Origin of the sequence: Halomonas sp. HP20-15 (assembly GCF_033446685.1) — a bacterium.
GTDB lineage: Bacteria > Pseudomonadota > Gammaproteobacteria > Pseudomonadales > Halomonadaceae > Modicisalibacter.
Window position 1 is genome coordinate 1 of sequence record NZ_JAWQLY010000013.1, and the last position, 109,543, is coordinate 109,543.

Annotated in this window: 112 protein-coding genes and 8 tRNA genes; 26 read left to right on the plus strand and 94 right to left on the minus strand. The window is 65.1% G+C overall.

Features of this window, described 5'->3' with window-relative positions:
- Positions 1 to 222: 222 nt before the first annotated feature.
- Positions 223 to 345, minus strand: a complete 123-nt coding sequence (locus R6258_RS15565; protein ID WP_318452631.1) for a hypothetical protein — start codon at positions 343 to 345, stop codon at positions 223 to 225.
- Positions 346 to 390: 45 nt separating this feature from the next.
- Between R6258_RS15565 and R6258_RS15570 the strand changes: the two genes are divergently transcribed.
- Positions 391 to 816 (plus strand): HIT family protein, encoded by a 426-nt coding sequence (locus tag R6258_RS15570; protein WP_318452635.1) that lies wholly within the window; start codon positions 391 to 393, stop codon positions 814 to 816.
- 32 nt (positions 817 to 848) lie between these two features.
- Here R6258_RS15570 and R6258_RS15575 read toward each other — a convergent pair whose 3' ends face one another.
- From R6258_RS15575 to R6258_RS15590, 4 genes are read right to left on the minus strand one after another with little or no spacing between them, the layout of a single operon-like run.
- On the minus strand, positions 849 to 2,195 hold the full coding sequence (locus R6258_RS15575) for a sigma-54 dependent transcriptional regulator (RefSeq protein WP_318452637.1): 1,347 nt from the start codon (positions 2,193 to 2,195) through the stop codon (positions 849 to 851).
- On the minus strand, positions 2,192 to 4,039 hold the full coding sequence (locus R6258_RS15580) for an ATP-binding protein (protein ID WP_318452639.1): 1,848 nt from the start codon (positions 4,037 to 4,039) through the stop codon (positions 2,192 to 2,194). Before R6258_RS15580 ends, R6258_RS15575 begins: the two co-directional genes overlap by 4 nt.
- Positions 4,036 to 4,416 (minus strand): hypothetical protein, encoded by a 381-nt coding sequence (locus R6258_RS15585; protein WP_318452640.1) that lies wholly within the window; start codon positions 4,414 to 4,416, stop codon positions 4,036 to 4,038. Before R6258_RS15585 ends, R6258_RS15580 begins: the two co-directional genes overlap by 4 nt.
- Positions 4,413 to 4,970, minus strand: a complete 558-nt coding sequence (locus R6258_RS15590) for a hypothetical protein (protein ID WP_318452648.1) — start codon at positions 4,968 to 4,970, stop codon at positions 4,413 to 4,415. The genes R6258_RS15585 and R6258_RS15590 overlap by 4 nt, the downstream gene beginning before the upstream one ends.
- 290 nt (positions 4,971 to 5,260) lie before the next feature.
- Between R6258_RS15590 and R6258_RS15595 the strand changes: the two genes are divergently transcribed.
- The 4 genes from R6258_RS15595 (at position 5,261) to R6258_RS15610 (ending at position 8,997) form a co-directional block, all read left to right on the plus strand.
- Positions 5,261 to 6,442 (plus strand): glycerate kinase, encoded by a 1,182-nt coding sequence (locus R6258_RS15595; protein WP_318452651.1) that lies wholly within the window; start codon positions 5,261 to 5,263, stop codon positions 6,440 to 6,442.
- A 91-nt stretch (positions 6,443 to 6,533) separates the two neighbouring features.
- Complete coding sequence (locus R6258_RS15600) at positions 6,534 to 7,007, plus strand: Dps family protein (protein WP_318452652.1); 474 nt, start codon at positions 6,534 to 6,536, stop codon at positions 7,005 to 7,007.
- A 208-nt stretch (positions 7,008 to 7,215) separates the two neighbouring features.
- Complete coding sequence (locus R6258_RS15605; protein WP_318452653.1) at positions 7,216 to 7,779, plus strand: type 1 glutamine amidotransferase domain-containing protein; 564 nt, start codon at positions 7,216 to 7,218, stop codon at positions 7,777 to 7,779.
- Between the two features lie 90 nt (positions 7,780 to 7,869).
- The gene (locus R6258_RS15610; RefSeq protein ID WP_318452654.1) at positions 7,870 to 8,997 is read left to right on the plus strand and encodes an App1 family protein; all 1,128 of its coding nucleotides are present in this window, start codon (positions 7,870 to 7,872) and stop codon (positions 8,995 to 8,997) included.
- Positions 8,998 to 9,016: 19 nt separating this feature from the next.
- On the opposite strand, the gene R6258_RS15615 is transcribed toward R6258_RS15610, so the two are convergent.
- The 5 genes from R6258_RS15615 to R6258_RS15635 all read right to left on the minus strand — a co-directional run bounded on the left by R6258_RS15615 (position 9,017) and on the right by R6258_RS15635 (position 16,798).
- Positions 9,017 to 10,486 (minus strand): aminoacyl-histidine dipeptidase, encoded by a 1,470-nt coding sequence (locus tag R6258_RS15615; RefSeq protein ID WP_318452655.1) that lies wholly within the window; start codon positions 10,484 to 10,486, stop codon positions 9,017 to 9,019.
- A 177-nt stretch (positions 10,487 to 10,663) separates the two neighbouring features.
- Positions 10,664 to 13,012, minus strand: a complete 2,349-nt coding sequence (locus R6258_RS15620) for a tRNA(Met) cytidine acetyltransferase TmcA (protein WP_318452656.1) — start codon at positions 13,010 to 13,012, stop codon at positions 10,664 to 10,666.
- Positions 13,013 to 13,059: 47 nt separating this feature from the next.
- Positions 13,060 to 15,261, minus strand: a complete 2,202-nt coding sequence (locus R6258_RS15625) for a xanthine dehydrogenase family protein molybdopterin-binding subunit (RefSeq protein WP_318452657.1) — start codon at positions 15,259 to 15,261, stop codon at positions 13,060 to 13,062.
- The gene (locus R6258_RS15630) at positions 15,258 to 16,268 is read right to left on the minus strand and encodes a xanthine dehydrogenase family protein subunit M (RefSeq protein ID WP_318452658.1); all 1,011 of its coding nucleotides are present in this window, start codon (positions 16,266 to 16,268) and stop codon (positions 15,258 to 15,260) included. Before R6258_RS15630 ends, R6258_RS15625 begins: the two co-directional genes overlap by 4 nt.
- Positions 16,265 to 16,798: a (2Fe-2S)-binding protein gene (locus tag R6258_RS15635; RefSeq protein ID WP_318452659.1), complete on the minus strand. Its 534-nt coding sequence runs from the start codon at positions 16,796 to 16,798 to the stop codon at positions 16,265 to 16,267. Before R6258_RS15635 ends, R6258_RS15630 begins: the two co-directional genes overlap by 4 nt.
- Before the next feature lie 251 nt (positions 16,799 to 17,049).
- Between R6258_RS15635 and R6258_RS15640 the strand changes: the two genes are divergently transcribed.
- Positions 17,050 to 17,784, plus strand: a complete 735-nt coding sequence (locus tag R6258_RS15640; RefSeq protein ID WP_318452660.1) for a DUF4396 domain-containing protein — start codon at positions 17,050 to 17,052, stop codon at positions 17,782 to 17,784.
- A 63-nt stretch (positions 17,785 to 17,847) separates the two neighbouring features.
- Here the strand turns inward: R6258_RS15640 and R6258_RS15645 are convergent, their stop codons facing one another.
- Positions 17,848 to 19,398 carry a DHA2 family efflux MFS transporter permease subunit gene (locus R6258_RS15645; protein WP_318452661.1) on the minus strand — a complete coding sequence of 517 codons (1,551 nt, stop codon included), beginning with the start codon at positions 19,396 to 19,398 and terminating at the stop codon, positions 17,848 to 17,850.
- Positions 19,395 to 20,516, minus strand: a complete 1,122-nt coding sequence (locus tag R6258_RS15650; protein ID WP_318452662.1) for an HlyD family secretion protein — start codon at positions 20,514 to 20,516, stop codon at positions 19,395 to 19,397. Before R6258_RS15650 ends, R6258_RS15645 begins: the two co-directional genes overlap by 4 nt.
- Positions 20,517 to 20,732: 216 nt before the next feature.
- Here R6258_RS15650 and R6258_RS15655 point away from each other — a divergent pair, with 216 nt between their 5' ends.
- Entirely contained in the window at positions 20,733 to 21,377 is a 645-nt protein-coding gene (locus R6258_RS15655) for a TetR/AcrR family transcriptional regulator (RefSeq protein WP_318452663.1), read from the plus strand.
- Positions 21,378 to 21,392: 15 nt separating this feature from the next.
- Here R6258_RS15655 and R6258_RS15660 read toward each other — a convergent pair whose 3' ends face one another.
- From R6258_RS15660 to R6258_RS15680, 5 genes are all read right to left on the minus strand, one after another.
- A complete protein-coding gene (locus R6258_RS15660; RefSeq protein ID WP_318452664.1) occupies positions 21,393 to 21,974 on the minus strand; it encodes a hypothetical protein in 582 nt (193 codons plus the stop codon).
- A 12-nt stretch (positions 21,975 to 21,986) separates the two neighbouring features.
- Positions 21,987 to 23,342 (minus strand): TRAP transporter large permease subunit, encoded by a 1,356-nt coding sequence (locus R6258_RS15665; RefSeq protein WP_318452665.1) that lies wholly within the window; start codon positions 23,340 to 23,342, stop codon positions 21,987 to 21,989.
- Complete coding sequence (locus R6258_RS15670) at positions 23,335 to 23,970, minus strand: TRAP transporter small permease subunit (RefSeq protein WP_318452666.1); 636 nt, start codon at positions 23,968 to 23,970, stop codon at positions 23,335 to 23,337. The genes R6258_RS15665 and R6258_RS15670 overlap by 8 nt, the downstream gene beginning before the upstream one ends.
- Complete coding sequence (locus R6258_RS15675; RefSeq protein ID WP_318452667.1) at positions 23,970 to 25,085, minus strand: TRAP transporter substrate-binding protein; 1,116 nt, start codon at positions 25,083 to 25,085, stop codon at positions 23,970 to 23,972. Before R6258_RS15675 ends, R6258_RS15670 begins: the two co-directional genes overlap by 1 nt.
- A gap of 287 nt (positions 25,086 to 25,372) precedes the next feature.
- Positions 25,373 to 26,776: a sigma-54 interaction domain-containing protein gene (locus tag R6258_RS15680; RefSeq protein ID WP_318452668.1), complete on the minus strand. Its 1,404-nt coding sequence runs from the start codon at positions 26,774 to 26,776 to the stop codon at positions 25,373 to 25,375.
- 164 nt (positions 26,777 to 26,940) lie between these two features.
- Here R6258_RS15680 and R6258_RS15685 point away from each other — a divergent pair, with 164 nt between their 5' ends.
- The gene (locus R6258_RS15685) at positions 26,941 to 27,915 is read left to right on the plus strand and encodes an XdhC family protein (protein WP_318452669.1); all 975 of its coding nucleotides are present in this window, start codon (positions 26,941 to 26,943) and stop codon (positions 27,913 to 27,915) included.
- Positions 27,890 to 28,486 (plus strand): nucleotidyltransferase family protein, encoded by a 597-nt coding sequence (locus R6258_RS15690; RefSeq protein ID WP_318452670.1) that lies wholly within the window; start codon positions 27,890 to 27,892, stop codon positions 28,484 to 28,486. Before R6258_RS15685 ends, R6258_RS15690 begins: the two co-directional genes overlap by 26 nt.
- Positions 28,487 to 28,505: 19 nt before the next feature.
- Here the strand turns inward: R6258_RS15690 and R6258_RS15695 are convergent, their stop codons facing one another.
- The 5 genes from R6258_RS15695 to polA all read right to left on the minus strand — a co-directional run bounded on the left by R6258_RS15695 (position 28,506) and on the right by polA (position 34,576).
- The gene (locus tag R6258_RS15695; RefSeq protein WP_318452671.1) at positions 28,506 to 29,051 is read right to left on the minus strand and encodes an ankyrin repeat domain-containing protein; all 546 of its coding nucleotides are present in this window, start codon (positions 29,049 to 29,051) and stop codon (positions 28,506 to 28,508) included.
- A 139-nt stretch (positions 29,052 to 29,190) separates the two neighbouring features.
- Complete coding sequence (locus tag R6258_RS15700; RefSeq protein ID WP_318452672.1) at positions 29,191 to 29,652, minus strand: DUF2501 domain-containing protein; 462 nt, start codon at positions 29,650 to 29,652, stop codon at positions 29,191 to 29,193.
- Between the two features lie 207 nt (positions 29,653 to 29,859).
- Positions 29,860 to 30,888, minus strand: coding sequence for an L-glyceraldehyde 3-phosphate reductase (gene mgrA, locus R6258_RS15705; RefSeq protein WP_318452673.1), 1,029 nt, complete (start codon positions 30,886 to 30,888; stop codon positions 29,860 to 29,862).
- A 102-nt stretch (positions 30,889 to 30,990) separates the two neighbouring features.
- Positions 30,991 to 31,686, minus strand: coding sequence for a haloacid dehalogenase type II (locus tag R6258_RS15710; protein WP_318452674.1), 696 nt, complete (start codon positions 31,684 to 31,686; stop codon positions 30,991 to 30,993).
- 79 nt (positions 31,687 to 31,765) lie between these two features.
- Complete coding sequence (gene polA / locus R6258_RS15715; RefSeq protein WP_318452675.1) at positions 31,766 to 34,576, minus strand: DNA polymerase I; 2,811 nt, start codon at positions 34,574 to 34,576, stop codon at positions 31,766 to 31,768.
- A 209-nt stretch (positions 34,577 to 34,785) separates the two neighbouring features.
- On the opposite strand from polA, the gene R6258_RS15720 reads away from it, so the two are divergent.
- The 3 genes from R6258_RS15720 to speA all read left to right on the plus strand — a co-directional run bounded on the left by R6258_RS15720 (position 34,786) and on the right by speA (position 38,248).
- Positions 34,786 to 35,082 (plus strand): DUF2782 domain-containing protein, encoded by a 297-nt coding sequence (locus R6258_RS15720; RefSeq protein WP_318452676.1) that lies wholly within the window; start codon positions 34,786 to 34,788, stop codon positions 35,080 to 35,082.
- 157 nt (positions 35,083 to 35,239) lie between these two features.
- A complete protein-coding gene (locus tag R6258_RS15725; protein ID WP_318452677.1) occupies positions 35,240 to 36,190 on the plus strand; it encodes a homoserine kinase in 951 nt (316 codons plus the stop codon).
- A 153-nt stretch (positions 36,191 to 36,343) separates the two neighbouring features.
- Positions 36,344 to 38,248 (plus strand): biosynthetic arginine decarboxylase, encoded by a 1,905-nt coding sequence (gene speA / locus R6258_RS15730; RefSeq protein ID WP_318452678.1) that lies wholly within the window; start codon positions 36,344 to 36,346, stop codon positions 38,246 to 38,248.
- A gap of 40 nt (positions 38,249 to 38,288) precedes the next feature.
- On the opposite strand, the gene R6258_RS15735 is transcribed toward speA, so the two are convergent.
- Positions 38,289 to 38,969: a fumarylacetoacetate hydrolase family protein gene (locus tag R6258_RS15735; RefSeq protein WP_318452679.1), complete on the minus strand. Its 681-nt coding sequence runs from the start codon at positions 38,967 to 38,969 to the stop codon at positions 38,289 to 38,291.
- Between the two features lie 159 nt (positions 38,970 to 39,128).
- Here R6258_RS15735 and chrA point away from each other — a divergent pair, with 159 nt between their 5' ends.
- A complete protein-coding gene (chrA, locus tag R6258_RS15740) occupies positions 39,129 to 40,265 on the plus strand; it encodes a chromate efflux transporter (RefSeq protein ID WP_318452680.1) in 1,137 nt (378 codons plus the stop codon).
- Positions 40,266 to 40,268: 3 nt separating this feature from the next.
- Here the strand turns inward: chrA and R6258_RS15745 are convergent, their stop codons facing one another.
- The gene (locus R6258_RS15745; protein WP_318452681.1) at positions 40,269 to 40,514 is read right to left on the minus strand and encodes a hypothetical protein; all 246 of its coding nucleotides are present in this window, start codon (positions 40,512 to 40,514) and stop codon (positions 40,269 to 40,271) included.
- Between the two features lie 155 nt (positions 40,515 to 40,669).
- On the opposite strand from R6258_RS15745, the gene R6258_RS15750 reads away from it, so the two are divergent.
- Positions 40,670 to 40,909, plus strand: coding sequence for a hypothetical protein (locus tag R6258_RS15750; protein WP_318452682.1), 240 nt, complete (start codon positions 40,670 to 40,672; stop codon positions 40,907 to 40,909).
- Positions 40,910 to 41,206: 297 nt separating this feature from the next.
- Complete coding sequence (locus R6258_RS15755; protein ID WP_318452683.1) at positions 41,207 to 42,031, plus strand: Crp/Fnr family transcriptional regulator; 825 nt, start codon at positions 41,207 to 41,209, stop codon at positions 42,029 to 42,031.
- Between the two features lie 30 nt (positions 42,032 to 42,061).
- Here the strand turns inward: R6258_RS15755 and R6258_RS15760 are convergent, their stop codons facing one another.
- Together R6258_RS15760 and R6258_RS15765 are read right to left on the minus strand one after the other, a co-directional pair.
- The gene (locus tag R6258_RS15760; protein ID WP_318452684.1) at positions 42,062 to 42,646 is read right to left on the minus strand and encodes a hypothetical protein; all 585 of its coding nucleotides are present in this window, start codon (positions 42,644 to 42,646) and stop codon (positions 42,062 to 42,064) included.
- A 607-nt stretch (positions 42,647 to 43,253) separates the two neighbouring features.
- Positions 43,254 to 43,329, minus strand: a tRNA-Thr gene (locus tag R6258_RS15765).
- A 122-nt stretch (positions 43,330 to 43,451) separates the two neighbouring features.
- On the opposite strand from R6258_RS15765, the gene R6258_RS15770 reads away from it, so the two are divergent.
- A complete protein-coding gene (locus R6258_RS15770) occupies positions 43,452 to 43,763 on the plus strand; it encodes a hypothetical protein (protein ID WP_318452685.1) in 312 nt (103 codons plus the stop codon).
- A 74-nt stretch (positions 43,764 to 43,837) separates the two neighbouring features.
- Here R6258_RS15770 and R6258_RS15775 read toward each other — a convergent pair whose 3' ends face one another.
- The 4 genes from R6258_RS15775 to R6258_RS15790 all read right to left on the minus strand — a co-directional run bounded on the left by R6258_RS15775 (position 43,838) and on the right by R6258_RS15790 (position 47,720).
- On the minus strand, positions 43,838 to 43,996 hold the full coding sequence (locus R6258_RS15775) for a hypothetical protein (protein WP_160171077.1): 159 nt from the start codon (positions 43,994 to 43,996) through the stop codon (positions 43,838 to 43,840).
- Between the two features lie 200 nt (positions 43,997 to 44,196).
- Positions 44,197 to 44,934: a Crp/Fnr family transcriptional regulator gene (locus R6258_RS15780; RefSeq protein WP_318452686.1), complete on the minus strand. Its 738-nt coding sequence runs from the start codon at positions 44,932 to 44,934 to the stop codon at positions 44,197 to 44,199.
- An 879-nt stretch (positions 44,935 to 45,813) separates the two neighbouring features.
- The gene (locus R6258_RS15785) at positions 45,814 to 46,215 is read right to left on the minus strand and encodes an ectoine synthase (RefSeq protein ID WP_318452687.1); all 402 of its coding nucleotides are present in this window, start codon (positions 46,213 to 46,215) and stop codon (positions 45,814 to 45,816) included.
- An 89-nt stretch (positions 46,216 to 46,304) separates the two neighbouring features.
- A complete protein-coding gene (locus tag R6258_RS15790; protein WP_318452688.1) occupies positions 46,305 to 47,720 on the minus strand; it encodes an amidase in 1,416 nt (471 codons plus the stop codon).
- A gap of 868 nt (positions 47,721 to 48,588) precedes the next feature.
- On the opposite strand from R6258_RS15790, the gene R6258_RS15795 reads away from it, so the two are divergent.
- Positions 48,589 to 49,101: a hypothetical protein gene (locus R6258_RS15795; protein WP_318452689.1), complete on the plus strand. Its 513-nt coding sequence runs from the start codon at positions 48,589 to 48,591 to the stop codon at positions 49,099 to 49,101.
- A gap of 169 nt (positions 49,102 to 49,270) precedes the next feature.
- On the opposite strand, the gene R6258_RS15800 is transcribed toward R6258_RS15795, so the two are convergent.
- From R6258_RS15800 to R6258_RS15830, 7 genes are all read right to left on the minus strand, one after another.
- A tRNA-Thr gene (locus R6258_RS15800) sits at positions 49,271 to 49,346 on the minus strand.
- 16 nt (positions 49,347 to 49,362) lie between these two features.
- Positions 49,363 to 49,437: transfer RNA gene (locus R6258_RS15805), tRNA-Gln, on the minus strand.
- A 6-nt stretch (positions 49,438 to 49,443) separates the two neighbouring features.
- Positions 49,444 to 49,519, minus strand: a tRNA-Phe gene (locus R6258_RS15810).
- A gap of 91 nt (positions 49,520 to 49,610) precedes the next feature.
- Positions 49,611 to 49,883: an oxidative damage protection protein gene (locus R6258_RS15815; protein WP_318452690.1), complete on the minus strand. Its 273-nt coding sequence runs from the start codon at positions 49,881 to 49,883 to the stop codon at positions 49,611 to 49,613.
- The gene (gene mutY / locus R6258_RS15820; RefSeq protein WP_318452691.1) at positions 49,880 to 50,980 is read right to left on the minus strand and encodes an A/G-specific adenine glycosylase; all 1,101 of its coding nucleotides are present in this window, start codon (positions 50,978 to 50,980) and stop codon (positions 49,880 to 49,882) included. Before mutY ends, R6258_RS15815 begins: the two co-directional genes overlap by 4 nt.
- Before the next feature lie 64 nt (positions 50,981 to 51,044).
- Positions 51,045 to 53,366 (minus strand): AsmA family protein, encoded by a 2,322-nt coding sequence (locus R6258_RS15825; RefSeq protein WP_318452692.1) that lies wholly within the window; start codon positions 53,364 to 53,366, stop codon positions 51,045 to 51,047.
- A complete protein-coding gene (locus R6258_RS15830) occupies positions 53,363 to 53,809 on the minus strand; it encodes an acetyl-CoA sensor PanZ family protein (RefSeq protein WP_318452693.1) in 447 nt (148 codons plus the stop codon). The genes R6258_RS15825 and R6258_RS15830 overlap by 4 nt, the downstream gene beginning before the upstream one ends.
- Before the next feature lie 188 nt (positions 53,810 to 53,997).
- Between R6258_RS15830 and hisB the strand changes: the two genes are divergently transcribed.
- The 5 genes from hisB to R6258_RS15855 all read left to right on the plus strand — a co-directional run bounded on the left by hisB (position 53,998) and on the right by R6258_RS15855 (position 57,437).
- On the plus strand, positions 53,998 to 54,591 hold the full coding sequence (gene hisB, locus R6258_RS15835) for an imidazoleglycerol-phosphate dehydratase HisB (protein ID WP_318452694.1): 594 nt from the start codon (positions 53,998 to 54,000) through the stop codon (positions 54,589 to 54,591).
- A gap of 22 nt (positions 54,592 to 54,613) precedes the next feature.
- Positions 54,614 to 55,255 (plus strand): imidazole glycerol phosphate synthase subunit HisH, encoded by a 642-nt coding sequence (gene hisH, locus R6258_RS15840; protein ID WP_318452695.1) that lies wholly within the window; start codon positions 54,614 to 54,616, stop codon positions 55,253 to 55,255.
- Between the two features lie 122 nt (positions 55,256 to 55,377).
- On the plus strand, positions 55,378 to 56,136 hold the full coding sequence (gene hisA, locus R6258_RS15845) for a 1-(5-phosphoribosyl)-5-[(5-phosphoribosylamino)methylideneamino]imidazole-4-carboxamide isomerase (protein ID WP_318452696.1): 759 nt from the start codon (positions 55,378 to 55,380) through the stop codon (positions 56,134 to 56,136).
- 3 nt (positions 56,137 to 56,139) lie between these two features.
- Positions 56,140 to 56,913, plus strand: coding sequence for an imidazole glycerol phosphate synthase subunit HisF (gene hisF / locus R6258_RS15850; RefSeq protein ID WP_318452697.1), 774 nt, complete (start codon positions 56,140 to 56,142; stop codon positions 56,911 to 56,913).
- 8 nt (positions 56,914 to 56,921) lie between these two features.
- Positions 56,922 to 57,437 (plus strand): hypothetical protein, encoded by a 516-nt coding sequence (locus R6258_RS15855; protein WP_318452698.1) that lies wholly within the window; start codon positions 56,922 to 56,924, stop codon positions 57,435 to 57,437.
- Positions 57,438 to 57,469: 32 nt separating this feature from the next.
- Here the strand turns inward: R6258_RS15855 and R6258_RS15860 are convergent, their stop codons facing one another.
- Together R6258_RS15860 and R6258_RS15865 are read right to left on the minus strand one after the other, a co-directional pair.
- Positions 57,470 to 58,069 carry a YjaG family protein gene (locus tag R6258_RS15860; RefSeq protein WP_318452699.1) on the minus strand — a complete coding sequence of 200 codons (600 nt, stop codon included), beginning with the start codon at positions 58,067 to 58,069 and terminating at the stop codon, positions 57,470 to 57,472.
- A 97-nt stretch (positions 58,070 to 58,166) separates the two neighbouring features.
- Entirely contained in the window at positions 58,167 to 58,463 is a 297-nt protein-coding gene (locus R6258_RS15865; RefSeq protein WP_318452700.1) for an MGMT family protein, read from the minus strand.
- Positions 58,464 to 58,530: 67 nt separating this feature from the next.
- Here R6258_RS15865 and R6258_RS15870 point away from each other — a divergent pair, with 67 nt between their 5' ends.
- Positions 58,531 to 59,223, plus strand: coding sequence for a type 1 glutamine amidotransferase (locus tag R6258_RS15870; RefSeq protein ID WP_318452701.1), 693 nt, complete (start codon positions 58,531 to 58,533; stop codon positions 59,221 to 59,223).
- Here the strand turns inward: R6258_RS15870 and mnmH are convergent.
- The 6 genes from mnmH to hmpA form a co-directional block, all read right to left on the minus strand.
- Complete coding sequence (mnmH, locus tag R6258_RS15875; protein ID WP_318452702.1) at positions 59,220 to 60,299, minus strand: tRNA 2-selenouridine(34) synthase MnmH; 1,080 nt, start codon at positions 60,297 to 60,299, stop codon at positions 59,220 to 59,222. The two genes, R6258_RS15870 and mnmH, sit on opposite strands and share 4 nt — an antisense overlap.
- Positions 60,296 to 61,333: a selenide, water dikinase SelD gene (gene selD / locus R6258_RS15880; protein ID WP_318452703.1), complete on the minus strand. Its 1,038-nt coding sequence runs from the start codon at positions 61,331 to 61,333 to the stop codon at positions 60,296 to 60,298. Before selD ends, mnmH begins: the two co-directional genes overlap by 4 nt.
- A gap of 86 nt (positions 61,334 to 61,419) precedes the next feature.
- Entirely contained in the window at positions 61,420 to 62,796 is a 1,377-nt protein-coding gene (gene radA, locus R6258_RS15885) for a DNA repair protein RadA (protein ID WP_318452704.1), read from the minus strand.
- Between the two features lie 117 nt (positions 62,797 to 62,913).
- Positions 62,914 to 63,372 carry a copper resistance protein NlpE N-terminal domain-containing protein gene (locus R6258_RS15890; RefSeq protein ID WP_318452705.1) on the minus strand — a complete coding sequence of 153 codons (459 nt, stop codon included), beginning with the start codon at positions 63,370 to 63,372 and terminating at the stop codon, positions 62,914 to 62,916.
- 98 nt (positions 63,373 to 63,470) lie between these two features.
- Positions 63,471 to 64,568, minus strand: coding sequence for an alkene reductase (locus R6258_RS15895; protein WP_318452706.1), 1,098 nt, complete (start codon positions 64,566 to 64,568; stop codon positions 63,471 to 63,473).
- A 129-nt stretch (positions 64,569 to 64,697) separates the two neighbouring features.
- Positions 64,698 to 65,876, minus strand: a complete 1,179-nt coding sequence (gene hmpA / locus R6258_RS15900; RefSeq protein ID WP_318452707.1) for an NO-inducible flavohemoprotein — start codon at positions 65,874 to 65,876, stop codon at positions 64,698 to 64,700.
- Positions 65,877 to 66,102: 226 nt separating this feature from the next.
- Between hmpA and norR the strand changes: the two genes are divergently transcribed.
- On the plus strand, positions 66,103 to 67,680 hold the full coding sequence (gene norR, locus R6258_RS15905; protein WP_318452708.1) for a nitric oxide reductase transcriptional regulator NorR: 1,578 nt from the start codon (positions 66,103 to 66,105) through the stop codon (positions 67,678 to 67,680).
- A gap of 134 nt (positions 67,681 to 67,814) precedes the next feature.
- Positions 67,815 to 68,807, plus strand: a complete 993-nt coding sequence (locus R6258_RS15910) for a zinc-dependent alcohol dehydrogenase family protein (RefSeq protein ID WP_318452709.1) — start codon at positions 67,815 to 67,817, stop codon at positions 68,805 to 68,807.
- 77 nt (positions 68,808 to 68,884) lie between these two features.
- On the opposite strand, the gene ssb is transcribed toward R6258_RS15910, so the two are convergent.
- Positions 68,885 to 69,442, minus strand: a complete 558-nt coding sequence (gene ssb, locus R6258_RS15915) for a single-stranded DNA-binding protein (RefSeq protein ID WP_318452710.1) — start codon at positions 69,440 to 69,442, stop codon at positions 68,885 to 68,887.
- A 28-nt stretch (positions 69,443 to 69,470) separates the two neighbouring features.
- Positions 69,471 to 70,853: an MFS transporter gene (locus R6258_RS15920; protein WP_318452711.1), complete on the minus strand. Its 1,383-nt coding sequence runs from the start codon at positions 70,851 to 70,853 to the stop codon at positions 69,471 to 69,473.
- A 209-nt stretch (positions 70,854 to 71,062) separates the two neighbouring features.
- Between R6258_RS15920 and uvrA the strand changes: the two genes are divergently transcribed.
- Positions 71,063 to 73,921, plus strand: a complete 2,859-nt coding sequence (uvrA, locus tag R6258_RS15925; RefSeq protein ID WP_318452712.1) for an excinuclease ABC subunit UvrA — start codon at positions 71,063 to 71,065, stop codon at positions 73,919 to 73,921.
- A gap of 175 nt (positions 73,922 to 74,096) precedes the next feature.
- On the opposite strand, the gene rplQ is transcribed toward uvrA, so the two are convergent.
- The 47 genes from rplQ to R6258_RS16160 form a co-directional block, all read right to left on the minus strand.
- On the minus strand, positions 74,097 to 74,483 hold the full coding sequence (gene rplQ / locus R6258_RS15930; protein WP_318452713.1) for a 50S ribosomal protein L17: 387 nt from the start codon (positions 74,481 to 74,483) through the stop codon (positions 74,097 to 74,099).
- A gap of 35 nt (positions 74,484 to 74,518) precedes the next feature.
- Positions 74,519 to 75,517, minus strand: a complete 999-nt coding sequence (locus tag R6258_RS15935; protein WP_318452732.1) for a DNA-directed RNA polymerase subunit alpha — start codon at positions 75,515 to 75,517, stop codon at positions 74,519 to 74,521.
- A gap of 84 nt (positions 75,518 to 75,601) precedes the next feature.
- On the minus strand, positions 75,602 to 76,222 hold the full coding sequence (gene rpsD / locus R6258_RS15940; RefSeq protein ID WP_318452714.1) for a 30S ribosomal protein S4: 621 nt from the start codon (positions 76,220 to 76,222) through the stop codon (positions 75,602 to 75,604).
- 12 nt (positions 76,223 to 76,234) lie between these two features.
- A complete protein-coding gene (gene rpsK / locus R6258_RS15945; protein ID WP_011505752.1) occupies positions 76,235 to 76,621 on the minus strand; it encodes a 30S ribosomal protein S11 in 387 nt (128 codons plus the stop codon).
- A 39-nt stretch (positions 76,622 to 76,660) separates the two neighbouring features.
- Entirely contained in the window at positions 76,661 to 77,017 is a 357-nt protein-coding gene (gene rpsM / locus R6258_RS15950; protein WP_136066459.1) for a 30S ribosomal protein S13, read from the minus strand.
- A 130-nt stretch (positions 77,018 to 77,147) separates the two neighbouring features.
- Positions 77,148 to 77,261, minus strand: a complete 114-nt coding sequence (rpmJ, locus tag R6258_RS15955) for a 50S ribosomal protein L36 (RefSeq protein ID WP_031384759.1) — start codon at positions 77,259 to 77,261, stop codon at positions 77,148 to 77,150.
- A gap of 32 nt (positions 77,262 to 77,293) precedes the next feature.
- Positions 77,294 to 78,628: a preprotein translocase subunit SecY gene (gene secY / locus R6258_RS15960; protein WP_318452715.1), complete on the minus strand. Its 1,335-nt coding sequence runs from the start codon at positions 78,626 to 78,628 to the stop codon at positions 77,294 to 77,296.
- Positions 78,629 to 79,063: a 50S ribosomal protein L15 gene (gene rplO, locus R6258_RS15965; protein WP_318452716.1), complete on the minus strand. Its 435-nt coding sequence runs from the start codon at positions 79,061 to 79,063 to the stop codon at positions 78,629 to 78,631.
- Between the two features lie 3 nt (positions 79,064 to 79,066).
- Positions 79,067 to 79,249, minus strand: coding sequence for a 50S ribosomal protein L30 (rpmD, locus tag R6258_RS15970; protein ID WP_136066462.1), 183 nt, complete (start codon positions 79,247 to 79,249; stop codon positions 79,067 to 79,069).
- A gap of 6 nt (positions 79,250 to 79,255) precedes the next feature.
- Positions 79,256 to 79,756, minus strand: a complete 501-nt coding sequence (rpsE, locus tag R6258_RS15975) for a 30S ribosomal protein S5 (RefSeq protein ID WP_031384763.1) — start codon at positions 79,754 to 79,756, stop codon at positions 79,256 to 79,258.
- Positions 79,757 to 79,767: 11 nt separating this feature from the next.
- Entirely contained in the window at positions 79,768 to 80,118 is a 351-nt protein-coding gene (rplR, locus tag R6258_RS15980) for a 50S ribosomal protein L18 (protein WP_031384764.1), read from the minus strand.
- 9 nt (positions 80,119 to 80,127) lie between these two features.
- The gene (gene rplF, locus R6258_RS15985) at positions 80,128 to 80,658 is read right to left on the minus strand and encodes a 50S ribosomal protein L6 (RefSeq protein WP_318452717.1); all 531 of its coding nucleotides are present in this window, start codon (positions 80,656 to 80,658) and stop codon (positions 80,128 to 80,130) included.
- 9 nt (positions 80,659 to 80,667) lie between these two features.
- Positions 80,668 to 81,060, minus strand: coding sequence for a 30S ribosomal protein S8 (gene rpsH, locus R6258_RS15990; RefSeq protein ID WP_318452718.1), 393 nt, complete (start codon positions 81,058 to 81,060; stop codon positions 80,668 to 80,670).
- Between the two features lie 28 nt (positions 81,061 to 81,088).
- On the minus strand, positions 81,089 to 81,394 hold the full coding sequence (rpsN, locus tag R6258_RS15995) for a 30S ribosomal protein S14 (protein ID WP_231662822.1): 306 nt from the start codon (positions 81,392 to 81,394) through the stop codon (positions 81,089 to 81,091).
- Between the two features lie 10 nt (positions 81,395 to 81,404).
- Entirely contained in the window at positions 81,405 to 81,944 is a 540-nt protein-coding gene (gene rplE, locus R6258_RS16000; RefSeq protein ID WP_136066466.1) for a 50S ribosomal protein L5, read from the minus strand.
- 18 nt (positions 81,945 to 81,962) lie between these two features.
- Complete coding sequence (gene rplX, locus R6258_RS16005) at positions 81,963 to 82,280, minus strand: 50S ribosomal protein L24 (protein WP_136066467.1); 318 nt, start codon at positions 82,278 to 82,280, stop codon at positions 81,963 to 81,965.
- Between the two features lie 14 nt (positions 82,281 to 82,294).
- Positions 82,295 to 82,666 (minus strand): 50S ribosomal protein L14, encoded by a 372-nt coding sequence (rplN, locus tag R6258_RS16010; RefSeq protein ID WP_031384770.1) that lies wholly within the window; start codon positions 82,664 to 82,666, stop codon positions 82,295 to 82,297.
- A 53-nt stretch (positions 82,667 to 82,719) separates the two neighbouring features.
- The gene (rpsQ, locus tag R6258_RS16015) at positions 82,720 to 82,980 is read right to left on the minus strand and encodes a 30S ribosomal protein S17 (protein WP_031384771.1); all 261 of its coding nucleotides are present in this window, start codon (positions 82,978 to 82,980) and stop codon (positions 82,720 to 82,722) included.
- 1 nt (position 82,981) lies between these two features.
- Positions 82,982 to 83,173: a 50S ribosomal protein L29 gene (rpmC, locus tag R6258_RS16020; RefSeq protein ID WP_019020535.1), complete on the minus strand. Its 192-nt coding sequence runs from the start codon at positions 83,171 to 83,173 to the stop codon at positions 82,982 to 82,984.
- Positions 83,173 to 83,586 (minus strand): 50S ribosomal protein L16, encoded by a 414-nt coding sequence (gene rplP, locus R6258_RS16025; protein WP_031384772.1) that lies wholly within the window; start codon positions 83,584 to 83,586, stop codon positions 83,173 to 83,175. Before rplP ends, rpmC begins: the two co-directional genes overlap by 1 nt.
- Positions 83,587 to 83,601: 15 nt before the next feature.
- The gene (gene rpsC, locus R6258_RS16030) at positions 83,602 to 84,300 is read right to left on the minus strand and encodes a 30S ribosomal protein S3 (RefSeq protein WP_318452719.1); all 699 of its coding nucleotides are present in this window, start codon (positions 84,298 to 84,300) and stop codon (positions 83,602 to 83,604) included.
- Between the two features lie 11 nt (positions 84,301 to 84,311).
- Entirely contained in the window at positions 84,312 to 84,644 is a 333-nt protein-coding gene (gene rplV / locus R6258_RS16035) for a 50S ribosomal protein L22 (RefSeq protein WP_076749609.1), read from the minus strand.
- Between the two features lie 18 nt (positions 84,645 to 84,662).
- The gene (rpsS, locus tag R6258_RS16040) at positions 84,663 to 84,938 is read right to left on the minus strand and encodes a 30S ribosomal protein S19 (RefSeq protein ID WP_031384775.1); all 276 of its coding nucleotides are present in this window, start codon (positions 84,936 to 84,938) and stop codon (positions 84,663 to 84,665) included.
- Positions 84,939 to 84,971: 33 nt separating this feature from the next.
- Positions 84,972 to 85,802 carry a 50S ribosomal protein L2 gene (rplB, locus tag R6258_RS16045; protein WP_318452720.1) on the minus strand — a complete coding sequence of 277 codons (831 nt, stop codon included), beginning with the start codon at positions 85,800 to 85,802 and terminating at the stop codon, positions 84,972 to 84,974.
- Positions 85,803 to 85,819: 17 nt separating this feature from the next.
- Entirely contained in the window at positions 85,820 to 86,116 is a 297-nt protein-coding gene (gene rplW, locus R6258_RS16050) for a 50S ribosomal protein L23 (protein ID WP_031384777.1), read from the minus strand.
- Positions 86,113 to 86,721 carry a 50S ribosomal protein L4 gene (gene rplD, locus R6258_RS16055; protein ID WP_318452721.1) on the minus strand — a complete coding sequence of 203 codons (609 nt, stop codon included), beginning with the start codon at positions 86,719 to 86,721 and terminating at the stop codon, positions 86,113 to 86,115. The genes rplW and rplD overlap by 4 nt, the downstream gene beginning before the upstream one ends.
- A 13-nt stretch (positions 86,722 to 86,734) precedes the next feature.
- Positions 86,735 to 87,373, minus strand: coding sequence for a 50S ribosomal protein L3 (gene rplC, locus R6258_RS16060; RefSeq protein ID WP_318452722.1), 639 nt, complete (start codon positions 87,371 to 87,373; stop codon positions 86,735 to 86,737).
- Positions 87,374 to 87,522: 149 nt separating this feature from the next.
- A complete protein-coding gene (rpsJ, locus tag R6258_RS16065) occupies positions 87,523 to 87,834 on the minus strand; it encodes a 30S ribosomal protein S10 (protein ID WP_031384780.1) in 312 nt (103 codons plus the stop codon).
- A 164-nt stretch (positions 87,835 to 87,998) separates the two neighbouring features.
- The gene (gene tuf, locus R6258_RS16070) at positions 87,999 to 89,192 is read right to left on the minus strand and encodes an elongation factor Tu (protein ID WP_031384781.1); all 1,194 of its coding nucleotides are present in this window, start codon (positions 89,190 to 89,192) and stop codon (positions 87,999 to 88,001) included.
- Positions 89,193 to 89,221: 29 nt separating this feature from the next.
- Complete coding sequence (fusA, locus tag R6258_RS16075; protein WP_318452723.1) at positions 89,222 to 91,342, minus strand: elongation factor G; 2,121 nt, start codon at positions 91,340 to 91,342, stop codon at positions 89,222 to 89,224.
- Positions 91,343 to 91,360: 18 nt separating this feature from the next.
- Positions 91,361 to 91,831 carry a 30S ribosomal protein S7 gene (gene rpsG, locus R6258_RS16080; RefSeq protein ID WP_031384783.1) on the minus strand — a complete coding sequence of 157 codons (471 nt, stop codon included), beginning with the start codon at positions 91,829 to 91,831 and terminating at the stop codon, positions 91,361 to 91,363.
- 144 nt (positions 91,832 to 91,975) lie between these two features.
- Entirely contained in the window at positions 91,976 to 92,350 is a 375-nt protein-coding gene (gene rpsL / locus R6258_RS16085; protein ID WP_136066475.1) for a 30S ribosomal protein S12, read from the minus strand.
- Positions 92,351 to 92,497: 147 nt separating this feature from the next.
- The gene (rpoC, locus tag R6258_RS16090; RefSeq protein ID WP_318452724.1) at positions 92,498 to 96,715 is read right to left on the minus strand and encodes a DNA-directed RNA polymerase subunit beta'; all 4,218 of its coding nucleotides are present in this window, start codon (positions 96,713 to 96,715) and stop codon (positions 92,498 to 92,500) included.
- Positions 96,716 to 96,799: 84 nt separating this feature from the next.
- On the minus strand, positions 96,800 to 100,876 hold the full coding sequence (gene rpoB, locus R6258_RS16095) for a DNA-directed RNA polymerase subunit beta (protein WP_318452725.1): 4,077 nt from the start codon (positions 100,874 to 100,876) through the stop codon (positions 96,800 to 96,802).
- Positions 100,877 to 101,121: 245 nt separating this feature from the next.
- The gene (gene rplL, locus R6258_RS16100; RefSeq protein ID WP_318452726.1) at positions 101,122 to 101,496 is read right to left on the minus strand and encodes a 50S ribosomal protein L7/L12; all 375 of its coding nucleotides are present in this window, start codon (positions 101,494 to 101,496) and stop codon (positions 101,122 to 101,124) included.
- A gap of 90 nt (positions 101,497 to 101,586) precedes the next feature.
- Entirely contained in the window at positions 101,587 to 102,090 is a 504-nt protein-coding gene (gene rplJ / locus R6258_RS16105; RefSeq protein ID WP_318452727.1) for a 50S ribosomal protein L10, read from the minus strand.
- A 250-nt stretch (positions 102,091 to 102,340) separates the two neighbouring features.
- Positions 102,341 to 103,033 carry a 50S ribosomal protein L1 gene (gene rplA / locus R6258_RS16110; protein ID WP_031384789.1) on the minus strand — a complete coding sequence of 231 codons (693 nt, stop codon included), beginning with the start codon at positions 103,031 to 103,033 and terminating at the stop codon, positions 102,341 to 102,343.
- A 2-nt stretch (positions 103,034 to 103,035) separates the two neighbouring features.
- A complete protein-coding gene (gene rplK, locus R6258_RS16115; RefSeq protein ID WP_031384790.1) occupies positions 103,036 to 103,467 on the minus strand; it encodes a 50S ribosomal protein L11 in 432 nt (143 codons plus the stop codon).
- Positions 103,468 to 103,555: 88 nt separating this feature from the next.
- On the minus strand, positions 103,556 to 104,089 hold the full coding sequence (gene nusG / locus R6258_RS16120; RefSeq protein WP_031384791.1) for a transcription termination/antitermination protein NusG: 534 nt from the start codon (positions 104,087 to 104,089) through the stop codon (positions 103,556 to 103,558).
- An 8-nt stretch (positions 104,090 to 104,097) separates the two neighbouring features.
- A complete protein-coding gene (gene secE / locus R6258_RS16125) occupies positions 104,098 to 104,466 on the minus strand; it encodes a preprotein translocase subunit SecE (protein ID WP_318452728.1) in 369 nt (122 codons plus the stop codon).
- A 73-nt stretch (positions 104,467 to 104,539) separates the two neighbouring features.
- Positions 104,540 to 104,615: transfer RNA gene (locus tag R6258_RS16130), tRNA-Trp, on the minus strand.
- 144 nt (positions 104,616 to 104,759) lie between these two features.
- A tRNA-Thr gene (locus R6258_RS16135) sits at positions 104,760 to 104,834 on the minus strand.
- A gap of 36 nt (positions 104,835 to 104,870) precedes the next feature.
- Positions 104,871 to 104,944 (minus strand) — tRNA-Gly (locus R6258_RS16140).
- Positions 104,945 to 104,992: 48 nt separating this feature from the next.
- Positions 104,993 to 105,076 (minus strand) — tRNA-Tyr (locus R6258_RS16145).
- 127 nt (positions 105,077 to 105,203) lie between these two features.
- Positions 105,204 to 106,043, minus strand: coding sequence for a type III pantothenate kinase (locus R6258_RS16150; protein WP_318452729.1), 840 nt, complete (start codon positions 106,041 to 106,043; stop codon positions 105,204 to 105,206).
- Positions 106,040 to 107,020: a biotin--[acetyl-CoA-carboxylase] ligase gene (locus tag R6258_RS16155; RefSeq protein WP_318452730.1), complete on the minus strand. Its 981-nt coding sequence runs from the start codon at positions 107,018 to 107,020 to the stop codon at positions 106,040 to 106,042. Before R6258_RS16155 ends, R6258_RS16150 begins: the two co-directional genes overlap by 4 nt.
- A gap of 157 nt (positions 107,021 to 107,177) precedes the next feature.
- Positions 107,178 to 109,277 carry a TonB-dependent receptor gene (locus R6258_RS16160; RefSeq protein WP_318452731.1) on the minus strand — a complete coding sequence of 700 codons (2,100 nt, stop codon included), beginning with the start codon at positions 109,275 to 109,277 and terminating at the stop codon, positions 107,178 to 107,180.
- Between the last annotated feature and the right edge of the window lie 266 nt (positions 109,278 to 109,543).

Consider the following 109,543-nt stretch of genomic DNA (forward strand, 5'->3'; position numbering starts at 1 on the left):
TTGACCTTGACCAGCGTCGACAGCGCCACGCCCACCGGGTAGTAGGTGCCGCCGGTGGTCGCGGTGCCCATGATGTACTGATGGGATTCATCCTGCGCGAAGGCCGACGAGGCGGAAATGCCCATTGCCGCGGCGCTGGCCAGGGCCAAGGCGGACTTGAGGAACTGACGCTTGTGCATGCCGTTTTCTCCTGTGGAAACTGGCGATTATTGTGTTGAAGCGTCATAAATAGTGCAAAGCGCTTGCCAACTCGAAGGAAACGCGCTGTTTCAAGGCATTAGCCGGCAGACGCAGCGTCGCACCCCAGCCGATCGGCAACAATTCGCCGACTTCAACTTCACTCATCGGCCATTTATTGCCGATGAGACACCCGTACCAGCGAGGCCAGCCATGAACGACTTTTCCCTGCACGAGCGGCTCGCCGCCGATACCCATGTCATCGCCGACCTGGCGCTGTGCCGGGTACTGCTGATGAACGATCAACGCTTCCCGTGGTTGATTCTGGTGCCGCGTCGCGCCGGGATCGTCGAAGTCAGCGATCTCGACGCCGGCGATCAGGTCCGGCTGTGGCAGGAGGCGACGCAACTAGGCAGCTCATTCAAGGCCGCGCTGGGCGGCGACAAACTCAACCTGGCGACGCTGGGCAACCAGGTGCCCCAGCTGCATTTTCACGTCATCGTCCGCTATGGCGACGACGCCGCCTGGCCGGGACCGGTGTGGGGGGTGGGCACGCCCGAGCCCTACGCGCCGGCGGCGCTCGACGAGCGCCGCCGGCTGGTCACGCAATTGAGCGACACGCTCGGGGTGGGCCACTGACGCTCGGTCGTTCACGTTAATGGCCGCCGCGCTCACACAAAGGCGTCGCGGCGCAGACCGTACTTGTGCATCTTCTGATTGAGGGTTCGCCGCGGCAGGTCCAGCTCATCGAGCACCGCCTGGATGTTGCCCTGGTGACGCGCCAGCGCGGCGCGCAGCAGCGCGGCCTCGAACGCCGCGACTTGATCGTTGAGCGAGCCGCCGGCGGCCTCATGGGGGCCGTCGCCGTGCGGTGTCAGTTGCGGAATGTCGAGCCCCAGGGTGTGACGGGTGGCGGCGTTGCGCAGCTCGCGCAGATTGCCCGGCCAGGCGTGGCGGCTGAGTGCGGCGAACAGCTCGCTATCCATTTCGCGCAGCGGCCGTTGGTGGACCTCGGCGGCCTGGCGGCAGAAATGCGCGAACAGCAGCGGAATGTCTTCGCGGCGCTCGCGCAACGGCGGGACCGTCAGTTCGGCGATCGCCAGCCGGTAGTAAAGATCTTCACGGAACGTCCCGTCGCTCGCCAGCGTCAACAGGTCGGTCTTGCTCGCCGCCACCACCCGCAGGTCGAGCTCGATTACCCGGTTGCTGCCCAGCCGGGTGACTTCGCCCTCCTGTAGGGCGCGCAGCAGCTTGACCTGGGCGGTCAGCGGCATCGACTCGATCTCGTCGAGAAACAGCGTTCCACCGCTGGCGTGCTCGAGCTTGCCGATCCGGGTCTCGAGCGCGCCGGTGAAGGCGCCCTTCTCGTGACCGAACAGCTCCGACTCGAACAGTTCAGGGGCGATCGCGCCGCAGTTAAGCGCCACGAACGGCGCTGACTCGCCGGGGCCGAACTCATGCAGGCTGCGCGCCACCACTTCCTTGCCACTGCCGGTCTCGCCGCAGACCAGCACGTTGGCGCGGGTCGGCGCGAGATTGGCGAGCTGCTCGCGCAGCCGCTGCATGCCCGGGGCCTCGCCGATCAGCCGCGCGGCCAGCCCGCCCTGGCGCAGCGCCTGGCGCAACCGGCGGTTTTCCTGGCTCAGGCGCCGCCGCTCGAGGGCGCGCCGTACCTGTTCCTCGAGGCGTTCGGGTTCATAGGGTTTCTCGATGAAGTCCCAGGCGCCCTGACGCATGGCATCCACCGCCATCGGTACGTCGCCATGCCCGGTGATCAGCAGCACCGGCACCTCGTCGTCGAGCGACTGGACGGCGCGCAACAGGCTCAAGCCGTCGAGCCCGGGCATCTTGACGTCCGAGATCAGCGCCCCGCAGGCCTCGCCCGCGCCGAGCGCGGCGAGCACCGCTGCACCGCTTTCGAAACTGCGCACCGCCAGCTCGCCGAGCTCGAACCACTGGCTCAACGATTCGCGCACGCCGGGGTCGTCGTCGACCAGCCAGACCGGCAGTTCGCTCATGTCACGGAGTCCTCCTCGCGGGGTTGGCGGCGGCGGGTCTCGACCGCACGCGGCAATTCGACGATGAAATCCGCGCCGCCCTGTGCGCCGGGACGGTTCTCGGCGCGGATGCGTCCATCGAGATCCTGAACGATGCCGTAGGCGATGAACAGGCCGAGACCCAGCCCGTCGCCGACCTCCTTGGTGGTGAAGAACGGATCGAAGAGCTGCTCGATCAGTGCCTCGTCGATCCCGGAGCCGTTGTCGCTGACCGTCAGCACGACCCGCGCCTCGTTCAGCGCCACGCTGACGGTCAGCCGTGGCGCGGTCACCTCGCGCAGGGCGTCCAGGGCGTTGCGCAGCAGGTTGGTGAGCAGCTGCTCGATGCGCACGGTATCGCCGGCCACCCAGACCGGCTGTGCGCTTTCGGGCAGGTCGAGTTCGACCTCGACCGCCTGGCGCGCAATGCGCTCTTCGAGCAGCTCGAGCACGAAATCGAGCCGCGCCCGCAGATCGATCGGCTCGCGGGCGCCGCCCTTGCGGGCGAACAGCTTGAGCTGACGGATCAAGGTGGCGAGCCGTTCGGAGAGCGCCTGGATGCGCTGGAAGTTGTCCTGTGCCGATTGCTGCCGGCCCCGCTCGAGCAGTCGCGCGCCGCTCGCCGCATAGGTGCGGATGCCGGCCAGCGGCTGGTTGAGCTCATGGGCGATGCCCGCCGCCATGGTGCCCAGCGCCGCCAGCTTGCCGGCCTGAACCAGTTCGGCCTGGGCCGATTCCAGTTCGCGGGTACGCGCCTCGACGCGGCTTTCCAGGCGCTCGTTGGCGTCGCGCATCAGCCGCGCCTCGCGCTCGCGCAACCACAGGCGCTGCTGGCGTTCGCGCAGCCACAGCCCCAGCAGCAGCAAGGCCAGGCACAGCGCCCCGGCGACCAGCACCGCGTTGCGCGCGCTGGCATAGAGCGGGCGCACCGGCACCAGATAGTGCATCCGCCAGCCCAGGCCACTCGCCCCGCTATCCGCCGTGGCGATGAAGAAGCGCTCGCCGACGCCGTTGCCGTCGATCAGCAGCGAGCCGTCGCCCAATCGCTCGCCCAACGCGCGCAGGTCGGTGCCGTTGAACTGGCGCTGGGCGCGAATCTCGCGCAGCGCCCCGCCGTCCAGCTCGTCCATGTGGCGATAACGCCAGTCGGCGCGACTGGAGAGAATCACCACGCCGTGGGCGTCGCTCAACAGCACCTTCTCGCCGGCCTGGCGCCAGTCGGCCTGCAGCGACTCCAGCGAGACCTTGACCGCGACCACCCCGCGCGGCGGCGCGGCGGGCACTCCCCGAGACGCGACATCGCCGGCCGTTACCGGGGCCGAGACAAAATACCCCGGCCGGCCGGTGGTACTGCCGACGGCGAAGAACTCGCCCTGCCCGCCCCGCATGGCCTGGCGAAAGTAGGGCCGGTAATCGTAGCGATGACCGACGAAGCTGTCCTCGCGGGCGGCGTTGCTCGCCGCAACGGTCAGCCCCCGGGCGTTCATCAGGTAGATCGCCTCGGCACCGGAGCTTGCCGCGACCCGGGCCAGATTCTCGTTGATCCGCCGGACCATCGCCGCAGTGAGAGTGTCCTGCGGCTGGCGGCCGAGCGCCGAGCGGATCAGCGGCTGGCGCGCCAGCAGGTCGGGGAGATAGGCGAAACGCTGGAGCGCACCCTCGAGGCTACTGGTATACAGCGCCAGCCGGGTGTCGGCGTGACGCCGCGCCTCGCGAAGGGCATTGTCGAATTGCCAGTGCCATACCCACCACAGCAGCGCGACGGTAACGAAGCCGCCGGCAAGCGCCGCCAGGCGTCGCAACCGGCGACGACGAACCGGACTCACGGCGCCGTGCTGGCAGACACGAGTCGCGCCTGGATCGCCGCCAATAACGCGTCGAAGCGGGCCGGATCGAGCGGCTGGCCGCCCTGGCGCCCCTGGATGGCCAGACGAGTGCCGGAAGCCGCCTCGCTGGCCTCGAGGGTCAACACATAGCCCGAGCGGGTCGCCAGCACCGCATCGACCCGGCCCAGTTCCGCGTTGGCCAGGCGGATGACGAAACCGCGCGCGACCAGCTCATCGATGGCGCTGGACAGCGTCTGGCGCGGCGTGGCGTCCATAACCGCCAGTCGTTCGCTCGGGGCAACGCGGGACGTGGCGCAGCCGGTCACCGACGCAGCCAGCAGCATCAGCAGAATCGACATCGATGCCAGGCATTTCATGAGGCCTCCGGGGCATTCAGCAAGCGCGACTCGATGGCACCGCTGACCTCGCGGCAGAAGGTATCGCGGTTGTAGGCGCGGGCATCGATCACATAGCCATCGCTGTCAATCACGCTCGAATCGCGGGTCATCTTGACCGCCTCGTCGCCGACGACCAGCGACACGCGCTCGACCTGCACCGGGTCGTCGAAGCCGCCACCGACGCCGACACCCAGCCCGAACCCCCTCGCCGAGTGGCGGTGCGAGCCGCCCCAGAAGGAGATACCGTCGTACCAGGGGTGATCGATCGCGCCCATGCCCGGCTGCCGGGTGCTGCGCTCGGCGCTCACCACGCCCAGCGCCAGATCGGCGTTGCGGATGCTGAAACCGCGTGACTCGAGCTCGGCGATCCCCGCCCGTACCCAGCTCTCCGTCGACGCCTCGGTGCGCCGGGGCCAACTGCAGGACGCCGGCAGCGAGGCCGAGGCGCCCGCTTCCAATGGCCCGGGGCCTGACTGACAGCCGGCAATGGCGAAGCCGGCGATAACGGCCAATACGCGAAGCCCAGTGGTCATGGCGAGCGCCTCCTCAGCGGCGGAAATCGGTATTCTTCAAGCGTAGCGCGGCTTATTGTCGGGCGTTCGCCGGGTCGCGCCAAACAGGACGAAAGCAGCATGCACCCGGCTCGCTCCGGCAATCGGGCGCGGCCGCCATTCAAGCATATTCGCGGCACGCACGCCGAACCGTCGGAGCGCCGAACCGTGCATTTTGCTTTGTCGTCGCCTTGGCGCATATTGGCAAGATCCATGTGACGCGTCAGGTTCGACTCGACATCTGGTCTTTTTATGCTTATGCGAGGAACGCCGTGAAGGTTCTGATCGCTCCCGACAGTTACAAGGACGCGCTGAGCGCCCGCGAGGCGGCGGCGGCGATCGCCCACGGCCTGCGCCGGGTGCTGCCCGGTGCCGAACTGGTGGAGTGCCCGATGGGCGACGGTGGCGAGGGCACGCTCGATGCGTTGCTCGCCTCGACCGGCGCCGTGCGCCGTACCGCCGCCGTTCACGACGCACTGGGCCGGCCCGCCGAGGCGGCCTGGGGCTGGCATGCGGCGAGCCGCACGGCTTACGTCGAGCTCGCCGAGGCCAGTGGCCTGCAGGCCCTGGAGCGCGCCGAGCGTACTGCGCTGACCAGCACCACTCGCGGGGTCGGCGAGCTGGTTCTCGCCGCCCTCGACGCGGGCGCCGAACGGCTGATCCTGACGCTGGGCGGCAGCGCCACCAACGATGCCGGGGCGGGCATGCTCGAGGCGCTGGGCGCGCGCCTGCTGAACCACGCCGGCCAGCCGTTGGCTCCCGGCGGCGCGGCGCTGGCCGAGCTGGCCAGCCTGGACCTTTCCGGGCTCGACCCACGGCTCGCCGGGCTACGGGTCGAGACCGCCGTCGACGTCGACAACCCGCTGACCGGGCCGCGCGGGGCGAGTGCCGTGTTCGGCCCGCAGAAAGGCGCCAGCGATGCCGATGTCGAGCGGCTCGACCGCGCCCTGGCCCACTTCGCCGAGTGTGTCGCCGACACGCTGGGACGCGACGAGCGCGAGCATCCCGGCGCCGGCGCCGCCGGCGGCATGGGCTTCGCCGCCCGCGCGCTATTGAATGCCGAGCTGCGCCCGGGGATCGACCTGGTCATGGACCAGGTGGGCTTCGACGCGGCGCTCGCCGACAGCGACCTGGTGATCACCGGCGAGGGCCAGCTCGACGGCCAGAGTCTGGCCGGCAAGACGCCGATCGGCATCGCCCGGCGCGCCCGTGCATATGGCGTGCCCGCAGTGGTGCTCGCCGGCCGGCTGGGCAGCGGCTGGCAGGCCGCGCATGACCAAGGCGTCAGCGCCGCGCTGGCGCTGGCCGACGGCCCGATGAGCCTCGACGAGGCCTTGGCGCGTTGTCGCGAACTGCTCGCCGAGCGTGCCGAGGCCGTGGCTCGGCTATGGTTGGCGGGGCACGGCGCCGGGCAGACGCTCTTGAAAAGAGGGCGGAGCGACCCGAATCAATAGGATAGCGCTATCTTGACGATGCACCGCGATGACTGTCCGTGACCGCCGTGGGCAGCTACCATCGAGACAACCGTTTTATGGAGGGGCATTAATGAGCGATACCAACGCCATCGGTCTGCACAACGGCAGCGCCAACGAGCTGGCCGACAAGCTCAACACGCTGTTGGCCAACTACCAGATTTTCTACATGAACGTTCGCGGCTATCACTGGAACGTCAAGGGCCATCAGTTCTTCGAGCTGCACACCAAGTTCGAGGAACTCTACGACGACCTGCTCGCCAAGGTCGACGAGGTCGCCGAGCGTATTCTGACCCTGGGCCATCAACCGGTCCACGCCTACAGCGACTACGTCAAGATCGCCTCCATCCAGGAGGACAAGGACGTTCACCAGGGCGAGGCCTGCGTGCGCGGCATCGTCCAGGGCTACCAGACGCTGATCGAACTGCAGCGCGACCTGCTCAGCCTGGCCTCCGATGCCGACGACGAAGGCACCGCCTCGCAGGTCGGCGACTACATCCGCGAGCAGGAAAAGACCATCTGGATGCTCAACGCCTACCTCGGCTGAGCATCGACCGGTGCCGTTTGCACGCCGCCCCACGGGGTGGCGTCTTTGTTTTGAGGCCGCGGCGACGTTTGCCGTCGCACCGCCATTGCCTATGCTGGACAGAGGGGTCACCGGACGATCCCCTTGTGATCGTCGCCGATGATCCCAAGGTCATGAATTGAAGCACGGCCTTCCGCCGTGCCGCTCACTGTGCCGCAAGGAGGTAGCCATGAGCCAGAAGCTGAGTGGAAAGCGCGTTGCGATTCTCGCCACCGACGGGTTCGAGGAATCGGAACTCGCGGTACCCAAGAAGGAACTCACCGCGCAAGGCATCACCGTGCATGTCGTCGCGCCCGATAAAAAAGGGATTCGCGCCTGGGCGGAGACCGATTGGGGCGACACCTACGACGTCGACGTCGCGCTCGACGATGCCGACGTCGCGAGTTATCACGCCCTGGTGCTGCCGGGCGGCCTGTTCAACCCGGACAATTTGCGCGTCAACGAGAAGGCCCAGGCCTTCGCCCGGCATTTCTTCGAAGCCGGCAAGCCGGTCGGCGCGATCTGCCACGGCCCCTGGCTGTTGATCAACGCCGGTGTCGTCAAGGGGCGTCGCATGACCTCTTTCCCGAGCGTCGCCCAGGATCTCAAGAACGCCGGCGCCGAGTGGGTCGACGAGCAGGTGGTCGTCGACAGCGGGCTGGTGACCAGCCGCAAGCCGGCGGATCTCGATGCCTTCTGCAGCAAGCTGATCGAGGAGATCGGCGAAGGGCGTCACAGCGAACAACACGCCTGAGTTCGCGTAGCACTCGTTCACGTCCGCCCCGCCATCCGGCGAGGCGGACGTTTGCGCGTTGGCACCCCTCATTTCCGATCCGGAGCTCGCATGGTCCACGGCCCCCGAACGCCCTATCAGGCATTACGCAAACTGCTGAGACTCGCCGCCCGGCCGATGAAGTCCGATCGTGGCCGCGGCGGGGTCGTGGTCCAGGCCTATCGCGGCTACGGCTCGACCACCGAGGCCTACCTGATGGGACGGGTCTTTCGCCAACCCAGCCTGGGCTTGCCGGCACGCGAGGGAACGCTGCTGCGCGACCTGCTCGACGTGCTGCGACGTAGCGTGCGCTGGGGCGTCAAGGCGGCCACGGTGGTGGTCGAGGTCAACGGTAGCCGGCACACCGTGGAGACCGACCGCGACGGCTATTTCGACGTACACATGAAGCTGGAGCGGCCGGCGCCAGACGACCGCAGCTGGCACGAGGCGACGCTCGACGTATATCTGAACGACGAACACACCATCAGCGGCAAGACCGAGGTCTACGTCCCGCCGCCGACGGTCGATCTGGCGGTGATCAGCGACATCGACGACACCGTGATGTACACCGGCGTCGCCAACAAGCTCAAGATGTTCTATCGGCTGTTCTTCGAGAAGGCCGACCGGCGCACCGCCTTCCCCGGCGTCGCGCCCTTCTATCAGGCGCTGTTCGCCGGCGCCGACGGCCAGCGGCGCCGGCCGCTGCTCTACGTCTCGCGCGGGCCGTGGAGCATCTACGAAATCCTCGAGGCGTTCTTCCAGCGCAACCGCATTCCGGTGGGGCCGATCCTGTTCCTGCGCGAATGGGGGCTGAGCCTGCAGCGCCCGCTGCCGCGCAAGGCCGTCGATCACAAGGCCAAGATGATCGAGAAGATGCTCAGCCTCTACGACAGCCTGCCGTTCGTACTGATCGGCGACAGCGGCCAGCACGACCCCGAGACCTATACCCGCATCGTGCGCGAATATCCGGGACGCATCCGCGCCATCTACATCCGCAAGATCGACCGTAGCGCCTCGCGCGACGCCGCGATCGAAGCGCTCGCCGACGAAGTCGCCGCCGACGGCTGTACCCTGGTGCTGGCCAGCGACAGCGTGCGCATGGCCGAACATGCCCACCGCGAAGGGCTTATTTCCCATGCCGGCCTGGAAGCCGTGCGCCGCGCGCCCGACGTCAGTGAAAGCCGCTCACAAAGAGACTGAGCGCGCCTACACAAGAACGTCAGGCCGCCTTGGCCTCGGCCAGTTCCTCGACCAGTGCGCGCAGCAACTGCCAGAACTCCTCGACCGATTCGATCTCGACCCGCTCGTCAGGCGAATGGGCGCCACGAATCTGCGGGCCGAACGAGATCATCTCGAGCGCCGGGTACTTGCCGCCGAGAATCCCGCATTCGAGCCCGGCGTGGATCACCTTGACCTCGGGATCGACGCCCAGCTTTTGCTGATGCAGCTCACGAAAGCGCGTCAAGAGCGGGCTGTCGGGCTCCGGCGTCCAGCCCGGATAGGCGTTCTCGAGGCGCGTCTCGGCGCCGATCAGCCCGAACAGTGCGCGGAAACGATCGGCGATATCCGCCGTGGCGCTGTCGCGCAACGAGCGCACCAGCGCGCACAGGTGAAAGCGCCCCGATTCGAGCGAGACCACGCCGAGATTGTTGGAGGTCTCGACCACCCCAGGCACCTCGACGCTCATGCGCTCCACGCCGTACGGCGCGACATGCAGGGCGGCGACCAGCATATGGCTGGCGGTGGTAGTCAACGCCTCGCCGGGAGCGTCCTCCAGCCTCTCGAGAGCCAGCGTCAGGCCCTCGTCGACGCCCGTCAGCTCGGCGACGAGCTCCGCCTGCAGTTCGGCGAGGCGCGCCTTCGCGGCCTCGTCCTCGTCGGCGGCCAGCGCCAGGGTGGCGAACGCCTCGCGCGGCAGGGCATTGCGCAACGTGCCGCCGCGATAGTCGATCAGCCGCGCGCCACACGGCTCCAGCGCCCGCAGCACGCGCACCAGCAACCGGTTGGCGTTGCCCCGGCCCTTGTCGATGTCGATGCCCGAGTGACCGCCGACCAGCCCGGTCAGCGACAGTCGCCAGACCCGTTCGTCGTCGCGCAGCGCGCTGGTCGGCAGGTTGGCCTCGACCACCACGTCGGCGCCGCCGGCGCAGCCGATGTAGACCTGGCCGCGGTCCTCGGAGTCCAGGTTGAGCAGAATATCGCCCGCGAGCCAGCCCTCGGCCAGATTCAGCGCACCGCCCATCGACGACTCCTCCTCGACGGTGAACAGCGCCTCGAGCGGACCGTGCTCGAGGGCGTCGTCCTCGAGGATCGCCAGCGCCGCGGCCACGCCCATGCCGTTGTCGGCGCCCAGCGTGGTATCGCGGGCGTGCAGCCAACCATCGGCGACATAGGTCTCGATGGGGTCGCTGGTGAAGTCGTGGGGCCGGTCGGCGTTGGCCTGGGCGACCATGTCCAGATGACCCTGCAGCACAATGCCCGGCGCCTTTTCACGGCCCGGCGAGGCCGGCTTGCGGATCAGCAGATTGCCGGCGGCGTCGAAGTCATGACTCATGCCCCGGGCGCTCGCCCAGTCGACGATGATCCGAGCGAGCTGCGCCTCGTGGCCCGAGGGACGCGGCGTATTGCACAGCGTGCGAAAATGGCGCCACAGCGGCGTCGGCGTCAGGCTGTCCAGATGTTCGTTCATAGGCAATTCCGCAGTTGGCAAAACAATCGGCGCTCATTGTACTGACGAATACTAATCAGGCGAATCTTCGCGCGCCACAGGCGATGATCCAGCGCTTTTCCTCGGCCGGCATCGCGACTAGCCTTTGTCGCTCATCACCCTGTTATGGAGTCACGCATGCCAATGACCCGCTCGCTGTTACTGCTCACCGGCCTCGCCGCCTTCGCCCTGCTGAGCGGCTGCTCGCCGATTCCCGACATGCCCGGCCCGATCGGCATTCCCGGCCTCTGAGCGGGCGGCCCCGGCGCCCAGGGGCCCGCCGCCAAGCGCCGCGTGCAACCGCCCGGCCAGCGCCCGACAGTACGTCAGCCGCGCCTTGCGCCCTTGCGCTCCGCCGAGGCGACCGCCAGCGGCGGGTTCGCGGCCCTGGAACAGCGGCGCGACCAGCGCCAGCCAGTCCGCCTCGGCGAGCGCTTCGGGCGCGCTGACACGCCCCGCCCGCCAGACCCGCGCCAGCCACGGCCGTACCAGCGCCAGCTCGCCGCCGCCGGCGGCGAACCAGGCCAGCCGCGCCAAGGTCTCGTCATCCACCGCCAGCGCTTCGTCGGTCTCCAGCAGGGTCTCCTCAAGCAGCGCCGCGGCCACCGCCGCGTCGAGTGCGTCGAGCTCGGCATTCAACAGACTCGGCAGCAGCGTGGCGAAGCTCGCCCGCCATTCGCGGAGCGCGTCTTTCGCGTCGGCGCGTAGCGCACGGCCCATCATCAGCGCATGCTCGCCGCTCGAGGCTTCCCGTGACAGCCCCAGGCGCAGTGGAACCAGCCGCTGGGCCCGCCAGAAGGCGATCAGCCCGGGTTCGGCGCCGAAGCTGGTACCCAGGTAGTCGTCACCGGCCTCGCGGGCGCTCGTCGCCAGTTGCTCGACCAGCGCCGAGCCGATGCCGCGACGCCGTGCGGCGGGATGCACGGCGACCCGCAGCACCCGGCACCAGCGCGCTTCGGCGGCGGCGTAGAAGCCGCCGTGGGCGGCCAGCGACTGGGCCAGCAAGTGGCCGCGCGGACGCCGCCGGCCGTAATGGATCGCCTCGGCCAGTGCCGGCGGAAAGCCGCCCTCGCGCTGGCCGACGCACACGCCCACGCAATGCGCGCCGGCATAGGCGGCGATCAGCGTCAATTCGGGGCCGTCGAGCAGCTGACGCAAGTCGCCGGGCGTGGTGCGGTAGTGGGCCTGGACCAGCAACCCGAACAGTTCACCGAGACCGCGCTCGTCGTCGGCCAGCGCCTGGCGATCGAGCTGGCGATAGCCGAGCGGACGGGCGTCGAGTGCCGCGCCGACGGCCGCGTCGTCGGCGGGCTCGGCGTCGAGCAGCAGCAACTCGCGGGTCAGCGCCTCGAGCGGATCGCCCTCCCCCCAGCGCACCGGCTGTTCCAACCGGCAGGCGCGCCAGTCGGGCGTCTCGCTATCCAGTCGCGCGCGAAAGCGCAGATCGAAGCCGCGCCCGGTGCCCTCGTAACCGTGCACGGTGGTGGCGAAGGCGATGCGCGGAAAGGCCGCCAGCCAGCGTCCCAGCAGTGGCGCGGGAATCGCCGCGGCCTCGTCGACGAACAGCGTCGGCGGCGAGCGTGGGTCGATATCGGAGCCGGCGAGCGCCTCGCACAGCGCATCCGGCGGCAGAAAGCGTACCGTCGCCGGACCGTGCGCGAGCTCGACATGGAAGGCGTGGGTCTCGCGGCGTCCTTCGGGCAGCGCTTCACCGAGCCGCACGAATACCGGTTCCAGCGCGGCGGCACGCGGCGCGGTCAGCCAGATCTCGCGCTCGCCGGCCTGCAGGCGCCGCGCGGCGGCGATGCCCAGCGCACTGCTCTTGCCGCGTCCGCGATCGGCGCTCAGCACCAGCGGCCGGCGACGGCGCAGGCGCGTCAGCCGGCGCACCGCGGCGGCCTGGTCATGGGTCAGGCAATCGTCGCTGGCGTTCGCCGCCGCTGCGGGGGCTTCGGCATCGGGCAGGACCAGCGCGGGAGCGGGGGCCGTGGCCGGCCAGTGCAGGACCCAGGGCGAGGCCGCGAGGCGCCGAGCGATGCGCGCCAGGTGGCGCGCGCTCAGCGCCTCGGGCCGGTGCGGCCAGGCGGCTAGCCGTGCGTAGTCGGCATCGGGGAGCGGTACGCCATCGCGCCATGCCTCGGGGGTGAGCAGCACCAGCAAGCCGCCGGCGCGCACGGTGCCGGCCAGCGCGCCGAAGGCATCGGGATCGAAGCCGGCGCCCGGCGACAGCGCGTCGACGACCACCAGATCGTGCTCGCCACCCAGCCGGGAGCGTGCCTGGCGGGCCGGCAGCGGCGGCGAACCGGCGGCGCGGGTGGCTTCGCTGTCCGGCCCCAGCCACAGCGGCGCGGACCAGTCGGCGCCCTGCCAGATCGACAACGCCCGCGCCATGACGCGATCCAGCGGGCCGTCGAGCCACAGCAGCGCGCGATGACGCCGCTCGGCCAGCGTTGCGCGCAGCCGGGCGAGAGCAGCGTTCAGCGGTTCGGCGGTGGAGGTCTCGTTCATGCCGCACAGGATGCGGCATGAACGGATCGCGTGCCAGCCATGCCGCGTCAGTCGACCAGCAGCTTCTCGATAGTGATCGGCAACTCGCGGATACGCTTGCCGGTGGCGTGGTGCACGGCATTGGCGATCGCCGCGGCGATGCCGGTCAGGCCGATCTCGCCGACCCCGCGGGCGCCGAACTCGTTGAAGGCGTAGTCGGGGTTGTCGAGCAGCACGACGTCGACATCGGGCATGTCGGCGTGGCTGGCGACGATGTAATCGGCATAGTTATTGTTGATCAACCGGGCGTCGCGCGGATCGTAGTCGAGCCCCTCCAGCAGCCCCATGCCCAGGCCCATGACGATGCTGCCCTCGACCTGGTTGCGCGCCGCGCTGGGGTTGATCGCGCGGCCGATGTCGTAGCTGCTGACCACCCGCGCCACGCGCAGCCGCGAGATGCCCGGGTCCCAGCGCACCTCGACGAAATGCGCGCCGAATGAGCGAAAGCTGTACTGCTGCTGCTCGTCGCCGGGTGCGGCCTGGCCGTCGCCGTTGACGCTGCCCAGCTTGAGCCCGGCGAGGATCTCGCCGAAGGCGACCCGCTTGCCGGCGTCGTCGACCAGCGCTCCGCGTTCGACCGATAGCGCATCGCCGCTGGCCCCCTCGAAGGCCCCGCCTTCACCGGTGGCGGCCTCCTTGAGCGCGTCGATCGCCTGACGGACCGCGTCGGCGACCGCCGGCAGCGTGGTGGCGGTGGCCATCGAACCGCCGGACAGCGGCCCGGCCGGCAGTCCGGATTCGCCGAGCCGCACCTCGATGTCGGCAAGCGCCGTACCGGTCAGCTCGGCGACGGTCTGGGCGATGACGGTATAGGTGCCGGTGCCGATATCCTGGGTGCCGCAAGCGGCCAGGATCGAACCGTCGGCGCGCAGCTCGACCCGCGCCGCGCAGGGCTGGCGCCCGGCGAACCAGGTGCTGGTCGCCATGCCCCAGCCGATGATCTCGTCGCCCTCCGTCATCGCGCCGATGCGCGGATCGCGCTCGGCCCAGCCGAAGCGCTTGGCGGCATCGTCATAACAGGCGTCGAGATGCTTGCTCGACCAGGGCAGATCGCTGGCCGGGTCCTTATCGGCATAGTTGCGCTGGCGCAACTCCAGCGGGTCCATGCCCAGCACCTCGGCCAGTTCGTCGATGGCGCACTCCAACGCGAATATTCCGGACACCTCCCCCGGGCCGCGCATCGGGCACGGCGTGCCGTGATTGACGGCGAGCAGACGCTGGCTGGTCGCCACGTTGTCGCAGGCGTACAGGCTGGGGGTCGCCGAGGTCAGCGAGTCGACATAGGTGTGCACCAGCGAGGTCTCGGTGGTGCAGTCGTGGCGTATCGAGACCAGCCGGCCGCGCTCGTCGGCGGCCAGCCGCAGGCGCTGGCGCGAGGCCGGCCGGTTGCCGCCGTTGGCCATGTCCTGTTGACGCGGCAACACCGTCTTGACCGGACGCCCGACCTCCCGGGCCGCCGCCGCGGTGGCCACCGCATGCGGCCACATGAACAGCTTGTTGCCGAACCCCGAGCCGATGTAGTGCGAGACGACCTCGACGTCCTCGTCGGCGAGATCGAAGATCCGCGCCATCGCCTTGTGCTGGTAGACCACGCCCTGGCTTGCCTCGTGAACGATCAGCCGGCCGTCGCGCCACTGCGCGAGGGTGGCGTGCATCTCCATCGGCACGTGGCTCTCGGCGGCGATGCCGTAGCTGCGGTCGATACGCGCCGCTGCTGCCTCGAAAGCCGCGTCCGGATCGCCCCGACTGCTGCCTTCCGAGTCCAGCAACCGCCCCTCGTCACGGATGTGCAGCAGGCCGGTTACCGCCCCGTCTTCCCGACGATAGCTCGCCTTCACCGCGTGCGCGGCGGCACGCGCCTCCTCGAAGGTTTCCGCCACCACCAGCGCCACGAACTGGCCGTCGTAGTAGATGCGCTCGTCCTCGAACGGCAGCCGCACCTCGCTGACCAGATCCTGATGGGTCATGCTGTTGGGCGAGCGATGCAGCGCCGGAAAATTGCCGTGGTGGAAGATCGACACCACGCCCGGCATCGCCAGCGCCCGGTCGACCTCGAGCGAGACCAGCGTGCCGTGGGCGATGCTCGCCGGCACCGGATAGCCGAACAGCATGTCCGGACTGGCGTGATCGCCGGTGTAGTCGGCCCGGCCGGTCAACTTGTACTCGCCATCCACCCGAGGGGTGCGATGGCCAATGAACTGCGTATTCATCCTTGAACCCCCTGTCGCGCTTCGCTCGCCGTCGCAGCGTCACGCAGGGCGCGCACGATCGCCTGGCGCGCCAGCGGAATCTTGAAGGCGTTGTGTTCGCGCGGCACCGCGTCCTGCAGCGCCGCCTCGGCCGCCATCTCGTAGGAACTGATCGCCGCCGGCTGACCGTCGAGCGCCTGCTCGGCCTCCACCGCCCGCCACGGCTTGGTGGCCACGCCGCCCAATGCCAGGCGTACGTCGCGAATCACGCCGTCCTCCACCGCGACCACGGCGGCGGCCGAGGCCAGCGCGAACTCATAGGAGGCACGATCGCGCAGCTTGAGATAGGCAGCGCCGGCGCCGGCCACCGGAGTGTCCAGGGTGACGTGGGTGATCAGCTCGCCGTCGGCGAGTTCGTGCTCGATCTCGGGATGCTCGCCGGGCAGCCGGTGGAAGTCGTTGAAGGCGATCTCGCGGGTGCCGTCCGGGCCCTGCAGGGTGAGGCTCGCGCCCAGCGCGGCCAGTGCCACGCACATGTCCGAAGGGTGGGTGGCGATGCACGCCTCGCTGACGCCGAGTACCGCGTGCATGCGGTTGATGCCGTGCAATGCGTCGCAACCCGAGCCCGGCTCGCGCCGGTTGCAGGCCGCCGCGACGTCGCGGTAGTAGGGACAGCGGGTGCGCTGCATGACGTTGCCGCCGGTGGTCGCCAGGTTGCGGATCTGGGTCGAGGCGCCGGCGAGAATCGCCTGCGACAGCACGGGATAGGAGTCGCGCACCAGCGGGTGGTGGGCGAGATCGGTGTTGGTGACCATGGCGCCGATCCGCAGGCGGCCATCGGCGAGCCGCTCGACCTCGTCCAGCGCCAGGCGGCTGACGTCGATGAGCTCATGGGGACGCAGCACGTCGAGCTTGATCAGGTCGATCAGAGTGGTACCGCCGGCGATGTAGGACGCCTCGCGGCGCGGACCGTGGGCGGCGATCGCCCGCTCGGGGGCGGGGGCGGAGGTAAGCGCGAAGTTTCTCATCGGCCGTCGCCCCCCGAATCGGCCGGCCGCGAGTGTGGACGGGCGTCCTGGATCGCCGCGAGGATGTTCTTGTAGGCGCCGCAGCGGCAGATGTTGCCGCTCATCGCCTCGCGTACCTCGGCGTCGCTGTCGCCGATGCGTTCATCCTCGAGCAGCGCCGCCGCCGACATCATCTGGCCCGGCGTGCAGAAGCCGCACTGATAGGCGTCGCGTTCGAGAAACGCCTGCTGGACGGGGTGCAGCTGGCCGTCGCGGGCCAGCCCCTCGACGGTGGTGATGCGCTGGCCTTCGCACATCGCCGCCAGACGCAGGCAGGAATTGACCGCCTTGCCGTCGATCTGCACCGTGCAGGCGCCGCACTGGCCGTGGTCGCAGCCCTTCTTGGTGCCGGTCAGGCCGAGCCGGTCTCGAAGGGCGTCGAGCAGTACCACGTTGGGCTTGAGCGAGAGCGGGCGGGACTCGCCGTTGACGGTCAGCGTCACCGTCATCTCGACCGCGTCCTGCGGGGGTGCTTCGGTATGGTCCATCATGCCGATCCTCATCGTTGCAAGCGTACGTGCCTCGCGGCACGCCCTGGGACGGTGTCAGGCCGTCGGCGGGTTACCCATCTAAGCTAGGCGAGGATGATCGCAACCACAAACGCCGAAGCCGGACGCAGACGCCACCGAAGGCCCGACAAGAGCCAACCTATGGCCACGGCAGACCTTTGCAGAGACCGCCGGTTCCGACCTAAGGTGAGGGCGCTTGAATTCTTATCGCGTCAAGAAAAGGAGTTCTTGTCATGATACCGACATGGCTACACGTACTCGCCTGGCTCTCCGTACTGCTCGGTTTCGCCTGCGCCGCCTACATCGCCCTGGACGTGAAGAAGCATCCCCAGCACATGCGCATCATGAACGTCGTCTGGCCGGCCTGCGCCCTGTTCGGCCATGTGCTGATCGTGCCGTTCTATCGCAAGTACGGCCGGCTGGCGGCCCACGAGATCGCCCACCCGGCGATGCAGAACGACGAGACGCCGCCGCACAAGGCCCAGACGCCCTTTCCGCTCAAGGTCGCCAAGGGCACCCTGCACTGCGGCAGCGGCTGCACCCTGGGCGACATCATCGCCGAATGGCTGGCGTTTCTGGTGCCGGCGATCGCCATCTGGTTCGGCTGGCAGGCGCTCTTCGGCGAAAAGATGTATGCGGTATGGATCTTCGATTACATCCTGGCCTTCCTGTTCGGGGTGGCCTTTCAATACTTCACCATCAAGCCGATGCGCGGCCTGTCACCGGGCGCCGGACTGACCCAAGCGGTCAAAGCCGATTTCCTGTCGCTGACCGCCTGGCAGGTCGGCATGTACGGCTTCATGGCCTTCGCCCACCTGTTCCTTTTCGCCGTGGTCCTCGGCCACAAGCTGCACGTCAACTCGGTCGAGTTCTGGTTCATGATGCAGATCGCCATGCTGTTCGGCTTTTTGACCGCCTACCCGATCAACTGGTGGCTGATCAAGCGCGGCATCAAGGAAGCGATGTAAGCGACGAACGAGACAAGACAGGCGATGCAGCCACCACTCAGAGGGCCTTTTGCAAACTCCCTCTCAGGCGTCGATGCGCTTGAGCAGAAACACCAGCGGCACGCTGGCCACATAGATCAGCCCCAGCCACAGGAAGATGTCGTTGAAGGCCAGTACCTGGGCCTGCTGTGAGACCCGCTGCACCAGCATGGCGACGGCGGCATGGTAGGCATCGGGTACGTGGCCGGTGAGCATCGCCTGGTACTTGGCGATCTCCGCCACCACCACCTCGCGGCCCGTATCGATGGCCGGGATCAGTTGGTTCCAGTGGAAGTCCTCACGCACGTCGCGCACCGTGTCGAGCAGCGCCAGGCCCACCGCGCCGCCGAGGTTGCGCATCACGTTGAACAGTCCGCTGGCGTTCCCCACCTCGTGGGGCGGCAAGGTGCCCAGCGCGATCCGCGAAGCCGGGATGATGCACATGATCAGCCCCATGCCGCGCACTACCTGCGGCAGGAAGAACTGCCAGAAGCCCGACTCCACGGTGAGGTTGGCGTTCATCATGGTGCCCACGCCGACCAGCAGCAGGCCGCAGAACAGCAACACACGCAGATCGACGCGGTTGGTCAGTTGGCCGACAACCGGCGCGCACAGGAACATCGTCACCCCGGTGACGAACATCACCTGGCCGATCTGCAGGCTCGAGTAACCGCGCACGTAGCCGAAGAACAGCGGCATGATGTAGACCAGCCCGTAGAGCGCGATACCGATGACGAAGCCCAGCCCGGCGCCCAGCGCGAAGTTGCGGTTGACGAAGGCGTGCAGGTCGACGATCGGATGGTCGTGGCGCAATGTGCGGGTGAAGAACCACACCCCGGCCAGCACGCAGGTCGCGCTGAACAGCACGATGCGGTCGCTGGCGAACCAGTCGTCGCCCGGGCCCTCCTCGAGGACGAACTCCAGCGAGCCGAGGAATACCGCAATCAGCGCCAGGCCGAGAATGTCCAGCTTCCTGGCCACGGCGTGGTTGGGCTTGTCGATGTCGAGGAAGGTCCATGCCGCCCAGCACACCAGCACGCCGGGAATCACGTTGGCCAGAAACAGCCAGTGCCAGCTCATCACCTCGGTGATGTAGCCGCCCACCGTGGGGCCGACCGACGGCGCCATGGTCACCACCATGCCGATCACCGCCTGGACGCTGCCCATCACCCGCCGCGGAAAGATCGAAAAGCTTACCGCCTGGGTAATCGGGATCATCGCCCCGCCCATGAAACCCTGAATGGCGCGCAGTACGATTAACTGCTCGATCGAGGTGGCCAGCGCGCAGCCCAGGCTGGCCAGGGTGAAGCCGGCGCACGACAGGGTGAACGCCACCCGCGTCGAGAGGATGCGCATCAGCATCCCCGACAGCGGAATCATCACGATCTCGGCGATCAGGTACGACGTCTGCACCCAGGAGATCTGGTCCGCGCTGGCCGACAGCCCCGACTGGATCTCGTTGAGCGAGCTGGCGACGATCTGGATGTCCAGGATCGCCATGAACATGCCGAAGACCGCGGCGATGAAGCCGATGCGCTGCGACCAGGGCGGCATGTCGCTGACGCCCGCCGCTGAAGTGGCGGCCGCCTCGCTCATGAGCCGGGCCGCTCCCGGGAATCATCCTCCCCAGCGCCCAGGTGCGCGACTCGCGTTCCATCGCGCGGCTCGAGCTCGCGGGTGTCGATCTCGGGTACCACCGACAACCCGGCGCGCAGGCGATCCAGCGCCTCCACGGGGCCGGTAACCCGAATCTTGACCGGCACGCGCTGGACGATCTTGTTGAAATTGCCGGTGGCATTGTCCTGCGGCAGCAAGCTGAACTCGGTGCCGGTGGCCGGTGCCAGGCTGTCGACCACGCCGTGATAGGCGATATCCGGATAGGCATCGACGTGCAGGTCGACCGGCTGGCCGACGCGCATCCGCGTCAGCTGAGTCTCCTTGTAGTTGGCGGCGACATAGGCCGACTCGATCGGCACCAGTTGCATCAGCGTCAGCGAGGGCTGCGCCAGGCTGCCAGCCTCGGCGGTGATGTTGCCGACCACGCCGTCGCGCGGAGCGACGATACGGGTCTTGTCGAGCTGATGGCGGGCGTAGGCCAGATCGGCGGCCGCGGCGTCTCGATTGGCCTGTGCGCTCTCGACGTCGGACTCGGCGACCGCCAGCTGGCGCTGCGCCGAAACCACCGCGGCCTGGCGCGCGGCCAGCGTCGCCTCGGCGACCCGCAGCGTGGCCTGATCGTCCTCGCGCTGCTGGCGCGAGGCGTAGTTGCGCGATTCCAGCGACGCGGAGCGGGCCAGGTGCTGGCGCGCCTGTTCGACGTCGGATTCGGCGGCCCGTACCTGCGCCTGGGCCTGGTCGATCGCGGCCTTCTGCAGCTCGACCTGGCGTCGAGCCTGGGTGATCGCCGCCGCCGCGACCGTTTGTCGAGCCTCGGCCTGAGCCACCTGATCGCGATAGCTGGCGTCGTCGAGGCGTACCAGCAGGTCGCCCTTGCGGACCCGCTGGTTGTCCCCCACCGCCACCTCGGCGACCCGCGCCGAGAGTTCGGCGCGCAGCGCGACGTTGTCGGTGCGCACGTAGGCGTTATCGGTTTCCTCCATGAAGCGCCCGGTCTGCCACCAGCCGACCCCCCACCAGGCCAGCGCCGCCAGCGCGACGACCGCCACCAGCACCGCAACGAGCTTCTTGCCGCTCAATTTACCGCCCGCCTTCATGAATACTCTCCTTGAAGAAGCTGTCGCCTGTCTCAACTGACGTCAGGCCTCGATGCCGCCACGCCAGCGAGTGGACAACGAATCAGGTCATATAGTGTAATGAAGGCTACACTACATAGCCAGTAGAGATCGCCTTCGCGGCCCCAGCCTTTACAATGGCCGCGACACGCGGCGCTCGCCGGCCCCGCTCGGCGAGCGAGATGACCAAGGAGTGCCATGACCCGGCCAGCCCCGCCCGACAAGACCGATGCCGCGCTGACCCCGCGCGGCGTCGCCCGCCGCGAGCGATTGCTCGATGCGGCTCGTGACGTGTTCCTCGAACAGGGCTACGCCGGCGCCAGCGTCAACGACGTGGTGGCCCGCGCCGGTGGCTCGCTGGCCACGCTGTACAAGCAGTTCGGCAACAAGGAGGGGCTGTTCGTCGCCGCCATGGAGCGTCATATCGCTACCGCCTGGGCGGTGCTCGAGGAAGGCCGCCGCGAGGCCACGGTGCCCGAACAGGTGCTCTATGAACTGGGGCGACGCATGCTCGAGTTGATCTTCGATCCGGGGGTCATCCGACTCAAGCGCGGGCTGGCTTTCGAGGCCGAGCGCGTGCCCGAACTCGGCGAGATGTTCCTGAGCCGCGGCCCCGACCGCATCCGCCAGGAGCTCGCCACCTACCTCGACGACCAGATCGCCCACGGCCGGCTGGCCATCGACGACCCTCGCGAGGCGGCCGGCATGTTCATGGGTATGCTGCTCGGCGAGTGGCACATCGACGCCCTGCTCGGACGCAAGATCGCGCCCACCGCCGAGCAGTGCGACGAGCGGGCGCGCCATTGCGTGACGGTATTCCTGAAAGGGTTGGTGCCGCGTTAGTCGGCGCCTCGGCCACTAGGGCGGCAGGGTCAGCGTCAATACCTGGCCGTTGAGCGCACGCCCGGCGCCGCCGGCGAGAAACCGCGCGCAGTCGGCCACCGAGGCGCTCGACGCTCCCTGCGGGCAGAGCAGGTTGATGCGGATGCCCGGCCCGCTGGCCTCGGCCAGCCGGCGCACCAGCGCGGCAAGCGCCTCGCGCACCATGCTCGCCGCCTGGCTGTCGCCGTCCGGGGCGACAGCCACCAGGCGCCCGCCGCCGCGACTGTGCATCCAGGCGCGGGCCACCTGCAACAGGCTCGACGGTCCGGCCACCTGCTCGTTCAGGCGTTGCGCCAGCGCCACGTTGCGCGGCAGCGCCGGGGGCGCACAGACCAGCACGTCGAGCCGCTCCAGCCGCCCCAGCAACGCGTCCAGCGCACCGTCGCCGGCGACCCGGCCGAAGCGGTCATGGCGCTCGCCGCCCAGGCCGTCAAGCACGTGCTCGAGGCTGGCGGCATCCGGGGTCAGCAGCGCGACGCTCGCGCCCTCCTCCAGAAAGGCCCGGGCGAGGGCCTCGATCAGTTCACCGCCACCCGCGATCAGTACCCGTTTACGCACAGGCCGCCTCTCTTACAACAGTCCAGGCAGCCACAACACCAGCGCCGGGAACGCCATGCACAGGATCAGCCCGGTGAGTTGCAGCAGCACGAAGGGGATGATCGAACGGTAGATGGTGCCGATGCCGATCCTGCCTTCGGTGATGCCCTTGAGATAGAACAGCGCATAGCCGAACGGCGGGGTCAAGAAGCTGGTCTGCAGGTTTATCGCCACCAGAATGGCGAACCAGACCAGTAGCGCCTGACCGGACAGCCCATAGCCGAAGTCGAGCGCCTCGACCACCGGGGCCACCAGCGGCAGCACCACGAAGCTGATCTCGATCCACTCGAGGAAGAAGCCGAGCACGAAAATCAAGCCCATGATCAGCAGCAGCAGGCCGTAGGGGCCGAAGCCGGTGCCGGTGATCAACTCCTCGATCATGTAGTCGCCGCCCAGGCGCTTGAAGACCACCGAGAAGCAGGTCGCGCCGATCACCACGAACAGGATCATCGCCGAGGTCCGTGAGGTGTCGCGCACCGCCTCGCGCAAGGTCGCGAAGTCCAGGCTGCGCATCGCCAGCGCCAGCAACAGGCTGCCCGCGGCGCCGATCGCCGCGGCCTCGGTAGGCGTGGCGATGCCCGCCATGATCGAGCCAAGCACGGCGACGATCAGGATCACCGGCCCCAACAGGTCGCGTATCAGGGCGACCGGCAGTGGCGTGGTGTCGACGTCGAAGGCGTCGGGGTCGGCGAGCGGCGCCCACTCGGGCTTGAGCCGTGCGGTAATCAGCAGGTAGCCGATGTACAGCACGCCGAGCAGCAGGCCGGGCAATAGCGCGGCCTTGAACAGCGCGCCCACCGAGACCTGCAGGATCGACCCCATCAGCACCAGCATGATCGACGGCGGGATCAGGATGCCCAGCGTGCCCGAGGCGGCGATCACCCCGCAGGCCATCTCGGCGCGGTAGCCCTGCTTGAGCATCACCGGCAGCGCCAGCAGCCCCAGCATCACCACCGAGGCGCCGATGATCCCGGTGCTCGCCGCCATGACGACACCGAGCAGCGCCACCGATACCGCCAACCCGCCGTGGGTGCGGCCGAACAGCCGTTGCAGGGTCAGCAGCAGGCGTTTGGCGACCCCCGAGCGCTCGAGCATCAGCCCCATGAACACGAACAGCGGGATGGCGATCATCAGCCAGTTCTCGATCACCCCGCCGAAGACCCGCGAGCCGACGGTGCCCAGAAACGGGACCGGAATACCGCCGATGAAGGCGAAGACGATGCCCAGCCCGCCGAGCAGGAAGGCCACCGGGTAGCCGGTGAAGATGCCCACCAGCAGGGTGACGATCATCGTCAGGGCCAGCGCGTATTCCGACAGGAACTCAGCCATGCAGCGCCTCCTTGGCGTCGGCGGCGGGCTTCAGGCGGGCCGGGTCGAACAGCCCTGCCAGGTTGTGCAGGACCTGGCCCAGCGCGCCGAGCGCCAGAAACACCAGGCCGATCGGCAGCATCGCCTTGATCAGGTAGCGGTCGGTGAGCCCGCCGTAGTTGGACTTCTCGCCGGAGACATAGGACATCATCACGAAGTGCTGGGAGAGCCAGGCCACCAGCAGGCAGAACGGAATCAGGAAGACCAGGTGGCCGAGGATGTCGACGATCGCGCGGCCACGCGGCGAGAGCTTTTGGTAGATCAGGTCGACGCGCACGTGACTGTCGTGATGCAGCGCGTAGGTGCCGCCGAGCAGGGTCAGAACGCCGAACAGGTGCCACTGCAGCTCGGTGACGCTGTTGATGGTCAGCGCGTGGCCGAACAGCAATACGTTGCCCTGCCACGCGACGATTTCGTTGATGCCCAGCGCGTTGAGCGCCACGGTGGTGAGCACGGCCAGCATTACCAGCAGCACCAGCCAACTGGTAACGCGGCCGACCCACAGTCCGAGCCCGACCAATGGTCGGGCCAGACCGTCACACACCGCACCGCCGCGCTCGCGCCAGGACGCAAGGCGGGCGTGGCTCATCAGGCGTCTCCTTCAGCCTTGACCGGCTTGGCCTGATTCTCGCCCTGGATCGCCTTGGGAGCGGGTAGCGCCTGCAACTCGTACCATTCGTCGATGAGCTGGACATGCTTCATCAGCGACTCGTAGGCTTCCTTGAAAGCCGGATTGTTGGCCATCTCTTCCTGGCGGACCTCGACCCAGGCGTCCTGCAGCGCGTTGATGACCTCGTCGGGGAAGCGCTTGACCTGCACGCCCTTCTCTTCCAGCTCGTGGATGGTGCGTACCTGCTGCGGCGGCGCTACGGCCATCGACCACTGCAGGGTGGCGCGACAGGCAGTCTCGAACTGCGCCTTGCGCTCGTCGCTGTATTCATCCCAGGTGCTCTGGTTGACCAGCAGCGAGAACCAGCTCGCACTCTGGTGCCAGCCCGGGAAGTAGTAGTACTTGGCGACCTCGTCGAAGCCCATCGCCGCATCGACCTGGGGCACCGAGAATTCGGTGGCGTCGATACGCCCACGCTCCAGCGACAGGTAGATCTCACCGCCGGGAATCAGCTGTGTCGACGCGCCCAGCTTGTTGAGCACCTTGGCGCCCAGCCCCGAGATGCGCATCGACAGGCCGTCGAAGTCCGCCGGCGTATTGATCTCCTTGTTGTACCAGCCGCCGGTCTCCTGCGGCGAGATGAAGCACGGCAGCACCTTCACGCCGTAGGGGTCGTAGGCCTTCTGCAGCAGCTCGGTGCCCTCGCCCGACCACATCCACGACATGAAGGCTTCCGGCGACGGACCGAACGGCAGGGCGCCGTAGAGGTTGGTGATGGGTACCGTGCCGGCCCAGTAGCCGATCCAGTCCCAGCCGGCCTGGACCGCCCCCGAGGAAACCGAGTTGAAGACCTCGAACGGCGGCACCAGATCGCCCGGCTCGTGAACACGCAGCGACACAGCGCCACCGGTGGCGGTCTCGAGTTCCTTTGACAGGTGCTCGGCACCGGCGCCGAGGAAGTTCTGGGTCGAGAAGGTGCTCGCCACGTCGAGCCGCTTGGGACCTTCGGCCCGAGCCGGGGCGTTGAGGCTGGCGGCGATGGCCAGGCCGACCGCCGAGGCGAGCAGCGAACGGGTGAGAACAGCGCTTGGCATGATGAGTCTCCTTGACGTTGTTGTTATCCCTGCGAGCAGGGGTGACCTGGCGCAGCAAGGTAGCTGCCAGCCTGGTGCCATACTTTCAATATCAATAATTTACAGGTTGACCTTAACGTCAATCGAGGACCGGCGGTGGCTTGTCCTCGGGCGGGGCGCCGGCGAGCGTCCGGAATCTCGGACGCTTCAGGACATCAACGAGAAGAGGCCGCGTTGACAAGACGCTTCGCAGGCGTCCGGAAAAATGGACGGCGTCCGTTTTTACGGACGCCCGGGAGGCCGGACGCTCAAGATGCCGCCGAGAAACCGGCCAGGCGATGCCGGGAGAGCTTCTCGTAGAAGGAGGACTTGGCGATACCCAGCCGCTTGGCGGCCCGGGTGCGGTTGCCGCCACTTTCGATCAGCGCGCGTTCCAGCGCTTCGCGCTCGGCGGCCTCCAGGGTGGCACGCAGCGAGCCGTCGCCGCTGTGGGGAAGCGTCGGTGCACAGCGCAACGCCTCGGGCAGATCGTCGACCTCGAGCCGCGAGCCGCCCAGGTAGAACGCCGCCTCGAGGACGTTTTCAAGCTCACGTACGTTGCCCGGCCAGCTGTGTCGACACAGGCACTCCAGCGCCGCGTCGGACAGCGTCGGACAGCGCCGGCCGCGGCGTTCGGCCAGCCGCTTGAGGACGTGCCGGGCCAGCCCCGGCACGTCCTCGCTGCGTTCGCGCAGGGCGGGAATCGCCAGCGGCACGACGTTGACGCGATAGAACAAGTCCTCGCGGAATTCGCCGCGTGCCACCAGGCTCTCGAGCGGCCGATGGGTGGCGGCGATCACCCGCACGTCGACCGGCACCAGCCGGGTCGCCCCGACCGCTTCGACCTCGCGGTCCTGCAGGACGCGCAGCAGCTTGACCTGCATCGCCAGCGGCATGTCGCCGATCTCATCGAGGAATAGCGTGCCACCGTGGGCGAGCTGGAACTTGCCCGGCTTGCCGCCCTTGCGCGCGCCGGTGAAGGCGCCCTCTTCGTAGCCGAACAGCTCGGCCTCGAGCAGTTGCTCGGGGATCGCCGCGCAGTTGAGCTTGATGAACGGCCCGGCGGCGCGCTCCGACAATCGATGCAGGGCATGGGCGTAGAGCTCCTTGCCGGTACCCGACTCGCCGCGGATCAGCACCGAGGCATCGCCCGGGGCGATCTTGCGGACCTTGGCGTTGAGCGTGCGCATCGATTCGCTCTCGCCGACCACGTCAGTCAGCTGCCAGCGCGCCCCGGCGCGGGAATCGAGCGCCTGCCGGTAGTAGTCGACCTCGGCCTCCAGCGCCTCGACCTGGGCGTTCATCTGGCGCCACTCCCAGGTATCGTGATAGATCACCGTACCGATCGCCCCGATCACCCGACCGCCCGCGCGGATCGGGTAGCGATGGGCGATCATGTGATGGCCGCGCACCATCTGCAATTGCGCGAGCTCGGCCTTGCCCGAGGCCAGCACCTCGGGCATGCGAGTGTTCTCGATGATCTCGCTCACCGGACGGCCGATCGCCGCGACCGGATCGACCTCGAGGAAGTCGGCATAGGGGGCGTTGAGATAGCTGATGCGGCCTTCGGCGTCGACCACCACCACCCATTCGGTCATGGCATCGAGGCCGTGCAACAGCAGGGCGGCATCCCACTGCTCGGGTCGGTCTCCGGCGAGCGACTGGTTGGCCATGCGAGCCTCGGCGTTATTGTCAGTGTCGACTCAGCGTCGTCGCTGCCGGCCGGTGCGGCAAGACGACCTTGGTGTAGCACGGGTTGGCGCGTCACGCCCCTTCGGACCATAGTATGTGAAACCTCGACAGCCGCTCGCGAGGCGGCCGACAACGGATGCAGTAAATGCTCGATATGGATGTCCGTGTGCTGTCGCAAGCCCTCGACTGGGCCCGCGACGGCCATACCCTCTGGCTGTGTACGGTAATCTCGACCTATGGTTCCTCGCCGCGTGCGCCGGGCTCGATGCTCATCGCGCGCGGTGACGGCGGCTATCTGGGGTCGCTGTCGGGCGGCTGCGTCGAGGAGACGTTCATCGAGCAGTTGCAGGCCGGCGCCTTCGACGCGCCCGCCACGATCCATCGTTATGGCGACAGCACCGAGGAGGGCGCGCGGCTCGCCCTGCCCTGCGGCGGCGTGCTCGAGGTGCTCATCGAGCGCCGCGCGCCGACCGCCGAGTGGCTCGCCCATCTACAGGCGCTGCGCGACGCACTGCTCGGCCGGCGCAAGCTGATACGTCGCGTCGCGCTCGACGTCGGCGCCTGTCGGCTGGACGACGACGATGGCCGCAGCGGCGCGCGCGTGTCGCACCAGGCCGGGGGCGTGTCGATCCGCGTGGGCCCGGTGGTACGCTTGATACTCGCCGGTATCTCGCCGGTGGCCGAGGCCTGCGCCCGCTTTGCGCGCGAACTGGGCTACGAAGTGATCGTCTGCGATCCACGCGAGGAGGACTGTCGGGAATTCGCCGTCGAGGGTGTGACGGTCGAGCCGACACTGCCCTCGCTGTTCATCGCCAAGGGCGCCTGCCATGAAGCCACCGCGGTACTCGCGCTGACCCACGACCCGCGCATCGACGACTTAGCGATGATCGAGGCGGTGCGTACCGAAGCCTTTTATATCGGCGTGATGGGCTCGCGCAAGACCTCGGACGACCGGGCGACGCGGCTGGCGCGTTCCGGCGGACTGAGCGACGCGGACCTGGCACGCATCCATATGCCGATCGGTCTCGATCTGGGCAGCAAGACTCCCGCCGAGATCGCCCTGGCCACGATCGCCGACGTGATGAGGGTCCACCATGGCCGAGCTCGTGACACCCGCTGACAGCATTGCCGCCCTGGTGCTTGCCGCCGGCCAGTCGCGGCGCTTCGGCAGCGACAAGCGCCTGGCGGAATTGCCCGGTCGCGGCACGCTGCTCGCCGCCACCCTGGCCACGCTGCGCCCGCACTTTCGCGACATTCATGTGGTCATCGGCAGCGATGACGATGCCGCCCTGCTGGGCATCTCCGCCGATATCGTCACCTTGAGAAATCCCGCCGCGCAGCACGGCATGGGGGCCAGCCTGGCCTTCGGCGTCGCCACGCTGATGAACGAAAGCCACATCCGTGCCGTCGCGGTGATGCTCGGCGACATGCCGTGGATACGCGACGCGACCTTCGTGGCGCTGGCCCAGCGGGCCGGCGAAGCGCTGATCGTGCGGCCGACCTTCCAGGGCGAAGGCGGCCATCCGGTGGTGTTCGGTCGGGAATTCTGGCCGGCCCTGTGTCAATTGAAAGGCGATAGCGGAGCGCGCCACATCCTGCTCGACAACCCCGCGGCCTGCGTCGAGATCGCCACCGCCGACCCGGGCATCCTGAAGGACGTCGATGAGCCCGGCGCGCTCGGCCCCGGCTAGTGCGTGCGACCCACCGGCGCTAGCCGGCCCGGGCCAGTTGCGCCGAGGTGGCCTCGGCGCCCATCGCCGTGGCCAGATCAAAGGCCGTCATCCCCTTGCTTTCGCGGGCGTTCCGGTCGGCGCCACTGGCCAACAGATAATCGACGATCTCGGTGTGGTTGAACATCGCCGCAAACATCAGCGCGGTCTTGCCGTCGGGCGACGAGCCGTCGACCTCGGCACCGTTTTCCAACAGCAATCTGACCATCGCCAGATTGCCCTTGAAGGCGGCCCCGGCCAGCGGATTCTGGCCGTTGTCGTTACGCAGTTCCGGGTCGGCACCATGTTCGAGCAGCACGCGGGTGGTTTCGACGTGGCCGTGATAGCTGGCCAGCATCAGCAGGCTATCGCCCTTCTGGTTGCGCATGTTGGGCGGCAGGCCCTGCTCCAGCCAGTGGCGGAAGTTGTCGGTTTCTCCCGCGCGTGCGGCATTGAAGATCTGCGTGGCCAGGCGGATCGTCTCCTCGTCCGGCCCGCTATCCGGCGCCGACGATGCCTGTGCCGGTGCCTGCGGTTCGTTAGCCATGAATCCCTCCGTTACTGGTCAGCCCCAAGCATACGACCGATACGCCCGCCTGGTGAGCTATCGGCTCGATGCAATCAGGCAATCACGCGCCTCGAGCGCCCGGGGCCATTCAGGCAAATGCGCCAGGCAAATACGGCAATCAGCCGCCGAGAAAGGACGACATGGCCTTGTCGGCAATCATGCCGCAGGCCTTCTCGCCGACTTTCGTCTTGACGCTGCTGAGGTCGAAGGATTGCCCATCCTTGCCCTGCACCATCCCTTTCAGGCCCTGCTGGTAGTCTTGGTCATCGCTGTCCTTGTTGATGCCCAGCTTGTTCATCAGCTTGTCCTTGGCGGTGTCGCTGGCCTTGGCCGAGTAGCCGTTTTCCTGGCAGAAACTCAGCACGCCCGCCGCATTCTTCATGTTGGCCAGGCTGAACGAGCCACCGGACAGGGCGCTCAGCATCGAACCGCCCGAGCCGCCCTGGGACTCGGCAACGCTCGAGGCCATGCTACCGGCTTTTTCTTTGAGGCTGTCGCTACTGGCGACCTGGGCCTGGCCCAGCGTGGCAAGGCCGATGGCGGCTGCCGCGAGGACCGTGCGTGCATTATGCAATTGCATGGGATCGAACTCCTTTCGATGGGGGTGGGCGCCTCGGCGCATCCTCAGACTAGCAGTTCATTGGCACGACCAAGACCTCCGCATCGAAGATATTCTGCGGCTTGCGTTCACAAAAACGCCTCCGGCGGTTGGCGGAGGCGTCTCATCCAGAATGGTGGATAACGATTCGGGTCGGTGGCTGTTCCAACTACTTTACGTCTATCGGGTCTAGCGCTCCGCCGAGGCCGCCCATAGATTGACGCCTCCTTCCGCGGCGTAACGGTCGATCTCGGCCAGCTCGTCGTCGCTGAAATCGAGACACTGGAGCGCGCCGACGCAATCGACGACCTGTTGCGGGCGGCTCGCGCCGATCAGCGCCGAGGCCACCTGGGGCTTGCGCAGCACCCAGGCCAGCGCCATCTGCGCCAGGTTCTGGCCGCGCCGCTCGGCGATCGCGTTCAGCGCGCGCACCCGCTCCAGGTTGTCCGCCGAGAGGTGCGCTTCGCGCAGTGCGCCGCCCTGGGCCAGGCGGCTGTCTTCGGGCACGCCCTTCAGGTACTTGCCGGTCAATATGCCCTGGGCCAGCGGCGAGAAAGCGATCGCGCCCACCTCCAGTTCATCGAGGGTATCGAGCAGGCCGTCGTCCTCGACCCAGCGGTTGATCATCGAATAGCTCGGCTGATGGATCAGGCACGGCGTGCCGAGCTCGCGCAGGATCGCCACGGCCTCGCGGGTGCGCTGGGCGTTGTAGGAGGAGATGCCCACGTACAGCGCCTTGCCCTGGCGCACCGCGCTGTCCAGTGCACCCATGGTCTCCTCGAGCGGTGTCTCGGGGTCGAAGCGGTGCGAGTAGAAGATGTCGACGTAGTCGACGTCCAGGCGCTTGAGACTCTGGTCGAGGCTCGCCGTCAGGTACTTGCGGCTGCTCCAGTCGCCGTAGGGCCCCGGCCACATGGTGTAGCCCGCCTTGGTAGAGATCAGCAGCTCGTCGCGATGGCCGGCGAAATCCGTCTTGAGGATACGCCCGAACAACTCCTCGGCGCTGCCCGGCGGCGGCCCGTAATTGTTGGCCAGGTCGAAGTGGGTGATGCCGTGATCGAACGCGGTGCGGCAGATCTCGCGGGCGTTGTCGTGGTGGGCGTTGTCGCCGAAGTTGTGCCACAGCCCCAGCGACAGCGCCGGCAGCTTCAGGCCGCTGCGTCCGCAACGGTTGTAGTGCATGTGTTCGTAGCGAGAATCCGCGGGAGCATAGCTCATACCGTTGTCCTTTTATGTCCAGAGATCGTCGTGTAACAGGCTAAGGGTCTGGTACTCACAGAGCCACTACACCGCCTGGCCTGCACACCAGCACGGCGCACTTCAGCAGCCGAGTTGCTCGGCCAACGCGATGATCGACCCAGCATGCCGGTCGTTGGCCGACGATCCGGCAATATCCTTGGGATTGGCAGCACCGAACTCATTCGGACGCTCGATGTACGCCGTCTTGAGACCATAAGAGCGTGCGCTGTCGAGATCGTCCTGGTGCGCCGCAACCATCATTACCGCCTCGGCCGGCACATCGAAGACCCGCGCCACACCCAGATAGGTATCGGGATGCGGCTTGTACTGGCGAAACACTTCCGCCGAGAGGAGACAGTCCCACGCCAGCCCGACGCGTTTGGCCATGTTGGCGAGTAGCCCCAGATTGCCATTGGACAGCGTGCAAATCATGAAGCGCTGCTTGAGCCGCGACAGCCCCTCGACGGCGTCCGGCCACGGCTCCAGGCGATGCCATACGCGGTTGAGGTTGCGCTTCTGAGACTCCGTCAGCAAGGTGATGCCGAACTGCACCAGCACATCATCGAGGATACCCCGATGCAGGTCGTCGATCAGCGTCCAGCCCAGCTCACCAGACATCACCCGCTGCATCGCCGGCCGATAGCCGGCGCGCCACGCCAATGCGAACTCGCCGCCATCGACGCCCAGGTTTAGCGCCTCGACTTCGCGAGCGATCGAGCCATGCCAGTCGACGACGGTACCGAACACATCGAAAGCGAGAATCTCGACTTCCTGCATTAGCTGTCTCCCTGGGGCTACTGCCCTTCATCATCGGTCGCCTATTGCCACGCGAAGTCCTGGCCTTTCCTACGATATCTCAGTGCGCCTCGTCCCAGTTGGCACCCGATTCGGCCTCGACGATCAGCGGCACCTTGAGTTCGGCGGCGTCCTGCATGCGCTGCTTGACGATGCCGATGAAGTCGTCGACCTGCGATTCCCTGACCTCGAAGACCAGCTCGTCGTGGACCTGCATGACCATCCAGGCGTCGAAATCGCTCTCGCCGCCGGCCGGCGACAGCCAACCGTCGACGTCGATCATCGCGCGCTTGATGATGTCGGCGGCGGTGCCCTGCATCGGGGCGTTGATGGCGGTGCGCTCGGCGGCCTGACGGCGGGCATGCTGGCGCGAATTGATTTCGGGCAGGTAGAGCCGGCGACCGAACACCGTCTCGACGAAGCCGTCGTCGGCGGCCTGAGCGCGGATGTTGTCCATGAAGCGCGCGACACCGGGATAACGCTCGAAATAGCGTTCGATGTAGACCTTGGCCTGCTTGGCTTCGATGTGTAGCTGCTTGGAAAGCCCCCAGGCGCTCATGCCATAGATTAGCCCGAAGTTGATCGCCTTGGCACTGCGACGCTGATCCGGCGTGACCTTGTCCAGCGCCACGCCGAAGACCTCGGCGGCGGTGGCGGTGTGGATGTCGCGCTCTTCCTCGAAGGCCTCGAGCAGCCCCTTGTCCTCGGAGAGGTGCGCCATGATGCGCAGCTCGATCTGCGAGTAGTCGGCGGCGACGATGCGATAGCCCGGCCGGGCAACGAACGCCTGGCGGATCTTGCGTCCCTCCTCGGTGCGGATGGGAATGTTCTGCAGGTTGGGATCGGACGACGACAGCCGCCCGGTAGCGGTCACCGCCTGATGGTAGCTGGTGTGGATGCGCCCGGTGGCCTGGTTGATCAGCAGCGGCAGCTTGTCGGTGTAGGTCGACTTGAGCTTGGTCAGCCCGCGGTGCTGCATGATTACCTTGGGCAGCGGGTAGTCCAGCGCCAGCTCCTCGAGCACCGCCTCGGCGGTGGACGGCGCGCCCTTGGGGGTCTTCTTGAGCACCGGAATCTTCTGCTCTTCGAACAGGATGTCGCAGAGTTGCTTGGGCGAGCCGAGGTTGAACTCGCGTCCGGCGATCTCGAAGGCGTCCTTCTCGATCTCGCGGATGCGCGTCTCGAGCGCCTGGCTCTGGGCGTGCAGCAGGCTCACGTCGAGCGCCACGCCGGTGCGTTCCATGCGCGAGAGCACCGGAATCATCGGTCGCTCGAGCCTATCGAGCACCTCGGCGAGGCGACCCTGGGCCTCGATGCGCGGGCGCAGTTCATGATGCAGCCGCAGGGTGACGTCGACGTCCTCGCAGGCGTAGGGCACCGCCTGCTCCAGGGCGACCTGGTTGAAGGTCAGCTGCTTGGCGCCCTTGCCGGCGACCTCCTCGAAGCTGATGGTCTTCTCGCCGAGGTACTTGAGCGCCAGCGAGTCCATGTCGTGGCGAGTCGCGGTGGAGTTGAGCACGTAGGATTCGAGCATGGTGTCGGTCAGCGTGCCGGCCACGCGGATGCCGTAGCGCGCCAGCACCGAGATGTCGTACTTGAGATTCTGACCGATCTTGCCCTTGGCGGGGTCTTCCAGCAGCGGCTTGAGCGCAGCGAGCACGGCGTCGCGGTCGAGCTGCGCGGGGGCATCGATATAGTCGTGGCCGACCGGGATGTAAGCCGCCTCGCCGGGTTCGAGCGCCAGGCCGATGCCGACGATCTCGGCGTCCATGTAGTTGAGGCTGTTGGTCTCGAGATCGAAGCAGAACGCCTGTGCGGCGGCGAGGCGCTTGAGCCAGACGTCCAGGTCGGCCTGCTCGAACAGCGTGTAGTCCTCGCGGGCCGGCTTGGCCAGGGTCACGTCCTCGTCGAGCTCGCTGCCGACCGTTGAGTCGCCCGCCACAGCGCTGCCGGACGGAGCGCCGCCCGACACGTCGTCGACGCCCTCGTCGCGGCCGGCCAGCAATTCGCCGAGCCAGGCCTTGAACTCGAGCTCGCGATACAGCCGGGTCAGCGCCTCGCGATCGGGATGGGCGATGTCCAGGTCGTCGAGGTCCACCGGCAACGCGCAGTCGGTCTTGATGGTCGCCAGTTGGTAGGACAGGAATGCCTGCTCGCGATTGGCCTCAAGCTTCTTGTCGAGCGTCTTGGCGCCGCGAAAGCTCAGCGCCTTGATCGACTTGAGGTTGGCGTAGACGCCGTCGAGCCCGCCCTCGATGCCCTGCAGCAGGCCCAGCGCGGTCTTCTCGCCGACCCCGGGCACGCCGGGGATGTTGTCGACCTTGTCGCCCATCAGCGCCAGGAAGTCGATGATCCGCTCCGGCGGCAGGCCGAACTTGGCCTCGACGCCGGCGGCGTCGAGGGTCTCGTTCTTCATGGTGTTGACCAGCGTGATGTGCGCATTGACCAGCTGCGCCATGTCCTTGTCGCCGGTGGAGATCACCGCATCGCGGCCGGCCTCGGTGGCGTGGCGCGCCAGCGTGCCGATCACGTCGTCGGCCTCGACCCCCTCGATGCACAGAAGCGGCAGGCCGAGGGCGCGGATGCAGGCGTGCAGCGGTTCGACCTGGCTGCGCAGGTCGTCGGGCATCGGCGGTCGCTGGGCCTTGTACTGCTCGAACAGTTCGTCGCGGAAGGTCTTGCCCTTGGCGTCGAAGACCACCGCCATGGGACTCTGCGGATATTGCCGGATCAGGCTCTTGATCATGCTGATCACGCCCTTGACCGCCCCGGTCGGCTGGCCGGTCGAAGTGGTCAACGGCGGCAGCGCATGAAAGGCGCGATACAGATAGGAGGAGCCATCGACGAGGACGATGGGCGGCGTGTCGGCCATGGGTGGAGCACCTCAGCGATTAGCGATCGATGCGTCCATGATACGCAAGCCGCCCCGGGGCGTCAGGCATCCGGGCGGAATCCCGTCTCGAGCCGGCCCCGGGGGCGTTGCGTCATGGCGGCCAAACCCTAAAGTCAGTGCATGCCAGGACCCTTATGCATACACTGCGGGTATCGCTTAGAGGCGTTTCCCCAAGCCTGGAGGTTGCCATGAAATTACCCCACCTGATTCCCGCCACGCTGGTCGCGCTCGGCCTGTTGGCCGGCCTGGCGCCGCCGGTGCTGGCCCAGGACTCGGATGAGTCGGTAACGCCGGATATCACCGTGCGCCAGGAGGAAGACCGTACGATCCGCGAGTACCGCATCAACGGCCAACTCTACGCCATCGAGATCAAGCCCAAGGTCGGGCCGTCGTACTACCTGGTCGACGATAACGGCGACGGCGATTTCCGGCGCAGCGACAACGAGCGGGTGGTGCCGCCGCAGTGGGTGCTGATCTCCTGGTGAGCCGCTCGGGCGCCAACGCCGCTGGCCGCCATCGGTCGTTATCACTGCAAGGTCGGCCGTCGACTCGCTACAATAGCCCGCTTGGATAAGCCAGGAGCCCTCCTCAGTATCAAACTGACAGGCGCCTGGTCCGCTTGGACACCAGGGCGAGAACACCATGGCTGTATTCACTCCGCTCGACGACGCCCAGATCGCGAGCTTTCTCGAGCGCTTCGACGCCGGCCGGCTGGTCGCTTGCGAAGGCGTCGCCAGCGGCACCGAGAACTCCACCTTCTTCGTCACCACCGACCGACACGAGTTGGTGCTGACGCTGTTCGAGCAGGGCGAGCACGATGAACTGCCGTTCTTCGTCGACCTGCTCGACTATCTCGACGAGCATCGTCTGCCGGTCCCCGGTCCGCTGCACGACCGCCAGGGCGTGGCGCTGCAGAGCCTCGCCGACAAGCCGGCACTGCTGTTCCCGCGCTTGCCCGGCAAGCACCCCGAGTCGCCGAATCTCGCCCAGTGTCGCGCGCTCGGCGATGCGCTGGGACGCATGCACAAGGTCGGTCAGCACTTCGACGGCCATCGCCCCAACCCGCGCGACCTGAACTGGCTGCTGGCCAGCCACCATAAGGTCTACGCGTACCTCACGCCCGGCGACCAGGCGCTGATGGGCGACGAGATCGACAGCTATCAGAGCGCCTTCGGCGATCCCGACCTGCTGCCCAAGGGCGCCATCCACGGCGACCTGTTCCGCGACAACACCCTGTTCGACGGCGACCGGCTTGGCGGGATCATCGATTTCTACAATGGCTGCAGCGGCGATCTACTTTTCGACCTGGCGATCGTCGTCAACGACTGGGCCAGCGACGCGCGCGGCCATCTCGAGCCGGCACGCCACGACGCGCTGCTCGGCGCCTACCTCAAGCGTCGTCCGCTGAGCGACGCCGAGCGGGCGCTGTGGCCGATGATGCTGCGCATGACCGCGCTGCGCTACTGGCTCTCGCGGCTGCTGGTGATCTACGTCGATCCGCCGGCCCACGAACTGACACCTCACGATCCGGAGCGCTTCCGCAGCATTCTCAAGGCACGCATCGCCGCGGATGCCTTGCCCCTTCCGGCGTGAGCGCTGCTATGCTCCACGGCACATCGACAAACGCACTTTCGCCACGCTGACAGCCCCGCCCGACGCCGGCATAATGCGCCACCGCCGGGCCGGGCGCACCAGCGCCGCCGCCATTCACGACGGCCCGTTCAGGCTCTTCAGGGAGACCGCCACATGACCGCATCCGCCGCACAGGCACGCCGCACCTACAACATCGACCAGTGGGGAAGTGGCTATTTCGACGTCGACGATCACGGCCATGCCGTGGTCCGACCGCTGGGCAGCGAGATCGAAGGCCCGGCGCTGCCGCTCGATGCACTGGTCGACCAGCTGCGCGAGGCCGGCCTGCGCCTGCCGGTGCTGGTGCGCTTTACCGACATCCTGCACGACCGCGTGGAGCAGCTCTGCGCGGCGTTCGACACGGCGATGCGCGAGGAATCCTTCCAGGGCGGCTATACCGCGGTCTACCCGATCAAGGTCAACCAGCAGCGCCGGGTGGTCGAGGAGATCCTCGCCACCCAGGAGCGCGGCCATGGCCGCGTCGGCCTGGAGGCCGGCAGCAAGCCCGAGCTGCTGGCGGTACTGGCGCTGTCCACCGACGGCTCGTCGCTGATCGTCTGCAATGGCTACAAGGATCGCGAATACGTACGCCTGGCGCTGATGGGCGAGAAGCTCGGCCACCGGGTCTACCTGGTGGTGGAGAAGTTCTCGGAACTCAACCTGATCCTCGAGGAGGCCGAGCGCATCGGCGTGAAGCCGCGGATCGGGCTGCGCGCGCGGCTGGCCTCGGTGGGCAAGGGCAAGTGGCAGGACAGCGGCGGCGAGAAGTCCAAGTTCGGCCTCACCGCGATGCAGATCCTCGGCGTGGTCGAGCGCCTGCGCGAAGCCGATGCGCTGGCCAGCCTGCAATTGGTGCACTTCCATCTCGGCTCGCAGATCGCCAATATCCGCGACATTCAACGCGGCCTGCGCGAGTGCGCACGCTTCTACCGGAGCCTGCGCGAACTGGGCGCGCCGGTGGACACCGTCGACGTCGGCGGCGGCTTGGGCGTGGATTATGAAGGAACCCGATCGCGCAGCTTCTGCTCGATCAACTATTCGATGCGCGAGTACGCCAGCAACGTGGTGTGGGCGTTCAGCCAGGCCTGCGAGGCCGAGGGCATCCCCCATCCGCATCTGATTTCCGAGTCCGGCCGGGCACTGACGGCGCACCATGCGGTGCTGATCACCAACGTCATCGACGAGGAGCGCATCGGTGAAACCGCCCCGCCGCGCCGACGCGCCGAGGACGATCCCCAGGTCGACGAGCTGTGGCGCGTCTATGACCGGCTCGAGACCATGCAGGAACCGCGCGGCCAGGTCGAGGCGTACCATGACCTGACCCAGGCGATCGCCGAACTGCAGGAGCGTTTCGTGGTGGGCATGGCCGATCTGGACGCCCGCGCCGAGGGCGAGGCGGTGTATTTCGCCGCCTGCCAGCGCTTGCGCTCGCGCCTCGACGGCCGCAACCGCGCCCACCGCGACATCGCCGACGAATTGGGCGAGAAGCTCGCCGACAAGCTGTTCGTCAACTTCTCGCTGTTCCAGTCGCTGCCCGACGTGTGGGGCATCAAGCAGGTCTTCCCGGTGCTGCCGCTGACCGGGCTGGACCGCGAGCCGACCCGCCGCGGGGTGATTCAGGACATCACCTGCGATTCCGACGGGCGCATCGACAGCTACGTCGACGGCCAGGGCCTGGAAAGCACCCTGCCGCTGCCCGAGTGGGACGACCACGACGACAAGTTGCTGGGGCTGTTCCTAGTCGGCGCCTATCAGGAGATCCTCGGCGACCTGCACAACCTGTTCGGCGATACCGACTCGGTCGACGCCGCGCTCGACGCCGACGGCCAGTGGCAGCTATCGAGCCTCCAGCATGGCGACCGGGTCGCCGACGTGCTGCGCTACGTCAACTTCGACGCCGAGGTGCTGCGTGCCCGGCTCGATGCCCAGCTTCAAGCCAGCTCGCTCGACGATGCCGAGCGGACGCACTTCATGGACGACCTGGCCGCCGGCCTCGAGGGCTATACCTACCTCGAGTAAGCGTCGAGGTAACCGGCAGCGCTTCTGAACCCGCCCCGGGCTAGTCGGCGGTGCGGGTGATCGCCTCGACGGCACCGTGGCTGGCGCCGGCCTGCAGCGCCAGGCTGATTTCGGCGCCACGCGGCAAGGCCCCGACCCCCGCCGGCGTGCCGGTCAGCACCACGTCGCCGGGCATCAGCGTGAAGTGGCGGCTCATTTCGGCCAGCAGTTCAGGAATCGCGAACAGCATGTCGCCGCTGTCGCCGGTCTGGCGGCGTTCGCCGTCGATGTCCAGCGTAAAATGCAGCGCCTGCCAGTCGGGCTCGCCCTCGACCAGGGCGAACGGCGTCAGCGGACAGGCCGCGTCGAAGGCCTTGGCGACCTCCCACGGATGCCCCTTGTCCTTGAGCTGCGCCTGCACGTCGCGCAGGGTCAGATCCAGCGCCAACCCCAGCCCGACGACGGCCCGCTGCGCCGCATGCGGCGTTGCACGGGTCAGCGGCGTGCCGATCAGTAGCGCCAGTTCGGCCTCGAAATGCACCTCGCCGCGCTCGAACTGACTTTCCAGCGGCTCGTCGATATCCACGGCGCTACTCGCCGGCTTGATGAACAAAAGCGGCGCGCTGGGCACCGGGTTGTCGAGCTCGCGGGCGTGCTCGGCGTAATTGCGGCCGACGCAGACGATCTTGCCCAGCGTCTGGTTAAACGCCTGGCCATTGGTGAAGCGGGGAACGAACGACATGGCGACTCCACGAAATCCGATGAGGGAAATGCCGAGTCTACCCCAGCGGCGCGAGCGGTCCATACAAACGCCCAACAAAACGGCTCCCGGGCGCCGGCCGTAACACGGCCGACAGAATGCACCGGTTAGTCTAGGACGAGGCCGACCACGGGGATTGTCATGCCACTTGCCATCTTTCTCGATTTCCTGAAGCTGGGCTGCGTCAGCTTCGGCGGCCCGATCGCCCACCTGGGGTATTTCCACCGCCGCTATGTCATCGAGCGCGCAACGCTCGACGAGCGCGACTACGCCGAGCTGCTGGCGCTGTGTCAGTTCCTGCCGGGGCCGGCCAGCTCGCAGATGAGCATGGCGATCGGCTATCGCCAGCATGGCGTGACGGGCAGCCTGGCGGCCTTCGCCGGCTTCACCCTGCCGTCCGCGCTATTGATGCTGGGCGCCGGGCTGTGGCTGACCGGGGCGCCCGACAACGCCTGGGTGGCGGGCGCCTTGAGCGGGCTGAAGCTGCTCGCCGTGGCGGTGGTCGCCGATGCCGTGCTGACCCTGCAGGCACGCTGCTGCCCGGATACCCCGCGCCGAGTGCTGGCTCTGTTGACGTCGATCGCCGTGTGGCTGATGCCGGGCACCGCGACTCAGGTGGCGGCGCTGCTCGGCGCGGCGCTGTTGGGATCACTCATGGGCGACGCCGAACGGGCTGCCGGCGCAACGCGGCCTGCCGTCACCCGCCCCCATCGCTGGGCATGGATCGCGTTTGCACTACTCTGGCTGGCGGTGTGGCTGGTCCCCGGGCTGGCGGTCTTCGACACCTTCTACCGCGTCGGCTCCCTGGTATTTGGCGGCGGCCATGTGGTGCTGCCACTGCTCGGCGCCGAGCCGCTGATCCGTACGGGCATGGACGAGGCGACTTTCATCGCCGGCTACAGCCTGGCGCAGGCGGTGCCGGGGCCGATGTTCACCTTAGCCGGCTACCTGGGCAGCGCGCTCAATGGCTCGCTGCTCGATGGCCTGGTGGCCCTGACGGCGATCTTCCTGCCCGGCTGGCTGTTGCTGCTGGCGGTGCTGCCGCTGTGGTCTCGCCTGCGCGGCAGGCCGCGCCTGGCCAATGCCATGGCCTGGGTGACCGCGGCGACCGTCGGTCTGCTGCTGGCGGCGCTCTATGACCCGGTGTTCCGCTCCAGCGTCGCCGACCCCGCCGACATGGCGGCCGTGGCCGCGCTGTGGAGCCTGCTGAAATACACGCCGCTACCGGTATGGGCGGTCGTGCTGGTCGCCGGGCTGGGCGGAGCGTTATGGGGCTGAGCGCTACCGGCCGCTCTGGGCGTAGTCGCACGCCTTGCGACACAGCTCTTCGTCCAGCCCGACCCGGCCCTGGGACTCGGTGACCAGCAGGTGGATCGCGCCCGGGTCATCCAACTCGGGGTTGGCGCGCCGCTTGGCGCCGATCTCCCCGGCGATGGCGCGTAGCGCCAGGTCACCCGGGGTGCCCTGTTGCGGGGGTGTGCCGGCAAGCGCCTCACGGGCATGCAGTACCGTATCCAGATCGATCATCTTCAACCTCCCTGTCGAATAGCCAACGTACCCGACGAGTGTATGGCCGCATCGGGCGAGCGCCAATCGGATCCTTGGCGGGCCGCGCCGCGGCAGGTTGAGCTATGGCTGTTTTGAGCTATACAGGGGGAAGGATCACAGCACACGGAGGTAGCATGACCCATACCGCACGCGTAGAGCCCATCACTCAGGAGCAGGAAGACGCCACGATGCTGGCCGGTTGGCGCGTCGTCGACGTTACCGACCCGGATGCCCCGGTCGAGATATCGCGCCACGACACCGAGCCCGAAGCCATCCAGGCGGCACGCGACTTCGAGCGGCAGACGGCCTACGAAACCGGCTCCGCCCCGGACGACAACCAGGATTACGATGCGGGCGAGACGCCGACTCGCTAGCGGCTAGCCCGGCGCAGGCCGACACGATCCCGTCGGCCTGCCGATCGACCCGGCCATGGAGGTTTCCGGTCATCGCCGGCCGCGCTTCCTGGCTACACCACCACGACGGTCAGGCCAAACGTTGGTGGAATACATCTTCCATCGCCCGTCATATATCCGCCCGGCTTGGCGGGTAGTTAAATGATGACATTCTGATAAAAATAAACCTACGTTATCGCGCCGTTCTACCAGCCATGGTTTCTTTGCATTATCAAGATCTTGCCGCTGGAGACGTGCGTGCGGAACGCGACCAACCCCATGTTGAAGCGCTTGAGCGCCCTGGTTTCGCTGAATGATGTCGAAGTCGAGCTACTCGAGAGCCTGACTTTCGAGATGCGCGAAGTCACCGCTGGCGAGTGGCTATGGCATGAAGGCGACAGCGCCGAGTCGCTGCTGGTCATCAGCGAGGGCTGGGGCTGTTCGGCGCGTTATCTGAGCGACGGTAGTCGGCAACTGCTGGCTACCTATCTCCCCGGCGACATTCTGGGAATCTTCGAGCTGTTGAGCGGAATACGCCGCAACGATGTGTCGATGCTCACCGACGGCCGGGTCTGCGAGTACTCCTATTCGAGCATCTTCACCCTACTAACCGCTTCGAATCGCATGAGGTCGGCACTGTTCGTGATCGCCAACCAGCATCAGGCCATGCTCGCCGAGCGGTTGGTCAGCGTGGCGCGTCGCAACGCGCGCGAGAGCCTGGCGCACTTTCTCTGTGAATGCCGCGAGCGCCTGCTGGAATTTCTCCCCGACGATGTCGACGGCTTTCAGCTACCGCTCTCGCAACAGGACCTTGCCGATGCGCTCGGCATGAGCACGGTCCACATCAGCCGCACCTTTTCGGCACTGGCCTGCCAAGGACTGGTGAGACGCCACCATTTCCACATGGTGATCCTCGATCCGCAGCGCCTGGCCGAAATGGCCGACTTCGATGACCACTACCTGAACTGCGACAAGCGGATCCTGGCCACGAATACGCCAATCTCGTTCAGCGACTCGGCTGCCGCGGAATGGCTGCCTTCGATGAGTCACGAGTCCAAAGGCCGGCCTTCCGCCGAGGGCGACGAGCCGACGGCATCCAGTTGATGCAGTCGCACCGCAAGCCTATCCCCAGCTTCATCCCAATTCGCGAAACCAGCGCTGGATCCTGCGCTGGTGCCAGCGACGCGAAAGCCGCCCGGCTTTCACGCTCGCCGGAATCAGCACGGCACTTTGTTGCCGCGGCACGACGTTAAAGCGCCGATACACCCCCAACGGGTACTTCTCATTTCCATAAACCGCCACGGCGCGGATCTCCACCGCCCCGACGTCGCTCCAGCTATCGAGTTCGTAACCATGCTCCGCGAGGGTATGGCGGATCAGCACGTCGAAGCCTGAGAAGCGGTAGAAATGCTTCGGTGGAACCGGCCCCTGGAAGCGGGCGCCACTTTCCTCGCCCTGATCGTCGGTAGCAAGGTCGGTGACTTCGCTGGTCAGCCATCGGCCCTCTCTCTCGACTGCGCAGAACACCGTCGACAGGTAGATTGCTTCATAGCTCATGTTGCTGATCAGGCAGGGCGCCTTGATGTCGTCGCTGTAGGCACGGTTGATGATCAACTGCGGGCGGCGTTGGCGGCGAAAGCCCCGGAGCATCTGAACGCCCAGAAACAGCAGGACAAAGTTGATGGCCAGCGCAGTGGCCATGTTCAGTATCTCGATCATACCCATCCCTGGATCGGTGCACCGCTCCGTGGCTACGAGACTTGAGAGTAGCTTAACGGCCACGCCTGCGAGAAAGGAAAAGCCCGGCCTGTTTTGCAGGCCGGGCTTTAACTAGCAGTGCGTGTCCTTGCTGCCTAAGCGGAATCCTATCCGCACTTCCATGGTAAACCGGGCTTTCCCTGCCCGTTCTTCCTTGCCAAGCGATCCGTGCCCTACAACGCCACTACAGTGTCACGTCTCGACGGCATAAAACTTAACCCAGATTATCAAACCAGAAATTTAGCAAACGAATGGCTGGGACGAGAAGCAATCCAAGCCAACAAATTAGAAGAGGAGAGCCCCGGCTGTCCATTAGCCAGGGGCTTGTCTCGGCTTACATGCCGCCTCCATCTTAGTGGCGTTACCCCATGTAAGGGATTCACTACCCTGTGGGTAAGCGATCATAAACATCCGAGACATGGCACCCGTGCCCTTCGTTGATGCAGTCGAAGCTCGACGAGAAGCGTTGAAGAGCGCAGCTCAACCGGAGAGGAATAACTTTGCGGACTCACAGCGAAGCGGGTCGAGTCACCGTGGGGGCGATAGGCAGCGAATTTAGAGGAAGGAGTGGTGCCGGCGAGTGGACTCGAACCACCGACCTACGCATTACGAATGCGTTGCTCTGCCAACTGAGCTACGCCGGCCCGCAAAAAATCTTACTCATTCGCCGGTATGTCAGGCAAGCCCGTTAGCCGGCCCTTGCCAAGTCTGCCGCCAGCTTCTAAAGCTTGAGGCAGGCATTCCCGACACGACAAGGAGCAAGACCATGTCAATGAAGACAGCCAAGCGAATCAGCCCCTCTCTACTGGCCGCGCTGGTAATCGGCCTGGGCCTTCCAGCGTTCGCTTTCGCCGATGAGCCAATCCCGCAGGCGAGCGACGAGGCCACCCAGGACGCCGGGTCCCAGCAACAGGCTGCCCAGAGCGATGAACAACGCAAGCGGCCCGAGGGTAAGGTCAAACCGCAGGAGGCGCAGAAGCACCAGGACACTTCGTTGAGCCACGACACCGACGAGGAGAGCCTCGATCAGGAAAGCGGCTCCGATGCCATGATGCAGCCCGATGGTTACGGCGGTTGAACCCCGCGCCGCAGGCCGGGTCAAGGAGGTGCCTTGTCCCGGCTTTTCAATCGACTTGCAGACGAGTCGCGCGGCTATTCGTTTTCCCGACGCAGTTGCCTGGCAAGGTTACGCAGATAATCGGCCGAGACGCTCGACATTCCCGCTTCCTTCATGGCCTTGGCCAGGCGGAGATAGGCCTCGGCATCATTGAGGGCGAGCCGCGCCTCCTCGGTTTCGAGCTCTGTCGTCACGCTTGCGGTCTCCTTGTGCGGCCCTGTAGAAAGCGCGCTGCTCGGCAACGCGCGTGCAAAAGATGCCATAATTTTGTCTCGCCTCAAATAACCGACGGCGCGCTACATTAGCATGCCCATGGCCTTGAAGTATGGACGAGTCATGCTTCGGCACGAGACGAGCTCTCATCGAACGGACCACAAACCTGACAGGTACCGTTCTACCCGCGCAACAGCGGATTGATCTCTTCGCTGCAATGTTCGGGAACGAACCCCGCCAACGCAGAGAGCCGCTCGAAATCGAGGATACTTATGGCGTTACGCCGCTTGTGAATCAGCCCCTCCTCCGCCAGGTCGGTCAACGTGCGGCTGACATGCACTTCGGTGAGCCCCAGCATCAGGCTGAACAGACGCTGCGTCAGGGGCAGCGTGAAACTGCCCCCGTCAGTCGCGTGGATACGCTCCAGCCGGTAATAGATTTCCAGGGCAAAGTGCGCAATGCGCGACTTGGCGTCGTGACTCAGCACGTTGACCAGGCGCTCGGTGATGACCGCCTGCTGATGCGATGCCGAGGCATGCATTGCCAACCCCAGCGTACTGGAGCGCTGGCAGGCCTCACGCAGGCTTTGCACGGGGAATGGACAGACGACACCGTCCGTGAGCATCTCGACCCCGGAGTAGTGGGTATTGAACGTCACTTCACGAATGCCGATCAGATCGCCGGGCAAGAATATCTCGAGGACTTGGCGACTACCGCCCTTACTGCAATGAAATGAGTAGGCCCAGCCTCGCTTCAAGGTATACAACATCTCGGGAACGTCGCCGGCCTTCCACAACTGGCTACGGCGCGCGATCTCTTTAGGCGCGTGCTCGAACTCTTCCAGCAGTTGCAGATCCTCCTCGCCAAGTTCGATGTGTTGGCAGAGGTTCCTTTTGATACAGCACTCTTCCGTATCCATGGAAACATCCTTGTGTGAGTGCTCACACTGTAGCTGCGAACTATAACGAGCCGGCCTTCCTGGCCGCACTCTTGGAAGTGTAGGTGAATTCCCGGACCGCTCCAGAGCGGCCCTCAAAGCATCAGCCAACCCCAGCCAGCGGCGGCCACTACGGCGGATGCGCCTTCGACTTGCCGATCCGGTGTGGCAAGTATCGGAAAAGCTTAGTGCCACCCGCGTCACAGGACAAACGAGCCCGCCCACATTTCCGGTCGTTTTTTCATTTGCCCACAGAAAAGCCCGACCGAATGGCCGGGCTCTCCGAGTGCTGCGTTTCCTTGCTGCTACAACGAGCCTCCTGCTCGTACATCCTTGGCGCATGAGCTATCCGTCGCTCGGCCTTCCTTGGTGCGGGCCTTCCTGGCCCGACACCGCCCACAATCTCAAAGAACGCGAGCCATGTATTTAACCCAGGTTATAAAAACGCAAATGGCTTACCCGGACAAAAAATAGCCCCGTAGGGGATACGGGGCATAAAAAGCAGGGATGTTCGTCAGACCCGGCAACCGAAGCTGCCTCTGGCGACTCCCTGATCACGACATGAGGTTGCGCATGTCCCAGTGGGGGCCGATGCCAAATTGGTACGATCAGGAAGATCACCTCGTAGCGGTCGGCAAAACCGCAGTGCAAACGAAAGCGCCCCGCGTGGAAGCGGGGCGCTGGGAGATATCGATCATCGGGCTCGAGACACTTCAACGACGATTCCTATCCGTCGCGTGCCATCCTTGCCGCCCGGTGAGCCTCCTTGGCCTTTCGCTTCCATGCTACAGGATCATCCTGATCCCTGATCACACTTTTAGCGTAGTCGCCGTGTGCGGCATTTCAAGCCAGCTAATATCGTCAGCGCTTGAGCAGCGTGCCGTCGTCGTCATAGAGCGGGTAGCTGCCCTGCTCGTCGTGATCCTCTGGTCCCACCAGCGATGGAGTGAAGACGCAAAGCACCGTCATGCCCTTCTCACTGCTCAGGATGTGCTTCTGGTGCTTGTCCAGGGCATAGAGCACGCCTGGCTTGAGCTGCCACTTGCCGCCTTCGGTCAGGTCTTCGATCTCGCCTTCCCCCTCGATACAGATCACCGACTCCCGGTGGTTCTTGTACCACATGTGCAGCGACTGGCCGGGCTTGATGACGGTTTCATGCACCGAGTGCCCCATGCCGTCGGCCCGCAGCGTGTACCGCCGGCTGATGAACTTCTCTTCATCGACCTGGTTGTTCTCGGCATCCTGGTGATCGCGGACAATCATTATGCGCTCCTTGCTTGGATGATCGGGACGATGACGAAACGGCGGCACCCGCGTCCCGACAGCGGGTGCGCCAGCCACCGGGGAAGGGCCTAACTATACTGAGCCGGATCGGGCACCGTAGGAAAGCGCGCCGGATACGCCTCGAGAAAGGCGTGACAGGCACGCAGTACGCGAATGTCGTCATACTTGCCGCCGGCCAGTTGGAAACCGACTGGCAAGCCCGCGTCGGTGAACCCGCACGGTACCGAGGCCGCCGGCTGCTGGCTCAAGTTGAACGGGTAGGAAAACGGCGCCCACTCTTCCCAATCCCTCATGTCACTGCCCGGCGGCACTTCCTGATTGATCTCGAAAGGTTCAATGGGCAGCGTCGGGGTCATCAGCAGATGGTAGCTCTGGTTGAAATGCTCGAGCCGTTCGGCAAGCCGCGCACGATCGGCCTGGGCACGGAACAACTCGAGGGCACTCCACTTCTCCGCATGGCGAGCGTTGGCTACCAGGCCCGGATCGAGCAACTGGCGCTGACGCTCGTCGCACTGGGACCAGACCTCCAGCGATGCGGTGAACCAGTGCTTTCGATAGGTATCGATGGGCGAGGAGAAACCGGGGTGGATCTCCTCGATCTCGGCGCCCAGGGACTCGAGCTTCTGCGCCGCCTCACGGACACGGGCCGCGATCTGGGGATCGACTTCGGCATAACCGAGATCGGGCGAGTAGGCGATCCGCAGGCCGCGCAGGTCACAGTCCAGGTCCACGGCCCAGTCCTCGGGCTGCCCGCGAACCGCATAAGGATCGCGGTAATCGTAGCGGCCGATCACGTTGAGCATGCTCGCGGCATCGCGGACCGTGCGCGTCAACGGGCCGATGTGTGACAGCGTCGGCTCCTTGGCCGGCGGCCACTGCGGCGTCCAACCGAAGGTCGGCTTGAAACCGAACACCCCGCAGAACCCCGCCGGTATGCGAATCGAGCCACCGGAGTCGCCCCCCTGGTGCAACACCCCCATGTTGAGTGCCGCTGCCACCGCTGCGCCGCCTGACGAACCGCCGGAGGTCAGCCGCGTATCCCAAGGGTTGGCGGTGGCGCCGAAAACACGGTTGTCGGTCACCCCTTTCCAGCCGAACTCCGGCGTATTGGTCTTGCCCAGCAGCACGGCACCCGCCTCGCGCAGCATGCGTGCAGGCGGCGCGTCGTTCTCGCAAGGCGCCTCGGAGCTGGTCAGCGAGCCCTCGCGGGCCGGCATCCCGGCCACCTCGGTCAGATCCTTAAGCGAGACCGGCACCCCATCGATGGGACTCAGCGGCTTGCCCTGCCCCCAGCGACGAGCGGATGCGCGGGCCGCCTTCTCGGCACCCTCCCGATCGACGTAGACATAGGCATTGACGGCGTCATTGAAGCGCTCGATACGCTCCAGGGCGGCGCGGGTCGCTTCGAGCGGCGAGGCCTGACCGGATTCGTAGAGTTCGGCAAGCTTGGCGGCATCCAACGTGCCCAGATCCGTGTCACTCACAGTTTCCTCCCTGAATTTCATGGACCGGTTTCTCGATGTGCAGACTCAGGCTAGGCCGATTCGTTCCAATTGTGCAAAACAGGATACCATTGGCTGGGCAAGTCGTTACGCGCGCAAAAAAGCCGCCCCAGAGAGGCGGCTTTTGAAAATCCGATGCGCTGATCAGTGCAGACGCAGAACGCCCTGCATAAGCCGACGGCGTGCAAACCACTACCACGGGAGTGTCCGCGATAGCGCTTAGGTGGGGAACCGTTTCAACTGGCGCGAGGCGAGTCGCCCCGAAGCGTTGCAGGAGGAGTCGGCGGAAATCGAAGGGGCCGTCCCTGGCCGGCGGCGGTCCATCGCAGATGACTGTACCCCGAAGTCACTCCAGCGCTTGTAAGAGATTGCCGATTGGCGGTGTAAGAGATTACCGTCTACGCTCGGGCCGAGCGCCCAAACGCAAAGAGCCCGGCCACCGGGGCCGGGCTTAGAGCGCTGCTTTTCCTTGCTACCACCACAGGCTTCCTGCCCGTGCATCCTTGGTTTGAGCCATCCGTGTGCTCGTCTTCCTTGCTACTGAGCGTGTCCTTGCTCACGGAACTCAGTTTGGCAGTCATCCCCTGCGGAGCATTTAACCCAAGTTAGATTTACTTGTAAGAGATTACTGACAAAAAGCGTACGAGTTTGACGATACATGAGCGCTACGCCGGATAATGAGCGGCTCGGCGCCCGGACCGGACGGCCCAGACATAGCATTGGTATAGCCATTAGCCCCTGATAAGAAGAGGCTAATCCTGGCGCTAATTATAATGAACGAGCTGTAGCGGGGTATGGCATCCTAGCGCCCTGCCAAAAGGCAGATAATATCTATACGCAAGGGAACATAATGAATACCAAGCTGTTTTTAGGTGCCGTAATTAGCACCTTGGCGCTTTCCGGTTGCGCGACGATCGTCGGGGACCGCGACGAAACGGTAACTCTCAATAGCTCTCCCAGCGATGCGAATATCGTCATCGTCGATGAGCGTGGAAAAGAGATCCTTAACGGGATGACGCCGACGACAACCCAGCTCAAGAAAGCCGATGGCTCTTACTTTGGAGGCAAGACGTATACCGTCGAGATTTCCAAAGCGGGTTATGACTCGCGCACGCTGACCATCAATTCGACGCCGAATGGCTGGTACATCGCTGGCAACATCGTCTTTGGCGGTCTTATCGGTTGGCTGGTCGTGGATCCAATGACAGGCGCCATGTACAACCTGTCTCCGAGCGAGATCAACGCATCCCTCAACGAGAGCGTGGCCAAGGCGGAAGATGGCGGCAAGGTGCTGAACATAGTCCTGCTAGAAGACCTGCCGAGCCACTTGCAGAACGAACTGGTGCTGATCGGCAAAGCATAAGCCGCCTACGTACTTATAGCCCCAACGCAAACGCCCCGGCCATTGGCCGGGGCGTTTGCGTTGGGATGGCCAAAGGGCAGCCAGCCTTACGTGGTATTCCATGCAAAAAAGCCGCCCTGTTGAGGCGGCTTTCTAAAATCTGTAAACGCTTGATACTGCTACGTTTAAATGGTGCTGGCACCAGGAGTCGAACCCGGGACCTACTGATTACAAGTCAGTTGCTCTACCAACTGAGCTATGCCAGCCCCAAGAGCGTTGGCGTGGCTGGGGTAGCAGGACTCGAACCTGCGAATGCCGATACCAAAAACCGGTGCCTTACCACTTGGCTATACCCCAGCAAATTGGTGGCCAGAGACGGAATCGAACCGCCGACACGAGGATTTTCAATCCACTGCTCTACCGACTGAGCTATCTGGCCGTTGCCAACGGGGACGTATTAAACCGTAAACCCCGAGGACGGTCAACCCTGCCTTTTCAAAAAGATGCTGACCAATTCATCGGCCCTGCGCTTACTGAGCGGGCGGTACGTAGCCTTCGGCCTGGTCGCTTTCGCGGTTGTCCAGGAAGCGTTCCATCTGGTCCATCAGGTATTCGCGGGTCTGCGGATCGAGCATGTTGAGATGCTTCTCGTTGATCAGACGCGTCTGGCGAGCCTGCCACTCCTCCCAGGCCTTCTTCGACACGGTGCGCTGGATTTCCTGGCCCTTCTCGCCCGGCAGCGGCGGGAAAGGCAGGGACTCGAGCTCTTGCTGGTATTTACGACAGAACACGGTCTGCGTCATCGCGAGCGCTCCTCGGCTTGCGTCGTTGAATGGGCGAGCGTATCCAGCAGCGTCTTGACCGGAGCGGCCAAGCCGATACTCGCCGGCTCCCGGGGGTTATACCAGAGTCGACCCGGCTCGGTCACGGCAGCGACGCTGCGCGCCAGCCGTACCGGCTGCGGCACGATATGCAAGCGAAAGTGGCTGAAGGTGTGACTGATCGTCGGCCAGGCCCGCTCGCGCTGCGCCTCCGGTGCGTGAGTCGCCAGCCAGTCATCCAGCGCCGCATCGTCGTCGAACTGCGGAAAGCCCCACAGGCCACCCCATAGCCCGCTCGCGGGACGCTGTTCGAGCATGACGCGGCCGGCGGGGTCGCACAGCAACAGCATTCGGGTATGGCGCTCCGGCAATGCCTTGCGCGGTTTGGGCTCGGGAAAACGATGCTCCTCGCCGCGGGCATGGGCCTGGCAGGCATCGTTGAACGGGCACAGCAGGCAGCTCGGCTTGCTGCGGGTGCATAGCGTCGCCCCCAGATCCATCATCGCCTGGGTGTAGTCGGCGAGCCGCGTAGCGGGCGTGTAATGCTCGGCGAGCCGCCACAGCTCACGGCTCACCACGGTCCTGCCGGACCAGCCCTCGACGGCGTGCAGGCGCGCCAGTACGCGCTTGACGTTACCGTCGAGAATCACCGCACGACGCCCGCTGGTGATCGCGATGATCGCCCCGGCGGTGGAACGACCGATGCCGGGCAACTCGGCCATGGCATCGACGCTATGCACCGGGAATTCGCCGCCATGCGTCTCGACGACGATCCGTGCGGCGCGATGCAGGTTGCGCGCGCGGGCATAGTAGCCGAGCCCGGTCCACAGGTGCAGGACCTCGTCGGGTTCGGCATGCGCCAGGTCCTCGACACGCGGAAAACGCGCCATGAAGCGCTGATAATAGGGGATCACGGTTGCGACCTGGGTCTGCTGCAACATGATCTCGGAGACCCAGACCCGATAAGGCGTCTTGTCCTGCTGCCAGGGCAGGCTGGTCCGACCGTGACGATCGAACCAGTCGAACAGGCGCGCCTGGAAGGCCTGCGGTGTCAGTTCGATGAATGGCGGTTGCGTCATGATGGGAAGCACACATAAAAAAGCGCCGACTCGTGAGTCGGCGCAGGACTGGCTTGCTATAACTTCACTTCAACAGACCACGGATGGCATCGCGAAGTTCCTTGGATGAGTCATCGCCACCGAGTCTTTCCTCGATTTTCTCGCTGATCTTCTCGGCGGCCTTGTGCTTGAGCTCATCCTTGGCCAGCTCGGCCAGCGAGCGCTGGAAAGCCTGACGGTCGAAACCGCACCACTGCTGGGGATCGCCGGAAAGCTGGCCCTCGCAGTGCACCGGTAGAGGGACGCGCTCGAGCCTTGGGTTGACGTTGCAGGCGACGTCGGCGGTATCCACGAAGCGCGCCCGGGCGTCGTAGTCGAAACGCTGGCTGGCCAGCTTGACGCGGCCATTGCCGGTCAGCTCGATGCCGGGAATGGTGATCAGCAGATCGTCATTGTTGAGCACGCCGTCGATTACCCTGACGCTGCCCTTGATCTGGTCGAAGCGCGTGTCGGGGCTCCATTCCCGGGAAGTGCTTTCGCCCTCCAGCGCCGCCACCGCCGTGCACAGCTCCTGCGAGACGTTGACGTTGAACACCGCCCCGTCGTCGATGTGGAAGTCGGCGCGGCCGTTGAGATTGCGCAGTAGCGTGTCGGCGCTGTTGGTGCGCGACGTGAAGTCACCGACCATCGTGAGCCGTCCACGCAGCGGCGATGGCTTGCCGGTATAGTCCTCGACCAGCGGCACCACCTGGACGCCGTCGAGGCGTTCGCGGAAGGCCCAGCGAATCGGCGCCTCGCGCACGTCGAGAGTGCCCTCGAGATGCGCGGTGCCGTCGTACAGTCGCGCATCGAAACGCTCGAGCGCCAGCTGTCCGCCACTGCCACGAGTCACCAGCACCGGATCGACCAGCATCAGGCCCTTGGCGATCAGAGTGTCGAACGCCAGCCGGCCGTCGAGGTCGAGCCCGCGCAGCGTGGCGGCGGGGACCAGTTCGGCGTTCTCGGTGGGCGTCTCGGCGGCGGCCGTGGCCTTGTCGACACCGATCGTCTCGAGCAACGCCGTGGCTTCGTCGCCGGCCGGCGCTTCGTCGGGCGGCGGCAGGTAGGCATCCAGATTGAGCTGATTGCCCTGCAGGTCGAAGTTCAGCGAATCGCCGTCGAGCCCCAGGCCGAGATGACCGGTCAACGTCGTGTCGTCGACCAGCAGCGTCAGCTTGGAGAGCGTCACCCGGGAGGCATCGCCCTCGATCGGGCTGGTCAGCGAGACCTCCTCGAGCGCCGCGTCGTCGGCGGTGTTCAAGGTCACGCCCAGACGTTCGAGCCAGGGCCGCAGCGACAACGGCGCCAGATCGACCTTGCCGGTGTAGGTCGGCGCGCTGAGCAGCGCATTGACCGTCAGATTGCCGGTCAGGTTGAGTCCGTCGTCACCGGTCAGCTTGATGTCGTGCAACTGGGCGGTCGCGTCGTTGGTGTTGGCCTCGGCGGCGAAGACCAGCGTCAGCGGCAACGGCGACTCGCCCAGCGCCGGGTGGTCGAACTTGCCCTCGAGGCGGCCGCCTTCGAGACGGTAGCGACCATTGCGGACCTCGGCGAGTAGCCGCTTGGCATCGAAGTCCAGCGTCTGCGCGCGCTCCGGCAGGGCGGCGAAGTGGGTCTGCGTATCCAGCGTCAGGCCGGTGAGTTCGTAGCGGCCGTCATTGAGTCCCAGGCGCACCTTGCTCTGCAGGCTGACCTGGCTTTCCAGCGCCGGCGCAGCGCTGTCGACGTTGAAGCTGGCCTTGAGCGGAAAGGCGTTGACCGGGTTGACGTCGCTGCTGGTCAGCGCCAGGTCGCGCACCGTGACGTCCAGGTCGCTGCGCCGGTCGGCATAGTGCACCTCACTGTTCTTGACCTCGACATTGGCGATATCCAGCGCCACGTTGGGCCCGCCGTCCTGCATCGAGGGCCCGGCCGAGGCCGGCGCCAGCGCCGACTCGGCGTCGTCGCCCTGCTGGTCGAGTCGCTCGAGCAGCGTCTCCCAGTTGCCGCGCCCCTGGGCATCGCGCACCAGGTCGAGACGCATGCCATCCAGGGTCAGCCCATCGATGGCGATCTCGCCCGACAGCAACGGCGCGAACGCCAGGCTGACCTCGGCTCGATCGACGGCGGCGAAGGTCTCGTCCTGCGCGGATTGCTGGGGCAGCCAGGCCCGTGCGTCCTCGACGCTGACGCCGATGCGCGGATAGAACGACCAGCTCAGCGGACCTTCCAGCGCCAGTTCCAGGCCGCTCTGCTCCTTGACCGCCTCGACCAGACGCGGCTTGAGGTCGTTGGGGTCGAAGAAGGTGGTGACGTAGATCACCGCAGCGACGACCAACAGTCCGAGCACGCCGACGGCTGCGAGCAGTATTCGCACCAACCTCTTCATTGGCTTCCTCCAGAAGCAGGGGTCATGAGTTCGAAATAGGCTCCGTTCTCTTCGAGTCGGTAGCCCAGCCGTACCAGCAGCAGCTGGCTTTCCAGCGGCAACTGGTCGGCCTCGATGCGCAGCGCCGTGTCGCCGGCCGCCGCGGCGACCAGCGCCATCAGCCGCGAGCCGACGCCGCGGCGCCGCGTCGCCTCGCGGACACAGAAGTGCGACAGCCACCAGGCGCCCGGCTCACGACGCATGCTGACCGCCGCCAGCAAGCGACCATTGAAGCGCGCGCAGCAGAATTCGCCGCCGCTCTCGAGATGCCCGCGCACGAACTCCTCGGCGGGCAGCGGCAACAGCTCCGGCGAGGCATCCTGATAGATGCGCGACAGGTCCGCACCGGCCTGGGCGTCCGCCGTCCAGCGGGCATGGTCGAGTTGTTCCAGGGTGACTGGCATGCATCCTCTCCGTGGCCAGGGACGCCGTCTTATCGCTCCCATCGTTGCGCATTGTAGCGGATGGCCGCCGCGATTCTCTATAATGACAGGCTCGGTTGCCTACGACGTGCCGGGCGCCGCACCCACGGCGCGACCGGCCCGCCACCATCATTGCCCGGCGCGCGAGCGCCCGGAAGGGAGAGCCGCACATGTCCGAGCGAATCGCCACGGTGTCACGCGACACTTCCGAGACCCAGATCACGGCGACGATCAATCTCGACGGCGAGGGGCGCCTCATCGCCGAAACCGGCGTAGGGTTTCTCGATCACATGCTCGACCAGATCGCCCGCCACGGGCTGATCGACATCGAGCTGAACGCCCACGGCGACCTGCATATCGACGATCATCACACCGTCGAGGATATCGGCATCACGCTGGGCCAGGCCTTCGACAAGGCGATCGGCGACAAGCGAGGCATCCGCCGTTATGGTCACGCCTACGTGCCGCTCGACGAGGCCCTCTCGCGGGTCGTGATCGACTTTTCGGGACGCCCCGGGCTGTACATGGACGTCGAGTTCACCCGTGCCGCCATCGGTACGCTAGACACCCAGCTGTTCTGGGAGTTCTTCCAGGGCTTCGTCAATCACGCCCGGGTCACCCTGCATATCGACAACCTCAAGGGCTTCAACGCCCACCACCAGGCCGAGACCATCTTCAAAGCCTTCGGCCGGGCGCTGCGCATGGCCGTGGAGAGGGACCCGCGCATGGCCGGACAGATGCCTTCGACCAAGGGCAGTCTCTGAACATCAATTGCGAGGAGCGAGCATGACGATCGCCGTCATCGACTATGGCATGGGCAACCTGCACTCCGTGGCCAAGGCCCTGGAGCATGTGACCCACGAGCACGTGATGATCACCCGCGATCCGCGCTCGATCCGCGGCGCGACCCGCGTGGTGCTGCCCGGCCAGGGCGCCATCCGCGACTGCATGGGCGAGTTGCAGCGCACCGAGCTCGAGGGTGTGGTCCGCGAGCTGCTCGCCTCGCAGGCCAAGCCGCTGCTGGGTATCTGCGTCGGCCAGCAGATGCTGATGGATCGCAGCGAGGAAAACGGCGGCATCGACTGCCTGGGCTTCCTGCCCGGCCAGGTACGCCGCTTCGGTCAGACGATGCGTGATGCCGACGAGCGCCGCCTCAAGGTCCCGCACATGGGCTGGAACCAGGTCACCCAGCGCCATGACCATCCGCTGTGGACCGGCATCGCCGACGGCGCGCGCTTCTACTTCGTGCACGGCTACTACGTCGACGCCGAGCGCGACGCGGAGGTCTTCGGCACCACCCGCTACGGCGATGCCACCGCTCACGTCGCCACCGGACGCGAGGCGACCTTCGCGGTGCAGTTCCACCCCGAGAAGAGCGCCGACGCCGGCCTGCGGCTGCTGGAGAACTTCGTCAACTGGGCGCCCTAAGCCGCGCCCGGTCAACTGGGCGTACTGGGTCACGCCCTGCTATGGGCGCCCTGAGCCGCGTCGCCCGCGCCGAATCAATCATGCTAAAGCGCCGCTGAGGCGGTCGCTCACGAGGACACGACATGCTGGTCATTCCCGCCATCGATCTCAAGGACGGCCACTGCGTCCGCCTCAAGCAGGGGCGCATGGACGACGCCACCACCTACGGCGACGATCCCGTGGCGATGGCCGCCCGCTGGGTCGACGCCGGTGCGCGCCGCCTGCACCTGGTCGATCTCAATGGCGCCTTCGAGGGCAAGCCGGTCAATGGCGAAGCGGTCACCGCGATCGCCCGCGCCTACCCCGAGCTGCCGATCCAGATCGGCGGCGGCATCCGCAGCGCGGCGACCATCGAGCATTATCTCGAGGCCGGCGTCGGCTACGTGATCATCGGGACCCAGGCGGTCAAGCAGCCCGAATTCGTCGGCGAGATGTGCCGGCTGTTTCCGGGCCGGGTAATCGTCGGCCTCGATGCCCGCGACGGCTTTGTCGCCACCGACGGCTGGGCCGAGGTCTCGACGCTCAAGGCCACCGACCTGGCCAAGCGCTTTCTAGATGCCGGTGTGTCATCGATCGTCTACACCGACATCGCCCGCGACGGCATGATGCAGGGCGTCAACCTCGAGGCCACCATCGAGCTGGCGCGCGACGGCGGGCTGCCGGTGATCGCCTCGGGCGGGGTCACCAACCTCGACGACATCCGCGCGCTGGCCGGGGTCGCCGACCAGGGGATTCTCGGCGCGATCACCGGCCGTGCGATCTACGAGGGCAGCCTCGACGTCGCCGAGGCCCAGCGGCTATGTGACGAACTCAGCGCCAATGCCACCAGCGGGAGGAACTGACACATGGGTCTGGCCAAGCGCATCATTCCCTGCCTCGACGTCGACGCCGGCCGGGTGGTCAAGGGCGTCAACTTCGTGGGTATCCGCGACGCCGGCGACCCGGTGGAGATCGCCAAGCGCTACAACCAGCAGGGCGCCGACGAGATCACCTTCCTCGACATCACCGCCAGTCACCAGGATCGCGACACCACCGTGGAAATGGTCGAACGCATCGCCGGCGAGGTGTTCATCCCGCTGACCGTGGGTGGCGGCATCCGCCGCTGCGAGGACATCCGCACCATGCTCAACGCCGGCGCCGACAAGGTCTCGATCAATACCGCCGCGGTGAGCGACCCTGATTTCGTGCGCGAAGCCGCCGAGCGCTTCGGCAGCCAGTGCATCGTGGTGGCGATCGACGCCAAGCGTGTCAGTGCCGCGGGCGAGACGCCGCGCTGGGAGATCTTCACCCACGGCGGACGCAAGCCCACCGGACTGGACGCCGTCGACTGGGCACGCAAGATGGTCGACTACGGGGCCGGCGAACTGCTGTTGACCAGCATGGACCGCGACGGCACCAAGTCAGGCTTCGACCTGGAAGTGACCCGCGCGATCGCCGACGCCGTGGCGGTGCCGGTGATCGCCTCGGGCGGGGTCGGCAATCTCGACCACCTGGTCGAGGGCGTGACCAAGGGTGGCGCCGACGCGGTGCTTGCGGCGAGCATCTTCCACTTCGGCGAATACACCATCCCCGATGCCAAGCGCTATATGGCCGAGCGTGGCATCGAGATGCGCCTTTGAGGGGGCCGATGATGCGCGTGTTGGAACAGGCCCGCTTTAAGCGCCTGGGGGGCGTAGCCTTGGGAATGCTGCTGGTGGGGCTCGGCCCATCAGCCAGCGCTGATGGCCTTTTCAGCTATGATCACGGGCTGGTCCAGACCAGCCTGTGGACACACCACTATAGCTCCGACGCGAAGTACAACGACCACCAGAACCTGATCGGTGTCGAATTGCACAGCACCGATCGCTGGCTGGCCGGGGCCGCCTGGTTGAAAAACTCCTTCGAGCAGCCCACCTGGTACTTCTACGCCGGACGCGAATTCACGCTATGGCGACCGCGTCACGACGTGGACGTGCGGGCCAAGCTGACCGCCGGCGGTATACGCGGCTACGACGGCGACAAGCAGGACAATATCGCCTTCAACCACTACGGCATTGCCCCCGCGATACTGCCTGCCGTAGGCGCGCGCTGGGGACGGTTCGAAAGCGACGTCATCCTCTTCGGCACGGCCGGCATGATGCTCACCGCCGGCACCCGATTCTAGGCCAAGGCCCGCAACACGCCCCGGCGCGGCCGTCACCCCAGGCTCAGGCCCAGATTGCTGATGCCGTCGTTGCGTCCCAGCCGACGCAGCGCCTTGAGCGCGTCGCGGCCGAGCTCACCCTCGGCGGCCTCGAGCACGGCATCCTGGAAGTCGCGCTCATCGGCCATCAGCGGATGGCTGCGCAGCCGCGCCCTGGCCTGATCGGGATCGTCATCTTCCGCCCCCTCACTCATCTCGACATACGCCTGCACGCCGCTCATCGAGACCTGGCTGACCTCCAGCGGCGCCTCGGGCAACTCGCCCTGCAGCGCGTCGAGTAGCGTCGACAACGCGACGACCGCCTCCACCGCACGCCGCGCGCCGAAGCTGTCGTCATCGCCGGGCGGCTCGAGTTCGGCGAGCTTCTCGGCCTGGCGGGCGAAGTCGATGCGCGCATCGCGCACCGTCAGCGTCTCCCAGGCCAAGTCGAGGATCACCCGCAGCGCGGCGCTGTCGCCCTGCCCGGTCATCTGCGCATAGAGCCCGTAATTGGGCATCAGCCGCTCGCACAGCGCGGCCATGAACGCCCACTGCTGGCGGCGACCCAGTTGCCGTAGCCGAGCCTTGAAACCGCCTGGAGATGTCTGTTGCATAATCGTCTGCCCTATCTCTTACTGACAAAGCTTCACTAAGTAGGTTGTTACTCGAAAGGCTCCGATTGGGAAGGCGGCCCGAAGCGCGGGCCAGGCTTCATGGCCAGAGCAGTTCGGCGTTGACCCGTCCCTTGGCATCGAAGGCGACACCCTCGGCGCGCAGTTTCTCGCGCTGAGTGACCGCCCCGCCATGGTCGGCGACCTGCCGCGAGGCGTTGATGACCCGATGCCAGGGCAGTCCATGGCCGGCGGGCAGATGGCGCATCGCGCTGCCGACCATGCGGGCGGTGGCGCCATCGGTCATCTTCGCCACGCGGCCATAGGTGGTCACCCGCCCCGCGGGGATCTGCGCGACGATGGTGTAGATCTGCTCGAGCCGCTCACTGCGCGTCATACGCCTCTCCCTGTCGGCCGCTACGGCACTTGCCGCTGCCGACACGCTTATTCACCATGGACCCATCATGCATATCTACTTTCTCCAGCACGCTGCCCACTACGGCCCTGCCCGGTTCGCCGACTGGCTGGATGGCATGGGCCATAGCCACAATACCAGCCATCTCTATGCGGGCGAGATGCCGCCGCGCCTAGAGGATTGCGATGCACTGATCGTGCTCGACGGTCCGCAGGCGCACGACGCCAGCGACGAGCATCCCTGGCTGAAGCGCGAAAACAAGCTGTTGATGCGCGCGCTGAAGAGCGCCAAGCCGCTGCTCGGCGTCGGCCTCGGCGCGCAACTGATCGCCACCCAGTTGGGTGCCATCGTCTCGCGCGGTACCTATGCCGAAACCGGCTGGCATGCGATCACCCTGGCGGCGCAGAGCCCCTTCGACCTGCCCGAGACGTTCGAGGCCTTCCACTGGCATCGCGACATCTTCGGCCTGCCGGATGACGCGCTGCCGCTGGGCGCCAGCGCGGCAAGCCCGGTCCAGGGCTTTGCCTGGGATGCCGGCCGCGTGGTCGGCCTGCAGTGCCATCTGGAGGCGACCCGCGCCAGTGTCGCCGCGCTGCTCGCCGAGCCGCCCGCCTCGCTCGGAGGCAGTGGCCCCTACATGCAGGATGACGCGACGATGCTCGAAGATCCACGGCGCTTCGATCGCCTCGCGGCCCTGCTCGACCGGGTGATGATGCGCTGGGTCGCCAGCACCAGCCGCTAGGCGGCTCGCCAATCGCGGGCGAATGCCAGGCAGCTGTCCCAGTCACCGACGTGCAGGAAGGTCTGCTGGTGCTTGTCGAGCTGGTGACGGTACAGCGGGTCGTAATACTCGGTGAGCAGCGGCGCCAGCCACGCTTCATGCGCCAGGGAGTTGCCGCGCGCATGCTCGGCGAAGGCCAGCGCCTGCAGCCGCTGCAGCCGCTTCAGCCGCGCGCCGCCCAGGCGCTTCCTGAGCCGCGCCAGGGCGCTGCTGAGTTGCTTGCGCATCAGCGTCCAGCCCAGCCATTCACCGTACTGGCCGGCATAGATCGCCCACAGGTCCTCGATGTAGTCCTTGTGAATGCGCGCCAGCCGCCAATCCAGCGGCATCTCCACGCGAATGCGCGGCGCGCGCTCCATGCCCCGCCAGAAGCTCAGCGGAATGTTGACACTGCCGATATGCCGCGACTCGTCCTCGACGACATAGGGCGCCGCGACCGAGAGCAGCTCGCGGCCGAGGGCGTGTTCGAAGTCGATCTGCGCCGGCGCCGGCAACGGGTGGCGACCGAACGCCGAGCCCTTGTGGCGCGCGCAGGCTTCGAGATCCGGCCCGCCGGCACGCTGGACGAGCTCGGTCTTGGCGCAACCGGTCAGCCCCCCGACGATCAGCATGGGGCGCTCGCCGGCGGCGTCGATGTGCCGGCACAGGGCCTGGCGCATGGCCTTCCAGCCACCCTGGATGCGCGGGCGCTCGATGCCGGCTTCGGCGAGCCACTGCTGGGCAATCTGCGAGCGCAGTCCGCCGCGAAAGCAGTAGACCAGCGCGTCGGGGTGCGCCGCGAGATACGCCCGCCAGGCCTCGACACGCCGACGCTTCAGGGACCCGCCCACCAGCCGCTGGCCGAGTTCGATCGCCGCGCCCTGGCCGGCCTCCTTGTAGCGTATGCCGACGCGGTGGCGCTCCTCGTCGTCCATCAGCGGCAGGTTGACCGCACCCGGCAGCGCGCCCTGGGCGAACTCCACCGGCGCGCGCACGTCGATCAGCGCGCGCCCCGCGCGCAGCCACTCGAGGTCGGGCTCGAGCGCGGTCAGGCTCATCGCCGGACCTCGATCAGCGCCTCGCCGCCGGCCTTCGTGCACTCGCCGAACGACTCGAGACTCAGCCCGAACTTGCGACCGACACGCTCGACATCATCGGCGTAGGCGGGATGCACCGCCAGCAGCAGGCCGCCGGAAGTCTGCGGGTCGCACAGCCACTGCCAGTGGGCGGCGTCCATCTCGGGCAGGCGCTTGCCCAGCGCCTGATGGTTGCGCCCGGTGCCGCCGGGCACCGCGCCCTGGCGGCGATAGGCCTCGGCCTCGGCGAGTCGCGGCAGGCGCCGGAAGTCGATGCGTGCGGCCACCCCGCTGGCTTCGCACATCTCGCTCAGGTGCCCGGCCAGGCCGAAACCGGTGACGTCGGTCATCGCATGTACGCCGGAAATGCGCGCCATCTCGACGCCGATGTCGTTGGGCTTGAGCATGGTTTCGCGTGCCAGCCCCTGGTGACCCTCCTTGAGCAAACCGCGCTTCTCGGCGGTGGTCAGCAGACCGACGCCGAGCGGCTTGGTGAGATACAAAAGATCGCCGGGCTCGGCCCCCTTGTTGAGCTTGAGCGTGTCGAGATCGACCAGGCCGTTGACCGCCAGGCCGAAGATCGGCTCGGGGGCGTCGATCGAGTGACCGCCGGCCAGCGCCAGCCCCAGCTCGCGGCACACCGCCTGGGCGCCGGCGACCACGTCGCCGGCGATGTCGGCGTCCAGCTTGTCGAGCGGCCAGCCGAGGATGCCCAGCGCCATCACCGGCTTGCCGCCCATGGCGTAGACGTCGCTGATGGCGTTGATCGCGGCGATGCGCCCGAAATCGAAGGGATCGTCGACGATCGGCGTGAAGAAATCGGTGGTGGCGATCATCCCGCGGCCATCGCCGAGATCGTAGACCGCCGCGTCCTCGCGGCCCTGGTTGCCGACGATCAGCCGGGTGTTGCTGGCCCCCGGCCCGGCCTTGGCGAGAATGCCGTCAAGAACGTCGGGGGCGATCTTGCAGCCACAGCCGGCACCATGACTGTACTGGGTCAGGCGAATGGCGCTCATGGGTCATCTCCTTGCATGCATGAATGTTCCGGTTGTAGCGGGCTTACGATTTGAAGCGTAGTCGTGAAGGCGCACCGCGAGTCCGTTCATAGCGCCTCGATGGCCTCGGCGAGCTTGTCGACGGCGACCACCTGCATGCCCTCGGGGGCGCGCTTGGGGGCGTTGCCGCGCGGCACGATGGCGCGGGTGAAGCCGTGCTTGGCGGCCTCGACGATGCGTTCCTGGCCGCTGGGCACGGGGCGGATCTCGCCGGACAGGCCGACCTCGCCGAATACCACCAGCTCGCGCGGCAGCGAGCGGTTCTGCAGGCTCGACACCACCGCCAGCAGCACCGCCAGGTCGGCGCTGGTCTCGAGCACCTTGACCCCGCCGACCACGTTGAGGAACACGTCCTGGTCGCCGGTGAACAGCCCGCCGTGCTTGTGCAGCACCGCCAGCAGCATCGCCAGGCGGTTGCTGTCGAGCCCCACCGCGACGCGCCGCGGGTTGCCCAGCGCCGAGTCGTCGAGCAGCGCCTGGACCTCGACGAGGATCGGCCGGGTGCCCTCCCAGACCACCATCACCAGGCTGCCCGGGGCCTGCTCCTCGCTACGCGAAAGGAAGATCGCGCTGGGATTCTTGACCTCCTTCATGCCCTGCTCGAGCATCGCGAACACGCCCAGCTCGTTGACCGCGCCGAAACGGTTCTTCTGGCCGCGCAGGGTGCGAAAGCGCGAATCGGCGCCGCCCTCGAGCAGCAGCGAGGCGTCGATCATGTGCTCGAGCACCTTGGGGCCGGCCAGGGTGCCGTCCTTGGTCACGTGGCCGACCAGCATCAGCACGGTGTTCGACTGCTTGGCGAAACGCGTCAGCGCCGCCGCCGACTCGCGGACCTGGGCCACCCCGCCCGGCGCCGAACCGATATCCTCGAGATGCATGGTCTGAATGGAGTCGATGATCAGCACCTCGGGGCGCTCGCGCTCGGCGACGCCGAGGATCGTCTCGACGCTGGTCTCGGCGAGCATCTTGAGTCCCTGGGCGGGCAGTTGCAGGCGGTGCGCGCGCATCGCCACCTGCGACAGCGATTCCTCGCCGGTGACGTACAGCACGCGGCGCTGCTGCGCGAGCTTGCAGGCGGTCTGCAGCAGCAGGGTCGACTTGCCGGCCCCCGGATTGCCGCCCAGCAACACCGCCGAGCCCGGCACCAGGCCACCGCCGAGCACGCGATCGAACTCGCCGAAGGTCGACGAAAAGCGCGGTACCTCGGCGAGATCGACACTGGCCAGGTCGGTGACCTCCCGCGACAGGCTGCCGGCATAGCCGGCACGCGCCGTCGTCGGACCGCCGCCGCTACCCGGGCGCGCGGCAGCCAGGCGCACCTCGCTCAAGGTGTTCCACTCACGGCAACTGGTGCACTGGCCCTGCCACTTGCTGTATTCGGCACCGCATTCGGTGCATACGAAGGCGCTCTTCGCTTTCGCCATGGGCTTCCTGTCGATGATTCGACGATGATAACGCGCAAGGGATAACGAACTGGGGCGGCCGATGGCCGCCCCAGTTCGTTCATGCGTTGCTACGGCACTGTCTAGCTAAACACCGGCTTACTGCTGGCGGTTGAGGCGCAGCGTCTCGCCGTTCTCGAAGCGCCGACGTTGCGGGTCGACCAGCTCGAGCGTGTCGCTGTCGAGCTTGAGGAAATAGTAGACCTGGCCTTCGCCGTCCGGAGTCAGCTCGTAGACCGTCGCTTCGGGGTTGTTGGCGGTCCCGCTGAGCACGTTCCACTGCCCCTCGTAATGCTCGGTCGGGGGATTCTGCGGATGCTCACGGTAGCTGGCGTCGAGGGCGAAATCGCGCGCTTCGTCGGCGGCCTGCTCGTCGCCCTCGAGGGTCACGACAAGATCGATGCCCGCGCAGTTGCGGCACGGCAAGGTTCCTTCGTAGGTCGCCGTCTGCGGCTCCGCCATCGGCTCCTGGGTGCCCGCACCCTGCTGGGTACCCGTGGCACACCCGCCGAGTAGTGCGAGCATCGCGGAACCAGCCAGCAACGTCCTGATCTGCATATGAGTCCTCCTAACCAATGAGCTTGGGCCGCCGCCTGCCTAGGCGGCTCGTGACTCACAGGATAGCGCCAAGCCAGGCCAGTGGACAGCCCAGCGTTTCAGTCGAGTGCCGGATAGTCGGTATAGCCTGCCGCGCCGCCGCCGTAGAAGGTGTCCGGATCCGGCTCGTTGAGCGGCGCCTGACGACGAAAGCGCTCGACCAGGTCGGGGTTGGCGATATACGGCCGGCCGTAGACCACCGCGTCGGCGAGCCCTTTCTCGATCAGCATCTCGCCGCGCGCCGCGGTGTAGTGACCGCAATACAACAGCGGGCCACGGAAGCGATCGCGCAGGTCGCGCCGGAAGTCGTCGGTCAACTGCACGCCCTCGCCGGTCCAGTCGGGTTCGTTGATGTGCAGGTAGCCGATCTTGCGCAGCGACAGCTGTTCGGCCAGGTAGCGCATCATCGCCTCGGGCTCGTCATCGCTGAGGCCGAAAATCTCGATGAACGGCGACAGCCGCACCCCGACGCGAGCGGCGCCCATCTCCGCGCCGACCGCATCGACCACCTCGAGCAGCAACCGCGCGCGGTTGATCACGTTGCCACCGTAGCGATCGGTGCGCTTGTTGGAGCCGCTGGCCAGGAACTGCTGCAGCAGATAGGCGTTGGCGGCGTGGACCTCGACCATGTCGAAGCCGGCCCGCTTGGCGCGCCGTGCCGCCTGGCGATAGTCGTCGATGAGCCCGGGGATCTCACTGAGTTCGAGCGCCCTTGGCGTGCTCGCCGGATGACGACCCGCGGTGCCGTCGGCGAACTCGGCGAAGCACTGCGCCCCCTCGCCGCGAATCGCGCTGGGCGCGACCGGCTGCTGACCGTCGGGCTGGACGATCTCGTGAGAGACGCGCCCCACGTGCCACAACTGCAGTGCCATGCGCCCGCCGGCGTCGTGGACCGCCTTGACCACGTTGCGCCAGCCCTCCTCCTGGGCGTCGGTATAGATGCCCGGGGTATATACGTAGCCGCGTGCGGTCGGCGAGATGTTGGTCGCCTCGCTGATCACCAGCCCCGCTCCGGCGCGCTGCGCATAGTAGGTGGCCTGTAGCGGGCCGGGGACGCTGTCGGGCGTACGGGCACGAGTCAGCGGCGCCATGATGACGCGGTTGGGCAGCGTCAGGCGGCTCAGCTCGAGCGGGGACAGCAGGTTTTCGTAGGCCATGGTCGCTCCTTGGCGGTAATTCGAAATAATGCTGTCCCAGACATGGCGTTCGTTAGGGCTCTAATCAACTCCTGCGCCGATTGCTTTTCCCTATAGAACCCGATAATCGCCGGGCATCGTCCACCGTGCTCAGGCGTGCAGCGGCCGCGACGGTCCGAAGTGCTCGAAGCGCCGCCGCTCGGCCGGCACTCCGAGTGCCTCGAGCTGGGTATCGACGCAGTGCATGAAGCCCTGCGGACCGACCAGATAGCACAACGGCTCGTCCTCCGGCAGCAGCCTCGCCAGCAGTTCGCGATCGATGCGTCCCAGGTGATCCGGCGCAGCATCGCCATCGGCCTGCTCGTAGCAGACCACGCTGCGCAGCCGTTGCGGATAACGCTCGGCCAAGGCCGCGACCTCGTCGCCGAAGGCGTGCACGTCAGCGCTACGCGCGGCGTGCACGTAGGTGACCGAACGCCCCGCAGCCAGTGCCTGGGCGGCCAGCGAGAGCATCGGCGTCTGGCCGACGCCGGCGCTGAGCAGTACCACCGGTGACGCGCCTTCCGCGAGGGTCAACTCGCCCGCCGGCGGCAGCAGTTCGAGGCGCGCTCCTTCGCTCATGCGGGCGTGGAAATATTCGCTGACCCGGCCGCCGGGCTCGCGCTTGATCGACAAGCGATAGGTGCGGCCGTTGGGTGCCGCGGACAGGCTGTAGTGACGGAACACCGGCTCGCCGTCGATCAACAGCTTGACGCCGATGAACTGGCCCGGCGCGAAGTCGGCGACCGGCTGGCCGTCGTCGGGCGCCAGCACGAAGGAGCGGATCTCGGCGCTTTCCTGGCGGGTCGCGGCGACATGGAAGCCCCGCGCGCCGCGCCAGCCCCCCGGCAATGCCGCGAACTGCTCGTAGCGTGCCGCCTCGAGCTCGATCAAAAGGCCGGCCAGCTCTTCATAGACCGCCTGCCAGGCGCCGGCGATCTCGGCGGTCACCGCCTCGCCGAGCACCTCGCCGATCGCCGCCATCAGGCATTCGCCGACGAGTGGATAATGATCGGGGCGGATGTTCAGCGACACGTGCTTGTCGACCACCAGCGCCAGCGCCGCCTTGGCCTGCTCACGGTCGCCGCGCAACTGCACGTAGCGCAGCACCGCGGCGGCCAGCGCCCGTGGTTGCCCGCCGCTCGTCTGGTGGGCGGCGTTGAACAGCGCCTTGACCTGGGGATAGCGCTCGAACAGCACTGGATAGAAACGCTGGGTGATCGCATCGAGATGCTCGGCGACGACGGGGGCGGTAGCGGCAACGAGCTGTTCCTGTTGCGGGGTCAGCATGAATGGAACTCCGATTAAAGAAGGATGACGCTCCTACTAGGGCAATCCCTGTGCCAGTTGCCGGGAGGCGCGACACCCTGCCGCAGGGCGCGCCGCTGGGCCAGTTCCGGCCTGTCCCGGCGGCGGCTCGGCGTATCCGCACGCACACATGCCAATGCCGACAGCTGTTAAAACGACACGCCCTAGGGTTGTCATTTTCACTGTCTCGCGGACAATCGCGGTCACTATGACACGCTTCTACGAAGTCCTCCGCGACCTGCTGACCCGACTCGCCGACGGCCAGCCCGTCGATGCCCTTAGGCCGCTGTGGTCGCAATTGCTCGCAACGCTGGTCGGCGACTACCCGGCCGACGCCAGCACACTGATGGTCAACGACGAGGCGGGGCTGCTGCCGGTCGCCGTGCTCGGCCTGCCCAGCGAGGTGCGCGGCCGGCGCTTCCCGCTCGATCTACACCCGCGGCTGGCGGCCATCGCCCAGCATTCGGGCGTCTGCCGCTTTCCGCCGGACAGCCCGCTGCCCGACCCCTTCGACGGACTGATCGACGAGGAACTCACCGCGGTCCACGACTGCCTGGGGGTGGCGCTGCGCGACGGCGAACGGCTGATCGGCGTGCTCACCCTCGACGCGCTGACGGCCGGCAGCCTGGCCCTCCTCGACGAGGACGAACTGCTCGCCAAGGCGCGTCTGCTGGCGACCTGCCTGCGCCTGGCCAGCCAGCTCAGCGCCACCCGCTCGCGGCTCAGCGAGGTCCTCGACAACGAGCCCAAACCGGCCCTGCAGCGGCACTGGAACAGCCCGGCCATGCAGCGTCTCGACGCCTCGCTGGACCTGGTCGCGCCGACCGACATGTGCGTGTTGCTGCAGGGCGAGACCGGGGTCGGCAAGGAGCGTGTGGCACGCGCGCTGCATGCCCGCTCGCCCCGCCACCAGGGCCCGCTGGTTCAGGTCAACTGCGCCAGCCTGCCCGAGCAACTGATCGAGAGCGCGCTGTTCGGCCACCGCCGCGGGGCGTTCTCCGGTGCGGTCCGCGATCATCGCGGGCACTTCGCGATGGCCGACGGCGGCACCCTGATGCTCGATGAGATCGGCGAGCTGCCGCTGGCCCTGCAACCCAAGCTTTTGCGCGTGCTGCAGGAGGGCGAGATTCAGCCGCTGGGCAGCGAGCGACCCCAGCGCGTCGACGTGCGCATCATCGCCGTGACCAACCGCGACCTGGCCGCCGAGGTCGCGGCGGGGCGCTTTCGCGAGGATCTCTATCACCGCCTGATCGTTTTCCCGCTGCAGGTGCCGGCGCTGCGCGAGCGCCGCGAGGATCTCCTGCTGCTCGCCGGTAGCTTCCTCGCCGATAACCGGGTACGCCTGGGCGTCAATAATTTGCGCCTGTCGAGCGCGGCCGAGGCGGCCCTGCTGGCCTGGCACTGGCCGGGCAACGTGCGCGAGCTTGAACACACCCTGGGTCGCGCGGCGCTGCGCGCACTGGGCGAGCATCTCGGCGAGTCGCGCCGCGACGCCTCGGTCGATTGCCGCCGCCAGGCGGTGATCCGCATCGACAGCCGGCACCTCGATCTGCCGTCGAGTGCATCGCACGGCACACCCGCCACGGATACGGTCCCCGCAGTCACTGCCAGCGCCGGTACCGACGACGGCTGGCTGACCCTGCGCCAGGCGATCGACGACTTCCAGAGCGACTATATCCGCCAGGCACTGGCCGCTCACGGCGGCAACTGGGCGGCCACCGCGCGCACCCTGGGGCTCGATGCCGGCAACCTGCATCGCCTGGCCCGGCGCCTGGCGCTCAAGTGAAGCGATGCCGTCAGCAGGATCGCGCAGGATCGACCATGGCCAGAGCGCGAGGCTTCTTCCACACTGCCCTACGACAATCCGCCGAAGCCCATCAGTCGCTTCGGCGCCCGCTATCAGCCAGGGAGGCAACCCAGATGACCCAAGCCATCCACTTTCACGACACCGGCGGCCCCGAAGTGCTGCGCTTCGAAGAGCACGAGCCCGGCGAGCCCGGCAGCCAGGAGCTGCGGGTGCGTGTCGAGGCGATCGGCCTCAACCGCGCCGAGGCGATGTTTCGGTCCGGCAACTACCTGGAAGACCCGCAACTGCCGGCAGGGCTCGGTTACGAGGGCTCGGCGGTGGTCGAGGCCGTGGGCGACGGCGTCTCGGGCTTCGCCGAAGGCGACGCGGTGAGCGTGATCCCCGCCTTCTCGATGAATCGTTACAATCTCTATGCCGAGCGGGCGATCGTTCCCGCCCATGCCGTGGCGCCGCGCCCCGTCGGGCTCGACGCGGTCCAGGCCGCGGCGATCTGGATGCCGTTTTTGACCGCCTACGGCGCGCTGATCGACATCGCCGGGCTGACCCGCGGCGAGGCGGTGATCATCCCCGCGGCGTCGAGCAGCGTGGGCCTGGCGGCGATCCAGATCGCCAACAGCGTGGGCGCGGTCTCGATCGCCGCGACCCGCACCTCGGCCAAGGCCGACGACCTGCGCCGGGCCGGCGCGGCCCATGTCATCGCCACCCAGCAACAGGATATCGCCGCCGAGGTCATGCGCATCACCGAAGACGCCGGCGCCCGCGTGGTGTTCGATCCGGTCGCCGGTCCCGGCGCGCAGACGCTGGTCGACGCCATGGCGCCCTACGGCACCTACTTCGTCTACGGCGCCCTGAGCGGCGAGCCGACACCGTTCCCGATGATCGCCGGCATGAACAAGGCGCTGACCATGCGCGGCTACACGCTGCTCGAGATCATCGCCGCCCCCGAGCGCTTCGAGGCCGGCAAGCGCTTCATCTACGCCGGTATCGAGCGCGGCGATTTCAAACCGACCATCGCCCGCACGTTTGGCTTCGCGGAGATGGTCGAGGCCCACCGCTATCTGGAATCCAACCAGCAGTTCGGCAAGATCGTGGTCACCGTGCCGTGACCCCGGGCCGAGCCCGGAAACGTAAAAAGCCCGCTGCATAGGCGGGCTTTTCGATTCCAGGCCAGGCGCGGACTAGCTCAGAACGGGATCTCGTCGTCGAAATCGTCGAAGCTGCCGGGTTGCGGGGCGCCGTAGTTGCCGCCCTGCTGGCCACCACCCTGCTGGCCACCCTGGGCCGGCGGTTGCTGAGGCGGGCGCTGGGGCTGCTGCGGCGGGGCATTGTTGGCGTAACCGCCCTGCTGGCCACCCTGGGGCGCGTAGCCGCCCTGCTGGGGCTGCTGCTGGGGGAAGTCGCCGCCACGCGAGTCGAGCATCTGCATGTCGTTGGCGACGATTTCGGTGCTGTACTTGTCCTGACCGTTCTGATCCTGCCACTTGCGTGTCTGCAGGCGGCCCTCGATGTACACCTTGCCGCCCTTCTTCAGGTACTGCTGGGCGATCTCGGCCAGTTTGTTGAACAGCACCACGCGATGCCATTCGGTGCGTTCCTGACGCTGGCCGCTCTGGCGGTCGGTCCAGGTATCGGTGGTCGCCAGGTTGAGGTTGGCCACCGCCGCTCCCGACGGCGTGAAGCGCACTTCGGGGTCCTGACCCAGATTGCCGATCAGAATGACCTTGTTAACACCACGGGCCATGTTTGACTCCTTGCTAGTGTGCGGGCGCTCATGCGCCCCTTGAATCGTGTCGGGTGCCGGCCACGCGGGCCAGCGCCTCGGCGTCCAGTCGTTGGCGGTCGACCTTGAGATAGGCGACGCGTTCCTCGGGCACTACCAGTACGTCCTCGACGCCCGCCACATCGGCGAAGCGCGCCATCAGCGCATCCAGGGCGTCGGTGGGATGATCGTCCAACGCCACGATCTCGCTGGACAGGTGGCGCGGCGCGGGCATCTTCCAGATCACCGCCAGCCACACGGCACCCAGCAAGGCGGCGCCCAAGAATACAGCATCATACCCGAAATGCTGCGATAGGGCCCCGCCCAGCACACCGCCCAGGAAGGCCCCCAGGAACTGGCTGGTCGAGTACACCCCCATCGCGGTGCCCTTGGCCCCGGCCGGGGCGAGCTTGCTGATCATCGACGGCAGGGTGGCCTCGAGCAGGTTGAAGGCCACGAAGAACGCCCACAACAGGCCGATCAGCGTCCAGCGCTGGTGGCCGAGTTCGCCGAGCGCCAGCAGCACCAGCGTCATGCCCGCCACCGCGCCGATGAAGGTCGCCTTCATGCGCCGGCGCTTCTCGGCGACGATCACCAGCGGCACCATGCCGACGAAGGCCAGGCCCATCACCGCCAGATAGATCCAGCCCTGGCTGGCGGCCTCGATGCCCACGTCGACCAGTCGGAACGGCACGGCGACGAACGCCGCGGTGAGGATCAGGTGCAGGGCGAAGATCGAGAAGTCCAGCCGCAGCAGGTTGCTGCTGGTCAGCGTGGTACGCAGCTGTTCGCGATCGAGACCGACGTCCTGGTGACGCGCTACCCGCGGCGCCGCCGGCACCAGCCGCCAGAGCACCAGCAGGCTCGCCAGGGCGAGCACTGCGGTCAGCCAGAACACGCTGGTCAGGCCGAAGTGGGCGGCCATCAACGGGCCGACGACCATGGCGATGGCGAAGGCCACGCCGATCGACAGGCCGATGGTGGCCATCGCCGCGGTACGGATCTCCTCGCGGGTCTGGTCGGCGAGCAGCGCCATGATCGCCCCGGCCACCGCGCCGCTGCCCTGCAGGCAACGGCCGACGATCACCGTGGCGATCGAGTCCGCCTCGGCGGCGATCACACTGCCCAGCGCGAACAGCAACAGGCCGCCGGCGATCACCACCTTGCGGCCGATGCGATCGGAGAGCAGTCCGAAGGGGATCTGGAAAATGGCTTGGGTCAGGCCGTAGGCGCCCAGCGCCAGGCCCACCAGTAGCGGCGTCGCGCCGGCGAGGTCCTCGGCATACAGCGCCAGCACCGGCAACACCATGAACAGGCCGAGCATACGCGTTGCGTAAAGCCCGGCGAGCCCGGAGATGGCGCGGCGCTCAGAGGTCAATAGTCGAGCAGTCATGGCAGGTCGCAGTCTGGGTGAACGGGAAGGAAAACAGCTTGCGGATTGCGTCGACCGGCAACAGTCGCGCGCCTCGACTATTCTACCGGTTCGCCAGTCGCCGGGAAAAGCCGCGCGCATCTCCCCGACGGGTGTTTACTCACTGTGCGTTTTGCCGGGCCTTCGCTCAACGCCGTATAATCGTTCTTTTGCGCGCTTACGAGGTGGCAATGGACAAGATTCAGGTCCGTGGGGCCCGCACCCACAACCTCCAGAACATCGATGTCGAACTGCCGCGCGACCGGTTGATCGTGGTCACCGGGCTGTCGGGCTCCGGCAAGTCGTCGCTGGCCTTCGACACGCTCTATGCGGAGGGTCAGCGGCGTTACGTCGAATCGCTGTCCACCTATGCGCGCCAGTTCCTGTCGATGATGGAAAAGCCCGACGTCGATCACATCGAAGGCCTGTCGCCGGCGATCTCCATCGAGCAGAAGTCGACCTCGCATAATCCGCGTTCGACGGTCGGCACCATCACCGAGATCTACGACTACCTGCGCCTGCTGTTCGCCCGCGCTGGCACGCCGCGCTGCCCCGAGCACGACATCGATCTGGAGGCGCAGACCGTCTCGCAGATGGTCGATCAGGTGCTGACCCTGCCCGAGGCCAGCAAGCTGATGCTGCTGGCGCCGGTGATCAAGGGCCGCAAGGGCGAACACCTGCAGTTGCTCGCCGAGCTGCGGGCCCAGGGCTACGTGCGCGCGCTGGTCGACGGCCAGGTCTACGAGTTCGACGAGATCCCGCCGCTGGACAAAAACAAGAAGCACGACATCAGCGTGGTGGTCGACCGCATCAAGGTGCGTGAGGATCTGCAGCAGCGTCTCGCCGAGTCGTTCGAGACCGCGCTGAACCTCGCCGACGGCATCGCCATCGTGCATTTCATGGACGGCGAGCGCGACGACATCACCTTCTCGGCGCGCTTCGCCTGTCCGGTGTGCGGCTATTCGATCGCCGAGCTCGAGCCGCGGATGTTCTCGTTCAACAACCCGGCCGGCGCCTGCCCGACCTGCGACGGCCTGGGCAGCCAGCAGTACTTCGACCCGGACAAGCTGATCAGCCACCCCGACCTGTCGCTGGCCGAAGGCGTGATCAAGGGCTGGGACCGGCGCAGCGTCTACTACTTCAATCAACTGCAGGCGGTCGCCAAGCACTACCGCTTCAAGCCCGAGACACCGTGGAACGAACTGGCTCGCCACGAGCGCGAGATCGTCCTGCATGGCAGCGGCGACGACGACATCGCCTTCAGTTACGTCAACGACCGCGGCCGCAAGGTCACCCGCGAACACCCGTTCGAGGGCGTGCTGCCCAACATGCAGCGTCGCTATCGCGAGACCGAGTCGAGCATGGTCCGCGAGGATCTGGCCAAGTACCTGGCCATCCAGCCCTGCCCGACCTGCCACGGCAGTCGCCTGCGCCGCGAGTCGCGCCACGTCTACATCGACGATCACACCCTGCCGGAGATCGTGCGTTTCCCGATCGGCGACGCCTGGCGCTACTTCCATGCGCTCGCGCTGCCCGGCCGCAAGGGTGAGATCGCCGCCAAGATCGTGCACGAGATCCATGCTCGCCTGGAATTCCTGGTCAACGTCGGGCTCGATTACCTCAATCTCGAGCGCAGCGCCGAGACGCTGTCCGGCGGCGAGGCCCAGCGGATTCGCCTGGCCAGCCAGATCGGCGCGGGCCTGGTGGGGGTGATGTACATCCTCGACGAGCCGTCGATCGGCCTACACCAGCGCGACAACGACCGCCTGCTCAAGACCCTCGAACGGCTGCGCGACCTGGGCAACACGGTGATCGTCGTCGAGCACGACGAGGACGCCATCCGCGCCGCCGATCACGTGCTCGACATCGGCCCCGGTGCCGGCGTCCACGGCGGGCGCATCGTCGCCCAGGGCACCCCGCGCGACATCGAGCGCTGTGATGAATCGCTGACCGGTCAGTACCTGGCCGGCACCCGGCGCATCGAAGTGCCGCCCTATCGCATCCCCGGCCATCCGGACAAGGTCCTGCGGCTGAGCGGCGCCCGCGGCAACAACCTGCAGAACGTCGATCTCGAGCTGCCGCTGGGGCTGTTCGTCTGCGTTACCGGAGTGTCGGGCTCGGGCAAGTCGACGCTGATCAACGCGACGCTGATGCCGATCGCCGCCCGCGAGCTGAACAGGGCCACCTCGTTGACCCCGGCGGCCTTTGATCGCATCGAGGGGCTCGATCAACTCGACAAGATCATCGACATCGACCAGAGCCCGATCGGGCGCACGCCGCGCTCCAACCCGGCGACCTACACCGGCATCTTCACGCCGATCCGCGAGCTGTTCTCGGGCACCCAGGAAGCGCGCTCGCGGGGCTACAAGCCGGGCCGCTTCAGCTTCAACGTCAAGGGCGGGCGCTGCGAGGCGTGCCAGGGCGAGGGCATGATCAAGGTCGAGATGCACTTCCTGCCCGACATCTACGTGCCCTGCGACGTCTGCAAGGGCAAGCGCTACAACCGCGAGACGCTGGAGATCGCCTACAAGGGCAAGAACATCCACGAGGTTCTCGAGATGACCATCGAGGAGGCACTGGAGTTCTTCAGCCCGGTCCCGGCGATCGCCCGGCGCCTGCAGACGCTGATGGACGTGGGGCTGTCCTACGTGCGCCTGGGCCAGAGCGCGACCACGCTGTCGGGCGGCGAGGCGCAGCGCGTCAAGCTGGCCCGCGAACTGGCCAAACGCGATACCGGTCAGACGCTGTACATCCTCGACGAGCCGACCACCGGGCTGCATTTCGAGGATATCCGCCAGTTGCTCGGCGTGCTGCACCGGCTGCGCGACCATGGCAACACCATCGTGGTGATCGAGCACAACCTCGACGTGATCAAGACCGCCGACTGGCTGATCGATCTCGGCCCCGAGGGTGGCTCCGGCGGCGGGCGGATCATCGCCGAGGGCACCCCGGAACAGGTCGCCGAGCGTGAGGACTCGCACACCGGGCGCTTTCTCAAGCCACTGCTCAGGCAACAAACGCAGGCCAGCGTCGCCGAGTCCCAGGCCTGAGCGAGCGCGGCCCGCCTCAGAGCCCAGGGCAACCAAGAAAAGCCCCGCGACAGTATCTGTCACGGGGCTTTTTATTGCTCGGCTCGTGGCCGAAGGCCGACCAGGGGACAGCAACCGGGCATAAAAAAGCCGACTCACCAGGAGTCGGCTTTCGTATCGCGAAGCGCGTCGAGGATCACTCCTCGCCAGCGGCTTCCTCGATGACCGGACGGTCGACCAACTCGACGTAGGCCATCGGCGCGTTGTCGCCGGTGCGGTAGCCGCACTTGAGGATGCGCACGTAACCGCCGGGACGGTTGGCGTAGCGCGGACCCAGCTCGTTGAAGAGCTTGCCGACCGTATCCTTGGAGCGGGTACGGCTGAAGGCCAGGCGACGGTTGGCGACACTATCCTGCTTGGACAAGGTGATCAGCGGCTCGATGTGACGACGCAGGTCCTTGGCCTTGGGCAGGGTTGTCTTGATGACTTCGTGCTCGACCAGCGAGACGCACATGTTCTTGAACATGGCGTGGCGGTGCGAGCTCGTACGATTGAGGTGACGACCACTCTTACGATGACGCATGGTTGTGATTCCTTAACTGGGGCTCGAGGCGACGCTCACGCGGAGGCCTTGTCGTCCTTGAGGCTAGCCGGCGGCCAGTTTTCCAGCCGCATGCCGAGGGACAGGCCACGCGCTGCCAGGACGTCCTTGATCTCGTTCAGAGACTTCTTGCCGAGGTTGGGAGTCTTCAACAGCTCGACTTCGGTACGCTGAATGAGATCGCCGATGTAATAGATATTCTCGGCCTTGAGGCAGTTGGCGCTGCGAACGGTCAACTCGAGATCGTCTACGGGGCGCAGCAGGATAGGATCGATGTGATCCTGCTCCTCTTCAACTTCCTGCTCCTTGTCGGCTTCCAGGTCGACGAACGCACCCAACTGCTCCTGCAGGATGGTTGCGCTGCGACGGATCGCCTCTTCCGGATCCAGGGTGCCGTCGGTTTCCAGGTCGATGACCAGCTTGTCGAGGTCGGTACGCTGTTCGACGCGCGCCGCTTCGACCGCATAGGAAACCCGACGTACAGGGCTGAAGGTCGCATCCAGCTGCAGGCGACCGATGGTGCGAGACTCGTCATCCGCGCCGGCACGAGTATCCGCGGGCTCATAGCCACGCCCACGAGCCACCTTGAGCTGCATCTTCAGCTCGGCGCCTTCGTTGACGTGAGCGATCACGTGCTCGGGATTGACGATATCGACATCATGGTCAACGGCGATGTCGCCGGCCGTGACCACACATGGGCCCTGCTTGTTCAGCGAGAGCACCGCTTCGTCGCGGCTGTGCATCTTGATCGCCACGTCCTTGAGATTCAGGAGGATCTCGATGACATCTTCCTGGACCCCTTCGATCGCACTGTATTCGTGCTCAACACCGGCGATTTCCGCTTCCACCACGGCACAGCCGGGCATGGAAGACAGCAGGATGCGACGCAGAGCATTCCCCAGGGTGTGACCGAAACCGCGCTCGAACGGCTCGAGCACGATCTTCGCGTGGTGCGCGTTGATCTCTTCGACCTTGATATCGCGAGGACGGAGAAACTCTGTCACTGAACGCTGCATATGAACACCTTTCAGGCTGCCAAACGGATACTCGGTACTCGGAGCCGGGCGCGAAAGCACCCGGCATCACGCGTGGGACGCTGATTACTTCGAGTACAGCTCGACGATCAGGTTTTCGTTGATGTCGGCAGACAGGTCGCCGCGTTCCGGGACAGCCTTGAAAGTGCCTTCCATCTTCTTCGAATCGACATCGATCCAGGTCACGTCGCCGCGCTGTCCGGACAATTGCAGGGCGTGCTGAATGCGCGCCTGGTTCTTGGCCTTTTCACGCACGGTGACGACGTCGCCGGGACGGACCCGATAAGACGCCACGTTGACGCTGCGACCATTGACCGAGATCGCCTTGTGGCTGACCAACTGACGCGCTTCGGCACGCGTGGAGCCGAAGCCCATGCGATAGACGACGTTGTCCAGTCGGGATTCCAGCAGTTGCAGCAACAACTCGCCGGTCGCGCCCTTCATGCGGGCCGCTTCCTTGTAGTAGTTGCGGAACTGGTTCTCGAGTACGCCGTAGATACGACGCACTTTCTGCTTCTCGCGAAGCTGCAAGCCGTAGTCGGAAAGACGCTGACGGCGCTGGCCGTGCACACCCGGGATCTGCTCGGATTTGCACTTCTTCTCGAAGGGAGTGACACCGCTCTTGAGGAAGAGGTCGGTACCTTCACGACGAGACAGTTTGCACTTCGGTCCAATATAACGAGCCATGAGTCTGTCTCCTTAAACGCGGCGTTTCTTCGGCGGACGGCAGCCGTTGTGGGGAACGGGCGTCGCGTCGGTGATGCTCTGCACGCGGAAGCCGGCGGCATTCAATGCGCGCACGGCGGACTCACGGCCAGGACCGGGGCCCTTGACCAGCACGTCGACGTTTTTCACACCATACTCGGCTGCAGCAGTCGCTGCACGTTCGCTTGCCACTTGAGCAGCGAACGGGGTGCTCTTGCGAGAACCACGAAAACCCGAACCACCGGCAGTCGCCCAAGAGAGCGCGTTGCCCTGGCGGTCTGTGATCGTCACGATCGTGTTGTTAAAAGAGGCATGGATGTGGGCTACCGCATCCACTACCTGCTTTTTAACCTTTTTACGGTTACTACGCGGGTTAGCCATGTTGATGTTTCTTCCTGTCTTAACGCCAGAACATGCGTTTTATTTGCGAATCGGTTTGCGCGGGCCCTTACGGGTACGCGCATTGGTCTTCGTGCGCTGGCCACGCAGGGGAAGACCACGACGATGACGCAGACCACGATAGCAACCCAAGTCCATCAGACGCTTGATATTCAGCGTCGTGTCGCGACGAAGGTCACCTTCAACGGTGTACTTGCCGACTTCGGTACGCAGCGCATCTACCTGTTCGGCAGACAGCTCTTGCACCTTGGCGGTGGGTACGATGCCGACCGCGGCACAGATGTCCTGCGCGCGAGTACGGCCAATCCCGAAGATATAGGTCAGCGAGATCGCCGCATGCTTGTTGTCCGGGATATTGACGCCTGCAATACGGGCCATCAGCTTACTCCGAAATTTGAGCGGCTTGCTCGTTTGTTCATCTACAAAAGGCGCAACAGCTTACACCTTTGTCCCTCTCGAGACAAGGGTGCAAGCCGGCGCCCGCTTTCGGTCAACGTCAGGATCAGATTCAGCCCTGGCGCTGCTTGTGCCGCGGTTCGGTGCAGATGACGCGGACCGCGCCATTACGCCGAATGATCTTGCAGTTACGGCACATTTTCTTGACGGAAGCTCGAACTTTCATCGTTCTCTCCATTGCGCGGTCGGCGTGCGCGCTCAGCGCATCAGGCCGCCGCTTCCGTAGCCTTTCAGGTTGGACTTCTTCATCACCGATTCGTACTGGTTCGACATCAGATGCGATTGAACCTGCGCCATGAAGTCCATGATGACCACCACCACGATCAGCAAGGAGGTTCCGCCGAAGAAGAACGGAACGTTCCAGGCAATGATCAGGAACTGGGGCATCAGGGAAACAGCGGTGATGTAGAGGGCACCGAACAACGTCAAGCGGGTCATGACCTTGTCGACGTAGCGAGCGGTCTGCTCGCCGGGGCGGATACCCGGAAGAAACGCGCCTGACTTCTTCAGATTGTCAGCCACATCCTTGGGATTGAAGACCAGCGCTGTGTAAAAGAAGCAGAAGAATACCACTGCCGCGGCGAAAAGCAATATGTACAGCGGCTGCCCCGGCCCAAGCGACTGCGAGATCACCTGCAACCACTCGAAGCCTTCGGCCGAGCCCATCCACTGCCCGATCGACGCCGGAAACAGCAGGATGCTCGAGGCGAAGATCGCCGGAATGACGCCGGCCATATTGACCTTGAGCGGCAGATAACTGCTCTGCCCGGCGTACATCTTGTTGCCGACCTGACGCCGCGGATAGTTCACCGTGATGCGCCGTTGGCCGCGCTCGATGAACACCACGAAGGCCACGGTAGCGATCGCCAGCAGCGAGAGCGCCAACAGCGGCAGCACGTTCCAGGCGCCATCGTTGCGCGCCAGTTCGAAAGACTGCCCGATCGCACTCGGCAGCCCGGCGACGATGCCGGCGAAGATGATCAGCGAAATGCCGTTGCCGATCCCCTTCTCGGTGATCTGCTCGCCCAGCCACATCAGGAACACCGCACCGGCGACGAACGACACGATCGCCGTGAAGTAAAAGCTGAAGTCGCTGGTATAGGTCACGCCCTGTCCGACCAGACCGACTGCCATGCCGGTCGCCTGAATCAACGCCAGTAACACGGTCCCGTAACGGGTGTACTGACTGATCTTGCGCCGGCCGGCCTCACCTTCCTTCTTCAGCTGCTCAAGCTGAGGCGAGACCGCCGTCAGAAGCTGCATGATAATCGACGCGGAGATGTACGGCATGATCCCCAGCGCCAGAATGCTCATGCGCGACAGCGCACCCCCGGAGAACATGTTGAACATGCCCAGGATGGTGCCCTGGTTTTCCCTGAACAAGGCAGCGAGCTGGTCAGGATCGATACCGGGTACGGGGATATGGGCACCGATGCGGTACACCACGAGGGCGATGAACACGAAGCGCAGGCGCGCCCAGAGTTCACTCAAGCCGCTTCCCCCCATTGCCGGCATGTTTCCTGACTTAGCCATTTATTCCTCGACCTTACCGCCAGCGGCTTCGATCGCGGCACGGGCACCCTTGGTGACCTTGAGTCCGCGTACGGTAACCGCCTTGTTCAGTTCGCCGGAAAGGATCACCTTCGCGAATTGCGTGGCGTCCTTGAGCACGTTGGCCTGCTTCAGTGTTTCCAGATCGACGACATCGCCTTCGACCTTGGCCAGTTCGCCGAGACGCACTTCCTCGGAAACCAGCGACTTGGCCGACGTGAAGCCGAACTTGGGCAGACGACGCTGAAGCGGCATCTGACCACCCTCGAAGCCCGGCTTGACGCTGCCACCGGAACGAGACTTCTGGCCCTTGTGACCACGACCGCCGGTCTTGCCCAGACCAGAGCCGATGCCACGACCGACACGCTTTTCGGCGTGCTTGGAACCCGGAGCCGGGCTCAGGCTATTGAGTTTCATGGATCACTCTCCCTCAACACGAACAAGGTAGTTAACCTTGTTGACCATACCGCGTACGGCCGGGGTGTCTTCCAACTCGACGGTGTGCCCGATGCGGCGCAGCCCAAGACCCTTCATGGTGGCCTTGTGCTTGTTTAGAACGCCGATGGTGCTGCGCACCTGAGTAACCTTGATCAAAGCTGCCATGGTGCCTTACCCCGCGATCTCTTCGACGGACAGGCCGCGCTTGGCGGCGATGTCGTCCGGTGACTGCATGGCGGAGAGACCGTTGATGGTCGCGCGCACCACGTTGACCGGATTGGTGGAGCCGTAGCACTTGGCCAGGACGTCATGGACGCCGGCCAGTTCGAGCACGGAGCGCATGGCACCGCCGGCGATGATCCCGGTACCTTCGGAAGCCGGCTGCATGAATACCTTGGAAGCGCCGTGACGGGCCTTCACCGGGTATTGCAGCGTGCTGCCACGCAGGTTGACCTTGACCATGTTGCGGCGTGCCTGGTCCATCGCCTTCTGGATCGCGACCGGCACTTCACGCGCCTTGCCACGACCGAAGCCGACCCGGCCGTTGCCGTCACCGACGACGGTCAGCGCGGTGAAACCGAAGATGCGGCCACCCTTGACCACTTTGGCGACACGGTTGACCTGCACCAGCTTCTCTTGCAGGTCGCCGCCTTTCTGTTCGATATTCGCCATCGTAAAACCCTTTAGAATTCCAGGCCGCCTTCACGTGCGGCATCGGCCAGCGCCTTGACGCGACCGTGATACTTGAACCCGGCACGATCGAAGGCGACCTGAGTGATGCCCGCCTGCTTGGCGCGCTCGGCAATCAAGGCGCCCACCTTGGCGGCAGCATCGGCGTTGCCGGTTCCGCCTTCACGCAGCGAGCTATCCAGCGTGGAGGCACTGGCCAGGACCTGGCCGCCGTCCGGCGAGATGATCTGCGCGTAGATGTGGCGCGGCGTACGATTGACGCTCAGGCGATACACGCCCAGCTCGCGGATTTTGGCGCGAGCGCGGCGGGCACGACGGAGACGAGATTCTTTCTTCGCGTTCATAACCCTGCCTTACTTCTTCTTGGCTTCTTTGCGGCGGACAACTTCGTCGCCGTACCGGATACCCTTGCCCTTGTAGGGCTCGGGCGGACGGAAGGCACGAATTTCCGCTGCCACCTGGCCGAGCTGCTGCTTGCTCGCACTCTTCAGTACGATGACGGTGTTCTTGGGCGTTTCCGCCGTGACACCTTCGGGCAGCGTGTATTCGACCGGGTGAGAGAAACCCAGTGTCAGGTTGAGCGTCTTGCCACTTGCCTGGGCACGGTAGCCGACGCCATTGATCTCGAGAGACTTGGTAAAGCCCTCGGTGACACCGGTGACCATGTTCTGGACCAGTGCACGTGTGGTGCCGACCATTGCCCAGCTCTTGGCGGACTCGCTCGGAGCGAAGGTCAGCTGACCCTCTTCCTGACCGATCACCACGTCGGGGTGAACGGTCATGCTCTGGGAGCCCTGACCGCCCTTGACGGTCAGCTGGTCGGCGTCGAATTTGGCCTCGACGCCGCTCGGCAGTTTAACCGGATACTTGGCTACGCGGGACATTCGTCACTCCTAGAATACGGTGCAGATGACTTCACCACCGACACCGGCGCTGCGCGCAGCACGATCGGTCATCACCCCGTTGGAGGTGGAAACGATCGCGACACCCATGCCATCCGCGACTTTCGGCAGCTCGCCCTTGCCCTTGTAGATGCGCAGGGACGGCTTGGAAACGCGCTGGATGTGCTCGATGACCGGCTTGCCCTCGAAGTACTTGAGGGTCACCGACAGCTGCGGCTTGGCGCCTTCGGCAACCGCGAAGTCGCCGATGTAGCCCTCTTCCTTCAATACACGGGCCACTTCGACCTTCAGCTTGGAGGACGGCATGGTGACCGCCTCCTTGGTAGCCATCTGCGCATTGCGGATACGGGTGAACATATCCGCCAGCGTATCTTGCATGCTCATTACGTTACGCTCCTGATTCTTCGTGGCGTTACCAGCTGGACTTCTTGAGTCCGGGAACGTCGCCACGCATGGCTGCTTCGCGCAGTTTGTTGCGACCCAAGCCAAACTTGTTGTAGTAGCCGTGCGGCCGACCGGTGATGCGGCAGCGATTACGCTGACGGACCGGACTGGAATCGCGCGGCAACGACTGCAGCTTGAGCTGGGCGTCGAAGCGCTCTTCATCAGAAGCGTTGACGTCGTAGATTACCGCTTTGAGCTCAGCGCGCTTGGCGGCATATTTGGCCACCAGCTCCGCGCGCTTCTGCTCACGCTCAATCATGCTTTTCTTTGCCATGATCCCACCCTTATTTCTTGAACGGGAAGTTCAGCGCGCTCAGCAGCGCACGGCCTTCATCATCGCTGTTGGCAGTGGTGGTGATGGTTACATCGAGACCACGAATCCGGTCGATCTTATCATACTCGAGCTCCGGAAAGATGATCTGCTCACGCACGCCCATTGAGTAGTTGCCACGGCCGTCGAAGGACTTCGGGTTGAGACCCCGGAAGTCACGAACGCGCGGGATAGCGATGTTCACCAGGCGATCGAGGAAGTCCCACATGCGCTCGCTGCGCAGGGTCACCTTGATACCGATCGGCCAGCCTTCACGGACTTTGAAACCCGCGATGGACTTGCGCGCCTTGGTGATCATCGGCTTCTGACCGGAGAGCTTCTCCAGGTCACCGATAGCGTTGTCGATCAGCTTCTTGTCGCTGGTCGCGTCACCGATACCCATGTTGAGGGTCACCTTGGTGATCCGGGGTACCTGCATGACGTTGGCGTAGCTAAACTGCTCACGGAGTTGAGCCACCACCTCGTTCTGATAACGTTCTTTCAAGTTCGCCATTTTGCCATCCGACTCGCGTTAGGCGTCGATCTGCTTTTGCGTCGACTTGTAGATACGTACCTTGGTACCGTCTTCCGACATCTGGAAGCCGACGCGATCCGCTTTGCCGGTCTCCGCATTGAAGATGGCCACATTGGACGCGTGAATCGAAGCCTCGCGCTCGACGATACCCCCCTGGTTGCCCAGCATGGGGTTGGGCTTGGTGTGACGTTTGATCATGTTCACATCCGACACGACGTAACGGTCGTTATCGAGAACGCGCTTGACCTTGCCACGCTTGCCCTTGTCCTTGCCGGCAATGACGATTACTTCGTCGTCACGTTTGATCTTTTGCATATCCGCCTCGCTCCTTACAGCACTTCAGGCGCTAAGGAAATGATCTTCATGAACTTCTCGGTACGAAGCTCACGAGTGACCGGCCCGAAAATACGGGTACCGACCGGCTGTTCGTTGGTGTTGTTCAACAGAACCGCCGCATTTCCATCGAAGCGGATCAGCGAACCGTCGTTCCGACGGACGCCACTACGGGTGCGGACCACGACCGCTTTCATGACCTGGCCTTTCTTGACCTTGCCACGCGGAATGGCCTCTTTCACCGTTACCTTGATGATGTCACCCACGCGGGCGTAGCGACGGTGCGAACCGCCCAACACCTTGATGCACTGCACCCGGCGCGCGCCGCTGTTGTCGGCGACATCCAGCATTGTCTGAGTCTGAATCATCGGTTTTCTCCAAACCTAATCTGACTGCACTGGTTCCGAAAGGCGCGAGCCGATCAGCCCTTGGCCTGCTCAACCACCTCAACCAGCGTCCAGGCCTTCTTCTTGGACAGCGGACGGCATTCCTCGATGGAAACCGTGTCGCCGGCCTTGGCCTGGTTCGCCTCGTCGTGGGCGTGCAGCTTGGTGGAGCGCTTCATGTACTTGCCGTAGATCGGATGGCGTTCGCGACGCTCGATCATGACGACAATCGACTTGTCCATCTTGTCGCTCACCACCGTTCCGGTGAGCGTACGGGCTTTCTTTGCTTCGGCCATCTCAGTCACCTGCCTTCTCGTTGAGCACCGTCTTCACGCGGGCAATATCCCGGCGCACCTGCTTGAGCAGATGGGTCTGGCTCAACTGGCCGGTGGCCTTCTGCATGCGCAGGTTGAACTGCTCGCGGAGGAGTTCGAAAAGCTGCTCCTGCAGCGCTTCGACCGATTTTTCACGAATTTCCTGGGCTTTCATCACATCACCGTCCGTTTCACAAAGGTGGTCGAGACCGGGAATTTCTGAGCCGCCAGCGAGAAGGCTTCACGCGCCAGCTCCTCCGGAACCCCTTCGATCTCGTAGAGCACCTTGCCGGGCTGGATCTGCGCGACCCAGTACTCGACGGAGCCCTTACCCTTACCCATACGGACTTCCAGCGGCTTTTTGGTCACTGGCTTGTCCGGAAAGACACGGATCCAGATCTTGCCGCCACGCTTGACGTGGCGCGTGATCGCACGACGACCGGCTTCGATCTGGCGAGCGGTGACGCGACCGCGACCCGTTGCTTTCAGGCCGTATTCGCCGAAACTCACCTTGCTTCCGCGGTGTGCCAGGCCACGATTGCGGCCCTTCATCACCTTGCGGAATTTCGTACGCTTGGGTTGCAACATCGATTACATCTCCCCTTACTTGGAACCTTTCTTCTTGGGTGCAGCCTGAGCCTGTTGCTTCTGCTTGGCGCGCACCTCTTCGATGCCCCCGAGGATTTCACCCTTGAAGATCCACACCTTGACGCCGATGACGCCGTAGGTGGTGTGGGCTTCGTAGGTCGCGTAATCGATGTCCGCCCGCAGGGTGTGCAGCGGCACACGACCTTCGCGGTACCACTCGGTACGCGCGATTTCCGCACCACCAAGACGCCCTGACAGCTGGATCTTGATGCCGCCGGCGCCGAGGCGCATGGCGTTCTGTACGGCGCGCTTCATGGCGCGGCGGAACATCACACGGCGCTCGAGCTGGCCGCACACGTTCTGCGCGACGAGCTGGGCGTCGAGTTCCGGCTTGCGGACTTCCTCGATGTTGACGTGCACGGGCACGCCCATCATCTCGGTGACGTCACGGCGCAGCCGGTCGACGTCTTCGCCCTTCTTGCCGATCACGATGCCCGGACGGGCAGTGTGAATGGTGATACGAGCGTTATTCGCGGGGCGCTCGATAGTGATGCGGCTCACGGAAGCGTTCTTCAAACGCTGTTCCAGGAAGCTGCGCACTTCGAGATCGCTGTTCAGCTTGTCGGCATAAGCACCGCGTTCGGCGTACCAGACCGAAGTATGGTCCTTGACGATACCCAGCCGAATACCTGTCGGATTTACTTTCTGACCCATCTGGTCGACTCCTACTTCTCGGCTACCTTGACGGTGATGTGGCATGTGCGCTTCAAAATGCGATCCGCACGGCCTTTGGCGCGCGGCTGGATGCGCTTGAGCGTCATGCCCTCATCGACACAGATGGTCGAGACACGCAGCTCGTCGATGTCCATGCCGTTGTTTTCTTCCGCGTTCGCAATGGCGGACTGAAGCACTTTCTTGACCAGCTTTGCAGCCTTCTTCGGCGAGAAGGTCAGCAGGTCAATCGCTTCGGCGACCGGTTTACCGCGCACCTGGTCAGCCACCAAACGGGCCTTCTGGGCGGATAAACGAGCGCCACGCAGCTTAGCTGTGACTTCCATCTCTAATCCCTCTCTGGCTTACCGTTTGGCTTTCCTGTCCGCCGCATGGCCGCGGTAGGTGCGGGTAGCAGCGAATTCGCCCAGCTTGTGGCCAACCATTTCCTCGGAGACGTGCACCGGGACGTGTTGGCGACCGTTATGGACTGCAATGGTGAGCCCGACCATGTTGGGCAGGATCATCGAACGACGCGACCAGGTCTTGATCGGTTTGCGGTCGTTCTTTTCCACTGCAGTCTCAACCTTCTTCAACAGATGAAGGTCAATAAATGGACCTTTCTTCAGTGAACGTGGCACAGCCGTTACCTCTTAATGTCTTGGCGTTGGATCTTATTTCCGGGCCTTGCGGCGACGGACGATCAGCTTGTCGGTGCGCTTGTTCTTGCGGGTCTTGTGGCCCTTGGTGGGGACACCCCACGGGCTGACCGGGTGACGACCGCCACTGCTGCGGCCTTCACCGCCGCCGTGCGGGTGGTCCACCGGGTTCATCGCAACACCGCGAACGGTCGGGCGCACACCGCGCCAGCGCTTGGCACCGGCCTTGCCGAGTTGACGGAGGCTGTGCTCTGAGTTGCTCACTTCACCGAGCGTCGCGCGGCATTCCGCCAGCACCTTGCGCATCTCGCCGGAGCGCAGACGCAGGGTGGCGTAGTTGCTCTCGCGAGCGACCAGCTGAGCGCTGGCACCGGCACTGCGTGCCAGCTGCGCGCCCTTGCCGGGCTTGAGCTCGATGCAATGAACGGTGGAACCCAGCGGGATGTTGCGCAGCGGCAGCGTGTTGCCACGCTTGATCGGCGCATTGACCCCGGATTCCAGCTGATCGCCAGCGCTCACGCCCTTGGGCGCGATCACGTAGCGACGCTCGCCGTCCAGATACTTCAGCAGCGCGATGTGAGCACTGCGATTGGGATCGTACTCGAGGCGCTCGACGATGGCGGGGACGCCATCCTTGATGCGCTTGAAGTCGATCTGGCGATAATGGTGACGATGACCGCCGCCCACGTGACGCGTGGTGATGCGGCCATGGTTGTTACGTCCACCGGACTTCGACTGCTTCTCGAGCAGCGGAGCGTACGGCCGGCCCTTGTAGAGCTCGTCGTTGACGACCTTTACCAGGTGGCGACGACCGGCGGATGTGGGTTTGGTCTTAACTACTGCCATGATCCGTACTCCTGCCCTTATTCGGCGCCAGAGAAGTCTTCGAGGGTCTCGCCCGCAGCCAACGTTACGTAGGCCTTGCGGTAGCCCTTGCGCAGACCCGTGCCATTCTGGGTGCGCTTGGTCTTGCCCTTCACGTTGAGGACCTGCACGCGCTCGACCTGCTTGCCGAAGAGCGCCTGAACGGCCTTCTTGATCTCCGGCTTGGTCGCGTCACTGGCCACCTTGAACACGTACTGGTTGTTCTCGGCGGCGAAGGCGGCCTTCTCGGTCACGTGCGGTCCGAGCAGAACCTTGAATACACGTTCCTGGTTCATGCCAGCTTCTCCTCGAATTTGCGCAGAGCGGAGACGGTGACCAGCACCTTGTCGAAGGCGACCAGGCTCACCGGATCGGCAGCGGGGACGTCGACCACATCCACGTTGGGAATGTTGCGAGCGGCCAGATAGAGCTTCTCGTCGATGTCATCGCTGACGATCAGCACTTTTTCGAGACCCAGCTCACCGAGTTTGGCCACCAGCTGCTTGGTCTTGGGCGTCTCGACGGCGAACTCCTCGACCACCACCAGGCGCTCCTGGCGGATCAGCTCGGAGAGGATCGAACGCATCGCCGCACGGTACATCTTGCGGTTGACCTTCTGCGTGTAGTCCTGGGGACGCGCCGCGAAGGTCACGCCGCCGCTACGCCACAGCGGCGAGCGGATGGTACCGGCACGCGCGCGGCCAGTGCCCTTCTGGCGCCACGGCTTCTTGCCGCCGCCACGCACTTCGGAACGGGTCTTCTGAGCGCGGGTACCCTGACGACCCGCCGCCAGATAGGCGGTGACCACCTGGTGGACCAGCGCTTCGTTGAATTCTTTGCCAAAGGTTGCGTCGGCGACTTCGACAGTACCGGCGCTTGCACCTGCAAGATTCAGATTCATCGGTAGTTACCCCTCAGCGAGCTTTCACGGCTGTGCGAACGATCACGTCGCCGCCCGGCGCACCAGGAACGGCGCCCTTGATCAGCAGCAGGTTGCGTTCGGCATCGACGCGGACGATTTCCAGGCTCTGGACGGTAGTCCGGGCATTGCCCATCTGACCGGCCATCTTCTTGCCCTTGAAAACGCGCCCCGGGGTCTGACACTGGCCGATAGAGCCGGGTGCCCGATGGGACAGGGAGTTGCCGTGGGTCATGTCCTGGGTGCGGAAGTTCCAGCGCTTGACGGCGCCCTGGAAGCCCTTGCCCTTGGAGGTGCCGGTCACGTCGACCTTCTGACCAGCTTCAAAGAGGGATACGGTGATTTCGCCGCCCACTTCCGGAGCTTCCTCGCCTTCTGCAAGACGGAACTCCATCAATGAACGACCGGCCTCGATACCTGCCTTGGCGAACTGGCCTGCGGCCGCCTTGGTCAGATGCTTGGCCTTGCGGGAACCGGTTGTCACCTGGACCGCGCTGTAGCCGTCGCTTTCGACGGTCTTGACGCAAGTCACGCGGTTGGGCTCAACCTCGATAACGGTTACGGGCACGGATGCGCCATCTTCGGTGAAGATACGGGTCATACCGCTCTTCTTACCGACCAAACCGATAGTCATGTTCAGTCTCCTATAGTGTACGGGGCTATCACCCGCTATGGCTGCCCTTTCCAGAGCATTCCACTAGCACGTTGTATGACGCCATCCCGGCGTGGCGGCTGCTGCTGATGCATTGTGATCAGCGCTGGGCCGCAGTGACTAGTGTGGTATCAATCGAGCTTGATTTGGACGTCCACGCCAGCGGCGAGGTCGAGTTTCATCAGCGCATCGACGGTCTTCTCCGTCGGCTCGACGATATCGAGCACGCGCTTGTGAGTGCGAATCTCGTACTGGTCGCGCGCGTCCTTGTTGACGTGCGGCGAGATCAGCACCGTGTAGCGCTCACGATTGGTCGGCAGCGGAATCGGACCGTGCACCTGAGCCCCGGTCCGCTTCGCGGTATCCACGATCTCCTGGGCGGACTGGTCGATCAGGCGATGGTCGAATGCCTTCAGCCGAATGCGAATCTTCTGGTTCTGCATTAGCCCTAAACTCCAATGGATGTCGACGGCGCGAGCCGTCTACCCACGCATTTAAAGGATGCGCATTATAGGCATGCAAGTTTCCCGAGTCAAACAGGGAAGCCAACATGCGCAGAAAAGGGGGCTCCTTGCGGAGCCCCCTTCGATCATCAGAAGTCCGAGACTTACTTAACGATCTTGGCGACGACGCCGGCACCAACGGTACGACCACCTTCGCGAACCGCGAAGCGCAGGCCGTCTTCCATGGCGATCGGCGCGATCAGGGTAACGGTCATCTGCACGTTGTCACCCGGCATGACCATCTCGACGCCTTCCGGCAGTTCACAGGTACCGGTCACGTCGGTGGTCCGGAAGTAGAACTGCGGACGATAGCCCTTGAAGAACGGGGTATGACGACCGCCTTCTTCCTTGGACAGCACGTAGACTTCGGCTTCGAAGACGGTGTGCGGGTTGATGCTGCCCGGCTTGGCCAGGACCTGGCCACGCTCGACGTCGTCACGCTTGGTACCGCGCAGCAATGCGCCGATGTTCTCGCCGGCACGACCTTCGTCGAGCAGCTTACGGAACATCTCGACACCGGTAACGGTAGTCTTGACGGTGTCCTTGAGACCGACGATCTCGACTTCCTCACCGCTCTTGACGATGCCGCGCTCGACACGACCGGTCACAACGGTACCGCGACCGGAGATCGAGAACACGTCCTCGATCGGCATCAGGAACGGCTGGTCGATGGCACGCTCCGGCTCCGGGATGTACTCGTCGAGCGACTTGATCAGGTTGGCAACGGCGGTGGTGCCCATGCCGTTGTCGTCCTTGCCGTCGAGCGCCATCAGTGCAGAACCGATGATGATCGGCGTGTCGTCGCCCGGGAAGTCGTACTCGGACAGCAGTTCGCGCACTTCCATCTCGACCAGCTCGAGCAGCTCTTCGTCGTCGACCATGTCGGCCTTGTTCAGGAACACGACAATGTACGGAACGCCGACCTGACGCGACAGCAGGATGTGCTCGCGAGTCTGCGGCATCGGGCCGTCAGCGGCGGAACAGACCAGGATGGCGCCGTCCATCTGGGCGGCACCGGTGATCATGTTCTTGACGTAGTCGGCGTGCCCCGGGCAGTCGACGTGCGCGTAGTGACGCGTCTCGGACTGGTACTCGACGTGGGCGGTCGAGATGGTGATACCACGCTCACGCTCTTCGGGAGCGTTGTCGATGGTATCGAAGGCGCGCCAGTCGCCACCGAACACCTCGGCGGAAACACGGGTGAGAGCCGCAGTCAGCGTGGTCTTGCCGTGGTCGACGTGACCGATGGTGCCGACGTTGATATGCGGTTTGGAACGCTCAAATTTTTCCTTAGCCACTGCTATAACCTCTTTACGTTAGCTAACGGTTAACCGTTCTGGTTGATGACGGCTTCAACGACGCTGGACGGCGCCTCTTCGTAATTCGCAAACTCCATGGTGTAGCTTGCGCGGCCCTGGGTCTGAGAACGCAGATCGGTCGCGTAACCGAACATCTCAGCCAACGGAACCGTGGCGCGGATGACCTTGCCCATAGAGGAGTCATCCATGCCCTGTACAAGGCCACGACGGCGGTTCAGGTCGCCCATGACATCACCCATGAAATCCTCGGGGGTCACGACCTCGACCTTCATCACCGGCTCCAGCAGGACGGCCTTGGCCTTGCGAGCCCCTTCCTTGACCGCCATCGAAGAGGCGATCTTGAACGCGGTCTCGTTGGAGTCCACGTCATGGTAGGAACCGTCGAACAGCGTAACCTTGACGTCGATCATCGGGTAACCCGCGATGACACCGTTCTGCAGCTGCTCATAGGCCCCTTTCTCGACGGCCGGCACGTATTCCTTGGGAACCACACCGCCGACGATCTCGGACGCGAACTTGAAGTGCATGTCCTCGTCCTCGCCCTTGTCTTCGGCCGTCAACGGCTCGATGCGCAGGTGCACGTGACCGTACTGACCGCGACCGCCCGACTGACGAACGAACTTGCCTTCCTGCTCGACACTGTGACGAATGGTCTCGCGATAGGCCACCTGCGGCTTGCCGATGTTGGCCTCGACCTTGAACTCGCGACGCATGCGGTCGACGAGGATGTCGAGATGCAGCTCGCCCATGCCGGAGATGATGGTCTGGCCGGTCTCTTCGTCGGTCTGGACGCGGAACGACGGGTCTTCCTGAGCCAGCTTGCCCAGTGCGACGCCCATCTTCTCCTGATCGGCCTTGGACTTCGGCTCGACCGCCACCGAGATGACCGGATCCGGGAACTCCATGCGCTCCAGAACGATCTTCTCGTTGATGTCGCACAGGGTGTCACCGGTGGTGACGTCCTTGAGACCGATACAGGCCGCGATGTCACCCGCCAGAACTTCCTTGATTTCTTCACGGGAGTTGGCGTGCATCTGGACGATACGGCCCACGCGCTCTTTTTTCTGTTTAACAGAGTTGTAAACGCTGTCACCAGACTTGAGCACGCCGGAATAGACGCGAATGAAGGTCAGGGTACCGACGAACGGATCGGTAGCGATCTTGAAGGCCAGGGCCGAGAACGGCGCACTGTCGTCCGCTTCACGCGTGGCGATGGTGCCGTCCTTGTCGTCCAGCTCACCCTCGATGGCCTTGACCTCGGTGGGTGACGGCATGTACTCGATGACGCCATCGAGAACCGCCTGAACGCCCTTGTTCTTGAACGCGGAGCCACACGTGACCAGGACGATCTCGTTGTCCAGGGTGCGACGACGCAGGCCGGCCTTGATCTCGGCGATCGTCAGCTCACCACCTTCGAGGTACTTCTCGGTCAATTCCTCGGACGCCTCGGCGGCGGCCTCGACCATTTCCTCGCGGTACTTCTCGGCGGTTTCCTGCAGGTCAGCCGGAATGTCGACCAACTCGTAGTTCATGCCGTGGTTGGCTTCGTCCCACAGGATCGCCTTCATCTCGATCAGATCGATGACGCCCTTGAAGTCATCCTCCGCGCCCCAGTTGATCTGGATCGGCACGGCGTTGGCGCCCAGCCGGCTCTTCAGCTGGTCGATGACCATGAAGAAATCGGCACCGGCACGGTCCATCTTGTTGACGAACACCATGCGCGGGACTTCGTACTTGTTGGCCTGACGCCAGACCGTCTCGGTCTGCGGCTGAACGCCGGAGCTGCCGCACAGCACGACGACTGCACCGTCGAGCACGCGCAGGGAGCGCTCGACTTCGATGGTGAAGTCGACGTGCCCCGGGGTGTCGATGATGTTGATGCGATGCTCATCGAACTGCTTGCTCATGCCCTGCCAGAAGCAGGTGGTCGCCGCGGAGGTGATCGTTATGCCACGCTCCTGCTCCTGCTCCATCCAGTCCATGGTGGCAGCGCCCTCATGGACCTCGCCGACCTTGTGGGACAGACCGGTATAGAACAGGACACGCTCGGTAGTGGTGGTCTTCCCGGCGTCGACGTGGGCCACGATACCGATATTGCGGTAACGCTTAAGTGGTGTCTTACGTGCCACGATGGGACTCCCGTTGATTTAGAAGCGGTAGTGAGAGAAGGCCTTGTTGGCTTCTGCCATGCGATGCACGTCTTCACGCTTCTTCACGGCAGCACCCTTGCCTTCGGCGGCGTCCAGCATTTCGCCAGCCAGACGCAGCACCATGGTCTTCTCACCACGGTTGCGGGCGGCGTCGACCAGCCAGCGCATGGCCAGCGCCTGACGCCGCGAGGGACGTACTTCCACGGGCACTTGATAAGTCGCACCACCAACACGGCGTGACTTGACCTCGACCATCGGCTGGATCGCTTCCAGCGCCTTGTCGAAGATTTCCAGCGGCGCATCTTTCCCGCGCTCGGCAACCCGGTCCAGCGCACCGTATACGATACGCTCAGCTACAGATTTCTTGCCGCCGTACATCAAGTGGTTCATGAACTTAGCCAGGCGCTCGCTTCCGAATTTAGGATCCGGAAGGATCTCGCGCTTAGCGGCAACTCTTCTTCTAGGCATGATAAGCCCTCAATTGAAGGGTCCTTCAGGTAAACCCGAGACTCGCGCGCCGAAGCCTACAACCGCGGGCGCCGCTCGACCTTACTCTTATCTGACCGTTGTTACGCTTGAAATAGTTACGCTGATATTGCGACGTCCGGACCGTTAGGTCTTGGGACGCTTGGTGCCGTACTTGGAACGGCCCTGCCGGCGGTTCTGCACGCCCGAGGTATCGAGTGCGCCACGCACGGTGTGATAACGCACGCCCGGCAAGTCCTTTACACGGCCGCCACGAATCAGGACCACGGAGTGTTCCTGAAGATTGTGACCTTCACCGCCGATATAGGAGGTGACTTCGTAGCCGTTGGTCAGGCGAACGCGGCACACCTTACGCAGTGCTGAGTTCGGCTTCTTCGGCGTCGTGGTGTACACGCGGGTGCAGACCCCGCGGCGCTGCGGGCAGGCCTCAAGCGCCGGCACGTCGCTCTTGGCGGCCTGGCGCTTGCGCGGCTTGCGCACGAGCTGGTTGATCGTTGCCATATCTGTAGCTGTCTCCAATGGTTGCCTTGCCTTAATAGCAAGCGCGGGCGTACCCACCCCACTATTAAAGGCTGGGCATTCTAAAGTCTCGCCACGAGCGGCGTCAAGGCCGACACCGCAAGGTGCCGGCCCCTCCCACGCAATGCCTTACAGATCGTCGTCATCGGCATCGAGCGCGGTCAGCTGGGCACCCAGCTCCTGCTCGACGTCGTAGGCCGACGGCTGATACGGATTGGCCGCCTCTTCGCGCCGGCGACGACGCTCGGCGTGATGCGTCAAGCCGGTGCCCGCGGGAATCAGACGACCCACCACGACGTTCTCCTTGAGCCCGCGCAGGTAGTCGCGCTTGCCGGTCACCGCCGCCTCGGTCAGCACCCGCGTGGTCTCCTGGAAGGAGGCCGCGGAGATGAACGACTCGGTGGCCAGCGAGGCCTTGGTGATACCCAGCAGCACGCGTTCGTACTTGGCCGGGAACTTGTCCTCACCGGCCAGACGGGCGTTCTCCTCGAGCACCCGGACCAGTTCGACCTGATCGCCGGGAATGAAGTCGGCGTCGCCGGCGTCGGTAATCTCCACCTTGCGCAGCATCTGACGCACGATCACTTCGATGTGCTTGTCGTTGATGCCCACGCCCTGGAGGCGGTAGACCTCCTGGATCTCGGCGGTGATGTACTTGGCCAGCTCCGCCACGCCCAGCAGCCGCAGGATATCGTGCGGGTTGCTCGGCCCGTCGGAGATCACCTCGCCCTTCTCGACGGTCTCGCCCTCGAAGACCGCGATCTGGCGCCATTTCGGGATCAGCATCTCGAACGGATCGCCGGATTCCGGGGTGATCGTTAGACGACGCTTGCCCTTGGTCTCCTTGCCGAAGCTGATCACGCCGGTGATTTCGGCGAGGATCGACGGCTCCTTCGGCTTGCGCGCCTCGAACAGGTCGGCGACGCGCGGCAGACCACCGGTGATGTCCTTGTTGCCGGACGCCTCCACCGGGATACGCGCGATCACCTCACCCACGCCGATCGTGGCACCGTTCTCCGCGGAGACGATCGCCCGACCGGGCAGCAGGTACTGCACCGGGGTGTTCGAGCCCGGCAGCGTGACGTGCTCGCCGGCCTCGTCGAGCAGCATCAGCAGCGGCCGCTTGTCGCGACCCGCCGCCGGCCGCGAAGCCGCCTCGATCACCTCGATCGACGACAGACCGGTCATCTCGTCCACGCTACGGTGGATGGTGATGCCCTCGTCCATGTCGATGTACTGCGCCTTGCCCTCGACCTCGGCGACCACCGGATGGGTGTGCGGGTCCCACTTGGCGACCGTCTGACCGCCATCGACCTCATCGCCATCCTTGACCGACAGCTCGGCGCCGTAGGGCAGCTTGTAGTACTCGCGCTCGCGACCATGGTCGTCGGCAACGGCCAGGGCGCTCGAGCGAGACACCACGACCAGCTTGCCGTCGGCGCGCTCAACGTGCTTGATGTTGTGCAGCCGCACACGGCCGCCGTGCTTGACCTGCACGCTGTCCACCGCCGAGGCGCGCGATGCGGCACCGCCGATGTGGAACGTACGCATGGTCAGCTGGGTACCCGGCTCACCGATCGACTGGGCGGCGATGACGCCCACCGACTCGCCCTGGTTGACCTGATGGCCGCGCGCCAGATCGCGTCCGTAGCACGACGAGCAGACACCATGCGGGGTCTCACAGCTGATCGCGCTGCGCACCACGATCTCGTCGACGCCCATGGTGTCGAGATCCTCGCACCAGGCTTCGTCGAGCAGCGTGCCCTTGGGAATCAGCACCTCGTCGCTGGCCGGGTCGACGACGTCCTGCGCCACCACGCGACCCAGCACGCGCTGAGCCAGCGAGACGATGATATCGCCGCCCTCGATGACCGGATGCAGCGTCAGGCCTTCCTCGGTGCCGCAATCGGTATCGGTGACCACCAGATCCTGGGCCACGTCGACCAGACGCCGCGTCAGGTAACCCGAGTTGGCGGTCTTGAGTGCCGTATCGGCCAGACCCTTACGCGCCCCGTGGGTCGAGATGAAGTACTGCAGGACGTTCAGGCCTTCACGGAAGTTGGCGACGATCGGGGTCTCGATGATCGAGCCGTCCGGCTTGGCCATCAGCCCGCGCATGCCCGCCAACTGGCGAATCTGGGCGGCGCTACCACGCGCGCCGGAGTCGGCCATGATGAACACGCTGTTGAACGAGTCCTGCTCGACCTGGTTGCCCTCGCGGTCGGTGACGGTTTCCTTGGAAATTCCCGTCATCATCGCCTTGGCGACCTTGTCGTTGGCCTTGGACCAGATGTCGATGACCTTGTTGTACTTCTCGCCGGCGGTGACGAGACCCGAGGAGAACTGATCCTCGATCTCCTTCACCTCGTCCTCGGCCGCGTCGACGATCTCCTTCTTGGCATCGGGGATGACGAAGTCGTTGACGCCGATCGAGGCCCCGGACCAGGTCGCCAGGCGGAAGCCGGTGTACATCAACTGGTCGGCGAAGATCACCGTTTCCTTGAGGCCAGCGCTGCGATAGACCTCGTTGATCAGCCGCGAGATCGACTTCTTCTTCATCGGCTGGTCGACCAGCGAGAACGGCGCGCCCTTGGGCAGGATGCGGAACAGCAGGGCGCGGCCGACCGTGGTATCGAAGATCGACCGCTTCTCGACCAGCTCGCCGTCTTCCACTTCGGGCAGATACTCGGTCAGGCGAACCTTGACCCGGGCATGCAGCGACACGCTCTGGGTACCGAAGGCGCGCTCGACTTCCTTGAGGTTGGCGAACACCATCCCCTCGCCCTTGGCGTTGATCTTCTCGCGGGTCATGTAATACAGACCCAGCACGACGTCCTGCGACGGCACGATGATCGGCTCGCCGTTGGCCGGCGACAGCACGTTATTGGTCGACATCATCAGCGCGCGCGCTTCGAGCTGGGCTTCCAGCGTCAGCGGCACGTGCACGGCCATCTGGTCGCCGTCGAAGTCGGCGTTGTAGGCGGCGCAGACCAGCGGGTGCAGCTGGATCGCCTTGCCCTCGATCAACAGCGGCTCGAACGCCTGGATGCCCAGACGGTGCAGGGTCGGCGCGCGGTTGAGCAGCACCGGGTGCTCGCGGATGACGTCGGCGAGGATGTCCCACACCTCCGGCAGCTCGCGCTCGACCATCTTCTTGGCGGCCTTGATGGTCGAGGCCTGGCCGCTGGACTGCAGCTTGGAATAGATGAACGGCTTGAACAGCTCGAGCGCCATCTTCTTGGGCAGACCGCACTGGTGCAGGCGCAGGGTCGGGCCGACTGTAATGACCGAGCGGCCGGAGTAGTCGACGCGCTTGCCCAGCAGGTTCTGACGGAAACGCCCCTGCTTGCCCTTGATCATGTCGGCCAGCGACTTGAGCGGACGCTTGTTGGAGCCGGTGATCGCCCGGCCGCGACGGCCGTTGTCGAGCAGCGCATCGACCGATTCCTGCAGCATGCGCTTCTCGTTGCGCACGATGATGTCCGGCGCATTGAGATCGAGCAGGCGCTTCAGGCGGTTGTTGCGGTTGATCACCCGGCGATACAGATCGTTGAGATCCGAGGTCGCGAAGCGGCCGCCATCGAGCGGCACCAGCGGACGCAGGTCCGGCGGCAGCACGGGCAGCACTTCCATGACCATCCACGCCGGGGCGTTGCCGGACTTGTGGAAGGCCTCCAGCAGCTTCAGGCGCTTGGAGAGCTTCTTGATCTTGGTCTCGGAGTTGGTCTGCGGAATCTCCTCGCGCAGACGCTCGATCTCCTCGCCCAGATCGATGTCCTTGAGCAGCGCCTGGACCGCTTCGGCGCCCATCCGCGCGTCGAAGTCGTCGCCGAACTCCTCGAGCGCCTCGAAGTACTGCTCGTCGTTGAGCAGTTGACCGCGCTCGAGGGTGGTCATACCCGGATCGATGACCACGAACGATTCGAAATACAGCACCCGCTCGATGTCGCGCAGGGTCATGTCGAGGAACATGCCGATGCGCGACGGTAGCGATTTCAAAAACCAGATGTGCGCGACCGGGCTGGCCAGCTCGATGTGCGCCATGCGCTCACGGCGCACGACCGCCTTGGTCACCTCGACGCCGCACTTCTCGCAGATGATGCCGCGATGCTTCATGCGCTTGTACTTGCCGCACAAGCACTCGTAATCCTTCACCGGGCCGAAGATCTTGGCACAGAACAGGCCGTCACGCTCGGGCTTGAACGTACGGTAGTTGATGGTCTCCGGCTTCTTGACTTCGCCATACGACCAGGAGCGAATCATGTCCGGCGACGCGAGCGAGATCTTGATCGCGTCGAACTCGTCGGACTGTGACTGCGATTTGAGGACTTTCACCAAATCTTTCATGGGGTCGCTCCGTTGCGGAGTTGTCATGAGCGGGGCCCGAATTCAGCGGGGCCCCGCGGACCGTCATTGTTCAGCGTCGGGCGTTCAGCCTTCCAGCTCGATATCGATACCCAGCGAGCGGATTTCCTTCACCAGCACGTTGAAGGATTCCGGCATGCCCGCCTGCATGGCGTGGTCGCCGTCGACGATGTTCTTGTACATCTTGGTACGCCCTTCGACATCGTCGGACTTGACCGTGAGCATCTCCTGCAGGGTGTAGGCGGCCCCGTAAGCCTCGAGCGCCCACACCTCCATCTCGCCGAAGCGCTGACCGCCGAACTGCGCCTTGCCGCCCAGCGGCTGCTGGGTGACCAGCGAGTAGGAACCGGTGGAACGTGCATGCATCTTGTCATCCACCAGGTGGTTGAGCTTGAGCATGTACATGTAACCCACGGTTACCGGACGGTCGAACTGCTCGCCGGTACGCCCGTCGTAGAGCGTCATCTGGCCCGAATCGGGCAGATCGGCCAGCTTGAGCAGGCCCTTGATCTCCTGCTCCTGGGCGCCGTCGAACACCGGTGAGGCCATCGGCACACCGCCTCGCAGGTTCTTGGCCAGTGCGATCACCTCGTCGTCGGACAGCGAATCGATGTCCTCCTGACGGGTGCCCTGGGTGTTGTAGACCTTGCCCAGGAACTCGCGGATCTCGGCGACCTGCTGCTCGCGGGCGTCGCGCAGCATGGCGTCGATCTTCACCCCGAGCCCACGCGCGGCCATGCCCAGGTGGGTCTCGAGGATCTGCCCGACGTTCATCCGCGAGGGCACGCCCAGCGGGTTGAGCACCACGTCGACCGGTTCGCCCTGGTCGTCGAACGGCATGTCCTCGATCGGCATGATCGCCGAGATGACACCCTTGTTACCGTGACGGCCGGCCATCTTGTCGCCCGGCTGGATGCGCCGCTTGACCGCCAGGTAAACCTTGACGATCTTCAGCACGCCCGGCGCCAGGTCGTCGCCCTGGGTGAGCTTGCGCTTCTTGTCCTCGAAACGCTCGTCCATCTCCTTGCGGCGATTCTCGAGCTGTTCGTCGGCCTGGGCGAGCAGTTCGTTCAAGCTCTCGTCCTGCAGACGCAGCTTGAACCACTGCTGACGCGGCAGTTCGTCGAGGTACTCGTCGGACAGCACGTCGCCCTTCTTGAGCTTGGGCCCGCCGTTGACGGCCTGACCGGAGAGCGCACGCTTCAAGCGCTCGAAGGTCGCCTCCTCGGCGATACGATAGGTCTCCTGCAGGTCCTTGCGCACCTCGTCGAGCTGCATCTGCTCGATCGACAGCGCCCGCGAGTCCTTCTCGACGCCGTCACGGGTGAACACCTGGACGTCGATGACCGTCCCCTTCATGCCGGTCGGTGCACGCAGCGAGGTGTCCTTCACGTCGGAGGCCTTCTCGCCGAAGATCGCACGCAGCAGCTTCTCTTCCGGCGTCAGCTGGGTCTCGCCCTTGGGCGTGACCTTGCCGACCAGGATGTCGCCGGCGCCGACTTCGGCACCGATGTAGACGATCCCCGCCTCGTCGAGCTTGGACAGCGCCGACTCGCCGACGTTGGGAATGTCCGAGGTGATCTCCTCGGCGCCCAGCTTGGTGTCGCGGGACACGCTGGTCAGTTCCTGGATGTGGATGCTGGTGAAACGGTCTTCCTGCACCACCCGCTCGGAGACCAGGATCGAGTCCTCGAAGTTGTAGCCGTTCCAGGGCATGAAGGCCATGCGCATGTTCTGGCCCAGCGCCAGGTCGCCCATGTCGACGGACGGGCCGTCGGCGAGGATGTCGCCACGTGCCACCCGGTCGCCCGGACGCACGATCGGGCGCTGGTTCATGCAGGTGTTCTGGTTGGAACGGATGTACTTGGTCAGGTTGTAGATATCGACGCCGGCTTCGCCGCCGATGATCTCGTCCTCGTTGATCCGCACCACGATCCGCCGGGCGTCGACCGAGTCGATCACCCCGCCGCGCCGCGCCACCGCGCATACGCCGGAGTCGCGAGCCACGAAGCGCTCCATGCCGGTACCGACGAGCGGCTTGTCGGCGCGTAGCGTGGGCACCGCCTGACGCTGCATGTTCGAGCCCATCAGCGCGCGGTTGGCGTCATCGTGCTCGAGGAACGGAATCAGTGCCGCGGCGACCGAGACCACCTGGCGCGGCGAGACGTCCATCAGGGTCACCTTGTCGGGTGCCATGAAGGTGGTTTCGCCGCGGTGACGCACCTGCACCAGGTCGTCGACCAGCTTGTTGCCTTCATCGACGGTGGCCGAGGCCTGGGCGATGATGAAGTCGCCCTCCTCGATCGCCGACAGATGGACCATCTCGTCGGTGACCTGACGATCGACGACCTTGCGGTACGGGGTCTCGAGGAAGCCGTAGCTGTTGGCGCGACTGTAGGTGGCCAGCGAGTTGATCAGGCCGATGTTCGGACCTTCCGGCGTCTCGATCGGGCACAGCCGGCCATAGTGCGTGGCGTGAACGTCGCGCACCTCGAAGCCGGCACGCTCGCGGGTCAGGCCGCCCGGCCCGAGCGCCGAGACACGCCGCTTGTGGGTGACCTCGGAGAGCGGGTTGTTCTGGTCCATGAACTGCGACAGCTGGCTCGAGCCGAAGAACTCCTTGACCGCCGCCGCCACCGGCTTGGCGTTTATCAGGTCCTGCGGCATCAGGCCTTCGCTCTCGGCCATCGACAGACGTTCCTTGACCGCGCGCTCGACGCGCACCAGACCCACGCGGAACTGGTTCTCGGCCATTTCGCCGACACAGCGGATACGCCGGTTGCCTAGGTGGTCGATGTCGTCGACATCGCCGAAACCGTTACGGATGTTGATCAGCTCCTTGAGCACCGTAACGATGTCGTCGTTGTCGAGCACGCCCGGACCGGTGTCCGATTCGCGGCGCAGACGACGGTTGAACTTCATGCGACCGACGCCAGACAGGTCGTAGCGGTCCTCGGTGAAGAACAGATTGTGGAAAAGCGTCTCGGCGGCTTCCTTGGTGGGCGGCTCGCCGGGACGCATCATGCGGTAGATCTCGACCAGCGCCTCGAGCGCGGAACGCGTGGTATCCAGCTTGAGCGTGTCGGAGATGAACGAACCGCAATCCAGGTCGTTGGTGTAGAGCGTCTCGAGCTTGGTGATGCCCGCCTGGGCCAGCTTTTCGAGCAGCTCGGCGGTCAGTTCGCTGTTGCACTCGCAGATCAGCTCGCCGGTGTTGGGATCGACCTGATCCTTGGCCAGCGTCTTGCCGTACAGATACTCCATCGGCACCTCGAGACGCTCGAGGCCCGACTTTTCCAGCTGCCGGATGTGCTTCTGGGTAATGCGCCGGCCTTCCTCGACGATCACGCTGCCATCGCTATCCTTGATATCGAAGGTCGCGGTCTCGCCGCGCAGGCGCGACGGCACCAGCTCCACCGAGAAGCCGGACTTCTCGATGTGGAACGTGCTGGTGTCGAAGAAGATGTCGAGGACCTCTTCGGCGCTCATGCCCAATGCGCGCAGCAACACGGTCGCCGGCAGCTTGCGGCGACGGTCGATACGCACGAAGACGTTGTCCTTGGGATCGAACTCGAAGTCCAGCCAGGAGCCGCGGTAAGGGATGACCCGTGCGGAATACAACAGTTTGCCGGACGAATGGCTCTTGCCCTTGTCGTGATCGAAGAACACGCCCGGGCTGCGGTGCAACTGGGAAACGATGACACGCTCGGTGCCGTTGACCACGAAGGTGCCGTTCTCCGTCATCAGGGGGATCTCCCCCATGTAGACTTCCTGCTCCTTGATATCCTTGATCGCCTTGTTCGACGACTCTTTGTCGTAGATGATCAGTCGAACCTTGACCCGCAGCGGTGCCGAGTAGGTAACGCCACGCAGCTGGCACTCCTTGACGTCGAACGCCGGAGTGCCGAAACGATAGCTGACATATTCGAGCCCGGCGCTACCTGAAAAGCTCTCGATCGGGAACACGGACTTGAAGGCGGCGTGCAAGCCGACCTCGAGGCGCTCCTGGGGCGCCCGGTCCTGCTGGAGGAAGTCGTAATAGGAATCAAGCTGGATGGCCAGCAGGTAAGGCACATCCATCACTTGGGGCAGTTTGCCGAAATCCTTGCGGATGCGTTTTTTCTCAGTGTATGAGTAAGCCATCTGTATTCCCCAGCTTGTTCACCATGGGTGACCGATGCGTGGTCGGCGCCGCCTGCCGGGGCTACCCCGTCAGGCGCTGACGGCAAGCCCCCGGAAGAGGCTCGCCGTCGGAATTCGCTTAGCGACTTATCGGCCGTTTTAGCTACACGATAGGACGCTAGTGACAACAGAAAAAGGCCGGCAGCGGGTGTCCCGCCACCAGCCAGGGAAGCTTACGCAGCGCGTGAAGCCTCGCAGCGCAAGGGTTACTTGAGCTCCACAGACGCGCCCGCTTCTTCCAGCTTCTTCTTGGCTTCTTCGGCATCGTCCTTGGACATTGCTTCCTTGATGGTCGCCGGAGCGCCGTCGACGGCACCCTTGGCTTCCTTCAGGCCAAGACCGGTGATCTCGCGAACCACCTTGATGACGTTGACTTTCTTGTCGCCGGCAGCGGTCAGGACCAGGTCGAACTCGGTCTGCTCTTCGGCGGCAGCGGCTTCACCGCCGGCGCCCGGGCCAGCCACGACGGCAGCTGCGGCGGATACGCCGAACTTCTCTTCCATCGCTTCGATCAGCTCGGCGACTTCCATCACGGACATGTCGGCGACGGCGTTGATGATGTCTTCTTTGGTCAGTGCCATGTTTGCTTTCCTAAACTTTGCGGAGCGCCCCGTAGCGGGTTCGGCGCTCGATAACGGGAACTACGATTCAGGCTGCGGTGAGCAGGCGCCTCAAGCGGCCTGTTCCTGCTTCTGATCGCGCAGCGCAGCGAGGGTACGCACGAGCTTGCCGGCAGAAGCTTCCTTCATGACGGACATCAGCTTGGCGATTGCCTCATCGCGTGTCGGCAGCGTTGCCAGACGGTCGAGATCGGCGGCCGGGATGAACTCACCCTCGTAGGCCAGCGCCTTGACTTCGAAGTCCGACTGATTCTTGGCGAACTCCTTGAACAGACGAGCGGCGGCGCCCGGATGCTCATAGGAGAAGGCCAACATGGTCGGACCGACGAACGTCTCGTTCAGGCACTCCCAGGGAGTACCAGACAGCGCACGGCGTGCCAGCGTGTTGCGGACAACACGGATTTGCACGCCATTCTCGCGAGCCTGCTTGCGCAATACGGTCATTGCGCCAACATCGACGCCGCGAGAGTCGGCGACTACAACGGAGAGAGCGTCCTTCGCTGCCTCACTGACCTCAGCAACTATCGCTTTCTTGCCTTCGAGACCTAGTGGCACAGTGTTCACTCCTTCGTGCCGAGGCGCTTGCGAACAAGACTGCCCCGGTGGTTACCTTCTCGACCCGCCTTCGTCAGGCGGGTCGCGGAATGATGGTGCTCACCAGTGAACTGGCGGGTGCACCATCTGCGCAGGCGACCGTTAAGCCATTAAGTCACCCAGGGATGACGCCTGCGGTCTTTGACGGCGCCCCGCCAGCGCTGCGCTGACAGCGCACGGGGACCGCAAAGTTACTGCCTGGTACGACACGTCAGATATACGCAGAGTGATCGACGGTCAGACCCGGGCCCATGGTCGTGGACAGGGTCATTTTCTTGAAGTAGATACCCTTCGAGGTGCTCGGCTTGAGGCGCTTGAGGTCGTTGACCAGCGCGTCGAGGTTGCCACGGATGGCATCGGCCGAGAAATCCACCTTACCCAGCGTGGAATGGATGATGCCGTTCTTGTCGGTACGGAAACGCACCTGACCCGCCTTGGCATTCTTGACCGCGGTCGCCACGTCGGGCGTCACGGTACCCACCTTGGGGTTGGGCATCAGGCCACGCGGACCGAGGATCTGGCCCAGCTGGCCGACGACGCGCATCGCGTCGGGAGAGGCGATGACCACGTCGAAGTCGAGGTTGCCCTTCTTGACCTGTTCGGCGAGATCGTCCATGCCGACGATATCGGCACCGGCTTCCTTGGCCGCTTCCTCGTTGGCACCCTGGGTAAAGACGGCAACGCGCACGTCCTTGCCGGTACCGTTGGGCATGACGGTCGCGCCACGCACCACCTGATCGGATTTACGCGGATCGACGCCCAGGTTGATGGCGACGTCGAGCGACTCCTTGAAGTTGACCTTGGACAGCTCGGAGAGCAGTGCCACGGCTTCGTCTACCGAGTAGACCTTGGAGGCATCGACTTTCTCGCGGAACAACTGCGCGCGCTTGGACAGTTTAGCCATGATCAGAGACCCTCCACGTTGAGGCCCATGCTACGGGCGCTGCCGGCGATGGTGCGCACGGCGGCGTCGAGATCGCCGGCCGTCATGTCCGGCTCCTTGGTCTTGGCGATCTCTTCGAGCTGTTCGCGGGTCACGGTGCCGACCTTGTTCTTGTTCGGCTCACCCGAGCCGGACTTGATACCAGCCGCTTTCTTGAGCAGCACGGCAGCAGGCGGCGTCTTGGTGACGAACGTGAAACTGCGGTCGGAGTAGACGGTGATCACGACCGGAGTCGGCAGACCCGGCTCGATATCCTGCGTCTCGGCGTTGAAGGCCTTGCAGAATTCCATGATGTTGACGCCGTGCTGGCCCAGCGCGGGGCCCACGGGGGGACTCGGGTTGGCCTTGCCCGCTGCAACCTGCAGCTTGATGTAGGCCTGGACTTTCTTAGCCATGATGAACTCCAGTTGGGTAGTAGCGCCTCGCGGCTCCCCGGGTTAACGAACCGCCTCGGCGGTCCGACGAAAACAGTGGCGAGGGACGTCAGTCCTTCTCGACCTGGGCGAACTCGAGTTCCACCGGCGTCGAGCGACCGAAGATCAGTACGCTGACATGCAGGCGGCTCTTCTCGTAGTTGACCTCTTCGACCACGCCGTTGAAGTCGGCGAACGGGCCGTCGACGACGCGCACCGCCTCGCCCGGCTCGAATAGCGTCTTGGGCCGCGGCTTGTCGGTGCCATCCTGCACGCGGCGCAGGATACCGTCGGCTTCCTTCTGGGTGATCGGCGCCGGCTTTTCCGGCGTGCCGCCAATGAACCCCATCACCCGCGGGGTCTCATTGACCAGGTGCCAGGTCTGGTCGTTCATTTCCATCTCGACCAGCACGTAGCCGGGATAGAACTTGCGCTCGCTCTTGCGCCGCTTGCCGTCACGCATCTCGACGACTTCTTCGGTCGGCACCAGGATCTCGCCGAACTGATCCTCCATGCCATAAAGCTTCACGCGCTCGATGAGCGAGCGCATGACATGCTTCTCGAAACCGGAGTAGGCGTGTACGACGTACCAACGCTTGGACATGGAATCTCCTAACCGATGATGCCGGACATGGCCCAGCCCAACAGGGTGTCAATCAGCCACAGCATCAACCCCACCAGCAGCACGGCAACCAAAACGATGATGGTCGTCTGCACGGTCTCCTGGCGCGTGGGCCAGACGACGCGCTGGATCTCTTTGCGTGAGCTGCGAGCCAGCTCGATAAGATCCCGCCCCTTGGCGGTGGTCAGCGCCACGGCTGCGGCGGCGAGGCCCAGGGCCACTACGCCCAGCACGCGGTACAGCATGGCCTGATCGGCAAAGTAACTGTTGCCAACCACAGCCAGTGCGGCGAGGATGACGGCTACTGTCCACTTGAGACCGTCGTGGCGCGACTCCTGCACCTCGGCGTTTTGCTTCATGACGATGGAACTCCTCAAGGCACAGCAAGCGAAAAGACGGAAGTATATGGAATAACGCCAGCCTGGGGAAGACTGGCAGGCCAGGAGGGAATCGAACCCCCAACCTGCGGTTTTGGAGACCGCTGCTCTGCCAATTGAGCTACTGGCCTGCATTCTGAAAACGTAAGTGCCTATTGCAGGCAGTGACGCTACAGCGGGCAGAATGATACCCAACACACTCTGCCTTGACAACCCTTTCCATCCCTATCCGGGTAGAAAGACAAAAGGCGAGCTCGCGCTCGCCTTTTGCAATGTGGAGCTCATGGACGGATTTGAACCGTCGACCTCACCCTTACCAAGGGTGTGCTCTACCCCTGAGCTACATGAGCCGAACTACCTTTACACAACTGCACCAGCACAATAACTGGAGCGGGCAGCGGGGATCGAACCCGCATCATCAGCTTGGAAGGCTGAGGTTCTACCATTGAACTATGCCCGCCTACCCACTCTGTGCTGCCGGCGCGACACGCTCGTGCCGGCATGAATCTGGTGGAGGGGGAAGGATTCGAACCTTCGAAGCTTTCGCGGCAGATTTACAGTCTGCTCCCTTTGGCCACTCGGGAACCCCTCCAACGTGGCGGCTAATTCTACCGCCTGGAGCAACACTGTCAAGACCTTGCTGTACAAAACTCAGTTTTTACAGCGACTTGAACCATCAGCGAGGCATAAGGCCCGGCCCCAGAACGCCGCGCATTGTGTCAAAGCAGCATCGACAATGCAAGGCTTGCGCGTAGCTTTTCCAGCGCCGCGGGGCTCGGCACCTGCGGCGCGCCGGACAACCGCCCGGCACGCTCGGCGGCGGTCAGGGGGAAGCTCGCCTCGAGCCCGGCATAGACCATGTCGGGCCAGAGTGCGTGGGGCACCCGCAATCCGCGCGAAACGACTCGGGCGTCGCCGCCGGTCACCAGCAGCGGCAGGGCCACGCCCTCGCGGTCGCAAACTTCACTGTAGATGCGATTCACGGCGCTGACGGCGGCCATGAAGATGCCGTGATTGACCGCCGCCGCGGTATTTCTTCCCGGCAGTAGCAGGCTGTCGGCCTCGCTGTCGGGATCGATCGCCACATTGCGCGTGCCGAGCTTGAGGCTGTCCTTCATCAGGCGCAGGCCGGGCACGATATAGCCACCCAGGTGACGCCCGCCGGGCAGCACGAAATCGATGGTGATCGCGCTACCACAGTCGACCGTGCAACATCCTCCGGTCAGGTGATAGCCCGCCAACGCGCCCATCCAGCGATCGACGCCAAGCCGCTCCGGCTCTTCGTAGCCGCAACTGACGCCCAACGCCTCGCTGGTCGAATGAGCCACGTGCACGACACCGACCTGACGCCGCAGCAGAACCACGGTCTCCTCGAGGACGGCACGCCTGGCGACGCTAGAGATCCGTACCGTGCTCACCACGTCAAGATCGGGGATGTCGGCTCCGGGCCGCCACTCCTCGCGGGTCCATACCGCCCCGCGCGAACGGATCTCGCTGCTGGCCACGTCCTTCAAGCGCCACTTGGAAAGCGTGTTGCCGATATCCAGATCCAGGATCATGAGCGGCCCCGCACGCTGATTTCACCACCCGCGAGGCGCTCCTCACGGCCCTCGCGCCGCACACAGAGGTTGCCAGCGCTATCGACTCCCTCGGCAATGGCGGTGTAACGGGCCTGACCGTGAACCACATCGACCGCCCGCCCGGCATGGGCGTGGCGCTGGTTCCATGCCTCCTGCCATGCCGCGAACCCCTCGCGCTCGAAGTCGACCAGCATGCCCAGCAGGCCATCCAGCAACTCGGCGGCCAGGGCATTGCGGGTGATTCCCGGCGCCTGATCGGCGACCGCCGCAATCGGCTGATCGACGCGCTCACGCAGCGCATCCGGCAGAAACACGTTGAGACCGATGCCGATCACCACCTCGCAGGGGCCCTGAGCGTCGCCGCTGACTTCAAGCAGAATCCCCGCCAGCTTGCATAGCGTTCCATCCTGCTCGAGCAGCACATCGTTGGGCCACTTCAGCGCCACCGCCAGGCCGTGGCGCTCGAGCACCCGCGCGAGCACCACACCGACCGCCAGGCTGAGTCCTTCGAGCGCCGCCGCGCCGCCTTCGAATCGCCAGCCGATCGACAGCAGCAGGCTGCGCCCCCACGGGCTGGCCCAGCTGCGCCCGCGCCGGCCGCGGCCGGCACTCTGGTTTTCCGCCAGGCAGACCTCGGCATGGCCGGCGCCATGGGCGAAGCGTTCACGCAGGAACTGGTTGGTCGAGGGCAGCGTCTCCTCGATGAACAGCCGCACCAGATGGCGTCGCGAATCGCGCGGCAGCTCGGCGATGATCGCTTGACCATCGAGCAGTTCGAGTGGCCGTGCCAACCGATAGCCACGCCCCTTGACGGCCTCGAGCGGGATATCCAGCGCCTCCAGCTTCTTGAGCTGTTTCCAGATCGCGGTCCGCGATACGCCGAGCCGTATGCCGAGCTGTTCGCCGGAATGGTAGTCTCCATCGCCCAGCAGCCGGATCAGATCACCGATGGTCATGCGCATCATCCGTCGGGAAAACCGCCATTTTAACGGAAGGCACTCACCCGCGGGAACGGCAACGGCTAAAGTGGCAGTCTCCAGACGCAAAAAGGCGGCATCGGCTAACCCGATACCGCCACAACGATCAAATACTATCCGCTGCCGAGCGAGCTTCTCAATACTCGTGAGACCAGCTCAGGGTGTAGGTGCGCCCGCGTCCCTGGTAATCGTAGAGGTATTCGGGACCGTATCCCGGTGAGTAGAACATCGCGGCACGCTGCCCCCACACCGTCGAGTACTGCTTGTCCAACAGGTTGCTCACGCCCAGGCTGAGGGTGCCGAAGCGGGTGTCTTCGCTCGCCGTCAGGTCCAGCGTGGTGTAGCCGTCGATCCGGCGGTCTTCGGCATCTTCGAGATCCAGGTAATGGTTGGCCTGCAGCCGCGCCGAGGTATCGAGATCGGCCCAGCCGACGAAGGCCGTTGCCGACGACAGCGAGGCGTAGCGTGCATCGCGCTTCTCCCAGTCGCCCTCTGAGTCTTGCTGCTCCGAGCGCACCAGGTGCAGCGTGCCACCGATTTGCCACTGCTGGCCCAGATAGCGTGTGACGGCGGCTTCGATCCCGTAGTCACGTGTCTTCTCGTCGACCACGCTGACGCTCAGATCCTCGGCATTCTCGACCGCTTTGTCGGACCAGGCGTAATAGGCGGAGGCCTGCGTCGACCAATCGCCACCGCGATAACGCCAGCCGAGCTCGACCTGATCGGTCTTGATGCCGCTCAATGGGTTTTCGGAGACGCTGACGTCGGCACTCTTGCCATAGTATTTGGCCGGATCGGGTAACTCGAAACCTTCGCTGTAGTTGGTCCAGACCTGGTGACCATTGTCGAAATCGTAAAGCGCCCCGGCGTTGAACAGGGTTACCTCGTAGTCATTGCTGCCGCCGGGGATACCCTTAAAGTCATCAACTTTCACATCCATATGCTGACGGCGTACGCCACCCGACAACTGTAGCCCCTCCGTCACCTGCCATTCGCTCTGGGCGAATACCGAGACACCGTCGACCTGGTAGCTCGGGTAACGGGGCGCGACCGAACTTTCGACTTGCTCGAGCCCTCCACTCGCGTCCGAGACGGCCTTGGAAAAGGTCATCTGACTGGCATCGAACTTCTCCCTGTCCAGATCGACCCCATAGGTGAGATCGACGCTATCGGTCGGCTTTGCATCGAACAGGGCCTTGATGCCGCTGAGGTCGGTATTCTGTTGCGAGGCACGGAACTCAAACCCATCCGCGACCGGATAAGGAAAGGCCTGGAAGTTGGCTTGCTCTTCGCGATGGAAGGTCTGCAGATAGAAATCCTGGCCCAGCAGGTCGGCATGATGGTAATTGACGTTGATCAGTTTGCGATCGGTCAGCGGCTCACGGTCCGAATCGAAGCCATCGCGGATCTGCGCATCGGCCAGGTCCGGCGAAGCGCTGTCCAGGTTGGGGAAATAAACCCCGCGCTCGCCCTCGTACCCCGACTCGTAGAGCTGCCCCATCACTTCCAGCGTCTGGTCTTCGGTCAACTGGAAGCTGACGTTGCCCATCACGTCGACGCTGCGGTTCTCCTGCAGATCGGTCTGAGCGATATCCGGAAAGATCTCTGCATCGCTACCGTCGTAGAAGCGGCCATTTTCCTGGTAGGCGACACCGAGCCGCCCATGCACCCGTTCACTGCCGCCACTGACTGCCTGGGCCACCTGACGGTCGAAGTCATCGCTGGCGTCGAACCCGCTGGTCATGCCGATGCGAGTCTCGAAAGAGGGCGGCCCCGCCTGCCCCTTCTTGGTGATGATGTTGATCAAACCACCCGTCGCGCCGCCGCCGTAAAGGCTACTCGCCCCCGACAGCACCTCCACCCGCTCGACGTTGAACGGATCGATCGAATCGAACTGCCGCGACAGCCCTCGAGAGCTATTAAGCGATACGCCATCGATCAGCACTTGAACGCTTCGGCCGCGCATGTTCTGACCGTAGTTCGTACGTCCTTGAGGGGCGAAATCCAGGCTCGGCACGAGCCTGCCCAGAGCCGTCTTCAGGTCGGCGCCGCTATTGATTTGCTGACGCAACTCCGCCCCCTCCACCACCCAGACCGTACCGGGAATCTGGCTGATCTGGGTGGGGGTGCGCGAGCCGACGACGACCATGGTGTCCTGCTCTTCGGCAGCCTGCAGCGTCATTGGCATGCAGGCCAGCCCGGCCGTCATGGCGATGGGTAGTTTCTTGGTTCTCATTTATTGTCCTCGAGTCCTATGACTGCTTGATGCCTTGCGAGCAGCACATGGTAAGGAATCGGAAACATTACCTCAATGAGAATTATTATTTTTTAGATTAGCAATAAGAACATCCAATCCGCGCCAAGCCGAGCATGCCAGGGAAAACCTGCAGGAAGTACAGGGCCGCGCTCGGCTTTTCCCAGGCATAAAAAAGCCCCCGGGGTATCCCGGGGGCTTTTCGTGAAGCTGCCTGACGGAAGCCCTAAACGACAACACCCCCGACC

What these genes read in the sequence shown, in the direction of transcription:
- R6258_RS15565 (WP_318452631.1), bottom strand. Translation starts at nt 345, where the DNA reads ATGAGTGAAGTTGAAGTCGGCGAATTGTTGCCGATCGGCTGGGGTGCG.
- R6258_RS15570 (WP_318452635.1), top strand. Translation starts at nt 391, where the DNA reads ATGAACGACTTTTCCCTGCACGAGCGGCTCGCCGCCGATACCCATGTC.
- R6258_RS15575 (WP_318452637.1), bottom strand. Translation starts at nt 2,195, where the DNA reads ATGAGCGAACTGCCGGTCTGGCTGGTCGACGACGACCCCGGCGTGCGC.
- R6258_RS15585 (WP_318452640.1), bottom strand. Translation starts at nt 4,416, where the DNA reads ATGAAATGCCTGGCATCGATGTCGATTCTGCTGATGCTGCTGGCTGCG.
- R6258_RS15590 (WP_318452648.1), bottom strand. Translation starts at nt 4,970, where the DNA reads ATGACCACTGGGCTTCGCGTATTGGCCGTTATCGCCGGCTTCGCCATT.
- R6258_RS15600 (WP_318452652.1), top strand. Translation starts at nt 6,534, where the DNA reads ATGAGCGATACCAACGCCATCGGTCTGCACAACGGCAGCGCCAACGAG.
- R6258_RS15605 (WP_318452653.1), top strand. Translation starts at nt 7,216, where the DNA reads ATGAGCCAGAAGCTGAGTGGAAAGCGCGTTGCGATTCTCGCCACCGAC.
- R6258_RS15610 (WP_318452654.1), top strand. Translation starts at nt 7,870, where the DNA reads ATGGTCCACGGCCCCCGAACGCCCTATCAGGCATTACGCAAACTGCTG.
- R6258_RS15615 (WP_318452655.1), bottom strand. Translation starts at nt 10,486, where the DNA reads ATGAACGAACATCTGGACAGCCTGACGCCGACGCCGCTGTGGCGCCAT.
- R6258_RS15620 (WP_318452656.1), bottom strand. Translation starts at nt 13,012, where the DNA reads ATGAACGAGACCTCCACCGCCGAACCGCTGAACGCTGCTCTCGCCCGG.
- R6258_RS15625 (WP_318452657.1), bottom strand. Translation starts at nt 15,261, where the DNA reads ATGAATACGCAGTTCATTGGCCATCGCACCCCTCGGGTGGATGGCGAG.
- R6258_RS15630 (WP_318452658.1), bottom strand. Translation starts at nt 16,268, where the DNA reads ATGAGAAACTTCGCGCTTACCTCCGCCCCCGCCCCCGAGCGGGCGATC.
- R6258_RS15635 (WP_318452659.1), bottom strand. Translation starts at nt 16,798, where the DNA reads ATGATGGACCATACCGAAGCACCCCCGCAGGACGCGGTCGAGATGACG.
- R6258_RS15640 (WP_318452660.1), top strand. Translation starts at nt 17,050, where the DNA reads ATGATACCGACATGGCTACACGTACTCGCCTGGCTCTCCGTACTGCTC.
- R6258_RS15645 (WP_318452661.1), bottom strand. Translation starts at nt 19,398, where the DNA reads ATGAGCGAGGCGGCCGCCACTTCAGCGGCGGGCGTCAGCGACATGCCG.
- R6258_RS15650 (WP_318452662.1), bottom strand. Translation starts at nt 20,516, where the DNA reads ATGAAGGCGGGCGGTAAATTGAGCGGCAAGAAGCTCGTTGCGGTGCTG.
- R6258_RS15655 (WP_318452663.1), top strand. Translation starts at nt 20,733, where the DNA reads ATGACCCGGCCAGCCCCGCCCGACAAGACCGATGCCGCGCTGACCCCG.
- R6258_RS15665 (WP_318452665.1), bottom strand. Translation starts at nt 23,342, where the DNA reads ATGGCTGAGTTCCTGTCGGAATACGCGCTGGCCCTGACGATGATCGTC.
- R6258_RS15670 (WP_318452666.1), bottom strand. Translation starts at nt 23,970, where the DNA reads ATGAGCCACGCCCGCCTTGCGTCCTGGCGCGAGCGCGGCGGTGCGGTG.
- R6258_RS15675 (WP_318452667.1), bottom strand. Translation starts at nt 25,085, where the DNA reads ATGCCAAGCGCTGTTCTCACCCGTTCGCTGCTCGCCTCGGCGGTCGGC.
- R6258_RS15680 (WP_318452668.1), bottom strand. Translation starts at nt 26,776, where the DNA reads ATGGCCAACCAGTCGCTCGCCGGAGACCGACCCGAGCAGTGGGATGCC.
- R6258_RS15685 (WP_318452669.1), top strand. Translation starts at nt 26,941, where the DNA reads ATGCTCGATATGGATGTCCGTGTGCTGTCGCAAGCCCTCGACTGGGCC.
- R6258_RS15690 (WP_318452670.1), top strand. Translation starts at nt 27,890, where the DNA reads ATGGCCGAGCTCGTGACACCCGCTGACAGCATTGCCGCCCTGGTGCTT.
- R6258_RS15695 (WP_318452671.1), bottom strand. Translation starts at nt 29,051, where the DNA reads ATGGCTAACGAACCGCAGGCACCGGCACAGGCATCGTCGGCGCCGGAT.
- R6258_RS15700 (WP_318452672.1), bottom strand. Translation starts at nt 29,652, where the DNA reads ATGCAATTGCATAATGCACGCACGGTCCTCGCGGCAGCCGCCATCGGC.
- mgrA (WP_318452673.1), bottom strand. Translation starts at nt 30,888, where the DNA reads ATGAGCTATGCTCCCGCGGATTCTCGCTACGAACACATGCACTACAAC.
- R6258_RS15710 (WP_318452674.1), bottom strand. Translation starts at nt 31,686, where the DNA reads ATGCAGGAAGTCGAGATTCTCGCTTTCGATGTGTTCGGTACCGTCGTC.
- polA (WP_318452675.1), bottom strand. Translation starts at nt 34,576, where the DNA reads ATGGCCGACACGCCGCCCATCGTCCTCGTCGATGGCTCCTCCTATCTG.
- R6258_RS15720 (WP_318452676.1), top strand. Translation starts at nt 34,786, where the DNA reads ATGAAATTACCCCACCTGATTCCCGCCACGCTGGTCGCGCTCGGCCTG.
- R6258_RS15725 (WP_318452677.1), top strand. Translation starts at nt 35,240, where the DNA reads ATGGCTGTATTCACTCCGCTCGACGACGCCCAGATCGCGAGCTTTCTC.
- speA (WP_318452678.1), top strand. Translation starts at nt 36,344, where the DNA reads ATGACCGCATCCGCCGCACAGGCACGCCGCACCTACAACATCGACCAG.
- R6258_RS15735 (WP_318452679.1), bottom strand. Translation starts at nt 38,969, where the DNA reads ATGTCGTTCGTTCCCCGCTTCACCAATGGCCAGGCGTTTAACCAGACG.
- chrA (WP_318452680.1), top strand. Translation starts at nt 39,129, where the DNA reads ATGCCACTTGCCATCTTTCTCGATTTCCTGAAGCTGGGCTGCGTCAGC.
- R6258_RS15745 (WP_318452681.1), bottom strand. Translation starts at nt 40,514, where the DNA reads ATGATCGATCTGGATACGGTACTGCATGCCCGTGAGGCGCTTGCCGGC.
- R6258_RS15750 (WP_318452682.1), top strand. Translation starts at nt 40,670, where the DNA reads ATGACCCATACCGCACGCGTAGAGCCCATCACTCAGGAGCAGGAAGAC.
- R6258_RS15755 (WP_318452683.1), top strand. Translation starts at nt 41,207, where the DNA reads ATGTTGAAGCGCTTGAGCGCCCTGGTTTCGCTGAATGATGTCGAAGTC.
- R6258_RS15760 (WP_318452684.1), bottom strand. Translation starts at nt 42,646, where the DNA reads ATGATCGAGATACTGAACATGGCCACTGCGCTGGCCATCAACTTTGTC.
- R6258_RS15770 (WP_318452685.1), top strand. Translation starts at nt 43,452, where the DNA reads ATGTCAATGAAGACAGCCAAGCGAATCAGCCCCTCTCTACTGGCCGCG.
- R6258_RS15780 (WP_318452686.1), bottom strand. Translation starts at nt 44,934, where the DNA reads ATGGATACGGAAGAGTGCTGTATCAAAAGGAACCTCTGCCAACACATC.
- R6258_RS15785 (WP_318452687.1), bottom strand. Translation starts at nt 46,215, where the DNA reads ATGATTGTCCGCGATCACCAGGATGCCGAGAACAACCAGGTCGATGAA.
- R6258_RS15795 (WP_318452689.1), top strand. Translation starts at nt 48,589, where the DNA reads ATGAATACCAAGCTGTTTTTAGGTGCCGTAATTAGCACCTTGGCGCTT.
- R6258_RS15815 (WP_318452690.1), bottom strand. Translation starts at nt 49,883, where the DNA reads ATGACGCAGACCGTGTTCTGTCGTAAATACCAGCAAGAGCTCGAGTCC.
- mutY (WP_318452691.1), bottom strand. Translation starts at nt 50,980, where the DNA reads ATGACGCAACCGCCATTCATCGAACTGACACCGCAGGCCTTCCAGGCG.
- R6258_RS15825 (WP_318452692.1), bottom strand. Translation starts at nt 53,366, where the DNA reads ATGAAGAGGTTGGTGCGAATACTGCTCGCAGCCGTCGGCGTGCTCGGA.
- R6258_RS15830 (WP_318452693.1), bottom strand. Translation starts at nt 53,809, where the DNA reads ATGCCAGTCACCCTGGAACAACTCGACCATGCCCGCTGGACGGCGGAC.
- hisB (WP_318452694.1), top strand. Translation starts at nt 53,998, where the DNA reads ATGTCCGAGCGAATCGCCACGGTGTCACGCGACACTTCCGAGACCCAG.
- hisH (WP_318452695.1), top strand. Translation starts at nt 54,614, where the DNA reads ATGACGATCGCCGTCATCGACTATGGCATGGGCAACCTGCACTCCGTG.
- hisA (WP_318452696.1), top strand. Translation starts at nt 55,378, where the DNA reads ATGCTGGTCATTCCCGCCATCGATCTCAAGGACGGCCACTGCGTCCGC.
- hisF (WP_318452697.1), top strand. Translation starts at nt 56,140, where the DNA reads ATGGGTCTGGCCAAGCGCATCATTCCCTGCCTCGACGTCGACGCCGGC.
- R6258_RS15855 (WP_318452698.1), top strand. Translation starts at nt 56,922, where the DNA reads ATGATGCGCGTGTTGGAACAGGCCCGCTTTAAGCGCCTGGGGGGCGTA.
- R6258_RS15860 (WP_318452699.1), bottom strand. Translation starts at nt 58,069, where the DNA reads ATGCAACAGACATCTCCAGGCGGTTTCAAGGCTCGGCTACGGCAACTG.
- R6258_RS15865 (WP_318452700.1), bottom strand. Translation starts at nt 58,463, where the DNA reads ATGACGCGCAGTGAGCGGCTCGAGCAGATCTACACCATCGTCGCGCAG.
- R6258_RS15870 (WP_318452701.1), top strand. Translation starts at nt 58,531, where the DNA reads ATGCATATCTACTTTCTCCAGCACGCTGCCCACTACGGCCCTGCCCGG.
- mnmH (WP_318452702.1), bottom strand. Translation starts at nt 60,299, where the DNA reads ATGAGCCTGACCGCGCTCGAGCCCGACCTCGAGTGGCTGCGCGCGGGG.
- selD (WP_318452703.1), bottom strand. Translation starts at nt 61,333, where the DNA reads ATGAGCGCCATTCGCCTGACCCAGTACAGTCATGGTGCCGGCTGTGGC.
- radA (WP_318452704.1), bottom strand. Translation starts at nt 62,796, where the DNA reads ATGGCGAAAGCGAAGAGCGCCTTCGTATGCACCGAATGCGGTGCCGAA.
- R6258_RS15890 (WP_318452705.1), bottom strand. Translation starts at nt 63,372, where the DNA reads ATGCAGATCAGGACGTTGCTGGCTGGTTCCGCGATGCTCGCACTACTC.
- R6258_RS15895 (WP_318452706.1), bottom strand. Translation starts at nt 64,568, where the DNA reads ATGGCCTACGAAAACCTGCTGTCCCCGCTCGAGCTGAGCCGCCTGACG.
- hmpA (WP_318452707.1), bottom strand. Translation starts at nt 65,876, where the DNA reads ATGCTGACCCCGCAACAGGAACAGCTCGTTGCCGCTACCGCCCCCGTC.
- norR (WP_318452708.1), top strand. Translation starts at nt 66,103, where the DNA reads ATGACACGCTTCTACGAAGTCCTCCGCGACCTGCTGACCCGACTCGCC.
- R6258_RS15910 (WP_318452709.1), top strand. Translation starts at nt 67,815, where the DNA reads ATGACCCAAGCCATCCACTTTCACGACACCGGCGGCCCCGAAGTGCTG.
- ssb (WP_318452710.1), bottom strand. Translation starts at nt 69,442, where the DNA reads ATGGCCCGTGGTGTTAACAAGGTCATTCTGATCGGCAATCTGGGTCAG.
- R6258_RS15920 (WP_318452711.1), bottom strand. Translation starts at nt 70,853, where the DNA reads ATGACTGCTCGACTATTGACCTCTGAGCGCCGCGCCATCTCCGGGCTC.
- uvrA (WP_318452712.1), top strand. Translation starts at nt 71,063, where the DNA reads ATGGACAAGATTCAGGTCCGTGGGGCCCGCACCCACAACCTCCAGAAC.
- rplQ (WP_318452713.1), bottom strand. Translation starts at nt 74,483, where the DNA reads ATGCGTCATCGTAAGAGTGGTCGTCACCTCAATCGTACGAGCTCGCAC.
- R6258_RS15935 (WP_318452732.1), bottom strand. Translation starts at nt 75,517, where the DNA reads ATGCAGCGTTCAGTGACAGAGTTTCTCCGTCCTCGCGATATCAAGGTC.
- rpsD (WP_318452714.1), bottom strand. Translation starts at nt 76,222, where the DNA reads ATGGCTCGTTATATTGGACCGAAGTGCAAACTGTCTCGTCGTGAAGGT.
- rpsK (WP_011505752.1), bottom strand. Translation starts at nt 76,621, where the DNA reads ATGGCTAACCCGCGTAGTAACCGTAAAAAGGTTAAAAAGCAGGTAGTG.
- rpsM (WP_136066459.1), bottom strand. Translation starts at nt 77,017, where the DNA reads ATGGCCCGTATTGCAGGCGTCAATATCCCGGACAACAAGCATGCGGCG.
- rpmJ (WP_031384759.1), bottom strand. Translation starts at nt 77,261, where the DNA reads ATGAAAGTTCGAGCTTCCGTCAAGAAAATGTGCCGTAACTGCAAGATC.
- secY (WP_318452715.1), bottom strand. Translation starts at nt 78,628, where the DNA reads ATGGCTAAGTCAGGAAACATGCCGGCAATGGGGGGAAGCGGCTTGAGT.
- rplO (WP_318452716.1), bottom strand. Translation starts at nt 79,063, where the DNA reads ATGAAACTCAATAGCCTGAGCCCGGCTCCGGGTTCCAAGCACGCCGAA.
- rpmD (WP_136066462.1), bottom strand. Translation starts at nt 79,249, where the DNA reads ATGGCAGCTTTGATCAAGGTTACTCAGGTGCGCAGCACCATCGGCGTT.
- rpsE (WP_031384763.1), bottom strand. Translation starts at nt 79,756, where the DNA reads ATGGCGAATATCGAACAGAAAGGCGGCGACCTGCAAGAGAAGCTGGTG.
- rplR (WP_031384764.1), bottom strand. Translation starts at nt 80,118, where the DNA reads ATGAACGCGAAGAAAGAATCTCGTCTCCGTCGTGCCCGCCGCGCTCGC.
- rplF (WP_318452717.1), bottom strand. Translation starts at nt 80,658, where the DNA reads ATGTCCCGCGTAGCCAAGTATCCGGTTAAACTGCCGAGCGGCGTCGAG.
- rpsH (WP_318452718.1), bottom strand. Translation starts at nt 81,060, where the DNA reads ATGAGCATGCAAGATACGCTGGCGGATATGTTCACCCGTATCCGCAAT.
- rpsN (WP_231662822.1), bottom strand. Translation starts at nt 81,394, where the DNA reads ATGGCAAAGAAAAGCATGATTGAGCGTGAGCAGAAGCGCGCGGAGCTG.
- rplE (WP_136066466.1), bottom strand. Translation starts at nt 81,944, where the DNA reads ATGGCGAACTTGAAAGAACGTTATCAGAACGAGGTGGTGGCTCAACTC.
- rplX (WP_136066467.1), bottom strand. Translation starts at nt 82,280, where the DNA reads ATGCAAAAGATCAAACGTGACGACGAAGTAATCGTCATTGCCGGCAAG.
- rplN (WP_031384770.1), bottom strand. Translation starts at nt 82,666, where the DNA reads ATGATTCAGACTCAGACAATGCTGGATGTCGCCGACAACAGCGGCGCG.
- rpsQ (WP_031384771.1), bottom strand. Translation starts at nt 82,980, where the DNA reads ATGGCCGAAGCAAAGAAAGCCCGTACGCTCACCGGAACGGTGGTGAGC.
- rpmC (WP_019020535.1), bottom strand. Translation starts at nt 83,173, where the DNA reads ATGAAAGCCCAGGAAATTCGTGAAAAATCGGTCGAAGCGCTGCAGGAG.
- rplP (WP_031384772.1), bottom strand. Translation starts at nt 83,586, where the DNA reads ATGTTGCAACCCAAGCGTACGAAATTCCGCAAGGTGATGAAGGGCCGC.
- rpsC (WP_318452719.1), bottom strand. Translation starts at nt 84,300, where the DNA reads ATGGGTCAGAAAGTAAATCCGACAGGTATTCGGCTGGGTATCGTCAAG.
- rplV (WP_076749609.1), bottom strand. Translation starts at nt 84,644, where the DNA reads ATGGAAGTCACAGCTAAGCTGCGTGGCGCTCGTTTATCCGCCCAGAAG.
- rplB (WP_318452720.1), bottom strand. Translation starts at nt 85,802, where the DNA reads ATGGCAGTAGTTAAGACCAAACCCACATCCGCCGGTCGTCGCCACCTG.
- rplW (WP_031384777.1), bottom strand. Translation starts at nt 86,116, where the DNA reads ATGAACCAGGAACGTGTATTCAAGGTTCTGCTCGGACCGCACGTGACC.
- rplD (WP_318452721.1), bottom strand. Translation starts at nt 86,721, where the DNA reads ATGAATCTGAATCTTGCAGGTGCAAGCGCCGGTACTGTCGAAGTCGCC.
- rplC (WP_318452722.1), bottom strand. Translation starts at nt 87,373, where the DNA reads ATGACTATCGGTTTGGTCGGTAAGAAGAGCGGTATGACCCGTATCTTC.
- rpsJ (WP_031384780.1), bottom strand. Translation starts at nt 87,834, where the DNA reads ATGCAGAACCAGAAGATTCGCATTCGGCTGAAGGCATTCGACCATCGC.
- rpsG (WP_031384783.1), bottom strand. Translation starts at nt 91,831, where the DNA reads ATGCCTAGAAGAAGAGTTGCCGCTAAGCGCGAGATCCTTCCGGATCCT.
- rpsL (WP_136066475.1), bottom strand. Translation starts at nt 92,350, where the DNA reads ATGGCAACGATCAACCAGCTCGTGCGCAAGCCGCGCAAGCGCCAGGCC.
- rpoC (WP_318452724.1), bottom strand. Translation starts at nt 96,715, where the DNA reads ATGAAAGATTTGGTGAAAGTCCTCAAATCGCAGTCACAGTCCGACGAG.
- rpoB (WP_318452725.1), bottom strand. Translation starts at nt 100,876, where the DNA reads ATGGCTTACTCATACACTGAGAAAAAACGCATCCGCAAGGATTTCGGC.
- rplL (WP_318452726.1), bottom strand. Translation starts at nt 101,496, where the DNA reads ATGGCACTGACCAAAGAAGACATCATCAACGCCGTCGCCGACATGTCC.
- rplA (WP_031384789.1), bottom strand. Translation starts at nt 103,033, where the DNA reads ATGGCTAAACTGTCCAAGCGCGCGCAGTTGTTCCGCGAGAAAGTCGAT.
- rplK (WP_031384790.1), bottom strand. Translation starts at nt 103,467, where the DNA reads ATGGCTAAGAAAGTCCAGGCCTACATCAAGCTGCAGGTTGCAGCGGGC.
- nusG (WP_031384791.1), bottom strand. Translation starts at nt 104,089, where the DNA reads ATGTCCAAGCGTTGGTACGTCGTACACGCCTACTCCGGTTTCGAGAAG.
- secE (WP_318452728.1), bottom strand. Translation starts at nt 104,466, where the DNA reads ATGAAGCAAAACGCCGAGGTGCAGGAGTCGCGCCACGACGGTCTCAAG.
- R6258_RS16150 (WP_318452729.1), bottom strand. Translation starts at nt 106,043, where the DNA reads ATGATCCTGGATCTGGATATCGGCAACACGCTTTCCAAGTGGCGCTTG.
- R6258_RS16155 (WP_318452730.1), bottom strand. Translation starts at nt 107,020, where the DNA reads ATGACCATCGGTGATCTGATCCGGCTGCTGGGCGATGGAGACTACCAT.
- R6258_RS16160 (WP_318452731.1), bottom strand. Translation starts at nt 109,277, where the DNA reads ATGAGAACCAAGAAACTACCCATCGCCATGACGGCCGGGCTGGCCTGC.